Raw genomic sequence first — 115,343 nt, 5'->3', positions numbered from 1 at the left:
TCTGCATTATCTATTTGTCGGGAGCCTCCCGCTTTCCCATCATTGCGCAAAACAGGGGAACATCGCAGCATGTCGGACTGACGGAGAGAACCGAAAACGGTTGCTCCGCCGGAAATGGCTATCGTCATCTCATGCCTTCGGCGTGGGGCCGCTCCGCTTCGTCGTTTCTCCGTTTTCCTTCACAGCAACATAAAGGGGAATGTTCATGCAAGGGGAAACCGCACTCGTGGGCTCCGTCGAGAAACAGCCGGTTGGCGTTCGGCGGATCGCCGTCGCAAGCGTCATCGGCACCACCGTCGAATGGTACGATCTTTTCGTCTTCGCCACCGCTTCGGCGCTGGTCTTCAACAAGGTCTTCTTTCCGAGTTTCGATGCGCTCGTCGGCACGCTTCTGGCCTTCGGCACCTTCGCCTCGGCCTATCTCGCCCGCATCGTCGGGGCAGCGCTTTTCGGCCATTTCGGTGACAGGATCGGCCGCAAGTCGATGCTGCTCGTCTCGCTGGTCATGATGGGTGTGGCAACCTTCGCCATCGGCCTTCTGCCGAATTACGAACAGATCGGCGTCTGGGCGCCCATCCTGCTTCTGGCGCTGCGCGTCGTGCAGGGTCTCGCGCTCGGCGGCGAATGGGGCGGTGCGGTGCTGATGGCGGTGGAACATGCGCCGCAGAACCGGCGCGGCCTTTATGGCTCCTGGGTGCAGATCGGCGTTCCCGCCGGCACATTGATCGCCAACCTCGCATTCCTTGCCATCGGTTTCACCATGGCGCCCGAGGACCTGATTTCCTGGGGCTGGCGCATTCCGTTCCTCGTCAGCATTCTTCTGGTTGCCGTCGGCGCCTATGTTCGGCTCAACACCGCCGAAACGCCGTCCTTCGCCAAGGTGAAGACGGAAGAGGCGACCGTGCGCGTGCCCTTCTTCGAACTGCTTTCCAAATCCTGGAAAACGGTCCTTCTTGGCGGCATCGCCACCATGTCCACCGGATCGTCCTTCAACCTCATCGTCGCCTTCGGCCTGAGCTATGGCACGCAGGCGCTCAACATCTCCCGCAACGAGATGCTGGTGATCGTACTGATTTCCTGCATGGCGTGTATTTTCCTTTTGCCGCTCTTCGGCCTGCTTTCCGACAAGGTCGGCCGCCGACCGGTCATTCTCGGCGGCATTCTTGCCGAAGCGCTCGTCGCTTTCCCGATGTTCTGGCTGATGGATACCGCCACCTTTGCCGGCGCACTTGCGGGCTACCTGCTGATGATGACGGCCTTTGCCGCCAATTACGGCCCAATCGCCACCTTCCTCGCCGAACTTTTCGGCACCAAGGTCCGCTATTCCGGCCTGTCCATCGCCTATATGCTCTCAGGGGTTCTGGGCAGCGCGCTTACTCCCGTCATCACCACCTGGCTGCTTTCCGCCACCGGCAGCGGCGCATCCGTCGCCTGGTACATGATCGGCTCCGCCCTGCTCTCGGCCGTCGCCCTGCTGGCGCTGACCGAGACCGTGAAACGCGATCTGGCCAAGACCAACTGATCCATATTGCCATATCACAGACGCCGGCCCCCGCGCCGGCGTCTTTCTTTTGGAGACACCCATGGAAAGTCCCGACACAATCAACGAGGCGCTCGAACTGCTCCGGAGCGTCGAGACAGCGACGATCGGCCATTTCAGATCGGATGGATTCATGGATCCGGCGATGCAATGCGTGATCGACGGCGTTCGCATCGCCGGTCGCGCGCTGACCGTCAGTCTGCCGGGAGACGACGGAACGGCGCTTCCGCATGCCCTCTCCCGCGCCATGCCCGGCGACATCCTCGTCATCGAGCGACTGAGCGACGACCGGCACGCCTGCTGGGGCGCGGTCATGACCGCCGCAGCACTCGCGCGCGGTGTTACCGCCATCATCCTCGATGGTTATGTCACCGATATCGGCTCGATCCGCAGCGCCGGCTTGCCGGTCTGGTGCCGGGGACGCTCGCCCATCACCACCAAGCTCGGAGGCCGGGGAAATGTCGCGGGGCCGGTCATCTGCGGCGGGGTCAAGGTTCAGAACGGCGATATCGTGCTGGCCGACGAAAACGGCGTCTGCATCCTGCCGCCGGGGGAGGCATTGGCAACAGCACGGCAGGCTCTCGCCATTCAGGAAAAGGAGCCCGGCATCGTCGCAAGGCTCGAAAAAGGGGAAGATATCGTGGCGGTTTATGGACTTTCACCACTGGAGCAGTCCACGTAAAACCGGCCCGTAATCTTGCGCCCCTGGAAATGCCTGTGGGCGCGTCAGCCGATCCGGCCGACGCGCCCTTTTTCATGCCCGCCTGCCCTCAGAGGACAGCAAGGCACTCGATTTCGATATCGAAGGGCAAGGTCCAGGGTTTGATGGTTGCCGAGGTGCGCGCCGGAAAACCGGCTGCGAAATATTCGCGGTATATGTCGTTCACTGTGCCCATCAGCGCTGCATCGGTGACATAGATGGTGGTCTTGATCACATCTTCGAAGGTGGCGCCCGCTGCGGCCAGTGTCACCCGCAGGGCTTCCAGCGAGGCCCGGGTCTGGGCGGCGATATCGCCCCTGACGATGCCGCCCGTCTCAAGATCGACGGGCGGCATGCCGCAGGTGGCGACGATGTTGCCGGAGCGGACGAGCGCCGAGGTCGGCGCGCCCAGCCGGCGGATCGCCTCTGAAACCACCGGCACTTCAAGGATTTCGCGTTTGGCCATGTCTGTCATCCTTTTCCGTTCAGCGTTGCGGCCTCATAAACCATGGTGGCCGCCGCAAGATCGGCGAGCGCGGTTCCGACAGCCTTATAGAGCGTGATCTCATCATCGCTACTGCGCGCAAACCGGTTTGCCCTGCAAAGTCCGGCAAGCGTCGACCTGACGCTTTCCTCCGAAAACAGGCCCGCTTCGATCGGCTGAACGAGATCGCCCGCTTCGTGCAGCGCTTCCTCCGTATCGATAAAGACCGAGGCGCGGCCTATGGCTTCGTCATCCGCCTCGCGCATGCCGGGCGTGAAGCCGCCGATGAGATCGACATGCGTGCCGGGGCGCAGCCACGCGCCCCGGATGAGCGGCGTGGTGGCGAGCGTCGCGGCGCTGACGATATCGGCCTCGGCAACCGCCCTCTCCAGATCATCGACCACCGTGGCCGCAAGCCCCGACGCTTCGATGGTTTGCGCCAGCCGTTCGGCATTGCCACGATCGATATCCCAGACGGCCACCTGCTCAAGTGGTCTGATGGCCCGGTAGGCGTCGGGAATGAGGCTCGCGACGCGGCCGGCGCCCAGCACCAAAAGCCGGCTGGCATTCTTGCGCGCCAGATAATCCGCTGCAAGCGCCGACGCCGCAACAGTCCGGCGGCCGGTAATGACATTGCCGTCCAGCGTGGCCAGTTGGATGCCGGTCTGTGCGTCGTAAAGCATATAGGTGGAGGTCAGTCCCGGCAGGTTTCTGCCGGTGTTTCCGGGAAAGACGGTGACGATCTTGATCCCCAGATAACGTGTGGACTGCCGTGCGCCGTGCCAGGCCGGCATCAATAGCAGTGTCGCGGCGGCTTCATTTGGCACATCGATCGTGTGGTGGTGCCGCACAGGCATCTCGCAGCCTTCCGCAAAGGCGGCGGCAAGGGCCTTGATAAGCCCGTCAAACGGCAAAAGCCCGGCTGTTTCCTGTGAATTGATCGTGAGCATATGCGCCTCCCTTCAGATTTCTGGCGGAGGTCAAAATGGCGCAAGCGGCTGCACTTTATAACGCCGAATCTCGCTATGATAAAAATAGGCTGGAGCATCGCCACAGCAGGCATGTTGGGCTACAGAAGCCGTCGCCGCAGCAGGGCCTCCAGCCATTCCGCAAAGACCTGCAGCCGCCGCGACAGATGCTGTCGATGGGGATAAAGCAACGTCATCGGCATCGGCTCGGCCCGATGGGCCGGCATGACCTCGATGAGTTCGCCGCTCTCCAGATGCGGCCTGACGTCGTAAGCCGGTATCTGGATCAAGCCGAGACCGGCAAGACAGCAGGCGATATAGGCCTCGGCATTGTTGACGGTGACGCGGCCGCGCATGGAAAGCGAATGCAGCGTCTCACCTTCGATCCATTCCCAGTTTTCCACCCGCCCGCTGGAGGGCGACGCGTAATTGACCGCCCAGTGGCGGGAAAGATCGTGGGGCGTTTTCGGCGTTCCGTGGCGCGCCAGATAGGAGGGGCTTGCGACATTGATCAGCGGCAGCTTGCCTATCGGCCGCGCGATCAGACCGGAATCGCTGAGCGGTCCGACGCGCAGCACGCAATCGATATTGTCTTCCACCAGATCGACGGCGCGGTCGGTAACGCCGAGGCCTATGTCGATCTGCGGATAAAGATCGAGAAATTCCGGCAGCGCTGGTGCGATGACCAGCCGCCCGATCCGGCCCGGCACGTCGATCCGCAACCGGCCCGAAGGCTGCGCCGCCGTCTGCCGGAAGAGATTTTCCGCATCTTCGACATCGGCGATCAGCCGCTGGCAGCGCTCGTAAAAGGCCGAACCATCCTCGGTTGGCGAGACCTTGCGCGTCGTGCGGTTCAGCAGCCGCGCACCGACACGCCCTTCCAGTTCCTGCACCGCCGCCGAAACCGAAGAGCGTGGTATGCCGAGCGTATCGGCGGCCCGCGTGAAACTCGCGCAGTCAACGACGCGTGTGAAGATGCGGAACAGGTCGATACGGTCCAACCGGAAACACCTTATTGTGCGGTTTTTCTGACAAGTTATGTCAGAGTAAGCGCCTTTATCACGCAAAGCTAGACGATATCCTGCTGCAACGAAAGCGGCCGCCAGTTGGCCGAGCACGGCAAAAGGAGGCCGACCCATGACAGACCATTCCCTCAAGGGCAAAACCGTCATCATCGCCGGCGGCGCGAAAAATCTCGGTGGATTGATTGCCCGCGATTTTGCCGACCAGGGCGCCCGCGCCATCGCCATCCATTATAACAGCGCCTCAACCAGGGCCGACGCCGAGGCAACGGTGGCCGCCGTGAAAGCGGCCGGCGCTGAGGCCGTCGCCCTTCAGGCCGATCTCACCACGGCAGGTGCGGTCGAAAAGCTGTTTGCCGATACAGTCGCCGCCATCGGCCGCCCGGATATTGCCATCAACACCGTCGGCAAGGTGCTGAAAAAGCCGATCCTCGACACGTCGGAAGCCGAATATGACGAAATGACTGCCGTTAACGCCAAGTCGGCCTTCTTTTTCCTCCAGCAGGCCGGTCGCCACGTCAGCGATAACGGCAAGATCTGCACCCTCGTGACATCGCTCCTGGGCGCTTTCACCCCGTTTTACGCCAGCTATGCCGGCACCAAGGCCCCGGTGGAACATTTCACCCGTGCGGCCGCCAAGGAGTTTGGTGAACGCGGCATATCGGTGACGGCAATCGGTCCCGGACCGATGGATACGCCGTTCTTCTACGGTCAGGAAACGCCGGAGGCGCAGGCCTATCACAAGAGCGCCGCCGCTCTTTCCGGCTTCTCGAAAACCGGTCTCACCGATATCGAGGACATCGTCCCCTATATCCGCTTCCTCGTCACGGATGGCTGGTGGATGACCGGCCAGACCATTCTGGTTAATGGCGGTTACACCACGAAATAGTCGCTGCCGGATGACACAGCGGCTCAGGCCGCCGGCTCCTTCCGGGGCGCAAAACCGCGATGCCAAAAATATCGAACGCCATATGGCCTGAATTATATATGCCGGTGTAAAACCCCCTCATCCTGTTGATGGAAACCTTGGGGGTATCGGATGAATTCCGGGCGTCGTGGCGTTCTCGCATTTCTGGGCGGCCTTGTACTGGTAAGGCCGTCTCTCGGCGCAGCATCGGGCAAGCCGGCGGCCTTTGCCAAATCCCGTTCCGAATACAAACCCCGGCATATCCTCTGCTTTCTTGGCGCGGAAAATGGGCTGGCGGCGCTGCAGAAGAGCGCCCGCGCCGCCATCGATGATTTTACGCCCGATTTCAGTCTCGACGAGGATTACTCACAGGATGAGGCGGACGACCGAATGGAACGCTCGTTCGATGTCTGCTGGGATCGCGTCGACCCCGATGCCTACCAGCCGGAGGATGAGGCAGCCGTCGCCGCGCACGGCTCGGTTCTTTATGTGCTCAGCCCGTCCATGGATGCCGAAACAGCCGTGAAGACATCCGCAAAGGCCCTCAGATTCGTACAGCACATGCTCGATCACGGCGCTGTCGCCGTGAAGGGTGAAAGTGCGGGCGTCGCCCATGGCGCAAGGCGCTGGAAGCAGCTTTACGAGCAGTCGCGTGGCGAAGCGGCTGCCGATGACGGGATGGCGCTTGCCAGAACCTGCCGCCTGGCTTTCGCACGCCGTCCCATAGGAGACGATGCCGAAGGCATGACGAGTGTCGGGTTTCACCTGATCGGCCTGCCCGATGTGCAGATACGCTTCACCAAAAAAGACCAAGACCAGCCATCGACGAACGCCGAACAGCTGAAGATAGCCGCATTGATCGACGATATCGCCGAGCAAATGGCGCGTGAAGGCGTTGAAGCCACCCTGAAGGGCCGTCGCGCCACCCTCAACGACGACACACGGTATGAGGAAGACGAATATAAATTCAATCCTTTCGGCGTCGTGAGCGTTGACGACCTCAAGCTTTGACGCCCCCTGCTGCCTTATGGGGCGGGGTCGCTCTCGCCGGCCACCAGAAGCATCGGCCACACGCAATGGCGGGCCTGATCGGGGTAAAAGGGCGCATAGGCCGGCATGGTCGATAACAGCGTCTGGGCCACCGTCACGCCGAGATCATGCAGGGACATGCGGAAACTGGTCAGCCGCGGTTCCAGAAACTGGCCGCGCGGGCCATCGCGGAAGCCGATGACGGCGAGATCGCGCCCCGGTTTCAGCCCCACTTCCGCAAGCCGGCGATAAAGACCGACCGCCATCAGTTCGTAGATCAGCACGATCGCCGTTGGCCGGGGCCGCATCTGCAGCCATTCGCTGGCGGCGTGATAACCGCCCTGCTCGCTCGATTTCGCACGGATGACCAGAGAGGAATCGTAAGCGATGCCATTGTCTTCCAGCGCGCGCCTGTATCCTTCGAGAAAAACATAACCGAGATTGATATCGCTGTCGGGCACCGCCACCGCAATCGAACGATGCCCGGCAGCGGCAAGGCGGTCGACCGCATTTTTCGCGACGCCCTCGAAATCCAGATCGATCCAGGCGTGAGTGTCGCTGGAAGCGGTCCGTCCGAGCGCCACGAAAGGCAGCCGGGTCTGTTTCAGGAAATCCACACGTTTGTCTATCCGTCGCGTCGCGGAAATGATCATCGCATCCACCATGCGGCGCGCCACCATGCGCTTCAGATATTCATCCGGATCCTCTTCCCCCGGACAGGGCAGAACGATGAGATCGAGATTATGCCCGGAAAACACGCTTTGCAGACCGTCCGTCACCCCCAGGAAGAAGTTGTCGGAGTTCTCCACGGTCTGCGCGTCGCTGCCGGTCATCAGGCCGATGACATTGGTGGTTCCCTGCCTGAGGCTACGGCCGGACTGGTTGGCGACATAACCAAGCTTTTCCGCCGCTTCGAGAACACGCCGCCGCGTTTCTTCGTTCACATCCGGCTTGCCGTTCAGGGCACGGGAAACAGTGCCTATCGATATCTCCAGATAATCGGCAAGCTGACGAATTCCTTTCATGCACTCCCCTCCCAGGCCCGGCGCGCAATCGACGCGCCCCTTAACGGTCTTGACATATCTAACATCATCGGCATAGTCTCGTAAACGTTTACGACACCCTGCGCAAAGAGGAGTTTGCGAAAGAGTCCGGGGAGATGAGATGACATTCAATGCCGTTTTATGCGGGTGCGGAGCTATGGCCAAAGGCTGGTTGCGCGCCATTCAGTCCACGCCGGAAATCGCTGGCGCGATCAGGATCGCCGGTCTGGTCGATCTGAACGAGAACACCGCCCGCGCGCTTGCCGAAGAATTCGCCCTCACCGACGCGGTCATCGGCACGGATCTGCGCGAGGTTCTCGCTAAAACGAAAGCCGACATCCTTTTTGATATCGTCATCCCGCAGGTGCGCTTCGCCGTGGTTGAGGCCGGTCTCGAGGCCGGGTGCCATGTGCTCAGCGAAAAGCCGCTTGCCGCCTCGATGGAGGAAGCCCGCACGCTGGTAGAACTGGCGAAAAAAGCCGGCAAAATTCATGCCGTGGTGCAAAACCGGCGGTTTGTGGCCGGAATCCGGCGGCTGCGCCGCGCGCTGGAAGACGGCGTCATCGGCGATTTGACGGCCATCCATTGCGATTTCTTCCTTGGGCCGCATTTCGGCGGCTTCCGCGAAGAAATGAAGAACGTCCTGCTTCTCGACATGGCGATCCACACCTTCGATGCGGCCCGTTTCGTCGCCAATGAAAAACCCCTCTCTGTCTTCTGCGTGGAAAAGAACCCGGCCGGCTCATGGTATGCCCATGGAGCGAGCGCCAATGCCATTTTCGAGTTCTCGAATGATGTCGTCTTTACCTATCGCGGCTCCTGGTGCGCCGAAGGCGAGCGGACCAGCTGGGAAGCGCGCTGGCGGCTGATCGGCTCCAGAGGCATGATCCTCTGGGACGGGGAAGACAATTTCTCCGCCTCCGTGGCCGGCGACGAACAGGGGCTTCTGCGTGGCTTTAGGACCGTAAACGTTTCCGAAGCCATTTCCGAGAAGGATACGCGTGGCCATGCCAGCGTCATTCTCTCGTTCCTTCAATCCATCCGCACGGGTGATATGCCGGAAACGGCCTCCTTCGACAACATCAACAGCCTTGCCATGGTGATCGGCGCGATTGAAAGCGCCCGCCTCGGCCAGCGTGTTTCAATTGCAGCATAAGGACTGAAAGACGTGAGCAATCCGGCAACATCCATCCGCATCGGCACCATGGTCAGCGCCACCAAGGGACAGGCGGCCGAGCGCATCGGCCAGATCGCCGATCTCGGCTTTGAAAGCTTCGAGCCGTTCTTCTGGCAGACCACCAACGGTCAGGACCTTGCCGAACTCGGCAAGCGCTGCCGCGAGGCGATCGGCGAGCGCGACATCACCATCAGCACGCTCGGCATGTTCGGCAATCCGCTGGAGGAGACCGACATCGACCTTGAGACATTGCAGGGCTGGAAAGACTGCATCGACAATGCCCACCATTTCGGCGCGACCTGCGTTGCCGGTTTCACGGGCCGGCTTCGTGGCAGGCCGCTGCCGGAAAGCCTTCCCCGATACCGGCAAATCTGGAGCGAGCTTGCAAAACGCGCCGCCGACAAGGGCGTGAAGATCGCCTTTGAAAACTGCGCCATGGACGGCAACTGGCAGACCGGCGACTGGAACATCGCGCACAATCCCGACGCATGGGAACTGATCTTCAACGAAACGCCGGACGAGCATATCGGCATCGAATGGGAACCCTGCCATCAGATGGTCTATCTGATCGACCCGCTGCCGCAGATCCGCAAATGGGCGGACAAGATTTTCCACGTGCACGGCAAGGACGCGACCATCCGATGGGACGTTATTCGCGAGCACGGCATTTTCGGCAAGGAAAAATTCGTCTTCATGCGCACGCCGGGTTTCGGCGACAGCAACTGGACGGACATTATTTCCGAACTGCGCCTCGCCGGCTGGTCCGGCTCCATCGACATCGAAGGCTGGCATGACCCCGTCTATCGCGACGCGCTGGAAATGACGGGCCAGGTGCATGGCCTGAACTATCTGAAAAAATGCCGCGGCGGCGATTTCGTCGTCGATCCGACATAACGGAAGCCTTTTGGGAGAAGGTTTTCGAAAATTGCAGAGACGATAACCAAGAGGAGGAGATTATGGGTATCGCGAAATGCATGATGGCCGGCGCGTTTCTGCAGGCGGGCGTGTCCGCCGGCGCTATTGCGGCGCAGGCAGAAGATGTGACGTTGACCCTCTGGTCGCTGGATCGCGATATCCAGCCCGCGCCGAACCTCATCAAGGAGTTCAACGCGCTCAATAACGGCATCAAGATCGAATACCGGCAATTGCAGTTCGATGATGTGGTAAGCGAATCCATGCGCGCCTATTCCACCGGCAATGCGCCCGACATCATCGCCATCGACAACCCCAACCACGCCATGTTCGCCGCACGCGGCGCCTTTCTTGACGTGACCGACATGATCGCCAAGTCGGATGTCATCAAGACGGAGAATTATTTTCCGGGACCGCTGAAATCGGTGATGTGGGACGGCAAATATTTCGGCGTGCCGAAGGCTACGAATACGATTGCGCTTTATTACAACAAGGACCTGTTCAAGGCCGCAGGGCTGGACGCGGCAAAACCGCCGCGGACCTGGGACGAGCTGGTGGAAGCGGCCCGCAAGCTGACCGACCCCTCGAAGAACATCTATGGCATCAGCTTCAGCGCCAAGGCGAATGAGGAAGGCACCTTCCAGTTCCTGCCCTGGGCGCAAATGGCGGGCGCGACCTACAAGAACATCAATACCGAGGGTGCCGTCAAAGCGCTCGAAACGTGGAAGCTGATGCTGGATGAAAAGCTGGCATCGCCGGATACGCTGACGCGCAGCCAGTGGGACTCCACCGCCACCTTCAACGCCGGCAACGCCGCCATGGTCATTTCCGGCCCATGGGAAATCGACCGCATGCTGAAGGACGCCAAGTTTGACTGGGGTGTCGCTTTGCTGCCGGTGCCCACGCCCGACGCCCCCCGGTCTTCGGCCATGGGTGACTATAACTGGGCGATCTTCTCCAAGACGAAACATCCGGAAGAGGCCTTCAAGGCAATCGAGTTCTTCGCCTCTAAGGACAAGGACATGTTCAAGAACTTCGGCCAGTTGCCGGCGCGCTCGGATATTCCGGTTCCGCCCACAGGCAATGCGTTGAAGGATGAGGCGCTGAAGACCTTCGTGGAACAGCTGAAATATGCGCAGCCGCGCGGCCCATCGCCAGAATGGCCGAAGATTTCCAAGGCGATTCAGGATGCTATTCAGGGTGCGCTTTCGGGTCAGATGACGCCGAAAGCCGCGCTCGATCAGGCCGCTGAAAAGATAAAGCTGGTCGAAGGCTGATCCGGGCGGACGGCCAGGGTTTCTCCGGCCTCCACCCAAGGGGTTCCTCCCGGTGGGGCTGCCTGCCGCGACAAGCGGCGGCGGCCCCGACTGGAGCTTGCGAGGATGTTTCATGAAAAAACTGTTTTCCAGCCTCAGTGACGGTCGCGGTTTCGATATCGTCCTTGTCGCCTTTCCTTTGGGCTTCCTGTTCGTCATGGCTGGGCTGCCGCTCATCTACAACATCGTCATGAGCTTTCAGGAAGTCGACATGTTCAGCCTGGGCACCTTCGTGCGCCCCTTCGTCGGCTTCAAGAATTATATCGACCTGTTCCGGCAGCCGGAAACATTGCCGATCCTTTTCAACACCGTCACCTTTGTCGTGGCCTCGATTGCCGGGCAATTCGCCATCGGCTTCGGTCTGGCGCTGTTCTTCTGGGTCAATTTTCCCGGCGCCACCTGGCTGCGCGGCCTTTTCCTCGTGTCCTGGGTCATGCCCGGCCTCGTCGTCGGCGCAATCTGGAACTGGATTCTCTCGGGCGATTTCGGCGTGTTGAATTTCTTCCTGCGGGAAAGCGGCCTGATATCGGGCAATATCTTCTGGCGTTCGGATGCGAATTTTTCGCTCTGGGCCGTCGTCATCGCCAATATCTGGCTCGGCACCTCCTTCAACATGATCCTGCTTTCCGTCGGCCTCGCCTCCATTCCCGGCGATCTCTACGAAGCCGCGGAGCTGGACGGCGCCAATGCCTGGCAGCGCTTCTACACCATCACCCTGCCGATGATGCGTTCCACCATCGGTGCGATCGTTTCGCTCGGGCTGATCTTCACGCTGCAGCAATTCGATCTTTTCGCCGCAATTACCGATGGCGGACCGAACAACAGCTCCAACGTGGCGCAATATTGGGCCTGGGATCTGTCCTTCCGGCAATATGATTTCGGCAAGGGCGCCACGATCTCCGTCATCATGATCGTTTTCGTCATGCTGGCCTCCATCGTTTATGTGCGCTCCACACGGCATGAGGTGCGTGGATGAGCATCACGACCCGCAACCGTCTGATGCTGGCCATCGCCATCGTGCTCGCCATCATCTACCTTTTCCCGCTTTACTGGATGTATCTGACCTCGCTCAAAAGCGGCTCGGAAATGTTCGCCAATCCGCCAGCCTTCTGGCCCACGGACCCGCAATGGCAGACCTATGCCTATGTCTGGAACAGCCGCAACATGGGCCGATACCTGTGGAATTCGGTGCTGATCGCCTCCAGCGCGGTGCTGCTGATCACTATTCTCGGCGTCGGCTGCGCCTATGTGCTGGCGCGCTATCGCAATGTCTGGGTCGATATCGGCCTGTTCCTCATCCTCATGCTGCAGGTTCTGCCGGCATCGCTGATGATCACGCCGATCTTCGTCGGTTTCTCGCAATTCGGGCTTCTCGATTATCCGCGCCTGTCGGTCATCCTCGCCATTGCGGCGAAAAGCATGCCCTTCTTCGTGGTGCTTGTGCGCGCCACTTTCATGGCCGTGCCGCAGGAGCTGGAAGAGGCGGCGCTGGTGGATGGCAATTCCCGGGTCGGCGCCTTCTTCAACATCGTGTTGCCGCTTGCCAGAAACGGCATTCTCGTCAGCGCCATCCTCATCTTCATGCAGGCCTTCGGCGAATTCGTCTATTCGAAATCGATGATCCAGGCGGCCGAACTACAGCCCGCCAGCGTCGGCCTCAATTCCTTCATGGGCCCCAATACCAGCGAATGGAACAACATCATGGCCTATGCGACCATGTATGTGACGCCCATTCTTGCCCTCTTCATTCTCTTGCAGCGCCGCATCGTTTCCGGCCTGACCTCAGGAGCGCTCAAATGACCCTTCAGATCGAACTTTCCGGCGTGAACAAATATTACGGCGCCTTTCATGCGCTGAAGAACATCAACCTTTCCATCGAGAAGGGCACTTTCGTCGCACTTGTCGGCCCGTCGGGCTGCGGCAAGTCCACCCTTCTGCGCTCGCTTGCCGGGCTGGAAACCATATCGGCCGGCGACATGCGCATTGCCGGCACGCTCATGAACGGCGTGCCGCCGCGCAAGCGCGATGTGGCCATGGTGTTCCAGTCCTATGCGCTCTACCCGCATATGACCGTGGAGGAAAATCTCACCTATTCGCTGCGTATGCGCGGCGTCGCCAAGGCCGAGGCCCGCAAGGCGGCGGAAGAAGTTGCCGCCACAACAGGTCTTTCAAAGCTGATGAAGCGTTATCCGCGCGAACTTTCCGGCGGCCAGCGCCAACGTGTGGCCATGAGCCGTGCGATCATCCGCAACCCGCAGGCGTTTCTGTTCGATGAGCCGCTTTCCAATCTCGATGCGGCGCTACGCGTCCATATGCGAAAGGAAATCCGCGCGCTGCACGATCGCCTGCATGCCACCTCGGTCTATGTCACCCATGACCAGATCGAAGCGATGACCATGGCCGATCATGTCGTCGTCATGCGCGACGGCGTGATCGAGCAGCAGGGCACACCGCTGGAACTATACGACCGCCCGGTCAATCGTTTCGTTGCCGGCTTCATCGGCTCGCCGGCCATGAATTTCATTCCGGCGACCGTCAGCCCGGATGGCGCATCCCTTCAGCTCGTGTTCGGCGAAGGCGAGCCGCAGCAATCGATCGGGAATCCGGCCTCCCTGCCGCCGAGCAAAGATGTGATCGTCGGCATCAGGCCGGAACATATCCGGCCGGCCGCAGCAGCCGGAGCGACATTGGCGCTGCCGGTTTCCGCTGTGGAAACGACCGGTTCGGCCACCTTCCTCACCACGGGAACCTCCACCGAACTGGTCATCGCGGTGCAGGGACGCAGCGCAGTCAAAGCCGGTGAAACGATCGGCCTCGACATCGACCCGTCCGATATGCATTTGTTCGATGCGGAAACAGGCATCGGCCTCCTGACCCGCTGAGCGGCGGTTTTGCCGGCTGTTTCTTCCGCCGGCAAACACGAAGCGTGGAGTCGAATGACCATGAACGGGAAAACAGCGTTCCTTATCGGCGCGGCCATCCTCGCCGGTGTCGTCATCGTCCAGCTCAAGGATGTCCACATCGCCATCGGGGAACGCGCCATGGGAGACTATAACGGTTCGAGCAACCCGGAAGCGGCCTCCCGCGCCGAGCGGGAAGCAAAGGAGGCCGCCGCGCGTGCCGAGGCCGCGGCAAGCGCGCTGGAACCGCAAAACTGACCAGACAGTCTTCCGCCTTTCAATGCGCGGCGTCGATCATGGCAATCCAGCCTGCGGCCCGGCGGGCAGCATCCGCAAGCACCGGTTTCGGCGCCTTGTACCATTCGTTCTCCGGCAGCTCGCGTTTCAGGCGAACGAAGCCGATGGCGTCATCCAGCGTCGGAAACTCCGTTGGCAGCGTGAGATGCAGGAAAAGCGCAACGACGGCGACGGAACGCGAACGGCCGCCCCGGCAATTTATGAGCACGTTGCCACGCTCCCGCCGGGGATAGGAGGGCTTGTCGGGCAATATCTGCTCCAGCGCCGCTCGCAGGATATAATGGGCCGCAACCATCTGGGTATCGGGATTTCCGCTCCCGTCGATCAGGCCGATCTTATAATAGCGGATTTCGCCCGGCCCATAGACGCTGCCTTCGTGGTCGGAAACGACCTGTGACTGCTCCACGAAATTGAAATCCAGATTGACGGCGCAATTGACGACGGTGGTAATGCCGTTCTGGCGTAGAAGATTGAGGTCGCTCGCCCCCTCCTTGCCGGAAATGAAGAGATCGACGCCGTAAAGCGGATGCTGCTCATAGATGCGGCTGAGCTTCGGCAGCTCGCCTGTTTCTTGCTCTCGGAATGGGGTCGGTCGCGATTGCGGCATGTCATGTCTCCATCGGCGTCTATACGGCCGCCGTCATCTATTGTGTCTTCAAGCCTTCGCGGCCGTCTGGTTCAGTCGGATCGCCGCATTGGCGATGCGGCTTTCGGATATGGATCGCGCCACCCGCTGCAATGTCGGATAGCTGGCCCCCTCACCCGTGGCGATATAGCCCGGGCAAAGGAAATCGACGGAACCTTCCGCCACCTTTCCGAGGGTCAGCGGCTCATAGGTTCCACCGGCGTTTTTGAGAATGAGAATGGCGGCTGCCACATCCCAGGCATTGACGCCGAAACCGGCGGCCGCATCCGTCCAGCCGGCCGCGACATGGGCAATGCTGAGCGCAGCGCTGCCGGGCCGGCGCAATGTCGAAAAGGTCTCGGCAAGAGTGCCGAAATTGGCGAGCGCCGCTTCCCGCCCATCCAGCCGGAAATCGCGCGAGACGGGATAGCCGGTGATGAGCGTCGCCCGCGTCTCATCTGTAACGCTGCGGGAATGCAGCCTTTCGCCATCAAGATAGGAGGTTTTGAGATCGGCGGAAAACATCTGGTCCGCCACGGGATCGTAAACCACGCCGGCGACGGCTTCTCCGCCTATGACGGCAGCAATGGACACGCACCAGAAAGCAAGGCCGCGGGCGAAATTTGCCGTGCCGTCGATAGGGTCGACATACCATTGCACCTCACCGCCACCGATCTGGCCGCCCTCCTCGCCCATGATCGCCGAATTGGGCTCCCGTTCGAGAATGACGGCGCGGATGGCAGCCTCGGCGCGCTTGTCATGGATGGTCACGATATCGTGGAGATCGACCTTGTAGTCCACCGCCATATCCGACCGAAACGCCGCCAGCAACGGATCGCGCACGGCACGCGCCGCTGTTTCCGCGATCTTCATCAACCGCACAGAGCGGGAAAACGCATCCTCGTCTCCAGGTTTCCGTTCGCTCAATGAAGTCTGCATCGGCATGTCCAGTCCGTTCGTTCGCAAAAGGGAGGAGGCGGCGCGGCACGGGCCGCGCCAACCGGGGTTATTTCGTATAGTTGACGCGCCAGAAATCCTGCCATTCCTCGCGGCGGTCGAAATCATCGAGACCGGTGGCGGAATCGTAACCCATCAGCCGGTCGGCGACCTTCATCAGCCCCGAAGGCTCGTCATCCGGCATCTTGATGTCGGTATTGGTCGGCAGCTTGCCGTCCTTCATCTGCGGGGCGATGCCCTCTTCCGTCAGGACGTAATGGATAAAGAGCTTGGCCGTGTTTGGGCTTCTGGTCTTGGAGGCCATCAGGCCGAGCTTGATATAGGTCCAGCCGACCCAGGGATCGAGATCGGTGCAGAGGCCGAGCTTGTAGCCCTTGTCGGCATTGTCGCGAAACTTGGCCGAACTCAGCAGGCCGAAGAAGGGCTGCTTCTGACCCGGCGCGCCCACCGCCTCCGCCACCGGATCGTCGCCATCGGTGGCGAGCGGACCATTCGCGGCCAGCGCCTTGATCCAGGCGGCTGCCGCACCCTTTTCCTCCATCTCCTTGCCGGAATGGGCCTTGTAGGCTGCCGCCACCTTTTCATTGCCGTGGGCTTCAAGCTGGTTGAACCAGTCCGTATAGGTGCTCTTACTGAGCGGATCGACCATGGCGACCTTGCCTTTCCATTTCGGCTCGGTCAGTTCCCAGATATTCGTCACCGGGCATTTGTCATAGGCTTCGGTATTATAGGCCCAGACGTTGGCATTGGTGGAAATGGCCAGCGGGTTTTGAAACTGCGCCGGGATTTTCGAGGCCATGTCGCCCGGCAGATAATTCTCGACGAAACCTGCCGGCAGAAGCTGGGCGAGCGCCGAAGGCGCATCGGTGATCAGCACTACATCGCCCTGCACATTGTTCGACTGGCTTTCGCGGATAATCATCTCCAGCTGGCTATTGGCGGAAACCTTCACTCCCGTCGCCTTCAGCCCGTATTTGGCGCTGAATTTATCGGCCATCTCAACGATCTTGCCAGTGCTGTCATAGATGTTGATCGGCTTCTCCTGCTTCGCAGCCGCAAGAACAGCATCGAGATCGAAAGTCTCTTCAGCCGCGGCGGTGAGTGCGGAAACGCCCATAATCGCTGCAGCTGCGGCCATGGCCGAGGCGGTCCTCAAATTGGTTCTTCGCATCGTTTCCCCTCCCAAGGAAAAGACAGGCGGGCTCGCACCCGCCTTCCGTTTATTTTTTGTAGTTCACACGCCAGAAATCCTGCCAGCCTTCGCGCTTGTCGAGGTCGTCGGCCGCCGTTGCGGCGTCGAAAGCCATCAGCTCATCGAGATGATTGGCGACCTTCGAGGGCTCATCCGCCGGCAGGGCTATTTTCATATTGCCGGAGAGTTTACCGTCAGCGGTCTGCGGCGCGATGCCTTCTTCCGTCATCAGGTAATGCAGGAAAAGCTTCGCCGCATTCGGGCTTTTCGTTTGCCCGGCAATCAGCCCGAAACCGGGATAAAGAAAGCCGGAAAAGGGCTTTACGCCGCTGCAAAGACCGAGCTTCAACCCCTTGGCCTCGTTGTCACGATACTTCGCTACCGAAGTGATGACGAAGAAGGGATCGGCCTGCCCCGGCGCACCGGCCGCATCCGCCACCGAACTCGAATCCGTCAGCAGCGGTGCATTTTCGGCAAAGGCTTTCACCCAGGCCGCCGTTGCGCTTTTTTCGCCCGTCTCCAGCTTCTTGCCGTAAAGGTCCTCATAGGCCCTGGCGACATCGGCATCGTGATGGGTTTCGATCTGGTTGAACCAGTCGGCATAAAGCGGCTTGTCGAAGAGATCGAGCATGGCGAGCTTGCCCTTCCACTTCGGCTCCGTCAGCTGCCAGATGTTGGTGACCGGGCATGTGTCGTATTTCTCGGTATTGTAGGTCCAGACATGCGGATCCGAGACGACCACGAGCGGATCGCGCAGCTTTTGAGGAATATCGCCTTCGAGATCCGGCGGCGTCCAGCTGGTGGCGATGCCTTCCGGCAGAAGCTCGCCCATGGCGGAGGCGACATCGGTTGCCACGCTCACGTCGCCGACGACATTGCCCGCCCGATGTTCGCGGATCATCAACTCGACCTGCGTTGCCTCGTTCACCTTCTTGCCGCTCGCCTGCACGCCGTATTTGGCGGTGAAGGCCTGTGCCGTATCGACGATCTTGCCGGTCACCGCATAAACCGTGATCGGCTTTTCCTTCTTCGCGGCGTCGATGAGCGCATCGAGATTGAAGGCATCCTGCGCATGGGCGGCCCCGCTGAGCGCCAGCGAAAAGCCGAGGCAAAGTGCGGAGGCGGTCCTGCGCCGCCTGCGCTCATTGCCATTCTTGTTCTGAGTAGTGATCGTCACCAGATGGTCCCCCCGTTATTTTTTGTAGTTCACACGCCAGAAGTCCTGCCAGGTTTCACGCGCATCCCAGTCTTCAAGGCTGGTCGCCATGCTGTAGGGCAGAATGTCATCGAGAACGGCGCCGATACCCGAGGGCTCATCCGCAGGCAGGCTCACCTCTTTGTTGGTCGACATCTTGCCGTCGATCGCCTGCGGCGCGATGCCTTCGGCGGTCATGATGTAATGAATGAAGAGCTTCGCCGCATTCGGGCTGTTCGTGCCTTTGGTGATCAGCCCGACACCCGGATAGAGCCAGCCGACCCAGGGTTTCAGCTCCTTGCAGAGGCCGAGTTTCATGCCCTTCTCGGCATTGTCGCGGAACTTCGCCGAGCTGATGAGGCCCATGAAGGGCTCCTTCTGGCCGGGAGCGCCAACGGCTTCGGCAGCGGCCGCATCGGCGTCGGTCAGCAGCGGAGCGTTGGCGGCGAGCGCCTTCACCCAGGCCGCAGTCGCGCTCTTTTCCCCGGTTTCGAGGTCCTTGCCGTGAAGCGCCTTATAGGCCGCCTTCACCTCGCCGTCGCCGTGGCTGGCCATCTGGTTGAACCAGTCGACGTAGGAGGCCTTGCCGAGCGGATCCTGCATCGCCACCTTGCCCTTCCACTTCGGGTCGGTCAGTTCCCAGATGTTGGAAACGGGGCATTTGTCGAAAAGCTCACTGTTATAGGCCCAGACATTGGCGCTGGTGACGACGGTAAGCGGGTCCTGATATTCCGGGGGAATATTGCCGGCCATATCCGGCGGCAGCCAGCTTTCGACGAAACCGAGCGGAATAAGCTGCGCCATCGCCGCAGGCGCATCGCTGATGATCGAGACATCGCCCTGAATATTGTTGGCGCGCGCCTCGCGGATGATCATTTCCAGCTGGGCCGAGGCCTTCACCTTCGCGCCCTCTGCGCCGACACCATATTTTGCCGCGAAGTTCTTCGCCATTTCGACGATCTTGCCCGTGCTGTCATAGACGGTGATCGGCTTTTCCTTTTTCGCCGCCTCGATCAGGGCATTGAGGTCGAAAGGTTCTCCCGCCTTCGCCGCGCCGCCAAGCGTTGCGGCGATCGCCGTTGCGCATAACAGCTGGCTCAGGCCCGTCATTGTCCGCTTCATACTGCTTCTCCTTCAGCCGTCTCGGCGGCGTTTTCAGTTGTAGGTGCTGTTGCGCAGAACGGCGTCCGCCTCGGTGATGCGCTGACCCCTCACGTCAAAGGCGTGCAGGGCCTCGGGCGGCACGTGGAAAAACACGCGGTCGCCGCTGTCGATACGCGGCAGGGAATGGGTGGTCAGGAACAACGTGTGGTTCTCGCTTCTGAGTTCGAGAATCCAGCTACCGCCGGTCGGTAGCACGCCGGTCACCGTCATTTCGCCGGAGAAGCTGCCCTGCGGTACATCCTCGGGCTTCATCGCATAACCCATCGCCTCTGGCCTCATGCCGATCGAGGCGATGCCGCGCAGTTGCGGATAACGCGTTGCGAAATAGGCTTCCGCCCTGTCGGCTATATCCGACACGCCGGGCTGACCGAAGGTCAGGATATTGATCGGCGGGCTTCCTACGAATTCGGCGACGAAACGATTGGCCGGACGGTCATAGATATCGTTCGGCGTGCCCATCTGCTGCAGTGTGCCCTCGTTCATGACGGCGATGGTGGTGGCAAGCGTCATGGCTTCCCACTGGTCATGCGTCACGAAGACGATGGTGGTCTTGAACTCCTTGTGCAGCCGCTTCAGCTCGGCGCGCATTTCCAGCCGCAGCCGGGCATCCAGATTGGAGAGCGGCTCATCGAGAAGCAGAACGCCCGGATTGACCGCAAGCATGCGGGCAAGCGCCACGCGCTGCTGCTGTCCGCCGGAAAGCTGCGACGGATAGCGGTCGCGATATTTGGCGATATCGAGCGCCTGCATGACGCGCTCCACCCGCGCTTCGCGCTCCGCTTTCGGCAGCTTGCGCAGGCGCAGACCGAAATCCGTGTTGCGCTCGATGGTCAGATGCGGCCACAGAGCGTAGCTCTGGAATACCAGGCCCATTTCACGCTTTTCCGGCGGCACGAAGATGCCTTCGGTAACGGAATCGATCACCCGGTCGCCGACGCGGATTTCCCCGCCGGAGAGGTTTTCAAGGCCGGCGATCATGCGCAGCGTCGTGGTCTTGCCGCAGCCGGAAGGGCCGAGCAGACACATGAACTCGCCGTCGCGAATTTCGAGATCGAGATCGGAAACCGCATTTGCGGAGTTCACACCGTAGTTTTTCTGCGCACCGCGCATGTTGATGGTAGGCATCAGCTTCCAAGTCCTTCTGCAAGATTTGTGCGGGTCAGCTTCTGGGCCAACAGCGTGCCGAAATAGGCGATGGCGGCGATGATCAGCACCACGGCGTTGGCGGCCTGCGTGTAGTGGTAGTCGACCAGCCGCAGCGAATAGGTGGTCAGAACATCCGTGCTTGGCACGGCGAGGATCACGAAGAGGCTCAAGCCTTTGATGCCCGAAATGAAGGGCAGGAGAACCCCGGTCACCAGCGATCCCTTCTGGATCGGAATGACGATGGAGATCATGCGGCGGAACCAGCCCGCGCCGGCGATCTGGGCCGCCTCTTCCGGATCCTTTCCAAGCTGCGTCATTGCTGAAATGCCGGCGCGCGAGGCATAGGGCATCTGGTCGGCAATCAGCGCCAGGATGAGGATCGTCACCGTGCCATAAAGCGCCGGCATCGGCCCGCGCGGAACGGCAAAGAGCGACAGATAGGCGGCGGCAAAAGCGATGCCGGGCACGAGATAAGGCAGGAACGTCACCTGTCGCAGATAGACCGACAGGGCCCGCACCGGGGTGCGGATGACGACATAACCGACAAGCAGGCCGAGAATACCCGATGTGAGCGAGGCAAGACCGACGATCATCATCGTGTTTTTCGCGGCTGCCCACAGATCGGGGCTCAGGAGCACGCCGGTCTGCAAAGCCACCGTGTTGAGATTGCTGCCGATCCAGTAATCGAGCGTGAAGTTGTCGAACGTGAAGCGGGCCGGCATTTTCATGACGGTCGAAAGCGCCAGGGTCAGAAGCGGCAGGCCGACACTGAGGATGAAGATGGCGGCCGCAAAGCCGGTTGCCGGAAGCCGCATCTTGCCGAGACGGCTCTGCCGGTTCATCGAACCCTTCGAACCGATGGTCACAAAACGGCGGGCTTCGCGAACGAGCCGAGCGTCGATCATGAGCGTGATGATGCCGATGAGCATGATCGAGGCCGCAACGACGCCGGCAACGCCGGTCTGGCGCGAGGCGATGCTGCGGAACAGCGAGGTCGACAGGACCTCGAATTTCACGGGCAGCCCGAGAACATAGGGCACGCCGAATTCACCGAGGCACTTCGCGAAGATCAGCACCATGGAAGACAGCAGCGCCGGGCGCATCAGCGGCAGGATGACCTGCAACGCCACCTGATAACGATGGGCGCCGAGAATGCGGGCGGAATCTTCAAGCTGCGAGTCGAAGCGGCGAAGCGCCGAGCCGAACAGCAGGATGACGAAAGGCGTGTAGTGCAAGGCAAGGATAATGGTGATCGGGAAACGCCCATAAGCCACCCAATCCGGCGGAGTGAGCCCTATCGCCTCGAACCAGCCGGGCTGACCGCCAACGGTGCGATTTTTAAACAGCGTCGTCCAGGCAAGCGCAAAGGTCCAGGCCGGCAGCATATAGGGCACGATCAAAGCGGTGGCGAACCAGCGACGGCCGAACATGTCCGTCCGGCTGATAAGCCAGGCGAGCACGGTGCCGATGACGAGCGAAAGCGCAATCGCCCCGAATGCCACGGTCAGCGTATTGAAGAGCGGACGCCAGAAAAGATCCGATGCGACAGGCGAAAAAAACGCCCTGTCGAGATAATAAAGCGTGAGATCGCCGACATCCTTGCCGAGACGCCGTTCGTGGCCGAACTGGACGCGGACGGCGTCGAGAATGATCGAAATGATCGGAACGACGATCAGATAGGTGAAAAGCAGCGCCGTCAGGACGCCGATCAGCGTCGTCGGTTCCCTGAGCGCGACCTTGAGACGATACCGCCAGGCCTGCCATGCCGAAGGCGCGGTCGCCGGGGGACCTCCCAGCGCCTCCGCCTTCGTCGATTCGCTTAAAAGAGCCATTATCTCTCCCCATATGGCCACGCAATTGCCGCCACACGCCGGCAAGCACCCGCCTTCGCGCGACCCGCAGAACAGGCGGCGCGTGCGTTGACCTTCAGCAATGCGTCAATGCTTCACAAGCGGGCGTCCAGCCCACAAATAACGATGATCCAGCTCCTCCCGAAAACATCGCCGGCAAGGCCGATGTAGAATAAAAATTCCATATCTTCCTTGACCTTGGAATGCATGATCCGTCTTAAAAGACATTTTGTCAATGAAAAAATGCACACGTGATCACTAACTTATTTATTTGTTTTAAAATGGTTTTTTGTCACAAAACTGTAATTTTTGAACGAGCTTGCGTGGGAAATGTTTTTTCCCTGCATGGCGACAATGGAACGGATGAGACATTTTCCCGGAATGCGGGCGGCCTTTTCTCAGCGTGGCCGAGCACAGGTGAAAAATTTCAATTGGAATAGCCGACATCATATGGCCTGTGATATCAGGCATAGGATTTCGCAACGGGGGAGTTGAATGGCGAGAGGGTTCGTGACGGCCGAAGAAGTAGCGAAAAAGGCCGGGGTTTCGCGCTCCGCCGTCTCGCGCACCTTCACACCCGGCGGCAGCGTATCGAAGGCCGTCCGGCGCAAGGTACTGAAAGCCGCGCAGGAACTCGGCTACCGCGTCAACCGGCTGGCGCAGGGCCTCAACAATGACCGCTCCAATCTCATCGGGGTCGTCGGCGCCAACCTCAGCTCTCCCTTCATTTCAAAGCAGCTCGATCTCCTCAGCATCGGCCTTCTGCGTCGTGGCCTGCAATGCCTGCTGCTGAATGCGGCGGATGCCCGCAAGGACATTGCGCCGCTGATCGAGCTTCTCTTCGAATTCCGTGCGCAGGCCATCGTTGTTCTCTCCGGCGAACCGCCGGCCTCGATCGTCGATGAATGCATCGCCAATGGCGTACGCCTCATTCTCATCAATCAGCGTCTTGATCGCACCGATACAAATATGGTGCTGAGCGACGATTCCCGCGGCGCCGATCTTGCCGCCATGCGGCTTGTGGAAGCGAAATGCAAAAAGGTCGCGGTCATTTCCAGCGGCAGCCAGACGCCGGCACAGTTGCGCCGCGCCGCCGCCTTTACCCAGCGCATGACCATCGAAGGCATCGAGGTCGTTCCATGGTCCGGCGGGCCGACGAGCTATGACAGCGGTTATCAGGCCGGCTGCGAGTTGCTATCCGACAAGACGATAGACGGCGCCTTCTGCGTGACCGATCTGCTGGCGCTCGGTTTCATGGACGCCGCGCGGCTGGAAATGGGCCGCCGGGTGCCGGAAGATCTCTCGATTGTCGGCTTCGACGATATTCCGCAGGCGGGCTGGAAAAGCTACCAGCTGACCACCGTTGCCCAATCCTTCGACGCATTGACCGAGAAGGTTTTAACCGCGCTCGATAGCGATGAGCCGGAAACCCGGCTTCAGGTCGTACCCGTTTCCATGGTCGAGCGTATCACCGCGCGCTAGAGCAAATGCATTCCAGGCATAAGCCGCCATGCAGCTTTACCATATCCCCTAACCGACCTGCTTGATGCGGCTTTCGATAAGAAGGCCGCTTTCATCGAGGATCGGATGGGCGACGGCGGCAATATGGGCGTTGATGCGTTTCAGATCGCGCAACATGTCGAGATGCACCGAGCTGGTCTGAATGCTGTCAGCCCGCCCGTCGCGCAGGCGCTGGAGATGGCGCTCCGACGACTGCTTTTCGAGGCGCCGCACATCTTCCTTCACCTCCACCAGCCGGCGTGCAAGCGCGGCATTGCGGGTTGCGAAGACGGATTGCGCCATGCGGATATTGTCGAGCGTGACGGTAAAAAGACGCTCAAGTTCGCTCTTGCCATCATCGGAAAACCGCAGTCCGAGATCGATCTTCTTGGCGATTTCCGGGCGGATGCCTTTCTCGATGATATCGCCGATATGTTCGAGATTGATGGCGTATTCGACGATATCCATCGCACGCCTCTGGTCTTTCCCGCTCAAGCCGTCCTGCCCCACCTTCGAGACATAGACCTTAATGTCGTGCTGTATCCGGTCGACCCGGCCTTCCAGCGCGCTGATATCATTGAGTTTCGCAACGTCGCTGTCACGCATGGCTTCGCCCGCCTGCCGCAGCATGCGCTCGATCAGATCGCCGACGAGAAGGACCTCGCGGCTCGCACCGGCAAGGGCGGCAACCGGCTGATCGAGATCGTGGCTGTCGAGATAGCTGCGATGACTTTCGCTTTTCTCTTTTTCCGGAAACAGCGCCGTCGTTACCCGCAGCAACAGCGGCGAGAGCGGCCAGGCGATGGCGGCGACGGCCAGGTTGAAGAAAAGATGTGCATCGACCGCAAGATTGGCGTGCGAGAAAGGCGACATCTCCAGCAGCGCAGCGCCATATCCGGCAAGAGGCAGCGCCGCGAGACAGCCGATTGCTCTGACGATGAGGTTGCCGACGGCCACCCGGCGCGCTGTAACCGGCGCTTTCAGCGTCGCCAGCACCGGCGGCACCGCGCCGCCGAGATTGGCGCCGAGCACCAGAACGATCACGAGGCTCGTTTCAACCCCGCCGCTTGCGGCAAGCGACAGAATGAGAACGACAATCGCCAGACTGGAGGAGGCGAGCGCGGCCAATACGGCGGAGAAGATCAGCGCCACCGGCCAGGCATTGCCGAGCATGCCGATGAAGAGACCGAGCGCCGGCGATTGCCTTATGGGATCTGTCGCAGCCGAAAGAAGATGCAGCGAAAGCAGCATCAGGCCGACACCGGCGAGCGCCGCACCGGCCCCCTGCCGTTGCACCGATTTTCCGCGTGACAGGACAACACCGGCAAGGATGAGCATTGGCGACAGCCAGCCAAGCCCAAGCGCCACAATCCAGGCGGTCATCGCCGTACCGACATTGGCCCCGAGCAACACGATCTGCGCCATGGCCGGCGCGATGAGGTCCTTTTCGACGAAGGAGGCGACCATCAACGCCGTGGCGGTCGAACTCTGCAGGGCGATTGTCGCCACGAGACCGGCGATGAAAGAACGAAACCCGCCCCGCGTGCCGGCCGCAAGGCCGGTGCGAAGCCGGGCGCCGAAGGCGCGCGACATTCCGTCCTTGATTTGCCCAAGGCCGAAAAGCAGCAGCGCCACTGCGCCGAACAGATTGATGCTGACCACGACAGATTCCATCGGATCACCCCGCTTGTCATCCTCGCCGCCGGTCTGGGTTCAACCCCAGCATGGCGGCCGCGCTTGTTGCAAACACCTCAGATCAAACCGCAACCCGTTCATGTTGCGGTACAAGCCCAAGCTCCAGATCGCGCGGGCTGCCTTCGGCACGCTCGAGAAACAGGCCGAGGGCTCCGAAGAAGATTTCGAGAAAGCTTTCGACCGAACCGTCGTGATGATCCGGCTCGCGACCGAAGCGCTCCGCCAGCGTTCGGTAAAGGGAAAGCCGTTGCGGAGCGATGTGCGGCAGTGCCAGGCCTGCGCCCTGGCGCAGGCAATACCAGTCGGCAATCAGCTCGAATATCGGCAGGTCCAAGGACAGGACGGCTGCATCAGACGAAGATCGGCCTTCCCCTCCAAGCAGGTCGAGAACCTCCCGAACGCTTTTATCGGCGATTGCCGTGACGACCTCGGCCGGCCATTCCTTGGGGAAATAACGATACCTGATCAGCGCCCGCTTGTGGCCCAGCAGAAATTCACCGTAATTGCCGGCGGCAAAAGCTACGTCGTTTGCCTCGCCCGTCAGTGCGGTTTCCTGTGCATAACCATCGCAAATGCGGCCATTGACCGGCAGAGCGGCCATCTCCACCGTCTCGACAAGGATTGCCTGCCGCGACGGGTGGACGACCTTGAAGGCGGGCGGAAAGGCGACGAGCGACGGCACGGCGATATTGGTGAGCGAATTTTCGCCCTCCCTGCGCCGGGTCACGCCTTCCACGTGCAGATGCCCGCTGAAATGGACGGCAAGCCCGGCCTGCAACAGCGCATCCTCCACCGCCTTGCGAGGCGTGCGGCGCACGACATTGGTTTCACCGAACAGGGCGCCTTCCGCACCGCTTGCGCCATCGAAAGGATCGAGCGCCGGATAGTGGGAAAAGCCGAGCAATGTCTTGCCGTGCAGCTCCGCCCTGCGGCGCACATCAGCGATCCAGTCGATGAGGAAGGGCTTGCAGCGCAAAAGCGCATTCCAGCCACCCGAGGTGCTGTCGATAAAAGCCGCCTCCTCGCCCGCTTCGAACTCACCATCGAGCGGCTCGAAAATATTGGCGTCGATCATCAGCAGCCACAGGCCCGGCTCCGGCTCGACCAGATAGGAGGCATCCATCAGGCGGTAAACATTGCGCCCATCGGGTGAGCGCACCGCGTACAGCCGGTCCTCCGGCGCATCGGAAACACCGAAGGGTGTTTCCCAATGCAGATAATCCGGCTGGCGGAAATAACCGAAAGCCGCCATCGGGCCAAGGCCCGCAGGATAACCTTCGCAATACATCCCGTCGCTCACGACAACGCGCTCACCGGCCCGCCGGGCATCGCTTGAAACGGAAAGGCATTTGCCGTTCTCCGTCAGAAACTCCTTGGTATGGTGCCGGCCGCGCGGTCCGAAAATATCGTGGTTTCCGGGCAATGCGTAGAAGGCCGTGCCGTGGACGTCGCTGTGGCGTTGCAGGATGTTCTTCAGCGTTTCAGTCGTCACCCGCTGGCCATCATCGGTATAGTCGCCAAGCAGCACCACATGGCGAATGCCGCGCTGCCGCACCTCTTCCAGCGCCGCATGCAATGCATCGGCGCTTTCGTTGAAAACCCGGGTGGATTCACGCGTATCCGACCAACTGCGCATGGTGATGCGCTGGCCATCGATTTCGATGCCGGGAAATCCGAAATCGACTGCCGTGTCATGGAAATGCGCGTCGGCGATGACGGCAACGGAAGGAAGCGTGCGTGTCAGCATGGTTGAGCGGTCTTTCTGCCCTCGACCATGTCGATCCAGTCGGAAGCACGGCGGGCGGCGGCGTAAAGCATCGGTTTCGGCGTCTCGAACCATTCGTCAGGCCGCAATTCCCGCTTCGTGCGGATCACGGCCAGCGCATCGTCGAGGGTCGGATAGAGATCCGGCTGCTGCTTGTGCAGGAAAAGCGCCACCAGTGAGACGGAACGGCTGCGGCCGCTGCGGCAATTGACGAGCACATTGCCGCCATCGGCAAAGGGATAGGTTTCCCGCTTCGGCATGGTCTGGCGAAGCGCGCCGTCGAGAATGTAATAGGCGCCCAGCATCATGGTGTCGGGGCTGCCCTCGCCATCGATAAGACCGAGCTTGTAATAACGGATATCGCCATAACCCACGGCGCGCCTGTCGCCCTCTTCCGCCACCGCCTGCACGAGATTGATATCCAGATTGACGGCGCAATTGACGACGGTGGTGATGCCATGCCGGCGCAGGAGCCCGAGATCGCTCGCACCATCGCTGCCGCCAATGTAAAGCGCGGCATTGTGCGGGCCAAGCCCTTCCGCAATCAGGCTGATTGCGGGCCGGGCATAAACGGGTCCATCCATTTCATTCCTCCACATGCACGAAGCACGAGGCCCCCTCTGCAAAAGGGCCTCCGCCATAAATCACGCCGATACCGCCCGCGGACGATCCGACAGCTGCCGCGCGGCGAGCGCTATATTCGATGCCTGGCTGACGCCTTTGGCAACACCGGCTGCTGCGGCCAGCACCGGCCCGCCATCCCTGAGACTGCCGATCTCCAGAAAAGGGCACACATCGCCGCCAGCTTCGCTGACGAGTAGCAGCCCCGCAAGACAATCCCATGAATTCATGTGCAATTCGAGATAGCCATCGGAACGGCCATCAGCCACATAGGCAAGCGCCAGCGCGCCGGAGCCGGCGCGGCGGACATTGGCGCCCATATCGAGCAGGTTCCTGACGACATCGAGATAGGTCGCATTCGCGATACGGGTGGACCACCCCATCTCGATCGAAGCGGCATCGAAGCGCTCCGTTTCCGCAGTCCGGATCGGTTGCCCGTTGCGCGTCGCTCCCTCGCCGCGACGGGCGAAATAAAGCTCGCCAAGGGCGGGACTATAGATCGCCCCGATTTCGGTCTGGCCGTTTTCGACATAGGCGATGGAGATGCAGAAATGCGGAATGCCACGGGCAAAATTGGCGGTGCCATCGATGGGATCCACGACCCAGACGCGCTCACCGATCTCACCGCCGCCCTCTTCGCCGAAAAAACTGTCTTCCGGGAAAGCGGCCATGATCGCGCCGCGAATATGCGCTTCGGAGGCAGCATCCGTTACCGTCAGAAAATCCTGCGGCCCCTTCATCGAAAAGCTGCGCGTCGCCTCGCCCTGAAAACCTTTCAGCACCAGCTCCCCGGCGGAAAGAATAACGCTGCGGCACAATTCTGCACGCGCCGCCAATGTATCGGGATAGTGGATCGAATCCATGCGCAAGAACCATTTCTCAAAATTTGAACACGCGTTCATATTGCACGCGTGTTCAAACTTTTCAAGGGGCGTTGAAACGGAGCTGATGAATATTGGAAGCGGGCAGGCCGATCATGCCAATTCAATGGATTCGCCGCAACACGTGGCATGAAGCAAAGGGCTTCCTCCCCGATCAGGAATATCCCCGCAGGAAACATTTAATACTGAAAACATTGGAATGTTGCGAAGCGAAGCGCCTGCATCTTGCGGTTGATGTAGTTGTCTATCGGTTAACCCTGTGTATTTCCAATGATGTAACGGGAATTATGTTACGAATGCCGCTCTGTATTTGAAGAGCCATGAATGAAAATACTGACCGCCACACAAAAACTGCAGGACTTCATGTCCGTCCGGTCCGACAATCCTGATCTGCTGAAAGCACAGTACCGCGCTTTCACCCGACAGATGCCGATGATGTATTTCATCCTGCTTTCAAGCACATGGGCGCTTGCCGTGACGCATATGCGATTGGCGCCGCTTTGGCTCACCGTTGGAGTTCCCGCCCTCTTCACACTCGGCTGCACGCTCAGGGTCGCCTTCTGGTGGAGGACGCGCGGCATGGATCCCGAACCGCGGGTGGCGCATGCAGCCCTTCGGCGCACGAATCGCCTCGCTGCCGGCATCGCCATGGCATTCACGCTCTGGTCTTTCCTGCTGGTGCCCTATGGGGATGCCTATACGCAATCCCACGTCGCCTTCTATATGGCGATTACCGTCATTTCCTGCATTTTCTGTCTGATGTATGTGCGCTCGGCCGCCTTCATGGTGACGCTCATCGTCAATGGCGCCTTCATCGCCTTCTTTCTGGCGTCGCGGCAACCGACCTTTGTTGCCATCGCCATCAACGTGCTGCTGGTCTGCACCGGCATGATGTCCATTCTGCTGACCAACTACCGCAATTTCGAGCGCATGGTCATTTCACAACAGCGCACGGAAGCGCTCAGCAACGAAAACCTGCTGCTTGCCAATATCGACAGCCTGACCGAACTGCCCAACCGCCGCGCCTTTTTCGCCCACCTCGAAGCCGAACTCGAAAAAGCCAGGGCAAACGGAACCCGGCTGGCGCTGGGTGTCATCGATCTGGACGGGTTCAAGCCCGTCAACGATCTTTACGGACACTCCGTGGGAGACAGGCTGCTTGTCAATGTCAGCAAACGCCTCACCGCCAATCTGAAAGCCAGCAGGGCCTTTCGGCTGGGCGGTGACGAATTCGCCATCGTCGCCCCGATCATACCGGATGACGCGCAACTCGTCGCAAATGCCAATGCGATCTCCGAGCAGTTGAGGGCGCCTTACCATATGCCGGAAGGCACCGTGCATGTTTCCGCTTCCATGGGAATTGCCGTGTTTCCGAACCTCGCCTCCACGCTTGAACAGCTTTTCGACAGGGCGGATTATGCCCTTTACCACGCCAAGAAAACCCTGCGTGGCGATGCCGTTCTGTTCGATGCGGATCACGAAAAGCAGATCAATATCGAAGCCCGCGTCGAGCACCTGCTCAAGCAGCGGGATATGGAAAACGAGCTTTCGGTCGTATTCCAGCCGATTGTCGATATACGCGACGGAAGGACGGCAGGTTTTGAAGCGCTGGCGCGCTGGCACAGCCCCGTCCTTGGACATGTGCCGCCTTGCCAGTTCTTCCCCATCGCGGAACGGGCCGGCATCGTCGGTTCGCTGACGCGGCCGCTTCTCAAGATGGCTCTCGCCTCCGCCGCCGAGTGGGAAGCGTCACTGCGCCTGTCGTTCAACCTTTCGGCCCAGGACCTCAATTCCCATGAGGGCGTGCTTTCCCTGCTCGGCATCATCGAAAACAGCAGCTTCGATGCACGACGGCTGGACCTTGAAATTACCGAGACGGCTTTTGCCCATGATTTCGAACAGGTCAGGCAATCGGTCGAAATGCTGCGCCGTCTCGGCTGCGGCATATCGCTGGACGATTTCGGCACCGGCTATTCCAGCCTGACGCGACTGCATGCATTGCCGCTGACCAAGATCAAGATCGACCGCAGCTTCGTCACGGACCTGCACGAAAAACCGGCCAGCTACAAAATCGTAAAATCCCTTCTCACCCTCAGCCGCGACATGGAACTGGAATGCGTGGTGGAAGGGGTGGAAACACCAGCCGAGCTCACCGCACTCGAAGGCCTCGGCGCCACGCTGGTGCAGGGCTATATCTATGCGCCACCGCTTCGGGAAGAGGATGTCGGTGCGTTTCTTTCGGAGCAGGCGACTAGAGGCAGAATTTCCGCTGGCAAACGCAGAAACAGGCTCCGCTAGTCAAACAATTGCATAAGGCAGATTGTCGTCACGGCACCGTATTTCAGATTACTCGAACGTAATCCAGGAAGTTCCCTGCACCAATCTTCCACCATGCGCGCATGCATCCCCCTGCCGCACTATCTTCTTTCCATCAATAACGGCAAAGGACGAGCCGGCAGTAATTGTATCGGTCGTCGGAACTCCCGTGCACAAACAGGTATCACCGACAGTTGCGACCGGCGTTCCTTCAACCGTAACAAAACTCTGTTGGGTGGAGATGACGGGACCACCAACATGCGGTCTTGGGCCGGGATCGACCTTGGGGCAGACATGCATGTGGCCTTTAAGGGAGACTGGGCTGGCGGTCATTGGCTCCTCCTTCTCAACTAAATCAAGCCGCACGTGCAAAAGGCAACGGTGCTATGGCGAGCACTCGATTATTCCCGCCCCGGAAGCGTAGCCCCCTGTCAAAATCCCCCCCGTTCCTCCATTGAAAAAGGCACGGGTCGGACCGCACGATGAGCGGGTTAATATCCAGAAGCACAGCTTCAAATCCGGCGACATCGCCGGGTTTCAGGTAAATATCGACGATAGCATCATCAATATGAGCGACCTCCCTGAAACGGTCCGCAAAATCCACCAGAGCTGCCGCGATGGATTTGGCATTTGCCTCTATCTCAGGAAAAAAAGCCGTATGAAAATACTGCGAAGCGCCGAGGAATTCCCGGTTTTTCATGAAGAGCCTGAACTCAGACCATTTCGGTATGTCTTTCCAAGGCCGTATGAACATGCAGACGTCAAATTTATCTTGAAGTGAACTGGCAAGAAGTCCCGCCACACGGGGGTTATCCCGCAATATATGCGACATGAGTTGGGCGCTGTTGAAGATCGGCCCCTTTTGGTATTGTCCGGGCTGTTTGAAACTGCATCCACCGAAGCGAAAATGGGCGCCCTCTTTGAAAACCGCGGTTTTTGCGTCAATGGCTACGCGGAATTCATCTGACAGTTGAGGGAGTTCATCTACACTGAACAGGTCCCGGAAAGCCGCGGTCCTGCTCCCTATGGCGACACGATCCTGCTCCGAAATAAGCAACTGCTCAAAGGGTAACCCTAGCTCGCACACTTCGTCCGGCCAGGATTCAATAAAGGTTGCTCGCCATTTTTCGTGTAGACCAAGCATATTCGTTACACATCAAAGGTTTTCTGGTGCGGAGAGATTGATCAGGAATTCCGGCAGACTGTCCGCCAGCTTGACGATCCCTTTTGCGTTGTTTCCTTTACCAAATGGGTCTGTCGCCCTTTCCCAGAAGTAAACAGCCCCATTTTCAGGATTTTTGCCATCCATCAACAAATAGGCATGTCCCGAATCCGCCGATCCAAAGAATATCATTGGGAGCGTGAACTGTTTTCCCCAACTGGAATTCGCAATAAAGGTGTCATGCCACGAAACGATGGTATCGAAATTCGAAACAAGCACCTGCACATCATGTACCGACCGACTGCCGTCATCGTATTCGACCAGAAATGAATCGTTGTATTCGGTTCCACAGTGACCGTATTGCCTCAGAACCTCTTCTAGCTGTTTCGGAACGATCAGCCCGGTAAGTTCCGTAAAGCGACTGAAATCGCGGTCAGTCCACATCGTATCCGGAACGCGTTGAAAATCGTTGTTCTCCTCCAGGAATTGAACCGCATCTTTTAAGAGAACCATTGAAACAACTCCGTTCTAATAGGAAGGATCGTTGACTGCAGAAGCGCCGCCGCTGTGGGCACCGCCGCCCTGGCCGGTATTATGTATCCGCGAGTCGACCAGCTGCATCGTTGATGTGTCTTCATTGTGATGCCACGTAAAGCCATTTTCATCGGCAGCCTTGCTCCAGCTGCCATACCTTTCTTTGAGCGGACCAACGGCTTGACCCACGTCGCCATCCGGCCCCCTAGCCAAGTCGCCCTTCATATCAGATATGCGGGTCTGAATCGGCTGCCCATCCGGACCTTTTTTCACGAATGGTGAAAAATCGGGTTTCCCGTTTTTGTAAGAAATCCCATCCTGACCGTATTCTTTCAGGGCTTTATCGGCATTCGATCCCGGTTCAGGAGACCACTTGCTGTTTCCCGGTTCTCCGGCCCACGTCCCCTTCTCCCGGGGAATGTTCTTGTATTTGCCACCATCCTTATATTCGTCGATCTTTTTCTGACGGCATGCCTTCGTATTGCATTTTCTCAAATCTTCCTGAAGCTTCCGGTAGGCTTCGCCGCGCTTGGAAGCCCAATATTTCGATGCCGCCGCCGACTTTCGTACATGGTCTTCGAGCGCCTTGACCTTGCGCTGGGCGGCAGCAACCTGACTCATCAGTTTTTCGGCATACCGCGCAATCTTGGTGCCTTTGGCAGCGGCCTTGGCCCCATCACCCCAGACAGGAATAAGACCGACCAGATCAAGCCCGGCATCTGCCCAGTTGCCGGTCCAAGCGTTTCCAATGGCGCTCGCAACATCCACGACACCGCCCACCACGGGAACGGACGAAGCAGCCAGCCAACCCGCTTCTTTCGCGATTTCGGTATAGCGCTGGTTCAGCATGTCCAGATCGCGGCGGGCCAGTTCAAGCTCGCGTGTATCCGGGACATTGACGAGATCATCAAGATGCTGGCTCATTGAATGTCTCTCGCCTTGGCAGCACGCTCACGCTCGAACTCCTCCTCGATGTCGTCATAAGGGACGCCGAGAATGTTGTTCTTCATATATTGCGGGAACCAGAAGGCATTGTCGCTCCGCGCAATCGCATTTCCCTCCTGGCTCATGGTTGGCTCAAGGTTACAGCGCTCGATACGTTGTTCCTCGGTTTGGCTTCGGTCACCCAGGATGGATTTATACGGTTCGAAGAGAAAGAAATCCGGGCCGATCCGCCACATCAAAACGACAAAGTGAATTTGATAAACTGGGTCGGAAAAGCCGAAATGCTCCGCATAGCGTCTGCCCCAGCGTGTCATTTCGGTAGCCTGGGGCGACCCCGCCATATCAGCGAAACTGGGTAGATGCTTTGGCATCACTTCTCTGGTGAAATAATTCGTAAAATCGTCGTCATCGTGCAGCATCGCATTCATCTGACGCGGATCGAATTCAATGATCATGATAATGCCCTCTCAACTGCCTTTGCCTGACCTGCGCCTCCGGAAGGCAAAACGATCTCACGATGTACAATGCCATTTCCAAAGCGGAACTTGAGGAATTCTCCCGCCTTCAGGTCGTTTTCACAATAAAAACACTCAATTCCGTTGAAAAAAACAGCGGCCTGCTCCGATGTTAGGACTGGCAGATATTGGCGCAGCGTTCGTGGGTCGTAATAACGAAAGAAGTGAATAGTCCCCTCACTATCTTTGACCATCGTAAATTTCCTCAAATGCCGAACAACATCCTCCAATGCATGCGACGTTCGCAGAAAAATTGACCAGCGTTTGCCAAAGCCATTGTCGATAAGCCACTGCAATACGCTTTCGTCAGATGTCATTTCTGCGACCCAAGCCGTATCGTCCCCAAACTCCTCAAGCGCATTGCCTCTGTAAAGACATGCGACCTTGTCCGTCATGGCTTGAAGTGCTGGTGGAATAATCATGGGCGCCCGGGACGCATCGACAACGGCATAAAGGCGAGTAGTTCCCCCACTCCCCTGCTCCTCCCGAAGTTTGGAAAGAACTTCCTGCCTCTTCTCGCTATTGAGTTCCACGCCAACCCCTACTTCTTCGAGCAGTCTTCAGCAAAAGGTTTGTTCGTGCTTTTGCCGGCACTGCCCCGCTTGAAGTTCACAGCATTTGCTTTGACCTCGAACTTGGACGCCTTGATAAACACCCCGTTTTTGTTGATCTCGATGACGCCACCGGGCGCCGCAAGCACTATCTTGTCGCTAACGATCACCGTGTGATTTTCAGTTTGCGTAAAGATGGCTTTGCCAACGTTTATTTCGTAACGCTCTCCAACGGTTGTCTTCTTTGTCTTTCCGACGCTCTCCAGCGACGTCTGGCCGACATTCGTAACCTTGCTGACCCCGATCTGTTCAGCCCGCGCCACACCGACGCTATCGGATTTGAACGTGCTGACGATCGTGTTCATGATGCCGGGTAGTGGGAAGAGACCAGAAGCATCAGACCCGACACCCGTGCCCGATCCTGCAAGCGCCGTGCCCGCATCCGCACGCGGGCTCGGGCCGGAGACGACACCCTCACGCGAGGAAAGACCGCCTGCGCCAAGGAAGCCGAGTGCTGATGAGGCAAGCGTTGTGGCGAAGGCCGCGACACCCGGGCCACCGCCGCCGGCGATCTGGGCGGCCTGCGAAAGCAGCCCCGCCGTCTGTCCGGAGAGCGCCTGCACGCCCGCCATCGCCATCATCGCCATCGGTCCCGTGCCGCCGACGACGGTGTTCACCGAGCCGCCGATCTCGTGTTTCTGGTTACCGGAAACCTCCACCGCGCGGTTGCCGCCGACCGAGGCGACCTCATGCCGGTCGATGCGCTTGGTCCGGTCATTCAATACCCGCGTCGTCTGGTCCTTCTGGGCGTGGAAGAACTGGTTCTCCTTGCCGGCCTCATCCTCGAAAGTGATTTCGTTGAAACCGTCGCCCTTGTGGCTGTTGGAACGCAGCACCATGCGTGTCTTGTTGGCCGGCAGGTCGTAAGGCACGGAATTGGCCGGATTGTTGACCACGCCGATGACCAGCGGCTTATCCGGGTCGCCATCGACAAAGGCGACCATCACCTCCATGCCAATACGTGGGATAACCTGCGCACCCCATGTGCCGCCGCCCCATGCCTGGCTGACCCGCACCCAGCACGTATCCGTGCCATCCTTCTTCGCTTTGCGGTCCCACGGGAACCACAGCTTGATGCGGCCATATTGGTCAGGATGGATTTCTTCGCCTTCAGGGCCGGCGACGATCGCCACCTGCGTGCCTTCGATGCGCGGGCGTTTTGTTGACCGGTGCGGCGTCAGCGGCACACGGGCCGGAATTGCCTCAAAGTGATTGCGATATTCCGGCTCGTTGCCATTGGTCTCATAGGAGAGGTCGACGATGCTGTGGCTTGCCCGGATGATCACATGCTCTTCATAGGCGTGTTCGGGATGGGCAACCTCGTAAGGCGTAAAGCGGCGGCCGGCTTCCAGAATGCGCGAAGTCGACGAACCGAAAACCCGGTCGTGATCGGCTTCGATGGACTGGGTGCGCAGTTTCTGCGCGCGCTCGGCCTCTTCCACCGTCTTGATGCGGGCCGGATATTCGTAAAGCTCGCGTTTCGTCGCATCCGGCATCTGCACCAGCGACGGCGTCATCGTGCCCGGCACCATGCCCGGCGTCTCGAAATTCCAGTCGGCACCGGCACGCTGGCCCGAGACATAGGAAAAACGCCGCGCCCAGTCGTTGATGTGGTTGCGATCCGACGACCCCTGCGCCAGACGCACCGTCCCCTCCCCCTGGGCGGCCGGCGATGGCCCAAGCCAGCCGCTGGCGCTATCGGCCACATGCAGCTTGTGGGAACCATCCTCGTGGCTAAACCAGTAAAACAGGCCGTCCTCTTCGAAACGGCGGGTGAGATAATCGAGATCGGTCTCGTTCCATTGTACGCTGTAGTGCTGTGCGGGCGGCGGCGAGATGATGCCCGATGTATCGGGAGCCGGAATGCCGTGTTCGGAAAACAGCGTCTCGACGACCTCCACCGCCGTCTTGTCCATCCAGATACGGCAATCCGACCGGCGCGACAGTAGCCACATTTGCGGGCGGATGGTCAGCGCATAGGAGCGCATGCCGCGGGTGATCGGCGGGCCTTCGTGCAGTTCCGTCACCAGGCCGTTGAAGGGGCGGCGAACACCGCCGCCATCGCCGTCGCCCTGGCTTATCTCGATGGAGATATCGACCAGCCGTCCGATCAGTTCTTCGGGCTTGACCGCTTCCTTCTTGGCCCGCACCGTCAGGCGAATGTCGAAGAGCTGCGATACGCCCTCCTCGACGGACAGGCGCTCTGGCAGAAGCTGGTCTTCGCCAAGTGGCGAAGACACCTTCAGAACGCGGCTCGCCTGAACGAAATCGGAAAAAGACGGCTGGTCGTTCATGGGATACTCCTAATCAGGACCCGCGGCTGGACTGCAGGGGCCAGAACCAGATCGTTTCCGAATTGTAGTAGCAGGCCGAAGCGCATTGGGTGGCTTCCGAGCCGCCGCGCACAAGATCGATATGACCGCCGCCGGTGTAGCCGGGGATATTGTTGAACGCCACGACACCGTTGCGCGCGCCGATGCCGTTGCGCGCCGTCGCCGGGGTGAAAGGCTCGGGTTCGCCAAGATAGCTCGTCCGCTTCATCAGGCTGGCAAGGCGGCGCATGTTCACCTCTATGCCCTTTCCGGCATAGGGGCCCTTCTGGATGCGGTGCGAGGCGGGCACGATGTTGATGCCCGACTTCACGAAAGCGATGCTGACGCGAATGGCGCAGGTATTGTGGTAGTTCGGATTGCCTATGAAATCGTCCCAGCCGATTTCCGTGAACAGATCACGCTGGCTGAGATAGTTCGGATGCGACGGGTCGCTGCTCGGATAATTCTTATAGAGAGTGTCAAAGTTAACACGCATGGTTCGTCCCACTAGTTACTTTTCTGCTCACAGGGAAAGGAGACCTTGAGCGCCTCCCGCACGAGAGTGGCTGCCTGTTCATCCAGTTTTTCCGCAGGAAGATCGCCGAGATAGGTGTAAATCCGGTCGGTGAGTTCATGGGGCGCCACGGCACCCGCACCGCACCAGTCCGATCCGCTTGTCAGATCGGCCACACCGGCGATATAGGCGCTCGATTTTGCGACGGAAACCAGCCGCCGCATTTCCGGATCAGACACTTCCGGGGCAAGTTTGCCCTCGATAGCCTGCTTGAGTTCAGCACCGGAGAATATCCATGTCCGTTCCTCGGCACCCGCCGGTGAAAGACCGGACAGGGCCAGAACAACCGGCACGGAAACAAAAAACGCATATAGGGAGCGCATGAAAAACCCGCCTCGTCCAACGTGGATGAGAAACATCACGACGTGAGCTGCAAAACTGCAATGAAAACGTTCCGGTGCCGGCAAATGCCGGCACCGGGTCGCGTCGCTATCAAGCGGCCTTCGTCGTCGCCAGATCGTAAGAGGCGATCATCGGAGACTGCGGCGAGTTGTTGTCGTCGAACGGCGTGTACTTCACTTCCATCTTGGTGAAGTTGAGCTTGATGGTTTCCACCGGCCGGTCACCGCTGGAATCCACCGAGTAGCTGGCGATGAGTGTGTTCGTCAGCAGATACTCGATATAGGTATTGCCCGGATTGCCCGTGGTCACCAGATGGATGGTTGCGAGCTTGCCAGTGCGGCCAGCGCAGGCTTCCTGGAAAAGCTTGGTGGAAGAAGAATCGCTAACCTTGGTCAGAATGACTTCCGAAATGGTCGGTTCGGATGCTTCGCGGTTTGCAGCAGAACCGGCAGACGTGTTCATGTTGCGCGCTACGTTCCAGTGAATGGCTTCGATGTCCATCCACTTGCGGTGTTCCTCATGCGTGGCGTCGCCCTGGATACCGTCAATCTGCAGATAAATTGGCATGCTGTAAGCTCCTGTAGCTGAAATGACCTCTTGCTTCGAGGCCGCGTTACCCTTCGTTTAATGCCGCATGCGTCGGGTAGCCCCATCCGACGCGGCAACTTCATCCACCCCACCCTCTTCGGGCGCGGCGAATTCATCTGTTTCCCCAGCCGCTTCGGCACGAATGCCGAACCTGTTTTCACCAAAATCGACAACGATCTTGCCCACGCGTTCTCCCGCGATGACTTTTTCGAGGAAAAAGCTGGAAAGAGGCGGCAGGAGATCCTTGCCGATCATGATTTCGATGGCGCGTGCGCCAATTTCACTTGCACCGGCGCGCGCCACCAACGCGTCGCGCGCGGCATCGGAAAGGGTCAGGTCGGCGCCGTATGTTGCGAGCACGCGTTGCCTGATCTTGCCGATCTGCATATCCACGATCCTTGCAAGTTCTTCCGCACCGAGCGGCATGAAGGGCAGGATGATCGTGCGCCCGAGGAATGCGGGCTTGAACTGTCTGGTCAGCTCCGGCATCAGCAGCGCTTCCAGCGCCTCGCCTTCCGGCATCGTATCCGGATCGGCGGAGAGCGCGGCCAGCAGTTCCGAACCGGTATTGGCCGTCATGAAGATCGTGGTGTTCTTGAAATCGACGTCGCGGCCTTCGCCATCGCGAAGCACGCCCTTGTCGAACACCTGATAGAAAATATCCTGGACGCCGGGATGGGCCTTGTCGATCTCATCGAGAAGGAGAACGCCGAACGGCCGGCGGCGCACCGCTTCCGTCAACACGCCGCCTTCGCCGAAACCGACATAACCGGGCGGCGAACCGAGAAGCAGCGAAACCTTGTGCTCCTCCTTGAACTCCGACATGTTGATCGTCGTCAGATGGCTGTTGCCGCCATAGAGCAGATCGGCGAGCGACAGCGCCGTCTCGGTCTTTCCCGTTCCGGACATGCCGACGAGGAAGAACACGGCGGGCGGGCGGCGCGGATCGGACAATCCGGCACGGGCGGTGCGCATGGCATCGGCGATGCGGGTAATTGCAGCATCCTGCCCCACGACCCGCTGGCGCATGCGCGCATCCAATGTGCGCGCGCTTTCGATCTGGTCGGCCAGAAGCTTACCGAGCGGAATTCCGGTCCAGCGCGATACGACGGATGCAATCGCTTCACGATCGACCACCGTCGGCACAAGTCTTTCGGCATTTGCCGGTTTGGTCTCAGCCGCAGGCCGCAGGCGCGACACATTCGACGCGCCGGTTTCAACGGGCTGCTCTTCGCCGAGTTCAGCCATTTCCGCATCGTAACGGCCGCGCAGATCGTCGATCCCGCTCTCGAGCTTCTCGACTTCGTCGCGTATCGACTGGATACGGCCCTGCATCTCGTCATCCTGCGGTTCACGCAGAAGCCAGTTCAATTCATCCGTCAGAAGACGCCGCTCGCTTTCCATGGCGCGCAGCCGTTCCGGCAGGGTCTGCCGCGCCAGCGAAACGGCGGCCGCGGCCGTATCGAGAAGGCTGACGGCCTTGTCCGGCAATTGCCGCGCCGGCATGTAACGCGCCGATAATTGCACCGCCGCCACAATCGCCTCGTCACGAACGACAACGTTATGATGGCTGACGAAGCTGTCGGCGACACCGCGCAACATACGGATCGCGGTCGTCTCATCCGGCTCGCGCACATGCACGGGCTGGAAACGACGCGTCAGCGCCGCATCCTTTTCGAAATATTTCTTGTATTCGCTCCAGGTCGTGGCCGCGACGGTGCGCACTTCGCCGCGCGCGAGAGCGGGCTTGAGAATATTGGCCGCATCGCCCTGTCCGGCCGCACCGCCTGCGCCGACAAGGCCATGCGCCTCGTCGATGAACAGGATGACCGGCTCGGCCGAGCGTTTTACCGCATCGATCACGCCATGAAGACGGCGCTCGAACTCACCCTTCACGCCGGCGCCGGCCTGCAGCAGCGAAATATCGAGGTTCAGCAGGCGGACGTTGCGCAATTTTTCCGGCACATTTCCAGACGCGATTTCCAGCGCCAGCGCTTCCGCGACCGCCGTTTTGCCGACACCGGCCTCGCCCACCAGAATGGGATTGTTCTGACGACGGCGCGTAAGAATATCAACGAGTTGGCGCAATTCATCATCGCGCCCGATCACCGGATCAACCTTGCCGTTCCGGGCGTCGGCGGTCATGTCCTGGGTGTAAAGGCGCAGAAAATCGTTCTGGCCGGCGGCCGGCGCGGCACCCGCCGTCGCGGAAGGAACCTCTCTTCCGCTGCTGTCTTCAACCGAACTGCGAAGGCGTTCGAGAGCCGCGCGATCCATCGCCTTCAGCGACGGAAATGCAGAGCGGACGAAAGAGCGGAGCGAGGTTTCCTCGTCCATCGCCAGAAGCAGGTCGCAAAGCGTCACGCGGTCGCGCCCGGCCTCCAGCGACGCGAGAACCCATGCCTCGCGGCCCGCCGTCAGGACGTTCTGGGAGAGCGACAATGCCTCTCCATCGCCGATAACGGCCTCTTCCAGGCTGCGGCCGATTTCCGCCTGCAATACCGGAAGTGGAATTTTTAATTCCTCGAATGTTTTCGCATAGATGCCGGCATCTACAACCGCCAGCAGCCAATGCGGGATATCCACGTACCTGTGCCCCATACGCACCGCAACGGAAGCCGCAGCTTCAAGGGTGACGCGCAGGTCAGGCTCAAGCGCTTCAACGAGGCGATTGAGATCGATATGCGACATGCAATGAGCCTCCTGCCCGGGTTCATTCCACAACGTGACGTGGAATAACTATGATGATGAAACCGGGTTGTCCACCCCGAAGTTTATTTTTTATCGGGTTAGATTAGGCAGTAGACGCCACAATTTAGACACATTTTGAATAAGTCTGTCTGAGGAATAGCCTTACGTAAGGGAAGTAACTACAAAAAATCCATTACTATTTTCTGGGGGATAGACTGCTCTTGAACGCGCCGCATGTTAAAAGAGATATAGAATTTTTTGGAGATTGCGGAGAAAACATCCGCATCGATTCAAGAACGCGTGAAATATACTATAGAATTAAGGATGAAAGAAACCAGGCACGCACAGAAGAGCGCGCCGCGTCCCCACAGGATAACTTAAAGATCTCCAGTAGCTGGGACAGTGTCAGCAATCTTGGATTGCAGATTATATATTCCGAAAGCAAGGACATAGAAATATTGGCGTGGCTTGCCGAAGCAAGCCTGCGGCTGCGCGGCTTTCCTGGACTGCGAGAAATCTATGAGCTTTGTGGCGATCTTTTTTACAACCACTGGGACTCATTGCGCTCCATCAGCGATGATAATGATGAGGAAAAATTTGCACCTTTTGCGGGATTGAACGGCATCGGCACCGAGGGAACGCTTGTGCAGCCGCTCCGGCTTGCGCCGCTAATCCCCGGAGGGAAATTTGGAGAGCACAGCCTCTGGGATTTCCAGCTCGCGCAGCGACCGAACGAGAGCAAACGGCGCGAAGAACTGTATCGGCTGGCATCCGAAGCAGGCGTTGCCGCCATGTCTTCCCATCTGGCCGAGGTGAACGCCTGCCTCTCCAGCTTCGACGCCATCATGGCGGTTCTTTCCGAACGCTGCGGCCAGTCCGCGCCACCCAGCTCCAACATCCGCAACACGCTCATCGAAGCTGCTGCGGCCATCCGCACGCTGGGCGGGCGCGAGCAGGAACCGGCACCGGTCGAGCAGGCGGCAGCCGCGGTTCCTGGAACGAACGACAACGGGCAACCGGCGGTACGGACAGCCGCGACGTCACCGGAAGGCATATCATCGCGCGACGAAGCGTTTGAAACTCTTCTTTCGGTTGCGCGTTACTTTCGCCGAACCGAACCGCATTCGCCGATCTCTCTTTCCATCGAAACGCTGGTTCGCAGGGGACGCATGGATTTTTCCGAACTGCTGGCGGAGCTTCTGCCCGAAGCACAGGCCCGCAATGCAGTTCTGACGGCCGCCGGGATCAAGCCCGGCGGAGACAACAACGGAAAATAACGAGGCAAGGGACGGAGACGCCGTCCCGTAACAGTCAGCCATGCCAAGGGGCATCAAGGAGGTTGAAATGGCAAGTGTACACGAAAAGCTGGAACGGGTTCGCAAGCCCCGCGTCCACATCAAATACGAAGTCGAAACCGAAGGCGCGATGGTGGTCAAGGAACTGCCCTTCGTCGTCGGCGTTCTCGGCGATTTCTCGGGCAATCCGACCCAGCCGCTGAAGCCGTTCGGCGAGCGCAAGTTCGTTCAGATCGACCGCGACAATTTCGATGAGGTGATGCGCCGCATGACGCCTGGCCTCAACATTGCCGTTGCCAACACGCTGCAGAAAGACGGCACGGACATGCAGGTCAACCTGAAGTTCGAAAGCATGGACGATTTCGAACCCGGCGCCGTCGTGCAGCAGGTTCCCGCCCTGAAGGCGCTTCTGGACGCCCGCAACGAACTGCGCGACCTGCTTTCCAAGGCCGACCGTTCGGAAGATCTGGAGCGGATGCTGGAAGATATTCTGCAGAACAAGACCGATCTCGCAACGCTGGTTTCCGAACTCAAGGAAAAGAACGGCGCGAGCAAATAATCGCCTGTGCGGAGGAGAACCTCCCCGAACGGCCCCGATTGCGGGGCTTCAACTGTTCAAGCGGCATTTTTTTCGAAGCCGCATGTGGAAGGACTGAAACATGAGCGCTGAAAGCCTGCTGAAAAACGAAGCACAGGCAACGACCGCCGAAGATCAGGGACTGCTGTCCAAGGTGGTTGCCGCAACCCGCCAGACCGAACCGGACCGCGCGCAAAATCTTCTGCGCACGCTGACAGACCAGGCGCTGAAGGGAACGGTCAAATACGACCGCAACCTCACCGTCACCCTCAACCATGCGATTGCCGAACTGGATCGGACGATTTCCGAACAGCTCGCCGCCATCATGCAGGCGCCGGAATTCGCGAAGCTCGAAGGCACCTGGCGCGGGCTCAACTATCTCGTCAAGAATTCCGAGACGAGCGTCAACCTCAAAATCCGCGTCATGAACGCCGGTAAGCGGGAACTGGCGCGCGATCTGGAAAAGGCCGTGGAATTCGACCAGTCCCGCCTCTTCAAGGCGATCTACGAAGACGAATTCGGCACACCCGGCGGCGAGCCGCTTGGCGCGATCATCGGCGACTACGAATTCGACAATTCCTTCGATGACGTGCAGCTGCTGCAGGGCGTTTCGTCGATTGCGGCGGCGGCTTTCGCACCGTTCATCTCGGCGGCAAGCCCGCAGATGTTCGGCTTCGAGGATTATCGCGATCTCGCCCGTCCGCGCGATCTGGAGAAGATTTTCGATACGGTGGAATATGCCAAGTGGCGCAGCTTCCGCGAAAGCGACGATTCCCGTTTCGTGACCCTCGCTCTGCCGCGTGTTCTGGCGCGCATGCCCTATGGCCCGAAAACCAACCCGATCGACGATTTCGCCTATGACGAAACCAGGGGTGCGGTGAATGGCGACCTGCAGCATGACGAATATTGCTGGATGAACGCCGCCTATGTCATGGGAACGAAGCTGACCGACGCTTTTGCAAAGAGCGGCTGGTGCACCGCTATCCGCGGTGCGGAAAATGGCGGCCGGGTGGAAAATCTGCCCATGCACGTCTTCTCCAGCGATGACGGCGATCTCGATCTCAAATGCCCGACCGAAGTGGGCATTACCGACCGCCGCGACGCCGAACTCGGCAAGCTCGGCTTCCTGCCGCTCTGCCACTACAAGAACACGGATTATGCGGTGTTCTTCGGTGCCCAGACGGCGCACAAGCCGAAGCTTTACGACAAGCCGGAAGCCACGGCCAACGCCGCCGTTTCGGCCCGCCTGCCCTACATCATGGCCACGTCGCGCTTCGCGCATTATCTCAAAGTGATGGGCCGTGACAAGATCGGCTCCTTCATGGAAGCGTCGGATTGCGAAGTCTGGCTCAACCGCTGGATCGCCAACTACGTCAACGCCAATGACGAAGCGGGCGAAGAAAGCCGGGCGAAATATCCGCTGCGCGACGCCAAGGTGACCGTGCAGGAAGTGCCGGGCAAACCCGGCGCCTACAATGCGGTCGCATGGATGCGGCCCTGGTTGCAGATGGAAGAACTGACGACCTCGCTGCGCATGGTCGCCCGCATTCCGTCCAAGAACTGAACCCGGACCGGGGTGGTCCGCCACCCCGGCCCCGTTCTTCACCCGGAGCCCGCTCATGGCGCATCAGTCCTTTCCGGACGCCCGCATTTTCGCCGACCAGCTCATCGCCCTCATCGACGATGCGCTGACCGGCCAGGTGAACGCCATTCTCCATCACCCTGATTTTCAGGCGATGGAAGCGAGATGGCGCGGGCTTGCCATGGTCGTTCGCGAGGCTGGCCGCGGCGCCGACGTCAAGGTGAAGCTGCTGAATGCCAGCTGGCGCGATCTTGCCCGCAACACGGAACGCGCCACCGACTTCGACCAGAGCCATCTTTTCGAAGTCGTCTATAATCGCGAATTCGGCATGCCGGGCGGCGAGCCGGTCGGCCTGTTGATCGGCGACTACGCCTTTTCCCCTGACGATCTTCAGGGCGCCGATTCCATCACCACGCTGTCGCAGATCGGCATGGTGGCTGCGGCCGCCTTCTGCCCCTTCGTCGCGGCGGCTGCACCTTCCGCCGTCGGCCTGCAGGATTTCGCCGAACTCAGCCGGGTTCACGACTTTTCTTCGCTGAAGCAGGATAAATCGCGGCTGCGGTGGAATGCGCTGCGCGCACGCGACGATTCCCGCTTTGTCGGCCTTGTTGCGCCGCGCGTTTTGCTGCGCTCTCCCTACAGGCCCTATGCGCGCGGACGCGATGACGGATTTCCATTCCGCGAGCATGTGGCGGAAAGCGGTGAGACCCTGCTGTGGGGCAATGCCGCCTTTGCCTTTGCAACGGTGGTGGTGCGCAATTTCGTCGATTCCGGCTGGTTTGCGGATTTGCGCGGCGTGACGCAGGATGCCGTGGATGGCGGCATGCTCTCTTCCCGGCAATTGCCGCCGCTCGATCTCGGCATCGAGAGCAACGGCCTTTCCGCGCAGCCGCCCGTCGAGGTGCAGCTGACGACCGGACAGGAACAGCAATTTTCCGATCTCGGCATCGTGCCCGTCTCCACCACCTATCTCTCCGGCATGGCGATCTTCAACGCCAACCAGTCCCTGCATGCACCCGGCCATTATTCCAGCGAAGCGGCAAGACAGAACGCCCGCCTCGCGGCCATGCTGCAATATGTGCTGTGCGCCTCCCGGTTCTCGCATTACCTCAAGGTCATCATGCGCGACGATATCGGCCAGCTGAGCGACGCCTCGACGATAGAGCGCAAGCTGGAAGGCTGGCTTTCCTCCTACACGCTCGGCAATGACGATGCGGAAGCGGCGCTGCGCACGCGCTACCCGCTGCGCTCCGCCGGGATCAACGTCTTCGAGGTTCCCGGCAAGCCCGGAACATTCTCCTGCACCGTGCGCCTTCAGCCGCATTTCCAGCTCGATGACGTCTCCACGAGCTTCCACCTCATTGCCGAAACCATGATGCCGCCCGCCGCCGCATCCCGGTCTCAGGCCGAGCCGCAAAGGATACCCGCATGACGCTGCGCGACGATATTTCCCGCCTTCTCGACGATGACCGGCTGCAGGACGCGGTCGGGCTTGCGCGCGAACACGTCAAAACGAAGCCTACCGACAAGGATGGCCGCCATTTCTACATCGACCTGCTGGTCCTTGCCGGCGACTATGAGAAGGCCGATGCGCAATGCAATCTGGCCGCAACATTCTCGCCGCAGGAAAGCGTCGGCTTTTCTCTCTTTCGCCACCAGCTGCGCGCCATGGCCGCGCGCAATGCGTGGTTCGAAACCGGCGCGGTGCCGGATTTCCCCGGAGGTCCGTCCGAACTCGATCAGCTGGCCATCCGGGCGAATATCGCTGCACGCAGCGGCGATGCGGATGCCGCCAGAACCGCACTGGTTGAACTCGATGAAAAACGCGGCAATGTACCAATCGGCCGCAACGGCAAGAGCGCCGGCGATATTCGCGATCTGGACGACCGGATTCCGCATGCGCTGGAGGTGCTGACCAATGGCGGCCGCTACCTCTGGATCGATTACGGTCGCATAGAAAGCCTCGCCATCGACCCCATGAGCCGCCCGCGCGACCTCGCTTTCCGCGGGGCTGAGCTGACGTTACGCGACGGCGCGGTCGCATCCGTGCTGCTTCCGGCGATCTATCACGGTGCCAAGGACGATGTCGGCCTCCTTCTCGGCCGGGAAACCCGATGGAGCGAGGAAGACCAGCCTCTGGCAACCGGGCAGGGCCAGCGCTGCCTGCTGATTGGCGACGATGTGGTGCCATTCCACGAGATCGGTTCCCTTTCCGCCGCCTCCGACGATGAAAGGCAGATCGCCCGTGGTTGATCCGCTCGAGCAATATCGCGCGCGGCAGAGAACGCTGTCGCGCTCCGTTCTGGACCGGCTGCTCGATGACGCGCCGGATGCGGAAACGGATATGCTCGTCAGCCTGAAGGATCAGGCGCGTGAGATGCGCGAGGTGATCCGCCGCGATCTCGAGGCATTGCTCAATACCCGCCGTAACCCCGCCGGCCCGCCGGCGGCGCTGAAAGAGCTTACCGATGCGCTCGTGAGCTATGGTGTGGACGGTATTCTTTCGGCCAATCTGGTGACGGATGCCTCCAAGGCGCGGCTTGCACGCAGCATCGAACGTCGGATTTCCCTGTTCGAAACCCGCCTTGGCGATGTGCATGTGACGATCCTGAAAAACCGCACGGATGGCGACCGGGCGCTTCGCATGCGCATACAGGCAAGCTTCCGCCTTCAGGAAGGCATGCCGCCGATCAGCTTCGAATCCCGGATCGATCCGTCCACACAGCGTTTCCTGGTGGAGGCGACGAATGGCTGACGGCTTTCTCGAAAAATACAATGACGAGCTTTTCGCGCTCCGAAAACGTGCATCGCGTTTTGCGGCGGCGTTTCCGAAGATCGCCGGCAGGCTGCGCATGACGGGCGATGTCGCCGACGATCCGCATGTCGAGCGGTTGATCCAGAGCTTCGCCTATTCCGCCGCCCGTGTGCGCCAGAAGCTGGACGACGAGTTTCCCGAACTGTCGGACAGCCTCTTGGAAACGCTCTACCCGCATTATCTTGCGCCGATCCCGTCCATGAGCGTGGTTCAGTTCACCCCAAGCACGGCGCTCGCAACCGTGCAGACGCTTCCCCGGCACAGTGAAATCCTTGCCGAGCCGGTGGGTGGTGAAAGCTGCCGTTTTCGCACCACGCAGGCGGTGGAGATCGCGCCGCTGCAAATCGCAGCTGCAACGTTGTCCGGCCAGCCGATCGACGCACCTTTTTCGGCCTCGTTTACCGGCGCCGCCAGCTGCCTGCGGCTCTCGCTGCGCAGCACGGCGCCGCGCGGCGGCACTTTCCCGGAAATGGGCCTGACGAAGCTTCAGATTTTTCTGTCCGCCGCCTGGCAGCAGGCCACGGCGCTTTACGAGCTTTTGACCAATCATTGCGTGGGCATGGCGCTTGCGCGGCACGCCGAGGACAAGGAAGCCGTTTTCCTGCCCGCCGGCAATCTCACGCCATCGGGTTATACGCGCGATCAGGCCATGTTGCCCTATCCGGCCAACAGTTTTGACGGATACCGGCTTCTCACCGAATTCTTCGCGCTGCCGCAGAAATTTCTCTTTCTCGACATCGACGGGCTGGGCAGATGGAGCGGCGACGATTGCGAACTCTACATCTATCTGGATGCGGCGGACACGCAGCTTGAGCGCATGGTATCGGTCCGGGATTTCGTGCTGAACGCCTCGCCGGTCATCAACCTGTTCAAACAAAGCTGCGAACCGCTCAGCCTCGATGGCACGCGCACGGAATACCGGCTGCTGCCGGATGCACGGCGGCAGAGGACCCGCGAAATCTATGCCGTCGAAAACGTTCAACTGACCAGCCGTTCCGGGCAGACCGAAAAGACCTCTCCGTTCTTCGGCCGCACCCAGCGTAACAACGGTGCAAACGTGTTCTGGCAGATACAGCGCCGTTTCGATGACGACGGTTCTTCCGATACGGACATCGCCTTCGTGGATCAGAAGCGCGGACCGCTTGGACCGCTCGACATGGTGGCGAGCATCGATACGCTGTGCGTCAATCGCGAGCTGCCAAGCCAGCTTCCCTTTGGCGGCGGCCACCCCTTCCTGCAGCTTTCGACCGGTAACGAGGCTATAAAATCCATCCATGCGCTGATGCCGCCGACGGCGGCGATCCGCGTCAACGAGCGCTCCGCGCGTGAATGGCGGCTGATCTCGCATCTCCTCCTCAACCATCTCTCCCTCACCGACAGCGGCGGCGCACCGCTGAAGGACATTCTGTCGCTCTATTCCTTCAGGGACAGCCCGGAGACCCGGCAGCTCGTGGAGGCGATCAGCAATGTCGAGGCGCAGAATTCCCATGCCCGGATAGGATCGGCCATGGTGCCGGGAACGGATATCACCGTGGAGTTCGACCCCGCGCTGATCGCGCGGCCTGCCGCATTTGTTTTCGCCAGTGTCCTCAATCATTTCTTCGGGCTTTACACCTCGATCAACAGTTTCACACGGCTGACGGCGACGATGCGCGGCCACTCCAAACCGATCGCCCGCTGGCCAGCCCGCGCGGCAGACCGGCCGCTGCTCTAGGAGACCGGGATGGAACAGCAAACGCCAACCATGAAAGACCGGCAGGCGGCGCTTCTCAGCGACGATCCCGGCCGTTTTGAGCCCGCCACCGCGTTTCGCGTCGCCCAGCTCATTTCGGCGGATGACGGGATTGTCGTCGGCGCCCATGGCGGAACACAGCCGACCCCGCTGGCGATCAGCGGTTTCAACCGCAAACGCGGCCAGGCCGAACTGAAATCCGCCTTCGCGCCCATTGTCGGGCCGCTCGGTTCGCTGCCGCCGGCCTATGGCGAGTTGTTGCAGCGGGAAGAACGCAATCGCTCCGGTGCGCTGGCAAGCTTCTTCAATCTGTTCGCGGCAAGGTTCAGCGAACTGTTCGTATCCGCAACGGAAAAATACCGCCTCGCGAGGGGATTGCGCTGGTCGGCCGAGCAGCGGGAGAACGGTTTCCGCAAAACCCTGCTTGCACTCACCGGGTTCCGCACAGCCGGTCTGGTGGAAAAGGCAGGCGTGAGCGAAGATGCGCTCCTGCGTTTCAGCGGCCTTCTGGCCGGCCGCAACCGCAATGTTTCGGCCCTGACCTCCATGCTTTGCGAATTCACGGGACTTCCGGTGAATGTCGAACAGTTTCGCCGGCGATGGGTGGCTTTGCCGCTTCACGAACAAAGCCAGCTCGGACAGGCATCCGGGCTGAGGCTCGGACAGAACACGACGGCGGGAAGCGCTGTCGAAGATATGAGCGGCGGCTTCCGGATCGTGATCGGTCCCGTTGCCTATGCGGATTATCTGGCCCTGACGCCCGGATCGAAGCGGCTTGCGGAGATATTTTCGCTGACACGCCTGTTCGTCGGAAGCGCATTGCATTTCGATGTGCAGGTGATCCTGAAAAAGGAGGACATTCCCTTTTGCCGCCTCGGCCAGTCCGATGCCCCCGCCCGCCTCGGCTGGAATAGCTGGGCTCGCGTGGCGCCCGCAGAAAAAGACAGCGCCGATGCTGTGGTGACCGAGCGCGAAGGCTCGGCGATTTCCGCGTGAGGGCATGGATATGAAGCTTGCACTCAAGGACACACGAAATATCGGAGCCGCAAGAGCCAGTCAGTGGAGCTTCGAGCGCGGCCGCCGCGTCATCGGCCGGTCTCGCGATTGCGACTGGCAGATCGATGACAATGAGCGGCGCGTTTCCAAACTGCACTGCACGCTGAGCCGCGATGGCGAAGGTTTTACGATCCTTGACCAGAGCGCGAACGGCACGCTGGTCGATGGCCGCCTGCTGCTGGAAGGCGAAAGCACGCGTCTCCGCGACGGTTCGCAAATCAACATTGGCGGGCAGGTTTTTCAGGTCGCCATCAGCGGCGATGCCGAGCTGGATTTTTCCGATCCCGACGCATCCCTGCGCATGAGTGACGAGCCGCTGACCATTTCGGCGATCCTTGCCGACATCGCCCCGAATGGCCGTTCGGCCGGCGGCGTGATGGGCAACACCGCCTCCGCCGACGACTGGTCCGAAACATGGCGCGAGGGCGCGAAGCGGAAGGCGAAATCCATTTCGCGAAATGTCGAGATCGGCTGGAGCGAACCGCCCGCGGCGCGCGGAATAGGTGCCGTTCTGCCTGATAATTGGGACGAGGAGCCGGTTGCAAGCAGCGAGCACGAACATACCGACGCACTGAACACGCCGGTCATGATCTCGCGTCCGGTTTCGCCCTCAGGTAACGAGGATTTTGACAGCGTTTTCCCGGAAGCAGGCGAAGACCTGGCCCTGGAGGGCGCATTAACTGCTGACGCTTCGACCGCGCAGGAGATCGGCGATCTTCTGACCGCGCTGGAGCAGGAAAGCGCCGATTGTCTGGCCATTCTCGACATTGAAGGCGAGCGCGCCGGCCACGGTTCGTCAGCCTCCCTGAGCGAGCGGATGGAAACGCTCATCCGCCAGCAGCGGCGGCTCGCCGCCTCGCTTGAAACCCTGATCCACGGCTGCACGCAAAAACTCGAGCCGAGGCTGCTCGAAGCCTCCGTCGATGCCGGTAACGATCTTCGTGCCAAAATCGAGCGCCGCGACTGGCAGGGGCTGATCATGAAGACCGATTATTGGTCCACTTACAAAAAGCAATTTGAGGAAAACGGCCGTCCATTGCCGGTCAGGCAGTTCCTGCAGCGGGCAGCGCGCGGTGAAGCCGCGCCCACGCAGGAACCTGACGCGATAACGGCCGATGCAAAGGGGGTAAACAACCACGATGAGACATGAGAACCGTGTTGCCTGGAGCGAGGGCATGTTTCTTCGCGTTCAGCATTTTCAGCAATCCGACCGCTGGACCGAACGGCTGGTGCGCAACACCACGCGCAACCTCTCGCCTTACCCGTGGGGCATCGCCGAAATCGGCGTGGACCGCAGCGCGCTATCGATAGGGCAATTTGCCCTGTCGAACCTGCGCGGCGTTCTTCCCGATGGAACGCCTTTCGAGGCGCCGGAGGATTCCGACCTGCCGCCGCCGCTCGATCTCGACGAAAGCGTCAAGAACGCCGTTATCTATCTCGCCCTGCCCGCCCGGCAGCCGGGCAAGGCGGACATGTCCGCCAGCGGCCGCAACGATGCGAACAATGTGCGCTTCACCGCCTCCAGCTATGAGGTCTCCGACACGAATATCGAGACGGATTTCGTGGCCCCCATCGATGTCGGCCGTCTCAGCCTGAAATTCCTGAAAACCGGCGACGATCTTTCCGGTTACGATCTCATCGGTCTTGCAAGGGTCATCGAGGTCCGCTCAGACCGCGCGGTCATTCTGGACCCGGATTTCATCCCTCCGAGCCTCAGCTGCGCGGCGGCGCCCCGCCTCAACGAATTGCTGACGGAGCTTCTGGGGATCGTGCGCCACCGCGCCCAGGCGATTGCCGAACGCATCGGCGATCCGACGATCAGGGGAACGGCGGAAGTGGGCGATTATTTCCTGCTGCAAATCCTCAACCGGGCCGATCCGCTGCTGGCGCATCGCTGCGCCAACGCCACGCGTTTTCACCCCATCCGGTTTTACGAAGACTGCATCCAGCTTGCTGGCGAGCTTGCAACCTTCACCACGGACAAAAAGCGGGCGACGGATTTCCCGCCCTATCGGCACGAGGACTTGAAAGCCACCTTCGCGGCAGTTTTCGACGATCTGCGCACATCGCTGTCAGCGGTCCTGGAACAGGCGGCCGTTGCGATCGAGCTGGTGGAGCGCCGCCACGGCGTCCGCGTCGGCACCATCCACGACCGCACGCTGCTGCGCGATGCCGGCTTCGTGCTTGCGGTGCGCGCGGATATGGCCGCCGAAGACATTCGCCGCCGCCTGCCGGCACAGATCAAGGTTGGGCCGGTGGAGCGGATTTCCGAACTGGTCAACGTGGCGCTGCCGGGCATTCCCGTGCGCTCCCTGCCGGTCCTGCCGCGGCAATTGCCCTATCGGTCCGGCACCGTCTATTTCGAGATCGACACACAATCACCCCTCTGGAAGCAGCTTGAGACCTCCGGCGCGATTGCCCTGCATCTGGCGGGCGAGTTCCCCGGGCTTGAGATGGAAATGTGGGCGTTACGCGAATGAGCAAGGAAAACCCCTCTTCCTGGCAGGATTTGCCAACGGTGGTCGAAATCACCGAGGAAAGCCGCAGACGCAACCAGAATGCCCGCAACATGGCGGCGGTCCTCGAAGACATTGTCGAGACCGACGGGCCGGCCGGGCGACCGAAGGCAAGCGCGGCCGCCATGCCGGTCGATCAGCTGCTCTCCGGTTTCCATTTCGGCGGCGGCGATGTGCCGACGCTCGTGCAATCGGCCGCTCCCCTCCTCAACCTCGCGCATCTCCTGCGCTTCAGCGATGCGGAGCCGGATCCCGATCAGCTTCGCCGCGCCTGCATTGAGGCGATCACCCGCTATGAGCGCGATCTCGCTTCCGCCCGCATCAGCCCCGAGCGGGCAAGAGCGGCGCATTATGTCGTCTGCGCCACGGTGGATGATGTGGTTCTGAGCAAACCCTGGGGCGTGCGGGCAGGCTGGGCGCGCTCCGGCCTTGTCTCCACCTTCCACAACGACGTCACCGGCGGCGACCGGGTTTTCGACATTCTCGACCATTTCCATCAGTCGCCCGGCGCCAGCAAGGATCTGCTGCTGCTGATCTATCTGTGCCTGTCGCTGGCTTTCGAAGGGCGCACCCGCGTTTCACCAAAGGGTGCGCTAGAGCTTTCGCGCATCCGCGACAGCCTCTACAAGACGCTGATAGGCCAATACGGCACCTTCGAACGGGAGCTTTCGCCACACTGGAAAGGCGTGGAAGCCCGTCATACGCCATTGCGCACGATGGCCGCGCTGTGGACCCTGCTGTCCCTGATGGCGCTTGCCTTCGCGCTTGGTTATCTCTTCTTCACGCTGTCGCTCAACGACGCATCCGATGTCACTTTCGAGAAGCTCGCTCATCTGCCGCCGAACGAGACGCCGAGCGTGCTGATCGCAAGCCCGCCTCAGCCACCCGCACAGGTCGAAACGCCCAAGGTCGTGGAACCGCCGAAGACGGTGGAGCCACGGCAACCCTCCCGGCTTGAAAAGCTGATGGCCTTCCTTCAGCCGGAAGTCGAAAAGAAGCTGGTCACGCTGGCGGATGTAAACGGGCGGCTGCGCATTCGCATCAACAATTCGGGCCTGTTCTCCACCGGCAGCGCCGATGTCAGCCCGCAGTTCCGCGATCTCATCCAGCGTATCGGCGGCGCGCTTGCGGCTGAGAAATTCCGCGCCGTCGTCATCGGCTATACCGATACCGTGCCGATCAAGACGGTGGAATTTCCGTCCAACTGGCACCTTTCCGAAGCCCGCGCCAAGGCGGTCGGGGACATTCTTTCACAATTCACCGGCCCGGAAGCGATCCTGACGGAAGGCCGTGCCGACAGCGACCCGATCGCCGACAACAAAACGGAGGAAGGCCGCCAGATCAACCGCAGAACGGAAATCATGGTCCTGACCAATCCCGATGAAAAACTGAGCGACGCCGGCATTCTCTCGCCGACCATAGAGAACAGTTCGGGACAGCAGCCGCAAGAGGCACAGCCATGAATCCATTGAGCTATTTTTATACGATCCGATCCTATGTCGAGAGCTATGCCGCTCTCATCGGCCGCCGTTTCCTGTCGCTGTTATGGGTAGTCGCGCTCTGCATCGTCATCTGGTTTTACGGCTATCTTGTCGCGCTGGGCGATTTCAAGCCATTGGGAACGACGCAGGCCCGGCTCATCGCCATCGGCATCGTTCTCGCCATCTGGCTGATTTATATCGCCGTCACCATTTATCGCGGCCGCAAGCAGGACAAGGAACTCGTCGACAGTATCGAGCGCGAGGCTCTGGCCAACCGCCAGGCCGAAGTCGGCGAAATCCAGATGCGTCTCAAGGAAGCGCTGGCGCTGCTGCGGCGGGTCACGAAAAAGCGTTTTGGTTATATTTACGACCTTCCCTGGTACGTGATCTTCGGCGCACCCGGCTCCGGCAAGACGACGGCGCTCACCAATTCCGGCCTGCAATTTCCGCTTGGCGATGCGCTCGGCGAAAACGCGGTAAAGGGCATCGGCGGCACGCGCAACTGCAACTGGTGGTTCGCCGACGAGGCGATATTGATCGACACCGCCGGCCGTTACACCACACAGGACGACCTCGATGGCTCATCCAAAGCCGGCTGGGAAGGTTTCCTCGGCCTTCTGAGACGCTATCGCCGGTCGCAGCCGATCAATGGCGCATTGGTGACATTGTCCATCCCTGATCTTCTCACCCGCGATCCCGAGGAACAACGGCAGGAACTGCGCTCCATCCGCCAGCGGCTTTCGGAACTGGACGAATATCTGCATGCCCGCGTTCCCGTCTATATCGTGCTGACCAAGGCCGATCTGCTGCATGGTTTCGTCGAATTCTTCGATGGTTTCAACAAGACCGATCGCCAGCAGGTGTGGGGCACCACCTTCAAGCTGGATGAGAGCTATACCGCCGAAAACTTGCCGCAACGCCTGTCGGAAGAGTTCGAACTGCTGCAACAGCGGGTCGATGCAATGCTGATCGAGCGCCTGCAGCAGGAGCAGAATGCCGAGACGCGCGGGCGTATCTTCCGCTTCCCTGCCGAACTTGCGCGGTTGAAAGACCGGCTCCATGAGGCCCTGACCGAACTTTGCGCACGGTCTCCGCTGATCGAAGCCCCGCTTTTGCGGGGCGTTTATCTCGCTTCGGGAACGCAGCCGGAAACGGAAAGGTCTCCCGCAGCGGCCAGAACCCGCCGAAGCTACTTCCTGTCGCGGCTGTTCAAGGATGTCATCTTCCCCGAAGCCGCGCTGGTGATGCGCGACAAGCGCCTTTCCGGACGGCAATTGCTGGTGCGGCGCATCGCCTATGGTGTTTCGGCCGCTGCGGTCGCCATCGTCTTCACCGGCTGGATTTTCACCTATTTCGCCAATACGCAGGCGCTTGCCGAAGCGGATCGCAGACTTGGCGCTTATGAACAGCTCGTTCAGGGCATTCCCGTGCGCGATGTTTCCGACGCCGATTTTCTCCGCATCCTTCCGGCGCTCGACAATCTGCGCGACGTCAATTCCGGCTTTGCCCACGAGAGAGTGTGGAACGTCAGCTTCGGGCTCGATCAGGAAGACAAGATCGCGGGACGGCAGCGTGACGCCTATCAGCGCGCGCTCAATGCCCTGCTCCTGCCGCGCATGATCGTGCAGCTCCAGAAACAGCTCAAGGACGAAAAGGATGTCACGCGCACCTTCAATTCGCTGAAGCTCTATGGAATGCTTGGCGGCATGGGTGCGCTGGACCCCGATTTCCTGACCGTGCAGACGCACCAGATGTTCGCATCCCTCTATCCCGGCGATGGAAGGGCGGCGGCGAGACAAGCGCTCGACCGGCATGCGAAAGCGCTGGCGGACGGCGTGCTCGCCCCGATTGAGCTAGACGCACGGCTCATCGCCACTGCCCGTGAAACCATCCGCAACCAGGCTGTCGGCACGCGCGCCTATGATATTCTCGCCGGTCTTCCGCAGGCGCGGGAACTGATGGAATGGACACCCGCCACGGCCTTCGGCCCGCTGGGAGAGCGCGCCTTCGAGCGGCGCAGCAAAGCGCCGATGGCGGAAGGCATCGAAGGTCTTTTCACGGCGGAGGGATATCGCAGCGTCGTCATCCCGCAGGTCGCCCATGCGGCGCGCATCGCACTTTCCGAAGGATGGGTACGCGGTTCCGATGATGCACTCCGTGGCGCAACCGTCGAGCAGGTGGCGCAGGCCGCGCTGCAAATCTATTTCGACCGTTTCGAGAAAAAATGGGCCGATACGCTGGCCGACCTTCGGGTCAAGCCGTCCCAGACCCTTGGCGACGCGGTGGAAACAACCCGTGCGCTTGCCAATGAACGCAATATCGTGGTGGAGGCTGCCAGATCGATCGCGGAGGCGACCGATCTGCGCCCCGGAGCAAACCCCGCCGCCCTCGCCTCCGCCGCTGAAGGCGACGCGACCGCGGCCGTTCTGGCCGCCACGGTGAACGCGGCCGATCCCTATGCGAGACTGCGCGACATGCTGGCGGCGAAAGGCGCGGCCACAACGGGCGAGCAGGCCAATGGCGGCAAGGCCGGAGGCTCGCCATCGGAACAGTTGCTCGCGCATTTCAAGATGCTGAACGAGCAGCTTGCCCGCTCGGCGACCACCTCCGACGAGGTCGCCAAGGTGTTCGACGTGGACAGCCAGCTCACCAAGGCCAATCAGGATCTGTTGCAGCAGGCCCGTGAATTGCCGGCGCCCCTCGATGTGTGGGTGGCGGGCGTGGCGGCGGATGTCGGATCGCTTGCGGTCAAATCCGCCCGCAGCCGCATTGCCGAACTCTGGGCGGCCGATGCGGCATCGCTGTGCTCTTCCATCGTGACCGGGCGTTATCCTTTCGACAGGTCATCTTCCCGGGATGTCGCCATCGCGGATTTCACCCGTCTCTTCGGGCCGACCGGGATTTTCCAGTCCTTCTTCAAACAGCGAATGGAAGCCTTTGTCGACAAGACGACCAACCCCTGGAGCTGGAAAGGCACTTTCGGCGCCGCCGGCATTCCAAGCAGCGCCGTCGCCCAGTTCGAAAATGCCGACAAGATTTCGCGCGCCTTTTTCCCGAATGGCAGCGAGACGCCGGCGGTGTCGATCAATGTCAAACCCGTTTCGCTCACCAATGCCTCCAGCGCGGTGATGCTGGAAATCGAAGGCGAGCGGGTGGTTTATTATCACGGCCCCATTCAGGCGAAATCGATCACCTGGCCGTCGCGTGAAAACACGGCGAGCCTGTCGCGCATCGCCTTCCAGCCGGGCGGCTGGCAGCAGGCGAAAACCGAAAACGGCGACTGGTCGCCATTCCGGCTGTTCGACGGCGCCGATATCGAAAACCAGTCGGGTGACCTGCTGCGGGTGCGATTTGCGAATGGCGCTCAGGCTGCCGAATTCGATATCCAGTTCGGCTCGGTTCTCAACCCGTTCAGGCTGGACGCCATCGCCGGCTTTGCCTGCCCCGCGCAATTTTAGCGGCGGGGCGGCGCACCGTTTTTTAAGGAGGGGATCTATGATGAAAGCAACGACGAAAAGCACCGCGGTCAATAACGACTGATGGCCAATCAGGCATCGAGGCCCGCGGAAACCGCAGCGGAAAGCGATCGCATCGGCTTCTTCGGCAAGGTCCCCAGCCATGGCGACTTCATCTCCGACGGGCTTGAACGGGAGCTGATCGGGACATTTGACGACTGGATGCGATCCGGCCTGCATGCCTGCGCAGACCTGTTTTCGGGCCGATGGCCCGAAATATTTACGTCATCGCCCCCCATTCGCTTCATCATCGAAAGCGGCATATGGGGAAACTGCGCCTATGCCGGCGTGCTGGTGCCCAGTGCAGACCGGGTGGGGCGCAAATATCCGCTTGCCATCATTGCCCAGCTCAATAGCTTCCGGAAACATCCGAGAACGCTTTATCTCGACGACACCTGGTTCATGGCCGCCGAGGCGCTGGCCGAGACATCCATGACGGGCGATTTCGACATGTCCCGGTTTAACACCTCCGTTAAAAAACTGCGCCTGCCGAAACCTCGGGAAGAGGATGATGCGCCGGAAATGGTGCGCAGCCGCGCGCCCACCAGCCTCTGGTGGCGCATCGATCCCGTCAGCCGCCGCGCCCGCGGTCTCAAATTCGACGGCAAACCGAAAGCTTCCGATTTCCTGCGCCTCTTCAGTGACATGGCAGGCAAGGGCGAGGAGGACGGCTCGATACCCGTACAGGCGCAGGAAAGTGCGAAACACAAAACTCCGCCCGCACCGGCAACCGAACAGCCGTCATCGGTCGCCTACAGCTATGCCACGCACCCCGGAACACGGCTTTCCCTGAATGCGGATTCGCTCTTCGTTTCCCAGACCCCTGCCCTCTTCGCCATAGCAGATGGACAGGGCGATACACACAGCGCCGTGGAAGCTGCACGTCTGGCCACAAATATTCTTGCCGAGACGCCCGATGCCGAAAACCCCGAGGTGATGGTGCAGCAGATCAGGGGAAAGCTCGGCACCGTCAACAGCCTGCTTCTTTCCCGGCAAACCATGGGCGCCGACGGCAGGCCGATGGCGAGCGTCATCATTGCCTCCATTATCGGCCGCAGGTTGAGCGTCCTGTGGTCCGGCGACGCGCGCGCCTATCTCCTGAAAAACGGAACCATGCATCAGCTTTCGCGCGATCACGTCGTTGTCGGCATGAAAAGGCAGCTCGCGCAATGTGTCGGCCTTTCCCAGCAGTTCCGGCCGGATATCGTCGGGGAAGACTGGGGGTCGCAGGACAGGTTGCTCCTGTGCAGCTATCCGCTGGTACAAATCCTGAAGGAGCGGGCCATTGCCGAGATTGTCGGCAACACCCCGATCAAGGATTGCGCCAGCGCCCTGATCCAGGAAGCGCTGATCGAGGACGCACGCGAGAATGTCAGCGCCATTGTGATTGGAAACCGGCTTGAGCAAGGGTAAACAACCGGGCGATGGGCCTGCCTATCCGCAGGTTGCCGAGCGCTTTTCCGATCTGTGGCAAAGCATTCGCCATGACGGCACGCGGGAAAGGCCCACCGAAGAACAGAAAGACCTGATCGATCAGGTCAGAAATGCGCTGGACCGGAAAGTCTCGCATTTTTCCGACGCGAAACCCGACTGGATCGCCGACAGCTTTACCCTTGAACGGATTGCCTACGAAAGCGAAAACACGCTGCTGCTGCAGGTGCGGCACCGCGATCTCGGCTCCCTTCACGCCCTGAAAACCACGCCGCCGGCGTTGAGAAACGACGCGGCGCTGCTGCAAAGATTACGCGAGGAGGCGCAGCTCGGCCTGACATTGCGCCATCCTTGCCTGGTGGAAACATCGGCGCTGCTGAGACTGGCCGATGGCCGGCCGGGTCTGTTGCAGCCATGGTTCCCGCAATCATTGGCCTCGCTTGCATCGCAGCCGCCGGTTACAGCGCCGCAGGCGATCACAATCCTTCGCCGCCTGCTGGAAGGGCTGAGCGCCGTGCATGCACGGGGATATGTCCACTGCGATGTCACGCCAGCCAATATTCTGCTGGAGGACGGCGATTTCGAAACGGGCAGGCTTGGCGATTTCGGCATTGCGCTGGAGATTGGCCAAAAACACGCGGACCGGGGCATGAGCTTTGCCGCCTCGCACGAATTTGCAGCACCGGAACGGATGCGGGACGCAACCGCAAAGCCGGATCAGGATATATTCTCCGTGGGGCGGCTCGCCCGGCGGCTTTTCGCTACGAGTGAGATGCGAAAAACGCAAAGGGTGGCGGACTTTGCGGACGCCTGTTGCCACGACGAACCCGCGTCGCGGCCGCAATCGGCGATGGAAGCGCTACAGCTTCTGTAGCGCCCCATTGGTCAGTTGCCGCTGCCGGGAAGCGGTGCTGCCGCCGTCGGCACGCTCTTCTGGAACACGGTCAGGAGCTTGGCCGAATCCACCAGCGGTGCGTTGCTGGCATAGAGCACATCGCCCTTCTGCATCTGGAAGAGCTGCATGAGGGCAATGCTGGAAGCATCGCGCATATTGACGTGATAAATCACCGGCCGCATGGTCGTGGCCGTCGCGACCGGGCCTTTCGCGCCCGATGCGGTTGCCGACGGCACCTGAACGATCTCGTTGCGGAAGACATAGACATTACGCGCGTCCGCACGGTCATCCAGCAATCCGCCGGCGCGGCCGACAGCCTGAGCGAGGGTCAGTTTTCCGGCTTCGAACTGGAATTCGCCGGCGCTCTTAAAGGCGCCGAGCGCGGTGTAGCTCGCCGCATCGCCATCGATCATGATCTGATCGTCCGGCGACAGGCGGATATTCTGGCGGTCCTCCCGCATGACGCGGTCAAGCGGCGCGCTCGCCCTGTGCGAGCCGCGAACGACGGTAACCGTGGCAGCGCCCGGAGCGACGGTCGGGCCGCCGGCCTGATTGAGCGCATCGAGCACCCGCTCCTGACGGGCGGTAAGCGTTATTTTTCCGGGGTTTTTCACCGCACCGCTCAGCATGACGGCGCTCGTCGGCTTGTCGACGACGGTGACGACGGCCTGCGGGTTCACAGCCGACCCTTTGAGCCCGGCAACGACCTGCGATTGCAGCCCCTCGGGCGTCGAATCCACCACCCTCTGTTTGCCGACGAAGGGGATATTCACCGATCCGCTCTGGTCCACCGTAAAGCGTCCGAGATTGAGCGTCTTGCTTTGCGTCGGGGAGAAAAGCCCGTCTTCGCCGGTATCGAGCACGGTGATGTCGATCACGTCGCCGCGACGCAATCTCTGGGCGTTGTAACCGGTGTTGCGAAGCGCTGTAAGGCCGGGGCCGGAGGCATTCTGCAGGCTTCCGGCGGATACAGTGGCCGCCGGCGCATTCGCCAGCTCGATGACGGGGATTTTTTCGTTGGTTCGAGGGAAAGTCGCAGATCGGATATTGCCTGCGGTCGGTCCGTCAGATGGCTTTGCACATGCGCTCAAAAGAGCCACCAGCAAAACCGCCCCCAACTTTTTCATCCCTCATCCCCTTGATGATTCAACCTGACGCAGAGATAACATCCAGACACGTCATCGCAACAACTTTAGCGGTTGCAATTTAGCGAAAACTTGTCTTCCAGAGAAAAGGTGTGACCATTCCGCAACCTTTTCGGAACCGCCTGCCGCAAACCCCAACAATGTACCGATGAGAAATCACCGGTCTTCATCGACTGGCGCCGGCCAGCGACATTCGATGGAACGGTTTTGCGATGGGGGAGTTTGTTTTCTGCAAACCAAGACAGGAGCAAGAACAATGGATCACACCAATCACGTACGCCTGGTTGAAACGGAACTGACGCCGTCCGTTCTTGAAGGCGCCACCGTTTATGGTGCAGACGATCACAAGGTCGGCAAGGTCGATCATGTCCACGGCGTCGGGGCCGGCAGCACCGCCATCATCGATGTCGGCGGCTTTCTTGGTATCGGCGCAAAGCCGGTCGCAGTACCGCTCAGCGATCTTGATTTCATGCGGGATGAGGACGGCGATGTCCACGCGGTCACTTCATGGACCAAGGACCAGCTGAAGGACATGCCCGAGCATCGTCACTAACAGCATTGTCATTCATCAAGAGGAGCGCCCGGCTGTTTGCCGGGCGTTCTTTTATTTTCGGGCAGACGTTTGCGCGTCAGACTTCCCCTACGCACGTCAAACGGCGAGGAAACCGCCATCGACCGGCAATACGGCTCCGGAAATCATGCGGCTGTCATCCGACAGGAGCAGCGCGATGCTCTGAGCCACCTCTTCCGCTTCGGCGAACCGGTTCAGCGGATGGCGAACCATCATCGGCTGGCTTTTCGCCGGGTCGTTCCACGCTTCCGCAGCCAGTTCGGTGAGGGTGATGGTCGGCGCAACCGCGTTGACGCGGATACCGTGCGGGCCAAGCTCCTTGGCAAGAACGCGCGTTGCCCCTTCCAGCCCGGCCTTGGAGGCCGCGTAGCAGAGATGATCCTGAAAACCCCGGTGACCGGCGATGGAAGTGATGTTGACGATGGCGCCGCCGCCGCCCTTCGCCACGCGGGCGCAGGCAAATTCCTGACATGCGACCAAAGCCGCGCGCAGATTGATGCCGAGAACGGCTTCATAACCCGCATCGCTCATATCCAGCACGCTTTCGAGCACGTTGATGCCGGCGCTGTTGATCAGGAAATCGCAGGGGCCCGCTTCCTTCATCGCGGCGCGGGTGGCGGCGACATCGGCAAGATCGACGCGGATCGAACGGCCGCCGATTTCGCTTTTCAGGCTGTCGAGATCGGACTGGGTGCGACTGATCGCCACCACTTCCGCACCGCGCGCGGCCATCAGGCGAGCGCAGGCGCGACCGATGCCCTTTCCTGCGCCGGTGATGATGACGGATTTTCCGGAAAACTGCATGGAATCCTCTTTATTTTGCGGCCATGACGGCCGGACGATATGAGTTTGTGACGTGGTTCAATGGCTGGCGGCACGAATGGCGCGCGCCGCATTTTGCAGCGCCAGAAACGCGTCGTAGCGGGACTGGTGCACCCGCTGAAAAGCGGGATCTGGTGCGGAACTGCTGGCGACGCGGGACATGGCCGGCATGGCGGCGATAAGGTCCGGATAGGTTCCGGCGGCGACGGCACCCAGCATGGCCGAGCCGAGAAGCACCGGCTCTTCGCATTCGCTAAGCTCAACGGGAAGTCCGGTGGCGTCTGCCAGCAATTGTCTTGCAAGCGGATGCGCACCCGCCCCGCCGCTGACGCTGATGGTTTCCACCGGCGCACCGTTGCGGGCCTGTGTTTCGATGATCTGGCGAAGCCCGTAACCGAGGCCGAGAAGGCCGGCCACATAAAGCGCCACAAGGGAATCCACGCCCGTCTCCATGCCGTAACCGGCAATGACGGCGCGGGCATGGGGATCGGCAAACGGCGCGCGGTTACCGAGAAACTCCGGCACCACGTGAAAATCCTCGGCGATCTTTACGGCAGCGGAAGCGGATGCGGCAAGATTGAGCGCCCGGTCAGCGAGCCATACCGGCAAGGCTTTGCCTTCCTTGTCGGCAAGCGCCTTCGCCTCTGCATAGGCCGGGTGCAGTTGCACGAGATAATCGATGGCCGCGCCGGCAGCGGACTGGCCGCCTTCATTGAGCCACGCGCCCGGAACCATGGCCGAATAATAGGGGCCCCAGACGCCGGGCACGAAGGCGGGTTCGGTGGTGGTCGTCATGGTGCAGGATGAGGTGCCGAAAACATAACCGAGGCATCGCGACGCATCGCCGCCCGCAGCCACCGTGCCGACGCCGCCGGCATGGGCATCGATCAGACCTGCCGCAACCGCGGTGCCAGCAACCAGACCCATGGCTTTTGCAGCATCTTCCGTCAAACCGTTACCCAGCGCCGTGCCGGGATGGACGACGCTTTGACCGATGCGGCGAAAACCCTGTTCGGCGAGATCGCCAAGCCCGATGCGGGTGAAATACTCCGCATCCCAACGGTTCTCATGGGCCAGATAGGTCCATTTGCACGTCACCGTGCAGGCGGAGCGATCAAGCGCGCCCGAAGCCTTCCATGTCAGAAAGTCCGTGAGATCGAAGAAGTGCTCGGCCCGCGCATAGATGTCGGGCCTGTTTTCGCTGAGCCACAACAGTTTCGGCGTCTGCATTTCCGGGGAAATACGGCCGCCGACATATTTCAGCACGGCGTGTTCGCCGGCATTGATGCGCTCCGCCTGTTCAACGGCGCGGTGGTCCATCCAGACGATGATGTCGCGCTCGGGATGATCGGGGGCGCCAACCGGCAGGGTCTCATCGTCCGGTCCGCGCACCACCAGCGAGCAGGTGGCATCGAAACCGATGCCGGCGACCTCGGCGGGATCGATGCCGGCGCGGGAAACGCTTTCCCGGACGCTGTCGCAAACGGCCTGCCATACTTCGCCGCTCGATTGTTCGGCAATGCCGCCATCCTCGCGATGCATGCTGATCGGGCGTTTGGCGGTGGCGAGAAGCTTTCCCGCGACATCGAAGACACCGGCGCGCGCCGAGCCGGTCCCGACATCGACGCCAATCAGATAGGAAGCCATTTGCGATACTCCTCGGAGCGGATCATCCGGTGCTTGAACAGGGTTGAGCGGCGGACCGTTTCCGGTCTTTCCGCCGCTCCAGAGATTTTTAAACGCGGTCGAAGTTGGTCGGCAAGACCAGCATGTCGCGGATGGTGACCGTGCGCTTGCGCGTCAGCATGTAGACAACAGCATCGGCCACTTCGCTCGCATCGATCAGGCTGCCGGACTCCTTGGCCTTGCGGAGATTTTCCTCCGGCCAGTCGGCGAGAAGTGCGGAAACGACCGGGCCGGGAGACACCTGCGCGACACGCACGCCGTGCGGGATCATCTGGCGGCGCATGCCCTGCACGAAGCTGGTGATCGCCCATTTCGAGCCCGAATAGACCGGCTCCCAATAGGTCGGGAAATGGCCGGCAATCGAGCAGGTGACGACGATATCGCCGGTCTTGCGCTCCGACATATGCGGCACGACGGCATGGACGTTCTTCATGACGGCGTTGACGTTGAGGTTCAGCATCTTGTCGATGGCTTCAGGCGTCGTTTCGGTCAGATCGCCGCCGATATAGGTGCCGGCATTGCAATAGAGAATGTCGATATGATCGACCTTCCCGAGGATTTCGGGGATCATGGCGTTGCAGCTGTCGGCATCCAGAAGGTTCGTCACCTGCGGGATGGCGCGCTCGCCGAGCTTGGCAGCGAGTTCATTCAAGGCTTTCTCGTTCCAGTCGACCATGACCACGGTTGCGCCCTGTTCCAGCAGCGCTTCGGTGGTGGCAAGCCCGATGCCGGATGCGGCGCCGGTGATGACCGCGATCTTGCCTTGCAGCGATTCAGACATTTAATTCTCCTGCGTTTATGAAGATATTTCCGGGCCGGCTCAGCGCCATTCGCGCCCGATATAGATGGCCAGCAGAATGATGCCGCCCTTGATGACATCCTGCAGATAGGGGTTGATACCCATCAGGTTGAGGCCGTTATTGAGGATGCCAAGCAGCACCGCACCAATCAGCGTGCCGAGAATGAGACCCCTGCCCCCGGCAATCGCCGTGCCGCCGAGAACGACCGCCGCGATGGCGTCCAGTTCGAAGCCGACGCCGGCATTCGGCTGACCGCTCATCAGGCGGCCGGTAAGGATGAGCGCCGCAAGCGCTGCGGTGACACCCGAAATGCCGTAGACGGCGAGCTTGACGCGCTGCGTCTTCACACCCGAAAGACGGGCAGCCAGCTCGTTTCCACCGAGCGCATAGACATGGCGGCCGAAAGCCGTGCGCTGCAACAGCACCCAGGCGATAGCATAAATCACCACCATGATGACGACCGGAACCGGAACGACACCGATACGGCCGACGCCGAACCAGGAAATCCAGCTCGGAATGCCGCTGACCGGATAACCGCCGGAATAGATAAGGCCGAGACCGCGCGCCATGCCCATGGTGGCAAGCGTGACGATGATGGCGGGCATCTTGCCCCAGGCGACAAGCGCCCCGTTGAAGATACCGATGCCGAGACCGATGAAGAGACCGGCCGGCAGGGCAACAGAGGCAGGCAGGCCCGAATTCACCATCAGGCCGGCGGATAATGTGCCGACAAGCGCCATGACCGCGCCGACCGACAGGTCGATGCCACCGGTGAGGATAACGAAGGTCATGCCGACGGCGAGGATGCCGACGACGGAAACCTGCCGCAGCACGTTCATGATGTTGTTGAGGCTGAAGAAATTGTCGCTCGCAAGCCCCATCAGGATCGATACGACAATCAAGCCCGCCAGAGGCAGGGCAAGCGGCGAACGCAGCATGGCACTGAGACTGAAGCCGCCCGTTTTCGCGGCAGTGCCGGTGTTTGCATCAAGCGACATGTTCAACTCTCCCGGTGGTGGCGTTTGTCATTATTGTTTCTGAATTGATGTCTTCCCCCTCGACCGTGGCGACGATGCCGCCGGAACGGAAGACGCAGACCCTGTCGGACATGCCGATCACTTCCGGCAGCTCCGAGGAGATCATGATGATCGAATGGCCCTTGGCGGCGAATTCGCGCATCAGCGAGTAGATTTCCGCCTTTGCGCCGACATCGATGCCGCGTGTCGGCTCGTCGAAGATCAGCACGCGCATGTCATGGTTCAGCCAGCGGGCGATGACGATCTTCTGCTGGTTGCCGCCCGATAGCGTATCGACGCGGGCAAAGGGTCCCTGCGCCTTGACCTGCACCTGCGCCATGGCCTTCGTCGTATGCTCCAGTTCCTTTTTGAGATCGAGGAACCAGTGGGCCTTGCGGTATTTGCGATAATTGTTCAGCGAAATATTCTGCAGGATGGAGAAGCTGGTGATCAGCCCCTCCTCCTTGCGGCTTTCCGGCAGCAGGCCGATGCCGCGCATCAGGGCTTCATCCGGGCCGGAAAAACGCGTGTCCACACCGTCGACCCTGATCTTGCGGCGCGAGGCGGAATACGCGCCCAGCATGGCGAGAACCGTTTCCGTGCGGCCCGAGCCGACAAGCCCGGCAAAGCCGAGGATTTCGCCCTTGCGCAACGCAAAGCGCGAGACGGGACCGCCCTTCTTCAATTGCAGCTCTTCGACTTCGATCACCTTTGCGGCGGCAGGATCGAGCTGCGGCTTCGGCGGGAAACTGGCTTCGATGCGCCGGCCGACCATCATCTCTACCAGACGGTCATTATCGACCTCCGAGGTCAGGCAGGAGCCGATCAACTCGCCATCGCGCAGAACGGTGATGCGGTCGCAAATCTCGAATATTTCTTCGAGGTGATGCGAAATGAAGATGATCGCCACACCCTGACGCCGCAGCTCGCGCATCACCTTGAACAGGTGTTCCGTCTCGGAGGGGGTGAGCGTCGCCGTCGGCTCGTCGAGAACGAGAATGCGCGCATCCAGCGACAGCGCCTTTGCGATTTCGACAAATTGCTGCTGGGCGACCGACAGGCGATGCACCGGCACGTCGAGCGGAACATCCACCGCCAGACGGCTCATGATCTCGGCCGCGCGCTTGCGCATCGCGCCCTTGTTCAAAAGGCGCAGCGGCCCGCGGATCTCGCGGGCAAGAAACATGTTTTCAACTGCGTTGAGATAGGGGATCAGGCTGAATTCCTGAAACACGATGCCGACGCCGGCGGCAATCGCCTCATCGTAATTGGCGAAGCGGCGATCCTTGCCGTCAATGCGGATCGTTCCCTCCGATGGCTGCAAAATGCCGCACAGGATTTTCATCAGCGTCGACTTGCCAGCGCCGTTTTCTCCCAGAAGCGCATGCACCTCACCGGCGCGCGCCTCAAGGTCGACGCCGCGCAGGACTTCGATCTTGCCAAAGCTTTTTCTTATTCCATTCAGTTCCAGCATTTCACCCTCCTCAATGGTCGGGATTTAACCCCGCCCCCATACTAGATGGGGACGGGGCCTGGGAGGAGTTCTTACCAGCTGAACTCGCCGGCGTTCTTGCTGTCGACGACCATAACGTCGATCGGGACTTCCTTCGGCACGACGCGAGCGCCCCACTTCTGGGCGAGCGCCATGGCAAGGCCGACGCGAACCTGATCACGCGGGAACTGTGCGGTGGTTTCGATGAAAGGACCACCCTCGGCAATCGCCTTCACCGCTTCCGGAGCACCGTCGACCGAGGTCAGCTTGATGTCCTTGCCGGAACCCTGGATCGCAGCCAGAGCGCCCATCGCACCGCCGTCATTCACCGAGAAGATACCGGCGAGGTTCGGATGCGACTGGATCATGTTTTCAACGACGCCGAGAGCAACGGAGCGGTCCTGACGGCCGTTCTGCGTATCGACCAGCTTGATGTCGGCGAATTCGGCGAGAGCTGCCTTGCAGCCTTCGACACGCTGCAGGATCGGAACGACCGGGATACCGTCGAGGATTGCGACTTCACCCTTGCCGCCGAGCGCGTCACCGAGATGCTTGCACGACTTGTAACCCGCGTCACGGTTCTTCGAGCCGACGAAGGTGTCGACCGGGCCGTTTGCGTTGGCGTCAACCGCAACGACGATTACGCCGGCAGCCTTGGCAGCGTGAACGGCGGCTTCGATGCCGGCGCTGTCGGTGGGGTTCAGAAGCAGGATGTCTATCTTCTGCTGCAGCATGTCTTCGACGTCGGAAATCTGCTTTGCCACATCGTGGCCAGCATCAGTCACGACAACGTCGGCGCCGATGCTTGCGGCGGCTTCCTTCAGCGCTTCCTGCATCGATACGAAATAGGGGTTGTTCAGCTCCTGGAAGGTCATGCCGATCTTCAGCTTTTCCTGCGCCAGCGCCGGAGCGGCCATCATTGCAATTGCGGCTGTCGCCATCAGAAACTTGGACTTCATTTTCATCTCACTCTTCCTCCCGGTTGGAAAATTGGGGCAACAAGACCCCGTTTCCGGACAGCCCTCTGCCCGAATTCTAAAAAATCGGCGATGTGTCGCTGGTTTAATCCGCCATGACCGCTGCCTTCTGGGCTGCGAATATTGTGCGGAACCTCGACGGCGACATTCCCTTCAATTTCAGGAAATGCCGGTTGAAATTCGAAAGATTGGAGAAGCCCACATCGTAGCAGACCTCCGCCACCTTGACCTCCTGATCCGCCAGCAGCATCTGGCAGGCGAGATCGATGCGTAACTGATTGCGATACCGCACCAGCGTCGTTCCCGTGTGACGCTTGAAGGCGCGGGAAAAGGCGCTCTGGCTCTGGCCCACCATCTCGGCGAGATCGATTTCCTCGACCTGCTCGGTCAGGTGCTGGCGCAGATGCGACAGCGCGCGGTTGATGCCGCTGTCGCCAATGCCGGTCAGGTCCAGCTCGTAGCTCAGGCTTGCCAGCACCTCGGAAGACGGCGCGTTGACCAGCAGATCGAGAATTTCCCAGAAAAGCGCGAGCCGCGTCAGCCCCTGCGCCTCGATCAGCCGAAGGATCAGTGGGCGAACGCGATCGCTCGTTTCATCGTCGAACAGAATACCGCGGCGGCTGCGGTCCAGCAGCGCACGCACCACCTCCATCTCGGACATGGAGGTGCAGGCATCCTCGATAAAAGCCTCCGGAAACTGGATCACGAGAGAGCGTGTCGGCACGATCTCGTCCGGCTCGATCTCGCTGATCCAGTTCTGGGGGAGATTGGGACCGGTCATGATGAGTTGACCGGGGCCGAAACGGCCGACGAAATCACCGATATAAAACGTGCCTGACGTGGCGACGACGAGGTGGATTTCGTATTCGGGATGATAATGCCAGCGCACGGTGCGGAACGGATAGCCATGCCGCCAGGCGGCGAAGGATTCGCCCTTGCGGATGTGCACCAGTTCCAGATCGGGCTGCATCATAGTTCCTCCCATCGACACGTCCGCCGCATTTGCGGAGCAGAGCCATTCCTCTTTATGGCTCGTCCCAGGCGTTGATGAGGAGCATATGGCGTGCGCTATCTGTGCTTCCACATCACGCCGAAGAAATTACCGATACTTTTTTGACTCTTTTTTGTCGGGAATTGAATAGTCGCCGGACGGGACTGGCCAGAAACTCGGCGGCCGCGCCGATTTTTTTGCACAATTCGGCGTGATCCGCTCAAACAATGCTCACCCGAAGGCGATATCCGGTAAATTTTCGGAGTGCGGACCGCCGGACAACGGCAGGCCGCACTCATACTTTTCCGCAGCATCTCTGCCACTCAATCATCGGTGGCAGGCATCGGCGGTCGGCACGCGATCTTTTACTGCGGCATCACGATCTGAAGTTTCACGTCCGTTTCCCGCGCCTCCACCGCACGGTCGAAGCCGGCGATGCTGTCTTCGAAGGGAATGGTCGCGGAAATCAGCGGCTTCAGGTCGACCTTGCCGGAGGCGATGAGTGCAACTGCCCGGTCGTAAACATTGGCGTAACGGAAAACCGTTTCGACCCGCAGTTCCTTGGCCTGCAGGCCGACAATATCGACCGGAACCGGATCGACAGGCATGCCGACCAGCACGATCGCACCGCCCGGCCGCGCCAGCTTCGCCATGCCGAGCACGGCGGGTGCTGCGCCCGAGCATTCGAAGACGATATCGCAGCCCCAGCCGTCGGTCGCCGCGGAGACGGCCTCGGCGAGATTGCGTTCGCGGATGTTGACGGTTTCGATGCCATCATAGGCACCGATGATATCGAGCTTCGGCTGGGCGAGATCGGCAACGATGACCTTGGCGCAACCGCCGGCAAGCGCCGCCAGCGCCACCATCATGCCGATCGGACCTGCCCCGGTGACGACAGCGATATCGCCCGGTTGGATACGCGCCCGGAGCGCCGCCTGCATGCCGATGGCGAAGGGTTCGACCATGGCGCCTTCGGCAAAGGACACATTGTCGGGCAGCTTGTAAGTGAAGGCGGCGGGATGAATGACCTCAGGCGTCAGGCAGCCATGGATGGGCGGCGTCGCCCAGAAGCGGACAGCTGGATCGACATTGTAGATGCCGAGCTTGGAGGCACGCGATGTGGGATCGGGAATGCCGGGCTCCATGCAGACGCGGTCGCCCACCTTCAGATGCGTCACCTCGGCGCCGGTTTCGATCACCGTTCCAGACGCTTCATGGCCGAGCACCATCGGCGCGTTGACGACGAAATGACCGATCTTGCCATGGGTGTAATAATGGACGTCCGAGCCGCAGATGCCGACCGTATGGGTGCGGATGCGCACATCCTTGGGCCCGAGTTCACCGGATCCTGCTCCACCCGGAATGTCAAAATCCCTGAGCGAGAGCTTGCCTTTTTCTTCCAGCACCAGTGCCTTCATCTCATCCTCCGTGGTTTGCGATACGCCTGGCAGCGAATTCAGTGAGCGTGATGGCGTGCAACCCCGGCAAAAGTAAACAGAAATCGGCCGGATCGGCCGGTTTTTCTTCACGCCGGAAAAACTGTATCGGACAGCCCGCGATTTCTCATCATCCGCAGCGCGACACGATCCTTAAGAGGCAGGAAAACCGGCATGATTCGTCGGCCTATTTCGCGATCATCGCGCGCTTGAAAGCCTCTGGCACCGATAAACCCGGTCGCTCACATTTTTTCGCCGGGCAACACGCTTGCCTGCCTCACCCACTCCACGAACTGCGCTTCATCAAACGCATCCTCGTGGATATCAAGGTAGCGGACCTTCGGGTGTTTGGATGTGCCGGGCGGCAAAGGCTGCAAGGATGCGCCGTTAAGGAAGGTCACCTTGATATATTTCGTAAAGCAGTGAAGGCTGAGGAACCAGATATCGTCCTCCATGCCGTAGAAGGGCGAATTCCACTTCACAGCCTTGCGCACGCCGGGCACGACACCTTCGATCAGCTTGTCGATACGGCCACCGACCGCGCTTTTCCAGCCCGGCATGGCGACGATATAGGCCTGCACCGGCGCGTCGCCATATCCTTTTGCAATCTGGGGATTGCCGCCCGAAAGAAGCTTTGGCGATTGATCCGATGGCGCGCTTCCAGACGCTTTTTCCGACGGCTTGTCGACCATAACCTTGACCTCACAGGTGTCAAACAGGTGCTACCAATAACATGATCTGTATCTATTCCAGATATCTCTACACATTTTCCGTGATGATCGCCTAGCCGACCCGGAATAACAGATAGCAGCTATGCGGGTCAGTCTTTCCTGACCCGCAATCCCTCCAGAAAGGTCCGGAAACTGCCGACAGCCCGTTTCGAGGTCGTTTCCGGGTCGTCGGAATTGGCTATCCATTGGGCGGCGCTGCTGCTCGCCGCATTGATGAAGCGGGCGCATGCCTCCGGATCGATGTCGCCGATAGTGCCTTCTTCCCGGAGCGCATCCAGGCTTCGGGCGACAGCCGAGATACAGCCATTGGCATTGGGCCAGCGCGACGGATCGCCGAGCACCGCCGGCCCGTCGCGAAACATGATCCGCTGGATTTCCGGTTCGAGAGCCATGCGCACATAACCGACATTCTCCTCGACGAAACCCTCCCATCGGGTCGCGGCCCTCGAGGAGATGTCACAGAGCCTCTTCGTCATCTCCGCATCAATCTCGGCCACAACCGCCAGCAACAGACCTTTCTTGTCGCCGAAATGGTGATAGAGCGCGCCACGGGTGAGACCGGCTTCGGCGGTGAAGTCGTCCATCGACGCTTCCGCATAACCGATGCTGCCAAAGGCCTTGCGGCCGGCAGCCAGAAGCTTCGCCCGCGTCTCGGCAATCATTTCACTGCGAGGTTTGCGCATTTCTTCTCCATTTTCTACATACGAAGCGTATATTAGTTGACATACGCGTCGTATGCAATTATCTCATTCACATACGCCACGTATGTATGTGGTGGACACCCTTAGAACAAGGTGCATCCCGATGTCTAATCCATACAGAGAAATTTTCCGGGCTCCAGGCGCAAAAGGCTTTTCCGCCGCCGGTTTTTTCGCCCGCCTTCCCATTGCCATGGCCCCGATCGGCATCGTCGCCATGCTTTCCCAGACTCACGGTGAATATTGGCTGGCCGGCGCCGTCTCAGCAACCTTCGCATTGACCAATGCCGCCCTCTCCCCGCAAATCTCCCGGCTGGTGGACCGAAAGGGGCAGAGCAAGGTCCTCATCCCCGCCACCATCGTCTCGGTCATCGCCTTTGCGGCGCTGATTATCGCGACAAATCAGAGATGGCCCGCCTGGACGCTGTTCCTTTCCGCCTTCCTCGCCGCCGCCATGCCGAGCATTCCCGCCATGATGCGCGCCCGCTGGACGGAAATCTTCCGCGACCGGCCGGAGCTGAACACCGCCTTCGCCTTCGAATCCGCCGCCGACGAACTTGTCTACATCTCCGGCGCCTCGCTTTCCGTTGGCCTTGCGGTTTCGCTCTTTCCGGAAGCGGGCATGATGATCAGCACCACCTTCCTGGCGCTCGGCACCTTTGCCTTCCTTCTGCAACGCTCGACCGAGCCCAAGGTACGTCCGGTTGAAAGCGGAAGCCGGCAGCGTTCGGCCATCTTCCTGCGCCCGGTCCAGATCATCACGCTTGCATTGATCTTCGTCGGCTCAACCTTCGCCACGGCCGAGGTAAGTGCCGTCGCAATCACCAAGGCGCTTGGTCAACCGGAAGCCGCCAGCCTCGTCATCGGCGTCTATGCCATCGGCTCCTTCGTGGTCGGCCTCATCCTCGGCGCGCTCAATCCCAAAATGCCGCTGCAACGGCAATTGCTGATCGCCGTCAGCGTGCTTGCGCTCACCGCCCTGCCGCTGCTTGTCGCCAACACCTCGGTTGCGCTTCTCGCTTTCGCCGTTTTCCTCAGCGGCGTTGCAATCTCGCCGATCTTCATCACCTCATTCGGCCTGATCGAGCGCCGTGTGCCGGAATCGATGCTGACGGAAGGCGTGACCTGGGTAATGACCGGCATCGGTATCGGCATGGCGCTCGGCGCCTTCGTCTCCGGCTGGGTGATCGACAATTTCGGCCCGGATAACGGTTTCTGGGTGTCCGTCGTCGCAAGCCTTTCGACAGTCGCCATCATCGCGCTCGGCCAGCGCAGCCTCTCCGGAGATCGCGGACGGTCGGATATGGAGGCCGTGGCGCAGCCCGCCGAATAACAACCTCTACTCGCAGTCTGCATCGTTCGTCGCGGTAATTGATATATACGGAGGAAAGGTCACACACTAATCCATAGTACAGCGACTGTTTTACTTTACCGTCGCCCCGCAAGCGTGATACCGGCAACATCAACGGCCGATGATATCATGCCTGCGGGGCGATCCTGCTTATCGAAGCCGTCGCTTCGCATATTCTCGAATTCGGCACCGATTGCACATAATCGACCGACGGCTGCATCGTTCGACACACCGACCGCCCGTTCACCGGGCAGGCACGGGGTCGATTACCGGAAGGCAAGGCTCTTGAGTTGGGATCTGCAGGAATTGTTCCGGCTATATGCGAAGGGCATTGTCAGGTCCCTGCGCAGCAGGGGCATCGATCCTGAAACAGCATCCGATCTGGCGCAGGATGCGTTTTTGAAGGTGCTTGCCTCACCACCGCCGGCAAGTGCCGCTTCCCACAATCCCAAATCCTATCTCTATACGGTGGCGCGCAATCTCAGCATCGATCATTATCGCCGCGAACGCAGTCTCCGCCGTGTCGACCTGCCGCAGAATGCCTTCGATGCCATCATCGACCCGTCGCCATCGGCCGAAACCATCGTCTATGACCGCCAGCGGCTGCAGCTGGTGGAACAGGCGCTTGCGGAACTGCCGCGGCGGGTGCGCGAGGCCTTCCAGCTGCACCGGATGGGTGGCCTGACGATCAGCGAAGTGGCGCAGAAGCTCGGCATGTCCACCACCCGCACCTGGGTTTTGATCCGCGACGCCTACGAACACATAGAGGATCGGCTGAACGGTCTGTAGAGGGCGGGAACCGTCATCTTGACCCAGATATCGCCGTTTAATCGCCGGCCTGCGCATTAAACTTCTTTCATTCGGAAATATGCGGCCTCTCATTCGTATATATCAAAGGCTGTGACGTTGTCCGGTCTCCGGCAATCCTGAAAGGCTCCCTATGAACGAAGTGTCGGAAGAACGGCGCCTGTTTCGTGAAGCTGCGGATATTGCCATTCGCCTGCAGAACGATCCCGGCAATCCCGTCGCCATCGAAACGGCACGCGCCTGGATCGAGCGCGGACCGGCCCATGCCGCCGCCTGGGCGAAGGTCGCCGCGATCCACGGCATGACCGGCCAGATTCTGGCCGAGGAGGCCCGTTCCTCGCAAAAGGGCTTCGCCCCCAAGCGGCGTCTTCTGCTTGTAGGAGGCGTGCTCTGTCTCGGTGCGGCGGCTGGCGGTTCGGTGCTGGCACCTTACGTGACGTTACGCGCCCGCGCCGACTACCTGACCTCGACGGCCGAGATCAGAGAAATTCCCCTCGAGGACGGCAGCATGGTCACGCTCGGACCGGACAGCGCAATCGCCGTCGATTTCGGCGAGCGGGCAAGACGGGTGAACCTCCTTGCCGGCATGGCCTATTTCGATGTCCGGCCCGATGCCTCGCGCCCCTTCTCCGTCGCCTACGGACCATTGACCGCCACGGCGCTCGGGACCGCTTTCGACGTTTCGGGCGACGATCTCTCCATCTCCGTCTCCGTCGATCATGGGCTGGTTCTGGCCACATCGCCCGATCTGCCCTCTCCCGAGGGAGAGAGACTGGCGGCAGGCGACTGGCTGACCTACGACCAGGCATCGCGCCGTATGGATCGCGGCGTCAGGGAGGCCTTTGAAATCGCGGCATGGCGCACGGGCATGCTCATTGCCGAGAAGGAGACGGTCGCGGCGGTGGTCAATCGCATCGCCCGCTGGCAAAAAGGCAAGGTGGTCATCGCCACCCCTGCCCTGAAAAACAATGTCGTCAGCGGCGTCTTCGATCTTGCCGACCCCATCCGCGCGCTCGATGCGGTGGTGCGGCCATTCGGCGGCAAGGTGCGGGCCGTCACGCCGTTTTTGACCGTTATTTCCTCTATCTAAGAAAACTTGAGAAAAAGAGGAAAATTTTCGAACGCCATTCGTATTGTCCTCAGAGAACCCGCTGCCCGCATAGGCCGGCCGGTCTCCGGGGACAGATTTAATGGAGTGGCTTTCACATGGGGAATGAGTTCTCATCGGCTCATAAGGGTACAAATAGGGGTCGTAAGGGTCGTGGCGCGCTGTTTTTCGCCTTTCTGGCGACGACCACGGCGCTCGCCGCCGGCATCGCGGCACAGCCAGCCCTTGCGCAGGCGGTTTATTCGGTTCCGGCCGGCCCGCTGAACAAATCGCTGGCAACCTTCGGAAAACTGTCGGGAACGCAGATTTCCTACGATGCCTCGATTGCGCGCGGAAAACTTTCGCAGGGCGTCAGCCGCGCGACAACCCGCGAGCAGGCGATCGTGGAGCTTCTGCGCGGCACGGGCCTGGTTTATTCCTTCACCGACGCCACCTCCGTCGTCATCGCCGCGCCGGTCAGTGCCGCAAGTGCCGCGGCAGCCGGAAACTCCACCCTCCTCGCACCCATTACGGTTCAGGGCACGCGCGGCGCCTCCGTATTGCAGCAGGACGGGCTGGCGCAGGATGGCTACCGGACAGAGACACTGTCCTCTCTCGGCCTGCTCGGACAGACGGCCATTCGCGATACGCCGTTTTCCGTCACCGTCGCGCCGAGGGAGCTGATCCAGAATATCCAGGCACAATCCCCGGAGGATATCTACCGCGTCCTGCCGACCATCCGCAGCCAGACGCCGCAGATGTCCGGCTGGGCGCCGATGGCCAATATTCGCGGGTTCACCACCTATGACACCGCCGAAGACGGCTTCCGCCGCTCCTACAGCCACGCGACGGTGCTGGAAGACAAGGAACGCACCGAGGTTCTTTCCGGCCTTTCGGGCTTTCTCTATGGCGCGGCCTCGCCCGCGGGCATGATCAACTATGTCTACAAGCGCCCGACGCAGGAACGTTTGAACAGCGTGACGGTCGGCAATTACGGCGGCGCGCAGGCCTTCGTCCATGGCGATTTCGGCGGCCGCATCGATCCGGAAGGCGACATGGGTTATCGCCTCAATATCGTCCGTTCGGCGGGCGACACGGCCATCGACGACCAGAATGTCGACCGCTTTCTGGCAAGCGGCGCTTTCGACTGGAACATCACCGACCGGCTGAAGCTCGAACTCAATGCTTCCTACAGCAAGTACAAGCTGGACGCCGCCAACTCCTACTGGGCTTTCGCAGACGGCGTGCTGCATGGCGATGCGCCCGACGCCAGCAGGAACTGGAGCCAGCCCTGGATTCACGACGAAATCGAGAAAAAACGATACTCGGCCAAGCTCACCTACGATGTGAACGACGCCATTACCCTGCGCGGCGGATATATGCGGGAATATATCGACCGGCCGGTTCAGGATCATACGATGAATCTTGTCCAGTCCGCGGAGGAATATTCCCAGATCGCAATTCGCTCCGGCAGGACAAAAAACGTCTTCGACGCCGCGAATGTTTTCGCGGACGTCTCCTTCGACACCGGCGCGGTCTCCCACAAGCTGACCGCCGGATATTACATGTATCAGGGCAAGGACTGGGGTACGACTTACAACCCCAATACCGGCTGGCAGCCGTCTTTCCCCCTGTCTTCTCCCCGGCACATTGCCGAGCCGACTTTCCCGCCAAACACCGGCACGCTCTACAAGTCCGGCTATGTGCGCAATCATAACTTCGTCGTCGGCGACCAGATCGAATTCGACGAACAATGGTCGGCCCTCGTCGGCGCCAATTACAGCATGATCCAGAGCCAGTCGCTGGACAGCAGCGGCGCCCGCTCCGCACCGGATTACGATGAAGCAAGGCTCTCGCCCTCGGCGTCGCTGCTCTTCAAGCCGGTGGAGGCGGTGACGCTCTACGGCAGCTATATCGAAGGCCTTGAGCAGGGCGGCGTTGCGCCGGACACGGCCGCAAATAGCGGGCAAATTCTCGCCCCCATGGTCAGCAAGCAGAAGGAAATCGGCATCAAGGGCGATGTCGGCGACATGCTGCTGACGGCGGCGCTGTTCGACATCTCCAAGGCCTACGAACTGACGACGGATGCCAATGTCTACACGCAGGACGGCCGCCAGCGCCATCGCGGCATCGAGTTCACGGCGACCGGCAAGGTGACGGATGACCTTACCATTCTCGGCGGCGTGACATTCCTCGACGCCAGGGTCGAAGGCGGAACCTATGACGGCAAGCGCCCCATGAACGTCGCCAATGTTCTCGCCAAGGTCTATGCCGAATATGAGGTTCCCACCGTCGAGGGCCTCTTCCTGACCGGCGGCCTCTATTACACCGGCAAACAATGGGCGACATCCGAAAACAACGACCGCCTTTCCTCCTATGTCACCGCCGATCTCGGCCTGCGTTACACCACCGAAAACTTCGGTAATCCGCTGACGTTCCGGCTGAATGTCAGCAACATCACCGATGAGAACTACTGGCAGAACAGCTATTATCTCGGAGCGCCGAGAACCGTCTCCTTCTCGGTTCAGGCGAAATTCTGATGATGCTGCGCAGTTCCCTGTCCCGCAGAGCGCTGCTCTGCGGGACAGGTGCTTTTTTCCTTACAAACCGGCCGTCATCGGCCGCCCGTTTCGGCGGCATCGTCGCCATGGACTGGGTGAGCGGGCAGAACCTGCTGGCGCTTGGCGTGCAGCCCGCAGCCATGCCGGAACTGGAACGTTATCGCAGCCTCGTCGTCGAACCGGCGCTGTCGCCCTCGGTCGCCGAGCTTGGATTGCGGTCCGAGCCCAATCTGGAACTTGTGGACTATCTTCGGCCACGCCTCATCCTGCACAGCGACGATTTCACCATGGCTGCCGGCCGGCTTGCCGCCATCGCTCCCACCCACCTTTTCGATTCCGGCGTCACTGCGGGCGAAAACCATTTAGTCAGTGGCAGAAACGCTCTCATCGCGCTCGCCGCGCGGATCGGCGATCCCGGCCGGTTTGACGCGTTTCAGGAAAGTTTCGACGCGGAAATGCAGCAGGCACGCACACGGCTCTCCGCCTATGACGGACGGCCTCTGCTGCTGGCGACGGTCATAGATGGCAGGCGACTGTTGGTTTTCGGCAGGAACAGCCTTTTCCAGAATGTTCTCGATCAATTCGGCATCGAGAACGCCTGGGATGGTTACACCTCGCCATATGGTCATACGACAGTGACGGCCGACCAGCTTTCCCGCCATCCGCAGGCGCGGCTTCTGTGCATCGGCGATACCAGCGGCGAGAAGCTGGAAACGCTTCTCAACGCGCCGGTCATCAAAAGCCTGCCCTTCATTCGCGAAAACCGATTGGTGCGTATCAGGGACGTGCTGTTTTACGGCGGATTGCCGCCGGCAAGGCGTTTCGCCCGCCTCGTCTCCGAAGCCCTTGTCGGTGAGGCATCGCCATGAAGAGGACGGCGAACATATCCGCGATCGTCGTCACATCGCTCGCCATCGTCTGCGCCAGCCTTACCGGCTTCAACCTGTTCCTGCGCATGCCCGACGGGACGCCGCTTGCAGCCCTGTTTTTCCCCGATCCCGACATGACGGCGCAGGTGCTGCTGCACAATACCCTGCTGCCGAGGATCGTGGTGGCGCTGATGACCGGCGCGACGCTCGGCCTTGTCGGGGCGATCCTGCAAAACATTCTGCGCAATCCGCTTGCCGAGCCGGCGACGCTCGGCATTTCAGCCGGTTCCTATCTGCTGCTTGCCATTGCGACGCTCTGGTTCCCGCAATGGATGGGTGCACGGGAATGGATCGCCTTTGCGGGCGCGGCGCTGTCGCTTCTAGCAATCCTCGCACTCTCCTGGCGCAAGGGCCTGTCGCCCGTCACCGTCACGCTGGCAGGCATGATCGTCAGCCTTTATTGCGGTGCTGCGAGCGCCGTTCTGGTGCTGTTCAACCACGATTTTCTCGTCAGCATCTTTTTATGGGGCGCGGGATATCTCGATCAGCAGGACTGGAGCGCCGTCTCCTTTCTGGCCCCTCGTCTCGCCGTGCTCGTCCTTGCAGTTGCGCTGCTTCTTCGCCCCCTGACGATCATGACGCTTGACGACGCCAATGCAAAAAGCCTCGGCCTGTCGCTTGCCGCCTACCGCCTGCTGACGCTGGTGGTAGCGGCGGCCTTGACGGCGGTGGTCACCGCCTCCGTCGGCATCATCAGCTTTATCGGCCTTGCCGCCCCGGCGCTGGCGCGCGCCTGCGGCGCAAGACGAATGGCGGCGCAGCTCGGTTATTCGGCGGCACTTGGCGCGCTGCTGCTAACCTTGACCGACCAGATCGTCCTGTTTTTTCCCGTCACCTATCGATTGTTCCCGACCGCCGCCGTCACCGCTCTTCTCGGTGCGCCGCTGATGTTCGCGCTGATCCGGCGGCTGAAGATGCCGGCCCCGCCGCAGCCAAGCGCGCAGCCAGCGGCAGCGCGTCTCGCCTCGCCCATTCCGGCTTTGCTCGGTCTCATCGCCATTCTCTGCGTCGCCGCAGGTGTCGCACTCTCCGTCGGGAAAAACACGGAGGGCTGGTTTTTATCGGGACTTTACGATCTGCATGGTTTCGGCTGGCGCTGGCCGAGGGCGCTCGCGGCCTTCAGCGGCGGGGCGATGCTGGCGCTCGCCGGCGCCATTCTGCAGCGCGTCACCGGCAATCCCATAGCGTCGCCAGAGGTGCTCGGTGTCTCCTCCGGGGCGATGCTCGGCGTCATTCTGCTTCTTCTCACCCTTGCCGCACCCACCCGTGGCGCGCAAATCCTCGCAGGTGCGGTGGGTTCGCTGACGGTTTTGCTGCTGATGCTGACCCTGTCGCGCAAGCCGGGCTTTTCCGGCGACCGGCTGCTGCTGATCGGCATTGCGCTCAGTTCCGTCTCCGGTTTCGTCATGGCGGTATTGATGACATCGCAGGACCCGAGGCTCGGTCAGCTTCTCGCCTGGCTTTCCGGCTCCACCTATGCCGTCGCGCCGGGCGAAGCCATCATGGCGGCGGTCCTGCTTTCTTTTGGGCTTGCCTTAACCCCCTTCATTCGCCGCTGGCTGGAAGTGCTGCCGCTTGGCGAAGATATCGCCCGAAATACCGGCGTCTCTGTCGTGGCGAGCCGTAACGGTCTCTATTCGCTTTCCGCCATTCTCACCGCAAGCGCGACGATCCTCGTCGGGCCCTTGAGTTTCGCCGGCCTGATGGGACCGCATCTGGCGCGGCTTGCGGGTTTCCAGCGCGCCGGCACGCAATTGCCGGCGGCGGCGCTGATCGGCGGGCTTATCCTGCTCATCGCCGACTGGCTGGGGCGCAACCTTATCTTCCCGTTTCAGATACCCGCCGGTCTCCTGGCGACGGTGGTTGGCGGGCCGTTTTTGCTTGTACTTATCGGAAGGCGCGCATGACCATATTTGCGGATGACAGTTTCAGGATTCTGACAGTGGTCGACAGCCAGCGCCTCGCCCCCTTCATGCAGCGCCTGCGCTTTACCGGCACGGGTCTTCACCGTTTCAATACGCTGAAAAACCTCCATGTCAGGCTTTATTTCTCAAAGCAGAACAAGAGCTTCGACCGCAATCTGCCCGCCGCTAGAAATGCTGCCGAACCCGCGGATACCTTCGACGTCCGCTATTACACGATCCGGGCGATAGATCCCGATAGCGGTTTTATCGATATCGATTTCGTTCTGCATGAGGATGCGGGGCCGGGATGTTCCTTTGCCCGGAATGCACGTCCCGGCGCGCTTTGCGGCATGTCCGGCCCGTGCGGGCTGGGAATGAAGCCAGCAAAAAACTATCTGCTGGCCGGGGATGAAACGGCCTTACCCGCCATTGCCCGCATCTGCGAGAACCTGCCCGGGGATGTTAACGGCCAGATTTTCCTTCGGGCCGAGAATTGCCGATATGACATCGTCGCACCGCCCGGCATGCAAATTTGCTGGTTGCCGCGCTCGACGGTATCTCCCGCGAAATTCATCGAACATGTTGGCGGTGCGGCGATGGAGACAGCCGCTTCCACCAGCGATTATTTCCTCTGGCTCGCCAATGCGTTCTCCCAATGGCAGGACTTTCGGGACAAGTTGTCGGTCCTGTCCAAGAAACGTTATCTCAACGCCTGTTACTGGCGGGACGACATGACGACGAGCCACTGAGGAAGGACGCAAATCGCGATTCCGCAAGAGCCCGAATTCAGCCCATGCGTTCGGACACATGTTCTCCGGGAGACGCGGGAAAGACGACCGTCCTGTTTCCGTTCAGGAAGACCCGGTGATGAATATGGGCGTGGATGGCCCGCGCAAGCACCTGGCTTTCCACATCCCGGCCGAGGCTGACATAATCCATCGCGCTCTGGGCATGGGTCACGCGGATCGTATCCTGCTCGATGATCGGCCCTTCATCGAGATCGGCGGTGACGTAGTGGGCGGTCGCACCGATCAGCCGCACGCCGCGCTCATAGGCCTGTTTGTAAGGGTTGGCGCCCTTGAAAGACGGCAGGAAAGAATGGTGGATATTGATGATACGACCCGACATTTCCTGACACAGCCGGTCCGACAGGACCTGCATGTAGCGCGCCAGCACCACGAGCTCCGCTCCGGTATCCTGCACCACCTGCAGGATCGCGGCTTCCGCCTCGGGCTTCGTTTCCGGCGTGACACGAATGTGATGAAAGGGAATATCCTCGTTCACCACCTGCTTCTGATAGTCCAGATGATTGGAGATCACGGCGACGATCTCGACCGGCAGCGCGCCGATGCGGGAGCGATAGAGCAGATCGTTCAGGCAATGACCGAAGCGCGAGACCATGATGACGACCTTCGTCTTTCGCGAAAGGTCGTGAATGTCATAATCCATATCGAATTCGGCCGCGACGGGACCGAAGCCGTCAAGCAGTGCATCGCGTCCCGATCCCTGTTCGGAAACGAAGCTCAACCGCATGAAGAAGCGGCCCGTCTCCTGATCGGTAAATTGCGAACTGTCGTTGATGTTGCAGCCGGACCGGGCGAGATAACCGGAGACGGCGGCGACGATGCCGCTGCGCGCCGGGCACGCGACTTTCATGATATAGGTGGTCAAATCCTGCTCCCCCTTGATGGATCAGCACTCCGGCAGGTTGACGGCGATGCCGCCCTGCGAGGTTTCCTTGTATTTCACATGCATGTCGCGGCCGGTCTCACGCATCACGGTGATGCAATTGTCGAGCGGCATGAAATGGGTGCCGTCGCCGCGTAGCGAAAGGCTGGCCGCCGAGACGGCCTTGATGGCGCCCAGCGCATTGCGTTCGATGCAGGGAACCTGAACGAGCCCGGCCGCCGGATCGCAGGTCATGCCGAGATGATGCTCCAGTGCGATTTCAGCGGCGTTTTCCACCTGCGCATTGCTGCCGCCCAGAACCGCGCAAAGCCCGGCCGCCGCCATGGCCGCCGCCGAACCGACCTCGCCCTGGCAGCCGACTTCCGCCCCCGAAATCGAGGCATTGTGCTTGATGAGACCGCCGATTGCCGCCGCCACCAGCAGAAGGTCGCGGATGCCTACGCGGTGCGCACCGACGCAATGGTCGAGATAATAGCGCGCCACCGCCGGCACCACGCCCGCAGCACCATTGGTGGGAGAAGTGACGACGCGCCCGCCGGCGGCGTTTTCCTCATTCACCGCCATGGCGTAGACGCTCATCCAGTCATTGGCCTGATGCGGCTGGGTAAGGTTCAGCCCGCGTTCCGATTGCAATTGCGCATGGATAGCCTTCGCCCGGCGCTTCACTTTCAACCCGCCGGGCAGAATGCCCTCCTGCGTCAGGCCCCGCTCGATGCAGCTTTCCATCACCTCCCAGACGCGGTCCAGCCTCGCATCCAGTTCCGGCCCGTAAACAACCTCTTCATTCGCCCGCTTCATCTGAGCGATGGTCTTTCCCGATGCACGGCCCATGCGCAGCATTTCCGCCGCCGAGCTGAAAGGATAGGGCACCGGCTGCTGCTTGCCGGCGCTCAATCCCCCGGCCGACCTTTGCAGCTCCGTTTCGGTGACGACGAAGCCGCCGCCAATCGAATAATAGACCTCCCGGTGATAGGTGTTTCCCTGACGGTCGCAGGCAATGAGGACCAGCCCGTTGGCGTGGCCGGGAAGCGGCGGGCCATAATCGAAGACCAGATCCCTGTCCGGATCGAACCGCAGCGCCGGCAGCCCCTCGGGCTCGACGAGGCCGGTCCTGCGGACCTCCGCCTCGATCTCCTCCACCCGGTCCGGATCGAGCGTATCGGGTTTCAGCCCGCACAAGCCGAGAATTACCGCGCGATCCGTCGCATGGCCCTTGCCGGTGAAGGCGAGTGAGCCATGCAGGCTCGCCCGCAGGCCGAACAGGTCTCCGGCCCCCGGGAACTTGTCACCGCCGCGCAGATCGTCAAGAAACCGGGCGGCAGCGACCATGGGTCCCATCGTATGAGAGGACGATGGGCCGATGCCGATCTTGAATATATCGAAGACCGACAGGAACATTTACGAACCGTAGATCGGGAAGGCGTCGCAAAGCGCTGCAACCTGCGCCCGCACGTCGGCCTCGATTGCGGCGTCACCCTCGGCATTCGCCGCCAGCGCATCGATGACACGCAGGATCAGCGCACCGATCTGTTCGAATTCGGCGACGCCAAAGCCGCGCGTGGTGCCGGCGGAGCTGCCGAGCCGGATACCCGAAGTGACGAAGGGCTTTTCCGGATCGTTGGGAATGGCGTTCTTGTTGCAGGTGAGCCCCGCCCGCTCCAGCGCGATTTCGGCGATCTTTCCGGTCACGCCTTTCGGGCGCAGATCGACCAGCACCATATGGCTGTCGGTTCCGCCAGAGACGATCCCGAGACCGCCCTTCGTCAGCACATTTGCCAGCGCCTGCGCATTGGCGATGACCTGACCGGCGTAATCCGCGAAGTCCGGGCGCAGCGCCTCGCCGAAAGCCACGGCCTTGGCGGCGATGACATGCATCAGCGGACCGCCCTGATTGCCGGGGAAGACCGCCGAATTGAGCTTTTTGGCGAGATCGGCGTCATTGGTGAGGATAACGCCGCCGCGCGGGCCGCGCAGGGTCTTGTGGGTGGTGGAGGTGACGACATGGGCGTGCGGCACGGGGTTCGGATATTTGCCGCCGGCGATCAGCCCGGCATAGTGGGCCATATCGACCATCAGATAAGCGCCGACTTCATCGGCTATTCTGCGGAAGCCGGCGAAATCAATCTGACGCGGATAGGCCGATGCGCCCGCCACGATCAGCTTCGGTTTCGTCTCCAGCGCCTTTGCCCGCACCTTCTCCATATCGATCAGATGGGTTTCGGCGTCGACCTCATAGGAGACGACATCGAACCACTTGCCGGACATGGTGACCGGCGAACCGTGCGTCAGGTGGCCGCCATGGGCCAGCGAAAGCCCCATGATCCGGTCGCCGGGCTGAAGCAGCGCCAGAAACACCGCCTGATTGGCCTGCGCGCCGGAATGCGGCTGCACATTGGCGAATTCCGCGCCGAAGAGCTGCTTCAGCCGGTCGATGGCGACCGCCTCGACCTTGTCGACGAATTCGCAGCCGCCGTAATAGCGCTTGCCGGGATAACCTTCGGCATATTTGTTGGTCAGCACCGAGCCTTGCGCCGCCAGAACATCGGCGGAGACGATGTTTTCCGAAGCGATCAGCTCGATCTGCGTCTTCTGGCGATCGAGTTCCTCGGCGATGGCGTCGGCGATCACCGTGTCCGAAACGGTATTGTGCGACAGTCGGTTGAGCATTGTTTCCTCCTTCGAGATCAGGCGATGTCCGCCGCAAGTTCCTTGCAGCCGGTTTCAAGCAGATGGCCAAGATGCGATACGAAACTGTTCCAGATATCCATGCGGAAACGGTTTTCCGCATCGCGCCAGAGCACCACGCTGACGCCGTCGAAAATCGTCCGGCGTCCCTCGCCGACGGCAATCGTGTCGATGTCGCGGGCGCAGCCCAGCGTCAGCAATTCGGCAGCCTGCGGACCTTCGATCAGGAGCGTCACTTCTCGTCCGGAAATATCAACGAGACTATGCGGATGGCTGGCGTAAACGCCTGCGCAGGCGGCGATCAGCCCGTCGACCGCGCTCATAGGTGCAAGCACGGTCCATTCGTCGGGGCCAAGGCGCAGGACCTCGATGTCGCCTGAAGCGGCGCGGAGGCCGATCCGGTCGGGCAAGGTCAGGCCAAGGGCGGCGTTGAGCGGGGCGAGATCGCCGCGCGCCCGCAGCGACAGCCGCGCCTGCGCGGCCAGAATGCTGACCCGGGCTGCTTTGCTCTCGGCCAGCGTGCCGGGAACGGGGGAGGAAACGCGCATGTTCATTGTCATCTCCAGGTCAAATCTTCAGGCGGGTGTTTTCGGGATCGACAAAGACCATCCCGGTGATTTTCGCGGCAATGGTGCGGTCCAGCATCGGAATATAGACGGTCTCGCCCATCCGCTCATGACCGTCTTCCACCAGAGCCAGCGCAATCGGCTGGCCTGCGGCATCCGAGTGATAGGACGACGTGACGTGACCCACCATTTTCATCGGGATCGGCTGTTTCGGATCGAAGACGATCTGCGCCCCCTCTTCCAGCTTCGAGCGGTCCTCAGTCAGAAGACCGACGAGGTGACGGCGGCCCTTGGCGACGAGATCGGGGCGGGCAAGACCGCGCTTGCCTACGAAATCGGGCTTGTTCTTGCCCACGGCCCAGCCCATCGCCGCATCATAGGGCGTAACCGTGCCATCGGTGTCCTGGCCGACGATGATGTACCCCTTTTCGGCGCGCAGCACATGCATGGTTTCCGTGCCGTAAGGCGTGATGCCATATTGCTGGCCGGCCTCCCACAGGATTTCCCACAGCTTGCGACCGAGCGGCGCTGGCACATTGACCTCAAAGCCGATCTCGCCGGTGAAGCTGACGCGGAACAGCCGCGCCGGCATGCCGGCCACCGTGCATTCCACGCAGGACATATGCGGGAAAGCCTCTTCCGTCAGTTCGACACCTTCCACCAGCGGCGCGAGCAGCTTTGCCGCGTTCGGGCCGTTCAGCGCAATGGTCGACCACTGTTCGGTGGTCGAGGTCAGCCAGACATTGAGATCCGGCCATTCGGTCTGGAGGTAGTCCTCCATCATGTTCAGCACGCGGGCGGCGCCGCCTGTCGTGGTGGTGACGTGGAATCGGTCCTCGGTCATGCGGCCGATGACGCCATCGTCGCGAATGAAGCCGTCATCGCCGAGCAGCAGGCCATAACGGCAGCGGCCGGCGGCAAGCTTCGTCCAGGGATTGGTATACATGCGGTTCATGAACTCGACCGCATCGGGACCGACAACCTCGATCTTGCCGAGCGTCGAGGCATCGAAAATACCAACGCTCTGGCGCACCGCCCGGCATTCACGGCTGACCGCCGCATCCATGTCTTCGCCCGGCTTCGGGAAATACCAGGCGCGACGCCATTGCCCGACCGGCTCATAAACCGCGCCGTGCTCCTCAGCCCAACCGTCGATCTGCGTCTTGCGCGTCACTTCGAAATGCGCGCCGCGGTGATAACCCGCAAACGCTCCGAAGGTCGTCGGCGTATAGGGCGGACGGAAGGTGGTCAGTCCCACCTGCGGCTGGCGCTTGCCCAGCGCTTCCGCCGCGATGTTGAGACCGTTGATGTTGGACATCTTGCCCTGATCGGTCGCCATGCCGTTGGTGGTGTAGCGCTTGACATGCTCGATGGAGCGCATGCCCTCACGCACGGCGAGCCGCAGATCCTTGGCCGTCACGTCGTTCTGGTAGTCCACGAAGGCCTTGGCCTTGCCGGCATCGCGGTCGCTCGGCAGTTCCGTGTGCGAGACGCCGCTGCCGGTACGGTCATGTTCCACCACATGGCTGAAAGCATTGGCAGTCTTGCCGAGTGCGGCGGCAACTTCGCGACCCCGCTCCGCACCGTCCTTCAGCGCCGCCTCGATGCCCCACAGCCCTCGCCCGGCGCCGGCAATCACGCAATCCTCGTTAGTGAGGGCAGGAAGGAACGTAGTCCGCTCGTCGTCCCAGGCGATCTTGCCCTGCGTATGGGAGAAGAGATGCAGCGACGGCGTCCAGCCGCCCGACATCAGCACGGCATCACATGCAATTTCCTGTCCCGCACCGACCGACGCGCCACTAACCGCATTGACCCGGACGGACTTGACCTGCAGCCGGCCCGAGGTCGCCGTGACCGTATGCGACAGCTTGACCGGAATGCCGAGCGCGCGCGCTTCGTTCACCAGTTCTTCCCGCACCTTGGCGCGGGTATCGACAATGGCCTGAACACGCGCGCCCGCACCGTGAAGATCGAAGGCCGCATACCAGGCGCTGTCATGGCTCGTCACCACCACCGGCCGGTTGCCGACCTTGACGCCGTAGCGGTTGAGATAGGTCTGGGCAGCGCCCGCCAGCATCACGCCCGGCCGGTCGTTGCCGTGGAAGACCAGCGGCTTTTCCAGCGCGCCCTGCGCCAGCACCACCTGGCGCGCCCGAACGCGCCACAGGCGTTCGCGCGGCACATCCTTCGGTACGGTCTCGAGATGGTCGGTCAGCTTTTCGCAAAGGCCGATCATGTTCTGGTGGTAATAGGCAATCGCCGTCGTGCGGGTCATGACCCTGACGCCGTGCTCCTTCAGCGCCTTCAGCTCATCCGCCAGCCAGTTCCATGCGGGCTTGCCGTCGATCTTCGCCTGCGGCTCCGACAGCAGCGTGCCACCGGCTTCGGCATTTTCATCAACCAGCACGACCTTCAGACCATCGACCGCCGCTGCGCGCGCTGCCGCAAGACCGGCAGGACCGGCGCCGACGATCAGCACATCGCAATGCAGGTTGCGCGAGGCATAAGTGTCGGGGTCCTCCTCCGTCGGCGAAACGCCGAGACCCGCAGCCGCGCGGATGAAAGGCTCGTAGACCTTGTTCCAGAAGCTCTTCGGCCACATGAATGTCTTGTAATAGAAACCCGCCGAAAACAGCATATAGGCCATGTCGTTGACCGCGCCGATATCGAATTTCAGGCTCGGATATTTGTTCTGCGAGGTGGTTTCCAGCCCGTTCCAGATTTCCTGCACCGTGGCGCGGGTGTTCGGCTCGAAACGTCCGACGCCGCGGCGGGTGCCGATCAGCGCATTCGGCTCCTCGGAACCCGCCGCCACCGGGCCGCGCGGGCGGTGGTATTTGAACGAGCGGCCCATCAGATGCACGCCATTGGCGAGAAGTGCGGAGGCGACCGTATCGCCCTTCACACCGCGATAGGTCTTGCCGTCGAAGGTGAAGCTCACGGAGCGGGCGGCATCCACACGGCCACGGCCGGAAACGCGATAGGAGTTCATTTCGACACCTCGGAACTGGCTGGTGCACGGGTCAGGGAAGAAAGTTCAGGACGCGGCTCGCCCGCCCGATAGGTCGTGAGGAAACGGTCGCTCACCGTGTCGCGCACGGCGTTGAAGAAGCGGCCGCATCCATGCAGGTGCCGCCAGCGCTCGAAATGTGGACCTTTCACGTTTTCGCGGATGAACAGGAATTCTTCCCATTGCTCATCGGTCTGCGACGAGGGATCGGCGGCGCGGCTAATATGGGCCTGCCCGGCATAGGTGAATTCGGCTTCCGGCAGTGTTTCGTTGCAATAGGGGCAGCGGATCAAAAGCATCGTCGTATCCTCAGAGCATTTCCAGTAAAAAAGCGAAGCGGTTTTACGTCCGGAAAATGCGTGGAAATTAATGCGCCACAGCAGCGGCGGCGGCCTCGTCGATCAGGCGGCCGGAACGGAAGCGCTCCAGCGTGAACGGCGCGTTGATCGGGTGCGGTTCGTCTTTGGCGATGGTCCAGGCGAAGGTATGCGCAGCGCCGGGCGTGGCCTTGAAACCGCCCGTACCCCAGCCGCAATTGACGTAAAGCCCGTCAACCGGCGTCTTGCCGAGAATGGCCGAGCGATCCGGCGTCACATCGACGATGCCGCCCCATTTACGCAGCATCCGCATGCGGTTGAAGATCGGGAAGATTTCGACGATGGCCGCGATGGTATGCTCGATCAGCGGCAGGCCGCCGCGCTGCGAATAGGACGTATATTGGTCCGTACCCGAACCGATCACCAGCTCGCCCTTGTCGGACTGGCTGATATAGGCGTGGACCGCGTTCGACATCACCACGCAGGGGAAGATCGGCTTGATCGGCTCCGACACCAGCGCCTGCAACGGATAGCTTTCGAGCGGCAGACGCACGCCGGCCGTGTCCATGACGACCGAGGTGTGGCCGGCAGCCGAAACCGCGACCTTCTTCGCCTTGATGAAGCCCCTCGCCGTCTCGACGCCCGCGACGGAGCCGTCGGCATTGCGGCGAACGGCCGTGACCGGGCAGTTCTGGATGATATCGACACCACGGGCAGCAGCCCCGCGCGCATAACCCCAGGCGACAGCATCGTGGCGGGCCGTGCCAGCCCGCTCCTGAAGCGCGCCGCCCATGACCGGGTAACGCGCATTCGGCGCAATGCTGAGCGGCGGGCAATAGTCCTTGCACTCTTCCGGGGTGAGCCAGCGATTGTCCACACCATTCAAACGGTTGGAATGGATGTGACGCTTGAAGCTCTGCACATCGTGCACATTATGCGCCAGCATCAGCACGCCGCGCCTTGAATACATGACGTTGTAGTTCAATTCCTGGCTCAAGTTCTCCCACAGATCGACGGCGTGATCGTAAAGACGCGCGCTCTCGTCATAGAGATAGTTCGAGCGGATGATCGTGGTGTTGCGGCCGGTATTGCCGCCGCCGAGCCAGCCCTTGTCGATGACGGCGACATTGGTGATGCCGTGCTGGCTGGCCAGATAATAGGCAGCGCCCAGACCATGGCCGCCGGCGCCGACGATGACCACGTCATATTCGGCTTTCGGCTGACTGTCGGGCCATTGCTCGTCCCAGTTCTTGTGGCCGGTCAGGGCATTCCGCAAAAGATTGAAGGCATTAAAACGCGTCATGAGCGGACCCGATGGTTGGAAAATCTCGTGTCGTAAAAGCTGGAGCATTTCCAGCCGAAGCGATCTCGCTTCGGCGTCGGACAATGCGGCACAAAAAAAGGGTAGAGCATTTGCCGCGCCCCGGCTGGACAATCGCGTCTGTTTGCATGAATATTTGCGTCATGACCTCACACCGCGCCAGAAAACGCCTCAGCGTCGCGTTCCTGCTTGCCGACCGCTTCACGCTGTCGGCCTTTGCGAATTTCGTCGATGTGCTGCGCCTTGCAGCCGATGAGGCGGACCGTTCGCGGCCTATATTGTGCGAATGGTCGGTGCTTTCGGCGACCATGAGCAGCGTGCAGTCGAGCTGCGGCGTGAAGGTGCAGCCGGATACGCGGCTGATGGACGCCGGGCACTACGACTATATCGTCGTTGTCGGCGGCTTGATCAGCGATCACAGCGCCCTGCCGCAGGAGGCGCTGCGCTTCCTGAAAGAGCGGGCGGCGGCCGGCGTTCCCATTGTCGGGCTATGCACCGGCGTTTTCATCCTGCACGAGACCGGCCTGCTCGACGGTTATCGCTGCTGTGTGAGCTGGTTCCACCATCAGGATTTTCTCGACCGTTTCGATACGGTACAGATGATCTCAGACCAGATCTTCGTCATCGACCGCGACCGGCTGACCTGTTCCGGCGGCCACGGCGCCGCGCATCTGGCAGCCTTCCTCGTCGAGCGTCATGTCGGCCAGTCCGCCGCCATCAAGAGCCTCAACATCATGATGATCGACAGCGCGCTGAGCGGCGAAAAGCCTCAACCCGGCCAGCAGAGCGCGCGCAAGGCCAACGATCCCCTCGTCAAAAAAGCAATCCTGCGGATGCAGCAGAATATCGAGGTTCCGAGAACCGTGCTGGAACTGGCGAATGATCTCGGCCTTGGCCGCCGCAGCCTCGAACGGCGTTTCCTGAACGACCTGGGCGCAACGCCTTCCAAGGTCTATCTCGAACTGCGGCTGGATCGCGCTTTGTCGCTGCTGCGCACGACGCGTGACACCATCACCCAGATTGCGCTCGCCACCGGTTTTTGCGATGCGCCGCACCTTTCCCGCACGCTACGAGCCGAGCGCGGTTTCACTCCCAGCGAATATCGCAAGACTCAGGCCGGCCACGTCGCAACCGACGAGGAATTCGCTGTCGGCGTGCTGCTTCCACAATCCTGAAAATCTTGCCTCGGTTCTAGGAACCGGCGCCCATGAAGGTCATCCGGGTAAGAGCCGTATAGCTGGATTCCGAGGCCATCAGGGCTGCGAAGACGAGCACGAGAACCGGCGGAAGCAGGATGGCGTAGATCAGGACCAGCCGTTCCCAAGCCATGTGCATGAAAATCGCCATGATCAGCCCCGCCTTCAGGATCATGAACAGGATGATCAGGGACCATCTCGGATAGCTCTGAATGCCGAGATAATCGACCATATAGGAGAAGGCGCTGAGGACGAAAAGCAGTCCCCAGACCACCATGTAAAGTCTTATCGGATGCTGCTGTCCCTGTTGTGACTGTTGCTGTGCCATGATGCCATCCTCACTCACCACAGATAGAAGAATGCGAAGATAAAGACCCACACCAGATCCACGAAGTGCCAGTAAAGCCCGGTTATCTCGACGATCTCGTATTGGCCCTTGCGGCTGGTGAAGAACCCCCGCCTTTCCTCATCGAAATCTCCCCGCCACACCTTGCGCGCGACGATGAGAAGAAACAGGACGCCGATGGAAACATGGGTGCCGTGAAAGCCCGTGATCATGAAGAAAGCCGAACCGAACTGCGCCGCACCCCACGGGTTTTCCCAGGGGCGAACGCCCTCTGCGATCAGCTTGCTCCATTCGAATGCCTGCATTCCCACGAATGTCGCGCCAAGCGCTGCCGTCGCCACCATCAGCGCGGCGGTTTTGCGACGGTCGCGGCGATAGGCGAAGTTGACGGCCATGGCCATTGTGCCGCTGCTGCTGATGAGAACAAAGGTCATGATGGCAATCAGGATCAGCGGAATGTGCCTGCCGGCAATCGTGAGCGCGAAAACCTCGCTAGGATTGGGCCAGGCCGCGGTGGCCGACATGCGCGCCGCCATATAGGCCAGCAGGAAACAGCCGAAAATGAAGATATCGCTCAGGATGAATATCCACATCATCGCCTTGCCCCAGGAGACGTTCTTGAACGCCCGCTGGTCCGATGACAGATCGGCCGCAACGCCGCGCAATCCCGCCGGCCGCAGATGCGGATCACTTACCTGTCTTTCCTCCATGGATGCGGCCATGATCGACACTCCTCAGGTGACCAATTGACGGCAGAGATCGACGAAACTATTCGCCCAGCCGGCGAAAAGCGCAAAAAGGACCAGCCAGACGACCAGCATGAAATGCCAGTAGATGGCGCACAGCTCCACACTCAGGCGCATTCTTGCCGACAAAGGCTCGCTCCGGGCACGGATTGCGGTGCGTCCAAGCACGAAGAGCCCGCCCACTATATGCAGGCCGTGCAGGCCGGTGATCATGTAGAAGAAGCTGTTCGATGGGTTATCCGCCAGAATATAGCCTGCGGAGACGAGTTGCCGCCATGCCAGGAATTGACCGGCGACAAAGAAAACAGCCGTCGCAAAGGCTGTCACAAGAGCCGCATTCAGCCTGTCGCGACGATCTGGACGGATTTCGGTTTTCGCCCATTGCAGCGCAAGACTGCTGGCGGCAAGCGCCGCGGTGTTCACCCATAACAGTCCGGGGATCGGGATACCCCACCAGTCGGCGCCGCCCATGCGGCCGAGATAGGCGCTGATGAGCAAGGTGAACAAGGCACCGACAACCGCCAGAAATATCCCAAGTCCGACTTTCGCAATCGTCGCCGACGATCCCTGCATCTGCGGCGCATCGCCTGCCAGACCGACTTCCAGCCAGGGCTTCGAGGCCAGCCGCTGCCGCGCCATCCACCAGCCGATGATGCCGGCGATCCCGGCCATGAAGACGAGGATGGCGCTCATGACAGGACCCTTTCGGACGGCCCGGCCGCAGCCGGCTGGTTTTGCGGGAGGAAGTCCTCAGCCGCGCCGGGCACGCTGTAATCATACGGCCAGCGATAAACGACCGGTAACTCCTTGCCCCAGTTGCCATGAACCGGCGGGGTCTGCGGCGTCTGCCATTCCAGTGTCGTGGCCCGCCACGGATTGCCGACCGCCTTTTTGCCCCAGCGCAGGCTCCATTCGAGATTGAACACGAACAGCAGTTGAGCCGCACCGACGATCAGCGCGGCCACGGTGATGAATATGTTCAACGTGTGCGCCGAATCTGGAATGAAGGCGGTTTCGCCCAGCTCGTAATAGCGGCGCGGCACGCCCATCAGCCCGAGATAATGCATCGGGAAGAAGATGGCATAGGCACCGAGAAAGGTGATCCAGAAATGGACGTGCCCCATCGCCTCGTTCAGCATCCGGCCTGTGACTTTAGGATACCAGTGGTGGATCGCACCGAAGATCACCATGATCGGCGCGACCCCCATCACCATATGAAAATGGGCAACCACGAACATCGTATCCGAAAGCGGCACATCGACGACGACATTGCCGAGGAAGAGACCGGTCAATCCGCCATTGATGAATGTGACGATGAAGGCGAGCGCAAACAGCATCGGCAGGGTGAGATGGATATCGCCGCGCCAGAGCGTCAGCACCCAGTTATAGACCTTGATCGCCGTCGGCACGGCGATGATCAGCGTCGTGGTTGCGAAAAAGAACCCGAAATTCGGGTTCATGCCGCTGACATACATATGATGCGCCCAGACGACGAAGCTCAGCGCCGCGATGATGACGATCGCCCAGACCATCATGCGGTAGCCGAAAATATTCTTGCGCGCATGGGTGCTGATCAGATCCGAGACGATGCCGAAGGCGGGAAGTGCGACGATATAGACTTCCGGATGGCCGAAGAACCAGAACAGGTGCTGGAACAGGATGGGACTGCCGCCCTCCTGCTTCAATTGTTCGCCCATCTCCACGATGGCCGGCATGAAGAAGCTCGTGCCGAGCAGACGGTCGAACAACATCATGACGGCGGCGACGAAGAGCGCCGGGAAAGCGAGCAGCGCCATGGCGGTCGCCGTGAATATGCCCCATATCGTCAATGGCATGCGCATCAGCGTCATGCCCCGCGTGCGTCCCTGCAGCACGGTGACGACGTAATTCAGCCCGCCCAAAGTAAAGCCGATGATGAACAGGATCAGCGATGACAGCATCAGGATGATGCCCCAGTCGCGCCCGCCCGGCGTTCCAGAAAGAAGCGCCTGCGGCGGATAGAGCGTCCAGCCGGCGCCCGTCGGCCCGCCGGGTGCGAAGAAACCGGCCACCAGCACAAGGACGGCGGAGAGGTAGAGCCAGTAGCTCAGCATATTGGCATAGGGGAACACCATGTCGCGCGCGCCGAGCATCAGCGGGATCAGGTAGTTGCCGAAACCGCCGAGAAACAGCGCGGTGAGCAGGTAAATCACCATGATCATGCCATGCATGGTGATGAACTGATAATAATGCTCCGCATCGATGAAGGAGAAATAGCCCGGAAAACCGAGCTGCAGGCGCATCAGCCAGGAAAGCACCAGCGCCACCATGCCGATTGCGATGGCTGTCAGGAAATATTGAATGGCAATGATCTTGGCATCCTGGCTGAAGACATATTTCGTCCACCAGCTTTTCGGGTGATAAAGCTCGACGTCCTCGACTTCAGCGGGCTGAATGACCTGCCCGGCGCCGGATCCAATCTCGACCATGTTCCAACCTCCCTGTTCCCCCGATGCGGTCTTCCCTTCCAATATGCGCGGCGCTTATCTGGCCGCCGACGTTTCCGCCGAAGCCAGCAATTTCGAGAAAGTCGGCTGCTGCTGCAGCCAGGCTTGATAATCGGCCTCGGTATCGACGACGACGGTGCCGCGCATCTGCGGATGGCCCACACCGCACAGTTCCGCGCAGAGAACCTCGAAAGTTCCCGTCCGGGTCGGCGTAAACCAGTAGTAGGTGACCGAGCCGGGGATCATGTCCATCTTGGCCCGGAACTCCGGCACGTAGAAATCATGCACGACATCGACCGCGCGCAGCAGCATTTTAACCGGCCTGCCGGCGGGCAGATGCAACTCGCCGCCTTCAACGATGACATCGTCCATTCCGGCGGGATCGTTCCTGTTCAGGCCGAGCGGATTGTCGGGTGCAATAGCGCGCGTATCCGCCCGCCCGAGCCGTCCGTCCGCTCCCGGCAGGCGGAAACTCCATTGCCATTGCTGACCGACGACTTCCACTTCGCTCGCACCGTCCGGGACGGTCACGAACTGGTTCCATACGAAGAGACCCGGCAGAAGCATTGCAGCCACCCCAACCCCGGTTCCGCCCGCCAGCCACCATTCCAGGCGCTTGTTTTCGGGCTGGTATGCCGCCCGGTTTCCGGCGCGGTGTCTGAAGCGGAACACGCAATAGGCGACGAATAGCACGACGGCCGAGAAAACGAAGCCGGTGATCCAGAAAGTGATGATGATCGTATTGTCGATATAGCTCCAGTTCGAGGCTATCGGCGTCCACCACCACGGGCTCAGCAGGTGGAATACGATCGATCCCACCACCAGCAGAACGAGAATCACAACGACAGCCATCGTCTCCTCCCGTGACCCGGCCACGAATACTTCTACAACCCCATCGCGAAGTATATTAGAATTATCTCATAAATTGATCGGGCGAGCAATTATGGTGGCGCCTGCGGCAGCGTCTCCTTCCAGTGCTACGGCCTCAATCGGGAAGGCAATCGCGAAAAGCAGACAGATCGGAAGAAAACGATACCACATGGCATCCCCGCACTCTCCATGGCCATCCCACCCGCTGCGGCTCCCCTCAGCGGGGCCGCAACGGCAGGGAGGATGATCTACGGATAGATTTCCTCTATGAATTCAGGGCGTACGGCTTGGATAATCGGACACGATCAGTTTCCGATAGAGGTGCCAGGTCGCGTGGCCGAGGATGGGCATGACGACCGCGAGGCCGATAAATACCGGGATCGTGCCGACGACGAGCAACGCCGCGACGATCAATCCCCAAAGCGCCACCGGAACCGGGTTGGCAAGCGTGGCGCGGATGCTCGCATCCACCGCCGCGACTGCGCCGACATCCCGGTCGAGCAGCAACGGGAACGCCACCACCGTTGTCGCCAGCACGACGACCGCAAAAACGAAGCCGGCCAGATTGCCCCAGATGATGAGGGAGAGACCTTGCGAGGTCGTCAATACGTCCGACAGAAAGGTGGAGAGCGAAACCGGACCGGTCGCATCGAAAGTCGCAGTGTAGATGCTCTGCGCAACAATCAACCAGACGACGAAAAGCACGAACAGCATGACGGCGACCGCGATGATCGACGGCAGGGCCGGAGAGTGACGAACTTCCAGTGCATGCCGCCAGGAGCTATCCAACCCCTGCTCGCGTCGTCGACTGATTTCATAAAGCCCGATGGCCGCGATCGGGCCAATCAGTGCAAAACCCGACATCAGCGGATAAATAACCGGCAGCAGATTGGCTCCGGAACTCCACATCACCAGAAAAACACCGGCAATCGGATACATAAGACAGAGAAAAACATAGTGGGACGGCTTTTCTTTAAAGTCCTCAAGTCCCAGCTTCAACGCATCCACAATATCCGGGATGCCAATCTTGCGGACTTCCGGGCGGGCAAATTCACCACTCGCACCGGCCATGACATGGAATGCCGTCATAGCACTTCTCCTCCTGCGCCATGATCCGGCTGGCGGTACAGGAACGCTCGGTGACTTCTATCGACGCGTCAAACCGCAACCGGCTGTTTTGTAATTTATCAAATTCTGTCGCCTTTGTCGCCTGTTCTTTAAATTGGAGAAATCATATGCCCGCCGCCGGCACGGTCGGCAGAACCGCACTCGTGCAGGTTCTGGATCGTTGCCAGCTCCGCGCAGTGTCTATGGCGCGTGCGAAGCGGGCATGGTCTTCGGCATCGACCGATCCGTCGGGCGCGAATATCTCGGCATCGCCTCGCAGGGCCGCGACATCGACGCCGCACAGTTCCGCCAGACCGAGCGCCGTCAACTCGCGCATGGCGGGCACGCAAATGGTTCGACCGCTGGCCGCGGCCAGAAAGCGGGCGAAATAGCGGCTGTTCGACAAGCCGCCATCGATGGAGATCGTGTCGCCTATGGGGGCGACGGCCGATGCCGCCTCGATCAGCCGCGCCGTCAGCAGGGCAATGCCTTCCAGCACGGCGCGCACCATGTCACGCCGCTCGGTGGCGTGGTCCATGCCGATGAACAACGGCACGGCCTTCCTGTCCCAATAGGGCGCGGCAAGGCCCGAAAGGGCGGGCACGAAGACAAGGCCTCGGCGAATGGCCGATGGTCCCTCGAAACCGTCGAGTTCGGTATTTTCAGCATAGAGGCCGATCTTTTTCGCCCATTCGAGCGCCGCGCCGGCATCATAGATCCCGCCTTCGATGGCGAAAACCGCAGGCGCGCCCTGCATTCGCCAGCCAATGGTCGGCAGAAGCTCTCCCGTCAACGGCCGCCCGTTACCGGCAACGGCCAGCAGAAAGGCCCCGGTTCCGAAGGTTATTTTGCAATCGCCGGCCTTGCGGCAGCCATGCCCATAAAGCGCTGCCTGCTGATCGACGATGGAAACGCGGATGGGCGTTCCCTCGACCGCGCCGAAGCCGCCATCGACAGGGCCGATTTTGGGCAGGCAATCCGGCGGCACGCCGTGAAGCGCGCAGAGTTCCGGGCTCCAGTCTCCGGTTGAGAGATCGAGCAGACCCGTGCGCGACGCCGTTGCAAGGTCGGTGCGGAAACAGCCCGTCAGCCGGTCCAGAAAAAACGCATCTGTGGTGCCCAGCCGCAAACGGCCTGCGGCGCGTGCCTGGGCCACCGCCGGATTGTGCCTGACCAGCCAGGCCAGTTTGCTGGCCGAAAAATAGGGATCGAGCGGCAGCCCGCAAATCTCTTTCGAACGATCCGTTGCCGAAGGCGGCAGGGTGGCCAGCGCTTCGGCGGTGCGGGCATCCTGCCAGACGATGACCGGCGACAGCGCCTCGCCGCTCACGGCATCCCACGCCAGGCAACTCTCGCCCTGATTGGCGATGGCGATGGCATCCACCGGCCCGGCGGCAGCCAGCGCCGCGCGGATGTTGCCCAGCAGTTCTTCCGGATCATGTTCCACATGGCCGGCGGCCGGATAAAATTGCGCGTGACGCCGGCTGGCCACGACCTCCGCCGTGCCGCCATCGCTGACCACAAGGCACCGGGTCGATGTCGTTCCCTGATCGATTGCCGCGATGCGCATCAATTGGCCTCCCGAAAATGAAAGGCAATCTGCCCCGCTTCAAACGCCGCTGCGGGAATGGGCACCAGCACACGGCGTTCAGGGCGCCAAAGGCCGGTCTTGCTCCACACTTCCGTTCCGTCGAGATGAAGCGAAAGCCGGCCTTGAACGTGTCTGGTGAAGCGAAGCTGAAAGTCGCGAAATGCGGGTCTGTCGAGCCCACCCGGCCGCAACATGGCGGGAACCGCCAGCTTGAGCGGATCGGCGAAGGTGACGGGCACCCCCGGCGCGCCGCATGGTTCCCGAACGAGATCGTCAGCCACCGCCGCGCCAACCCGGCGGCCTTCGCGAAACGCCCAGCCGCCCGTTTCCACGGCTCGCAAGACATTCCCGCCGGCGAAAAATATCGGGTTGGGCATCCGTCCGTCCTGATCGATCAGCGGCCCGACGCTGCCTGCCGCAACATCCACGGGGGATGCATTGAGAAGCGTTGCCTCCGGCGTGAACCGCCCGGTGAGCAGAACACCGTCGCATTGAACTGTCAGGATGCGACCATCCGCAAGACGGATATCGGCCTCCTCGACCCGGCCGCGTCCGCGAATATCCGTGAGTACCGCACCACAATAAAAGGGCACCCCGGCCAGTCGCGGAAACCATTGAAAAGGCGACAGCGCCAGCGGATGCGGTTCCGGCTCGATCATCGCCACCGGCCGGGCACGATGCGTCAGGCAGGTTAGAAGCGCGGAAAAGGAAACCAGTTCCGAACCGATGATAAGCGGCCGGCGAAAGGGCATGATGCCGTGAAAGGCGACATAGGATTGCAGCGTGCCGGTGGTGACCACACCCACCGGCCGGTCGCCGGGCAGAAGCCGCGCGGAGCGTGGTTTTTCCCGCGCGCCGGTCGCAAGCACGATACGCCGGGCCTTCAGCGTCTCGACGCCGCGCGCCGACGTCACTAGCAGCGCGCCATCCTGCCCGAGTTCCACCACGGAATGACCGGTGCGTATATCGACACCCGCATTCTGCGCCTGCCGCTGCAGGCGTTGCGCATAGGCCGGACCGAAATAGACGCGTCCGAATTCACGCATGCCGAAGGGCGAATGCAGGCAATGCCGGGTTGCGCCGCCAAGGGCCGGCTCGCGGTCGAGGATCATCACGCGGGCGATACCGCGCGCTTTCAGCTCCAGCGCCGCCGCCACACCCGCCGGGCCGCCGCCGACCACGATCACATCCGCACTCTTTTGCTGAAAAGCTTCCCCTGCGCTCATTGGTTATCTCCCGCGCGAACGGCAAGCGGGGTTGCCAGACGGTCGCCCGTCATCGCGGCCAGCCGGGCGTTGCAATAAAAGCCCTGACAGCGACCCATGCCGGCGCGGGTGCGCCGCCGCAGCCCGCCGAAATCTCCGGGCGGCACCGGGCTTAAAAAGGTCGCCTCGATCTCGCGGCGGGTGACGAGTTCGCAATGACAGACGATTTCGCCGTGATCGGCACGCTGCCAGTCCCGCCCGCAGGTTTCGGTCAGGTTGGGCATCGTCACGTCGGGAACTGAGGGCGGCGGGATAAAATGTGCGTCGAAACCTTCGTGAAGCCTCAGCGCATGTTGCGCCAGACCGAGTGCGGCGCTGAGGCCCGTGGAGCGAATGCCGCCAAGCGTGATCGCCCGCCGGTCCGGCCGGGCGGAAATGCGGTAATGCTTCTTTTCAGACGCCGGCCGCAGACCGGCATAAACGGCGGTCACGGAAACGGAAGCAAGCGCCGGAACGATCTCCGCACCGCGCTCCAGCAGTGCTTCCAGCGTCGCCGTCTCGACCGTCGCGCGCTCGCGGTCTTCCTGCTCTTCCGCCGTTGGGCCGACGAGAACATTACCGAAGGCAGTGGGGCACACCACGATGCCCTTGGTGATTTCGGTCGGAACGGGCAGGACGATACGCGGCACATGCCGACGGGCAGCCTTGTCCAGCACCACGAACTGCCCCTTGCGGGGCTTGATGGCGAAGTCGGGCGAAAGCCCCAGACGCGCATCGACGATATCGCCGAACAGCCCGGCGGCATTGACGACGCTCGCGGCAAGGATAACGCCTGCCGTCGTCTCGATCCGCCACGCGCCGTCGAACGCACCGGACAGGACTTCCGCGTTGCGCACCAGCTGCGCGCCGAGCGCCACCGCTTGCGTGAGATAGCCGAGCGGCGCGGACCAAGGATCGATGATATGTTCGCCCGGAACGTCGAGCGCGGCGACAAGGCGGTCGGACAGGCCCGGCATGGTTTCGCGAGCGTGCCCCGCTGTGAGAAGCTCAAGCCCGGCGATGCCGTTGCACCGCCCCTGATCCGCAATCGCCTGCAGTTTTTCCGCCTCGTCCGGGTTCCAGGCGCAAACCAGCGCGCCTGTTTCGACGAGGCTGAGGCCCATCTGCCCATGAATGGAGAGATATTCCGCCCGGCCGGCCTTCACCAGTTCCAGTTCCAGACTGCCTTCCGGCGCATCGAAGCCGGTATGGAGGATAGCGCTATTGGCCTTGGAGGCGCCGGAGAGGATATCGGGGCCTTTCTCGATGACCACCACCTTCGCACCGGCCAGCGCGAAACGGCGGGCGACCGCGCAACCGACCACACCGGCACCAATGACGGCGACATCAAATTCCGTGGAGGGGGTTTCAGCCATGGGCTTCCCTTTGCCTTCGTCTTTCAAAGCGAAATCAACGGGCGCGACGGATCGCGCCGATGCAGCAGCGGCATTCATAAACGGGAGTGAAATTCGCGCCTGTGCCAGTAGGGGCAGCCAGCGCCAGCGGGCAGCCCCCACGACTTTATTTCACGAAAGTCTTGGTCAGGCCCGCCGTGCGGTCGACGATGAGGACGACGGCAAGGGTGAGCACGATCAAGAGAACGGAAATGGCCGCAACGAGCGGATCCGCCTGCGTTTCCACATGCTGATACATGGCGACGGGAAGCGTGGTGATGCGCGGGCCGGTGAGGAACAGCGAAATTACCGCTTCGTCGAACGACACCAGAAAGGAAAGCGCCGCCGTCGCCACCACGCCCGGCGCGATCATCGGCATGGTCACGCGTCGGAAGACTGTGAGCGGCGATGCCCCGAGTGTCGAAGCAGCCTCCTCGAAGATCAGCGGCAGACCCGCAAGCGAGGTGGTGAGAACACGCAGCGCATAGGGCAGCACGATGATGAGATGGGCGATCACCAGACCGGTGAAGGTGCCGAGCAGGCCGGCACCGGCAAAGACGATCAGGATCGCGAGGCCGAGAACGATGGTCGGCAGAAGCAGCGGCGCGGTGAAGAAGGCGAGAAGCGCATCCGCCCCAATCACCCGCATGCGAACGATGGCATAGGAGGCGGGCAGCGCGAGCAGCATGGAGAGCGCGGTGACGATGATGGCGAGAAGGGTGCTGGTGCCGAGCGCTCCCATCATCTTGGAATTATGCATGAGATCGATATACCAGCGCAGGCTCCAGCCGGAGGGCGGAAAGGTCATGTAGCTATCGGCCGAAAACGAGATCGGCACGACGAGAACCACGGGCGCCAGCAGGAAAAGGAACATGATGAAGGCGACGATTTTCAGCGCCAGCGGAGCGGGACGTTCTTCCATCTTCGATCTCCTTTAAAGAATGGCCCGCAGAAGCCGGGAATAGAGCACCAGGGCAGCGCCGAAAATCACGAGGATGATCATCGACAGCGTCGCGGCGAGCGGCCAGTTGAGCGTCACGATGGCCTGATCGTAGATTTCCGTCGCCAGAAGGAAGACACGCCCGCCGCCAAGCAGCTTGGGGGTGATGAACGAACTGACGGCGAGAACGAAGGAAAGCAGGCAACCGAGGGCGACGCCGGGCATGGTGAGCGGCACGATGATCCGCCAGAATACCTTCCACGGCGATGCGCCGAGCGTTTCCGCCGCTTCTTCGACACGCGGATCGAGCCTGCCGAAACCGGCAAGCAGCGCCAGGATCATATAGGGCATCAGGATTTCGGTTAGCCCGATGACGACGCCGACCTTGTTGAACAGCAGCCGCACGCCGCTTTCGGCACCGAGAGCCAAAAGGATGTTGTTGATGAGGCCGTCATCGGCAAGGATCGCGATCCAGCCATAAGTGCGCACCACGGCCGAGGTGAGCAACGGCGAAATGACCAGCACCAGCAGCAGCGTTTTCCAGCGGCCCTGCGCCCGGTGAAGATAAAGCGCGATGGGATAGGAGGCGATGAGTGTGAGAACAGTGATTAGAAGGCTGGTCAGGATGCTCTGGCCGATCAGTTCGATATAAAAACCGTCGGTCAGGGTGGACGACCAGTTGTCGAGCGTGTGGGCCTCGCCGAGACCGCCGCCGCCAAGGCTTTCACGAAAGGAAAGCAGGAGCAGGTTGAAGACGGGCATGACGAAGGCGAGGCCATTGACCGCAATGATCGGCCCGAGAAGAAGCGTTGCGAGAAACACCATGGAGGATGTGCGGCTGCCGGGAGCCGTGATCATGACCGCCGCTGTCATCGGCCTGCTCCGAAGACCAGCGTGTCCTCCACCCGCCAGATGAGGCTGACCGCGCTGCCCGTCGCCACAGGTGTTTCGCCACCCGAAGTCGCGCGCTCCACCGACAATGTCTGTCCACCCGCGGCGATCTCGTAGTGAAGGATATCGCCTGCATAATAGACATCGCGAACCTCACCGGCGATGCGATTGACCGGCGCTCCGTCGAAATCGGGTGCGGCATCACCGGCAACCGTCATGGCCATGCGATGCGGTCGCACCATAAGGTCGATCGTGCCACTGTGCGAGCCGGGCGCTCGCAATACCGCATCCCCGACCGCGATGTGATCGCCGACCGCGTTTCCGACCAGCCTGTTGGTGCGGCCGACGAAAGAGGCGACGAAAGCCGTCGCCGGGCGCTCGTAAAGATCATGTGGCGTGCCGAGCTGTTCCAGACGCCCGCCGTTGAGCACGGCGACCTTGTCGCACATGCTGAGCGCCTCGACCTGATCATGGGTGACGAAGATGGAGGTGATGCCGAGCTGTTTCTGGATACGGCGGATTTCAGAGCGCATCTCGTCGCGCAGCTTGGCGTCGAGATTGGAAAGAGGTTCATCGAACAAAAGGATGGAGGGCTGGATGACGAGTGCACGCGCCAGTGCGACGCGCTGCTGCTGGCCGCCGGAAAGCTGGGCGGGCCGGCGATCCTCGCGCCCTTCCAGACGCACCATGGCAATCGCCTCGCGCGCGCGCCGTTCCGCTTCGGCAGCCGGCACCTTGCGCATTTCAAGACCGAACATGACGTTCTTGAGAACCGTCATATGTGGGAAAAGCGCATAGCTCTGAAAAACGAGGCCAATATCGCGCTTATAGGGCGCAAGCTGCGTCACATCCTTGCCGTCGATCAGGATTGAACCTGACGTCACGGGCGCAAGGCCGGCAATCATGCGCAGCGATGTTGACTTGCCGCAGCCGGATGGACCGAGGAAGGCAACCAGTTCGCCCTTGGGAATCTCGAGATTGAGATTATCCACGGCGACCATGGTTTCGTAGCGCTTGGTCAATGAACGAATCGAGAGAAATCCTGGCTGCATGATGTCTGAAGTTCCCATTCTGGCTTTTTGCCTTTCTCCAGAACATGTCCCATCCCGGCGGGTCGCGGACATGCCCTGTCCCTTGATCTGTGCAATCGCGGCGGAAATTCACCTGCGCTCTGCGCGGCGCTTTCCCTATGCAGGCCTTCGGGCCACCCACTCCTCCATCGATCCCAACACCGACGGAGGAAATGAGCCAGGGCCTATGCCGTTTCCGCATCCGCCCGAAGGGGATGCGGAAGTCTTGCCATTTTTCACGACAGAGACGCGAAAGCCTTAGCGGCTGAGCGGGATGACTTTGCGGCGCCAGTCCTGCGTGATCTGGTCACGAACCTTCGAGAGGCCGATCCAGTCGACCGGGATAACCTTGTCCATCGCCTTGACGACCGTGCGATCGCTGACATCGGGAGCCACCGTGGCCTTGGCGTTGGTCGGCGCATAATACATGGCGGCGGTGAAGGCGGCCTGGGCTTCCGGGCTCAGCGCGTAATCGATGAACTTGCGGGCCGCCTCGGACGACGGGCCGCCCTTGACGAGGTTGAGCGTATTGATCTGCAGGATCGTGCCTTCCTTCGGAAGAACGACCTTCATCTTGCCCTTGGAACCATCGGCATTGACCTGGCTGCGGGCATTCCAGCCCACGCCCAGCGACACCTGACCGTTGACGACAGTCGGATAGACTTCCGGCTTCGGTTCCCAGGTTTGGACGTTCGGCGCGACTTCCGCCATGGCATTGATGCCGGCGTCGATATTCTTGATGAAGTCGGTGCCGCCATTCATGTGGTCCATGATGATGGTCGTACCGATACCGACGATGTCAGGAGCGCTCAGCATGGCGATCTTGCCCTTTAAGGCGCTGTCTTTGAGGGCATTCCAGCTATCCGGTGCGGTCTTGATTGCATCGGTATTGTAGATGAGAACGAGGTTATCGAAAGTCACGCCGACACCGGCGACGCCTTCGAAGCGGGCGTTCGGATAGAGGTCGGCAACGTTCTTGGTAACGCTTTCATCGACCTTGTCGAACAGGCCTTCGTCCGTGCCGGTCTTGGCGACGGAGACGTCCATCAGCGCGATATCGGATTGCGGAGCAGCTTTCTGCGCACGCAGCGAGCCGAGCATGGCGGCGGAACCCTGCTGCGGGAAATAGTCTACCTTGATATCCGGGTTGGCGGCCATGAAAGGCTCGATGACGGCCTTGGTGTAACGCTCCTGGAAAAGGCCGCTATAGCCGAGGAACGTCACGGTCTGCTGGGCGTGCGCCGGCAGGGCGGCCGCGCCAAGCATGAGAATCCCACTCAGAAGTATCGATTTCTTCATTGTCCTGTTCTCCTCTATTGTTATTGGGAGTGGCGAACGGATCCGCCACCCGAAAAATTGTGTCAGGCGCTCAGCTTGGCCTGGACGAATTTATTGGCGCCGGAAATATCCGGCAGCTTCTCGCCGTTGCGCAGGCGCTCCAGAAGCACGATCTCGGCTTCCTGCATGCCGATGGCGCGTTCCGCCATGGCGCGGGCCTGGCTCGGATGAAGGGCGACAACGCCGCTTTCATCGCACAGGATCGCGTCGCCCGGATTGATCATCTGGCCGCCGACGCTGATCGGAACGTTGATCGCGCCTTCCAGACCAAGGATCTTGGTGGTGATCGGCGACGGGCCGCGGCACCACATCGGCATGTCGACCTTGGTGAACTCCGAGAAGTCGGTCGCCGGGCCATCGACGACACCGGCTTTGACGCCGGCCATCTTCATGGTGTTGGTGATGACACCGCCCCAGCAGGCGTGGCGGGTATCACCGCAACGGTCGATGAGAACGATATCGCCCGGACGCACAAGTTGCGTCAGATAGTGAAGCATGGTCGAATCCGCATTCGGGATGCGCAGCGTGACGGCGGTGCCCGCCACGCGCTTGCCCGGAAGAACGGCCCGGATTTCAGGATCGACGAAACCGGAATGAAGCACATGGCCGATCGTTGCGACTTCAACCTTTTCAAGAAGCTCGATGATGTCGGCGCCGATCTGTTCCGGCATGGGATTGACGATAAACATTGGGTCTTTCTCCGATCAGAGAACGTGGTGGTTCGCCACCGGCACGTTGGCGCGCACCTTGGCCGAATAGTCGAAGTCGAGAGCGGCGCCGGCAGTTCCGACGGTGTCGGAGCATTGCGCGACGATGTGACCCCACGGATCGATGACCATGGAATGACCCCAGCAAGCCTTCTTGCCGCCCGCATGGGTGCCGATCTGGCCGACAGCGAGGAAATAGGTCTGGGTTTCGACGGCGCGGGCGCGGGCCAGCACTTCCCAATGGTCCTTGCCGGTCATCAGCGTGAAAGCGGCCGGCAGAACGATGACATCTGCACCCTTGTCCCGCAGGGCGCGGAACAGTTCCGGGAAGCGGATATCGTAGCAGATGCCGCAGCCGACCGTCCTGTCGCCAACCTTGTAGGTCACGACCTCTTCGCCACGGGCAACGGAATCGGATTCGCGGTAGCTGATGCCGTTCGGCGTATCGACGTCGAACAGGTGAATTTTACGGTAACGGGCGATCTGTTTGCCGTCCGGGCCGAAAACGAGCGTCGAATTGTAGAAGCGGTTGCCTTCCTTCTCGACGATGGAACCGGCATGCAGCGTGATCGCGTGCTTTCTGGCCAGATCCGAAAGCAGCGAGTAAATCTCGCCGCCGGGGAATTCTTCCCCGCTCTCATGCATTTCCTGAGGATTATCTCCAAGAAATGCGAAGTATTCCGGAAGAACAACAAGATCAGGACTATCCGCCTTGACTGCCTTCTCAATTAAATCGGCAGCAACCTTGAGGTTTTCTGCCTTGTCGTTCTGGGTATTCATTTGAACAAGTGAGACTTTCACGTTGCTCTCCTCTCATGTTGCGAGGAGAATTAAGAACGGGAACTGTTTTCCTGACAAACGGAAAAACTCTATCGAAACCCATAAGGTAAGCTTATAGATTAATCATTTTGCGTTGCAGCATAAAATTTAAGCTGCGGCCGTCATCCATTGCGTGGTGGTTTCACTGACGATTTCCGTCGCCATGTCGGCAATGGCACGGGCAAGCGCGTTGTCGCCACGCTCCTGATAAACCGTGTGGAAGGTAAGAGGCGGCACCGGCGGCGTGATGTCGAGAATACGCGCTTCGCCCGATTTGATGATGCCGTCCACCAAAACGCGCGGCAAGGCGCCCACCCCGACGGCCGTGGCCACAAGGCGCGTCATGATCGACAGCGAATTGGAATTGTAGATGCGGCTATCGGACAGGCCATGGGAATCGAGAAGCGCCCGCAACGCTTGATGCGGCTGCGAGCCGGTCGAGAAGGTAAGCAGCGGAAAATGCGCGATATCCTCAAGCGTGACACCGGTTTCCGGCAGCGGCAGCTCGACGGCGCCGACCCAGCAGGATTCGAATGTACAGAGCGGTGAATTATAAATATCCGCAGCCATGATCGGCCCCATGATGAAACCGACATCCACCTCGCCGTTCTGAATGCGCTGCGAGAGTTTCAGGCTGGTATCAATGGTCAGATCGAGGCTGACACCGGGATATTGCTCGTTCACGCGGCGGATGAGCAGCGGCAGCCAGGCATAGACGATCGTATCGGCGGCACCTATCCGCACCGTACCCCTCAGCGCCTCCCGGTTACTGACGATCTGCCGGAACTCGCCGGTGAGGTTGACGATCTTTTCGGCATGTTGCAGCGCCAGACGACCGGCGGGCGTCAGGTTGACGCAGCGCACATCGCGCGTGAACAGCACGACACCCAGCTCCCGCTCCAAAGCGGCAATCCGGTTGGATACCGATGCTTGCGTTGTGTGCAAACGTTCCGCGGCTGCCGAAAAGCTGCTCAATCGAGCAGCCCAGAGAAAAGTTTCGAGGAATCGCGTATTCATGGGCTCAATCTTCTCGCATGGCTCCGCGATCCAGCTCCAAGTCTCTGGCTTCGTCTTGCCCTTGGCCTTTGTGGTTCAAGGGGTAGTATGTCCGATGCGCGCGCCCATAGGCAAGCGATCAAAGCCGGCGCCTCCCTTTCTCATGGGGATCGCGCCGGCCTCGTTTGCAGGGCGAGAGAATAGCCTTGAGACGACGGGATGGCGGGAGCCAACAGACGCCCGCCATCCCTGCCCGGTTCTTAGTGACCGCCCTTTGTGGCCGGCACCGGCGTGTTGAGAAGCTGCTGCTCCCAGAGATAGGCGATGCCGCTGCCGCCGAAGTGCTGGATGAGGATTTCGGTCAGCTCCTCGACATGCTCGGTGCGCGCCCAATCGCGCTGCCATTCGCCGGCGAGCGCCATCACGGTCATCGGGTTCGCACCGGCCGCGATCATGCGCTGGATGGCAACTTCGTGAGATTCCTTCGAAATCCCGCCCGACGCATCGGTGATCACGGTCACGTCCCAGCCTTCGCCGGCGGCCTGGATGACGGGCATTGCCACGCAAACCTCGGTCCACAGGCCGGCGATGATCAGTTGCTTGCGGCCGGTCGCCTTGACGACGTTCACCACATTCTCGTCCTGCCAGGTGTTCACCCAGGTGCGATCGATGACTTCCTGGCCGGGGAACACATCGGTGATCTGTTTGAAGAGAAGTCCGCCGCGCGCCGCGATCACGCTGGTGAGAACCGTCGGAACATTGAAGGCTTTTGCCAGCTTCGCCAGTGCGGTCGTGAGGTTGACCACAGCCTGCGGATCGTGGCTGTTCAGGTTCGCGAGCTGATAGGGCTGATGATCGATCAGAACGAGGACGGAATCTTCAGGGCGGAGAAGTGAATCGAGGCCGTTACGAAAGGTCATGGGTTCATCCTATGTTGGCGGTTTATTGAAGCGCTTGCGCAAAGACATGCGCCCCTTCAGGCGTTGCCGCGGGACGAAACTTGTCATTCCTGTTTATGATGCGGTAGTCCTTGTCAGCGCTGAGCTGTGTCGCAGAATGAGGAACGCTGAGTGGATATCGAAGATCTTCGGACATTCGTCGAAGTTGCAGATGCGGGAGGCGTCACTTCGGCCGCGCTGCGGCTCGGCATCTCCAAGTCGATGGTCAGCCGGCGGCTCATGCGGCTTGAAGCCGAGCTTGGTGTCCAGCTTCTGGCCCGATCCACACGCGGCGCTTCCCTGACAGAAGCGGGCGCAACCTTCCGGGACTATGCGGCAAGGATTTCAGCCGAAATCGATGTGGCGAAAGAAACGATTCTTCCGGCTGGTGAGCTCCGCGGGCGTCTTCGGATTGCTGCGCCGCTTTCTTTCGGCCCGACGCATTTCGCACGGGTGATTGCGCAAATGGCGCGCCGCTATCCTCAACTCCAGATTCAGACCTGTTACACGGATCGTTTCGTGGATCTGATCGCAGAAGGGTATGACTGTGCGATCCGGGTCGGCCACCTTCAGGATTCCAACCTTGTCGCCAGACGCGTCGGCCCCCTCTACGGAAGTTTCGTCGCCAGCCCGGACTATATCGGGGCCCACGGCTCTCCGGAGACACCGGAAGAACTCCTAACCCATCAGGCTCTCATGCAGGGAACGGAAACCTGGCAGGCGATGGATGGAGACAGGGTGACAAGCATTCGCCCACAGGGACGTTTCAAGGCCGACAACGGCGCCGCCCTCGCCGTCGCCGCGGTTGCCGGTTTGGGGATCGCCGTGTTGCCCGACGATCTCATCAAGAATCATCTGGACTCTGGCGAGCTGGTCCGCGTCATGAAACAGTATCCGCCGCCGCCGGCGGGAATATTTGTCGTCAGACCGCCCGGCCAGCATCCGGCAAGAAAAATCCGGGTGCTGACCGAAATGCTGATCGAGTGCTTTGACCATGGCCCGGCGACGGCATTCCGCTCCAATGCCGGGGGAAGCCCCCCGGCCGCCAACTGACCGGCACGTTTTCAAAACCGAGCGCGCTCTATCCGTCACCCAGCAATGGGCTTCGGGAGAACCAGGTCACCGACGGTGTATGTGTGGAACTCGCTCCTGGAGACGGTGTCCAGTTTCCGGAATTTTTCGACGAATTGCGGATCGGAAAAGAACTCGTCAACATTGCCGGTTCCCTGAATGGCCTCGACATTAACAACGGTCTCTCCGTCGGTGCTTTTCGCAAGGCTGCTCCAGAGAAACCCTTCTTTTCGTTCGGCAACATAGTGAACGACATCCTGAATAATGGCGAAGGCTTCGTCCTGCTTTCCCGGATGGGCATGAATGACGTTGACAACGAAGGTTGTGGGAGCGGGTGAGCCCGCAAAAGCTGCGATGGGTTTCGTTTCCATGAGTTATCTCCATTTGAAGCTCGGGCCCTTTCGGCCGCGGCGACATCTGGATATCGGAAGCAAAATAGCGGATAAACGAGCTGCTATTCTTAACATACCGGACAAAAATTCCTTAATTGCGGCATCATGGACAAGCTCGGAACACTCGGCATATTCATTCAGGTGGCGGAAGCGGGAAGCTTCGTGGCCGCCGGGCATCGCCTCGGCATCTCCGGATCAGCCGTCGGAAAAGCCATTGCACGTCTGGAGGAGGAGCTATGCGTAAGACTGTTCAATCGCTCGACACGCAGCATGGCCCTGACGGAGGACGGAAGTTTCTTCCTCGATACATGCCGGCGCATCCAGTCCGAATATGAGACCGTGCAGGCGCAACTGTCGAGATCGCAGGCCGTTCCGCGCGGGCAACTTCGTGTGAGCCTTCCGCTTGCGGGCATGCTTCTGATGCCGACGATATCCGCCTTCATGCAGGCGTATCCCGAAATCAGCCTCGACCTCGATTTTACCGATCGTCTGGTTGACGTCATAGAAGAGGGATTCGACGCCGTCATCCGAACGGGCGAGATCAGGGACACACGGCTGATGAGCCGCAAGCTCGGCACTTTCAGACACAGCGTCGTGGCGGCGCCTGACTACCTCAAGGCGCATGGACGCCCGGAGGTTCCGGAAGATCTTGTCCGGCACCGCTGTCTCCACCATCGCTTCGCCAATTCCGGAAAGCTTGAGCCGTGGCCGCTGGTTCGCGAAGGACGCGAAATCAGGATCGATCTGCCGGTCGCCACCGTTGCGAGCACGCTGGAACCATTGATCTACCTTGCGGAACGATCGTTCGGGATAACATGTCTGCCCTCATTCGCGGTGACATCCGAAATCGCTCAGGGGAAACTGGTATCGCTGCTGAACGACTACATGGCCGACACAGGGACTTTCCGCGTCCTCTGGCCGACCAATCGATATCTTTCTCCAAAAGTCAGAGCATTTGTAGACTATATGGCCGCCAATCTTTTCGCCCGGTGATCGCACCGGGGCATAGCGAACCACACGAGCTCCCCGGACCGGAGGCATTGGATCACGATCAGCGTGCCGTGATCTTTTCCTGCAAGAGCCGGATGGCGAGATGCTGGATCAGAATGATCGTCTTGGCATCGCGAATATCGCCGCGGCCGATCATCCGCATCGCCTCGGGCAAGGCGATTTCCAGCACGTCGATGTCTTCGCCCTCGTCCGCTGAACCGCCACCTGCCCCGACCTTATGTTTCTCGACATATTCGCCGTAGAAAAAGGCGAGATATTCCGTGACCGATCCGGGGCTCATATAGATATCGAACAGATGCGTAAGTTCGGAAACCTCATAACCGGTTTCCTCGATCAGTTCCGCACGCATTCGCGTTGCCGGGTCAGCGCCCTCCAGCAGCCCCGCTGGTGTCTCGATCAGCGATTCCAGGCCGCCATTCAAAAGCACGGGCAACCGGAACTGGCGGGTCAGCAGGACATTGTCGCTTGCCGGATTGTACAACAGGCATGTCGCACCGTTGCCGCGATCATATGCCTCCCGGGTCTGCCGTTGCCAGCTTCCGTCCCTCAACTGAAGTTCATACTCATACTTGGTCAGCCGTCCCCAATCATCCGCCAATACGCGTTCGGAAATGGGGCGGTAAACACTGCTACTCATCAAATTCACCTCGTTTTCGTCTGTCTTTCAAAGGCCTTGCAGCCGGCCTTCGACATGCGTGTGTGTTTCGCCGCCAACCCATATCTGGCCGGCATCGTCGCGCGTCAGGTAGATGCGGCCGAGGCGGCCAAGGCGCGTTCCCTGCGCCGCGATATAGTCTTCGCCAACCACGCCCGTCGCGAACAGCCATTGCGCCACCGAGGCGTTGAGGCTTCCGGTGACGGGGTCTTCGACGATGACGCCCAGATGATCGCTGAAAAAGGCGCGAACCTCAAAGGCGGTCTCGCCGCCTTGCGCATGAGGGCCAACCACACCGATATCGATGCGGCCTGGCCAATTGCGGGCCGGGTCGAGGCCAAGCACTTTTTCGGCCGACGCCAGCCTGATCCCCAGCCAGCCGGGACCATTATCGATCCAGGCGGCATCGATGATATCGCAAGCCTCGATCCTCAACAGCTGCCGCGCCTCTTCCAGTTCGGCCGGCGTCGGTGCGCCGGAACGGATAAGCGGCGGAGCGGCAAAACAAAGTCGCCCATGCGAGCGCCGGATCGTGACCAGTCCCGCACCGCATTCCTGAACAATGGCGGTTTGATTTTCTGGCATGCCGTTGGCGCAGAGCCAGGCATGGCAGCTGCCCAGTGTGGGATGCCCGGCAAAGGGCAACTCCCTGTCCAGCGAGAATATCCTGACCCGGTAATCAGCCTGCGGATGGGTGGGTTGCAGCAGGAAGGTGGTTTCGGAAAGGTTGAACCACCGCGTCAATCGCTGCATTTCATCCGTCGACAAAGCATCGGCGCCGATGACGACCGCCAGCGGATTGCCGGAAAGCGGCCCGGAGCCGAACACGTCGATCATATGGATAACAAAACTCATGGCATGGCTCTTTCAGTTGGGATTGATCGGCAACGCGGATGGCGGGGCTGTCAGCTCTGCGATAGAAGCAATTTCAGTCCTGCAACGGCAAATACCGCAGAAAGCACGGATTCGATCCAGCGCCGCAATCTGGTGTAAAGCGCAATCATCGAGGCGGTGGAAAAGAGAAGCGCATAGCTGCCGAATACGATGACACCGAGAAGGGCGCAGCCGCCAACGATCGCCGGCAACATGCCCGCAGGCGCATCCTCGCGAAAACCCAGCGACATGATCGCTATCCACGCCATGATCGCCTTCGGATTTCCGATATGCATGAGGAGACCCTGCCGGTAGAGCGCCCGATAGGGCGGCGTCGCACGCCCGGTTTTCGTCCCCACAAGATCGGAGACCGGCTTCAGGGCCGACCTGCCCGCTCGAAAGGCCAGATACAGCAGGTAGATGCCGCCAAATATCTTGATGATGAAAAGCGCCTGGGCATAGGCGGCCAGCACGGCGGACATGCCCGTCGCCGCAAGGATCGCCCAGAAGAGCGAGCCGGTGATGACACCGGCCGCCAAAGCGAGGGCGGGCAGACGGCCATCACGCATCGCCGTGCCCATGATCGCCATGTTGCTTGGCCCGGGGCTGGCGGTGGCGACGATATAGGTGCCGTAGACGAGGGCGATCTGGCTGGCGATCATTCCGATTTTCTCCAGAAGCAGGACACTTCCCCAGCATTATTGCTGGAGATCTCCGCGATGAACGATGTGGACCTTGTTGCCGTCAGGGTCACGCAGATAGGCGCCGAAATAACCGTCTCCGTAATGCGGGCGTGGCACCGGAACTCCTTCATCCATGCCGCCATGCGCAAGGCCGCCGGCATAGGCCATCTCCACCGCCTCTTTCGACGGCGCCAGAAAGGCGACCATGCCGCCGTTGCCAGCCGTGGCCGGCTCGCCGTTGAAAGGACGATAGACATAAAAGCGGGGCAACGGGGAGTGTGCTGCCACCCAGCAAAGCGCCGCAGGCCCGCCATCCGGGGTAACGACCCGCCGCGTCAGGCCGAGCGGGACAAGCACCGCATCGTAGAAGCGTTCCGCCCGCTCAAGATCACGCGTTCCGACGGTTACATGGCTGAACATTCAATCCTCCAGGCGCCGGCATCACGGCCGATTGCGCGCCGTAAAGTGTGGATTTCAATCAGCGTCGTCATAGCCTATGTTACACTTAATGTTTATTGAAATAGTGTAACGTGACACTTTTATCGAAGGTAAGACCGTGCTGCTGCAATCCCCCTGGACTCCCCGTCTTGCAGATATTGAGGCGAATGCCGCAGAACGGCTGGTGCTTGCTCTTGCCGATGACATCATCGAGGGGCGGCTGACGGGCGGCGACCGTCTGCCCGCCCATCGCGATCTCGCATGGAAACTGGGGGTGGGGCTTGGCACGGTGACAAAAGCCTATTCAGTTCTCGAACGGCGCGGGCTGACACGCAGCGTCAAGGGGCGGGGAACATTCGTGGCGCTCCAGGAGGCGCACAAGGATCGGCAGTTCGACCTCTCCTCCAATGCGCCGCCGGCCACGCTCAACGCCCGCATTCTGGCGAAGACGCTAACGGGGATCGCCCGCAGGATCGATGCGGATCACATCAATCTTTACGCCCCGCCCGCCGGACATCTGGAACACCGCCGCCTTCTCGCTCACTGGCTGGAAACGCTGGGTCTGACTGTCGATCCGT

The 115,343-nt window shown here is 60.7% G+C and carries 105 protein-coding genes (1 of these 105 cut by a window edge); 39 read left to right on the top strand and 66 right to left on the bottom strand.

The genetic code is table 11. The features are described 5' to 3' along the window. The first annotated feature begins 205 nt into the window (after positions 1 to 205). On the top strand, positions 206 to 1,522 hold the full coding sequence (locus FGF54_RS22970) for an MFS transporter (RefSeq protein WP_233283611.1): 1,317 nt from the start codon (positions 206 to 208) through the stop codon (positions 1,520 to 1,522). A gap of 61 nt (positions 1,523 to 1,583) precedes the next feature. Further along, entirely contained in the window at positions 1,584 to 2,222 is a 639-nt protein-coding gene (locus tag FGF54_RS22965) for an RraA family protein (RefSeq protein ID WP_142781260.1), read from the top strand. An 88-nt stretch (positions 2,223 to 2,310) separates the two neighbouring features. Here FGF54_RS22965 and FGF54_RS22960 read toward each other — a convergent pair whose 3' ends face one another. From FGF54_RS22960 to FGF54_RS22950, 3 genes are all read right to left on the bottom strand, one after another. Continuing rightward, a complete protein-coding gene (locus tag FGF54_RS22960) occupies positions 2,311 to 2,715 on the bottom strand; it encodes a RidA family protein (RefSeq protein ID WP_142781259.1) in 405 nt (134 codons plus the stop codon). Next, entirely contained in the window at positions 2,712 to 3,674 is a 963-nt protein-coding gene (locus tag FGF54_RS22955; protein WP_142781258.1) for an ornithine cyclodeaminase family protein, read from the bottom strand. The genes FGF54_RS22960 and FGF54_RS22955 overlap by 4 nt, the downstream gene beginning before the upstream one ends. A gap of 119 nt (positions 3,675 to 3,793) precedes the next feature. Continuing rightward, entirely contained in the window at positions 3,794 to 4,693 is a 900-nt protein-coding gene (locus FGF54_RS22950; protein WP_142781257.1) for a LysR family transcriptional regulator, read from the bottom strand. A gap of 136 nt (positions 4,694 to 4,829) precedes the next feature. Between FGF54_RS22950 and FGF54_RS22945 the strand changes: the two genes are divergently transcribed. Together FGF54_RS22945 and FGF54_RS22940 are read left to right on the top strand one after the other, a co-directional pair. Continuing rightward, on the top strand, positions 4,830 to 5,603 hold the full coding sequence (locus tag FGF54_RS22945; RefSeq protein ID WP_142781256.1) for an SDR family oxidoreductase: 774 nt from the start codon (positions 4,830 to 4,832) through the stop codon (positions 5,601 to 5,603). A gap of 150 nt (positions 5,604 to 5,753) precedes the next feature. Beyond that, a complete protein-coding gene (locus tag FGF54_RS22940) occupies positions 5,754 to 6,632 on the top strand; it encodes a hypothetical protein (RefSeq protein WP_142781255.1) in 879 nt (292 codons plus the stop codon). Between the two features lie 14 nt (positions 6,633 to 6,646). Here FGF54_RS22940 and FGF54_RS22935 read toward each other — a convergent pair whose 3' ends face one another. Beyond that, entirely contained in the window at positions 6,647 to 7,675 is a 1,029-nt protein-coding gene (locus FGF54_RS22935; protein WP_031234048.1) for a LacI family DNA-binding transcriptional regulator, read from the bottom strand. A 139-nt stretch (positions 7,676 to 7,814) separates the two neighbouring features. On the opposite strand from FGF54_RS22935, the gene FGF54_RS22930 reads away from it, so the two are divergent. From FGF54_RS22930 to FGF54_RS22900, 7 genes are all read left to right on the top strand, one after another. Next, a complete protein-coding gene (locus FGF54_RS22930; protein WP_142781254.1) occupies positions 7,815 to 8,849 on the top strand; it encodes a Gfo/Idh/MocA family protein in 1,035 nt (344 codons plus the stop codon). Between the two features lie 12 nt (positions 8,850 to 8,861). Further along, positions 8,862 to 9,764, top strand: a complete 903-nt coding sequence (locus FGF54_RS22925) for a sugar phosphate isomerase/epimerase (protein ID WP_078053304.1) — start codon at positions 8,862 to 8,864, stop codon at positions 9,762 to 9,764. Positions 9,765 to 9,826: 62 nt separating this feature from the next. Continuing rightward, a complete protein-coding gene (locus FGF54_RS22920) occupies positions 9,827 to 11,059 on the top strand; it encodes a sugar ABC transporter substrate-binding protein (RefSeq protein WP_142781253.1) in 1,233 nt (410 codons plus the stop codon). Positions 11,060 to 11,171: 112 nt separating this feature from the next. Further along, a complete protein-coding gene (locus FGF54_RS22915) occupies positions 11,172 to 12,074 on the top strand; it encodes a carbohydrate ABC transporter permease (protein WP_020811101.1) in 903 nt (300 codons plus the stop codon). After that, positions 12,071 to 12,898 carry a carbohydrate ABC transporter permease gene (locus tag FGF54_RS22910; RefSeq protein ID WP_065655228.1) on the top strand — a complete coding sequence of 276 codons (828 nt, stop codon included), beginning with the start codon at positions 12,071 to 12,073 and terminating at the stop codon, positions 12,896 to 12,898. Before FGF54_RS22915 ends, FGF54_RS22910 begins: the two co-directional genes overlap by 4 nt. After that, positions 12,895 to 13,980: an ABC transporter ATP-binding protein gene (locus FGF54_RS22905; protein ID WP_142781252.1), complete on the top strand. Its 1,086-nt coding sequence runs from the start codon at positions 12,895 to 12,897 to the stop codon at positions 13,978 to 13,980. The genes FGF54_RS22910 and FGF54_RS22905 overlap by 4 nt, the downstream gene beginning before the upstream one ends. A 60-nt stretch (positions 13,981 to 14,040) precedes the next feature. Then, a complete protein-coding gene (locus tag FGF54_RS22900) occupies positions 14,041 to 14,256 on the top strand; it encodes a hypothetical protein (RefSeq protein ID WP_246667022.1) in 216 nt (71 codons plus the stop codon). A 19-nt stretch (positions 14,257 to 14,275) separates the two neighbouring features. On the opposite strand, the gene FGF54_RS22895 is transcribed toward FGF54_RS22900, so the two are convergent. The 7 genes from FGF54_RS22895 to FGF54_RS22865 all read right to left on the bottom strand — a co-directional run bounded on the left by FGF54_RS22895 (position 14,276) and on the right by FGF54_RS22865 (position 22,406). Further along, on the bottom strand, positions 14,276 to 14,902 hold the full coding sequence (locus FGF54_RS22895) for a dual specificity protein phosphatase (RefSeq protein WP_142781250.1): 627 nt from the start codon (positions 14,900 to 14,902) through the stop codon (positions 14,276 to 14,278). Positions 14,903 to 14,950: 48 nt separating this feature from the next. After that, positions 14,951 to 15,865 (bottom strand): inositol monophosphatase, encoded by a 915-nt coding sequence (locus FGF54_RS22890; protein ID WP_168208220.1) that lies wholly within the window; start codon positions 15,863 to 15,865, stop codon positions 14,951 to 14,953. Between the two features lie 61 nt (positions 15,866 to 15,926). After that, a complete protein-coding gene (locus FGF54_RS22885) occupies positions 15,927 to 17,015 on the bottom strand; it encodes an ABC transporter substrate-binding protein (protein WP_246667021.1) in 1,089 nt (362 codons plus the stop codon). A gap of 82 nt (positions 17,016 to 17,097) precedes the next feature. After that, complete coding sequence (locus tag FGF54_RS22880) at positions 17,098 to 18,246, bottom strand: ABC transporter substrate-binding protein (protein WP_142781247.1); 1,149 nt, start codon at positions 18,244 to 18,246, stop codon at positions 17,098 to 17,100. Between the two features lie 15 nt (positions 18,247 to 18,261). Continuing rightward, positions 18,262 to 19,386, bottom strand: coding sequence for an ABC transporter substrate-binding protein (locus FGF54_RS22875; protein WP_142781246.1), 1,125 nt, complete (start codon positions 19,384 to 19,386; stop codon positions 18,262 to 18,264). Positions 19,387 to 19,419: 33 nt separating this feature from the next. Further along, positions 19,420 to 20,553, bottom strand: coding sequence for an ABC transporter ATP-binding protein (locus FGF54_RS22870; protein ID WP_142781245.1), 1,134 nt, complete (start codon positions 20,551 to 20,553; stop codon positions 19,420 to 19,422). Then, positions 20,553 to 22,406 (bottom strand): iron ABC transporter permease, encoded by a 1,854-nt coding sequence (locus FGF54_RS22865; protein ID WP_142781244.1) that lies wholly within the window; start codon positions 22,404 to 22,406, stop codon positions 20,553 to 20,555. Before FGF54_RS22865 ends, FGF54_RS22870 begins: the two co-directional genes overlap by 1 nt. 513 nt (positions 22,407 to 22,919) lie before the next feature. Between FGF54_RS22865 and FGF54_RS22860 the strand changes: the two genes are divergently transcribed. Beyond that, positions 22,920 to 23,906 (top strand): LacI family DNA-binding transcriptional regulator, encoded by a 987-nt coding sequence (locus tag FGF54_RS22860; protein WP_020811113.1) that lies wholly within the window; start codon positions 22,920 to 22,922, stop codon positions 23,904 to 23,906. Between the two features lie 48 nt (positions 23,907 to 23,954). Here FGF54_RS22860 and FGF54_RS22855 read toward each other — a convergent pair whose 3' ends face one another. The 4 genes from FGF54_RS22855 to FGF54_RS22840 form a co-directional block, all read right to left on the bottom strand. After that, the gene (locus FGF54_RS22855; RefSeq protein WP_142781243.1) at positions 23,955 to 25,598 is read right to left on the bottom strand and encodes a Na/Pi cotransporter family protein; all 1,644 of its coding nucleotides are present in this window, start codon (positions 25,596 to 25,598) and stop codon (positions 23,955 to 23,957) included. Between the two features lie 82 nt (positions 25,599 to 25,680). Continuing rightward, positions 25,681 to 27,366 (bottom strand): metallophosphoesterase, encoded by a 1,686-nt coding sequence (locus tag FGF54_RS22850; RefSeq protein WP_142781242.1) that lies wholly within the window; start codon positions 27,364 to 27,366, stop codon positions 25,681 to 25,683. Next, on the bottom strand, positions 27,360 to 27,968 hold the full coding sequence (locus FGF54_RS22845) for a dual specificity protein phosphatase (protein ID WP_003522018.1): 609 nt from the start codon (positions 27,966 to 27,968) through the stop codon (positions 27,360 to 27,362). Before FGF54_RS22845 ends, FGF54_RS22850 begins: the two co-directional genes overlap by 7 nt. A gap of 60 nt (positions 27,969 to 28,028) precedes the next feature. Beyond that, the gene (locus tag FGF54_RS22840) at positions 28,029 to 28,868 is read right to left on the bottom strand and encodes an inositol monophosphatase family protein (protein ID WP_020811117.1); all 840 of its coding nucleotides are present in this window, start codon (positions 28,866 to 28,868) and stop codon (positions 28,029 to 28,031) included. Positions 28,869 to 29,210: 342 nt separating this feature from the next. Here FGF54_RS22840 and FGF54_RS22835 point away from each other — a divergent pair, with 342 nt between their 5' ends. Continuing rightward, on the top strand, positions 29,211 to 31,184 hold the full coding sequence (locus FGF54_RS22835; RefSeq protein WP_168208219.1) for a bifunctional diguanylate cyclase/phosphodiesterase: 1,974 nt from the start codon (positions 29,211 to 29,213) through the stop codon (positions 31,182 to 31,184). Between the two features lie 48 nt (positions 31,185 to 31,232). Here the strand turns inward: FGF54_RS22835 and FGF54_RS22830 are convergent, their stop codons facing one another. The 11 genes from FGF54_RS22830 to tssH all read right to left on the bottom strand — a co-directional run bounded on the left by FGF54_RS22830 (position 31,233) and on the right by tssH (position 41,476). Then, entirely contained in the window at positions 31,233 to 31,535 is a 303-nt protein-coding gene (locus tag FGF54_RS22830; protein ID WP_080853669.1) for a PAAR domain-containing protein, read from the bottom strand. Between the two features lie 22 nt (positions 31,536 to 31,557). Further along, complete coding sequence (locus FGF54_RS22825) at positions 31,558 to 32,346, bottom strand: hypothetical protein (protein WP_142781241.1); 789 nt, start codon at positions 32,344 to 32,346, stop codon at positions 31,558 to 31,560. Between the two features lie 12 nt (positions 32,347 to 32,358). After that, entirely contained in the window at positions 32,359 to 32,877 is a 519-nt protein-coding gene (locus tag FGF54_RS22820) for an SMI1/KNR4 family protein (protein WP_142781240.1), read from the bottom strand. A gap of 15 nt (positions 32,878 to 32,892) precedes the next feature. Then, positions 32,893 to 33,822 carry an HNH endonuclease gene (locus FGF54_RS22815; RefSeq protein WP_142781239.1) on the bottom strand — a complete coding sequence of 310 codons (930 nt, stop codon included), beginning with the start codon at positions 33,820 to 33,822 and terminating at the stop codon, positions 32,893 to 32,895. Next, positions 33,819 to 34,298 (bottom strand): hypothetical protein, encoded by a 480-nt coding sequence (locus FGF54_RS22810; protein ID WP_080853672.1) that lies wholly within the window; start codon positions 34,296 to 34,298, stop codon positions 33,819 to 33,821. The genes FGF54_RS22815 and FGF54_RS22810 overlap by 4 nt, the downstream gene beginning before the upstream one ends. Then, a complete protein-coding gene (locus FGF54_RS22805; protein ID WP_142781238.1) occupies positions 34,295 to 34,891 on the bottom strand; it encodes a DUF4123 domain-containing protein in 597 nt (198 codons plus the stop codon). The genes FGF54_RS22810 and FGF54_RS22805 overlap by 4 nt, the downstream gene beginning before the upstream one ends. An 8-nt stretch (positions 34,892 to 34,899) precedes the next feature. Beyond that, positions 34,900 to 37,263, bottom strand: coding sequence for a type VI secretion system tip protein TssI/VgrG (gene tssI / locus FGF54_RS22800; protein WP_142781237.1), 2,364 nt, complete (start codon positions 37,261 to 37,263; stop codon positions 34,900 to 34,902). Positions 37,264 to 37,276: 13 nt separating this feature from the next. Further along, positions 37,277 to 37,777: a type VI secretion system amidase effector protein Tae4 gene (locus FGF54_RS22795; protein WP_059761067.1), complete on the bottom strand. Its 501-nt coding sequence runs from the start codon at positions 37,775 to 37,777 to the stop codon at positions 37,277 to 37,279. Between the two features lie 11 nt (positions 37,778 to 37,788). Continuing rightward, on the bottom strand, positions 37,789 to 38,178 hold the full coding sequence (locus tag FGF54_RS22790) for a Rap1a/Tai family immunity protein (protein WP_059761069.1): 390 nt from the start codon (positions 38,176 to 38,178) through the stop codon (positions 37,789 to 37,791). Positions 38,179 to 38,287: 109 nt separating this feature from the next. Beyond that, positions 38,288 to 38,764: an Hcp family type VI secretion system effector gene (locus tag FGF54_RS22785; RefSeq protein WP_003504561.1), complete on the bottom strand. Its 477-nt coding sequence runs from the start codon at positions 38,762 to 38,764 to the stop codon at positions 38,288 to 38,290. A gap of 57 nt (positions 38,765 to 38,821) precedes the next feature. Next, complete coding sequence (tssH, locus tag FGF54_RS22780) at positions 38,822 to 41,476, bottom strand: type VI secretion system ATPase TssH (protein ID WP_142781236.1); 2,655 nt, start codon at positions 41,474 to 41,476, stop codon at positions 38,822 to 38,824. Positions 41,477 to 41,697: 221 nt separating this feature from the next. Between tssH and tssA the strand changes: the two genes are divergently transcribed. The 14 genes from tssA to FGF54_RS22710 all read left to right on the top strand — a co-directional run bounded on the left by tssA (position 41,698) and on the right by FGF54_RS22710 (position 60,350). Beyond that, the gene (gene tssA / locus FGF54_RS22775) at positions 41,698 to 42,753 is read left to right on the top strand and encodes a type VI secretion system protein TssA (RefSeq protein ID WP_125146544.1); all 1,056 of its coding nucleotides are present in this window, start codon (positions 41,698 to 41,700) and stop codon (positions 42,751 to 42,753) included. A 67-nt stretch (positions 42,754 to 42,820) separates the two neighbouring features. Next, the gene (gene tssB / locus FGF54_RS22770; protein ID WP_035263819.1) at positions 42,821 to 43,330 is read left to right on the top strand and encodes a type VI secretion system contractile sheath small subunit; all 510 of its coding nucleotides are present in this window, start codon (positions 42,821 to 42,823) and stop codon (positions 43,328 to 43,330) included. A gap of 100 nt (positions 43,331 to 43,430) precedes the next feature. Continuing rightward, a complete protein-coding gene (gene tssC / locus FGF54_RS22765) occupies positions 43,431 to 44,912 on the top strand; it encodes a type VI secretion system contractile sheath large subunit (RefSeq protein ID WP_059761077.1) in 1,482 nt (493 codons plus the stop codon). 55 nt (positions 44,913 to 44,967) lie between these two features. Then, positions 44,968 to 46,362 (top strand): type VI secretion system contractile sheath large subunit, encoded by a 1,395-nt coding sequence (gene tssC / locus FGF54_RS22760; RefSeq protein WP_142781235.1) that lies wholly within the window; start codon positions 44,968 to 44,970, stop codon positions 46,360 to 46,362. Next, positions 46,359 to 47,183, top strand: coding sequence for a type VI secretion system accessory protein TagJ (locus FGF54_RS22755; protein WP_142781234.1), 825 nt, complete (start codon positions 46,359 to 46,361; stop codon positions 47,181 to 47,183). Before tssC (FGF54_RS22760) ends, FGF54_RS22755 begins: the two co-directional genes overlap by 4 nt. Beyond that, complete coding sequence (tssE, locus tag FGF54_RS22750) at positions 47,176 to 47,685, top strand: type VI secretion system baseplate subunit TssE (RefSeq protein WP_059761081.1); 510 nt, start codon at positions 47,176 to 47,178, stop codon at positions 47,683 to 47,685. Before FGF54_RS22755 ends, tssE begins: the two co-directional genes overlap by 8 nt. Continuing rightward, positions 47,678 to 49,459 carry a type VI secretion system baseplate subunit TssF gene (gene tssF, locus FGF54_RS22745; RefSeq protein ID WP_142781233.1) on the top strand — a complete coding sequence of 594 codons (1,782 nt, stop codon included), beginning with the start codon at positions 47,678 to 47,680 and terminating at the stop codon, positions 49,457 to 49,459. Before tssE ends, tssF begins: the two co-directional genes overlap by 8 nt. A 9-nt stretch (positions 49,460 to 49,468) precedes the next feature. Then, complete coding sequence (tssG, locus tag FGF54_RS22740) at positions 49,469 to 50,473, top strand: type VI secretion system baseplate subunit TssG (protein WP_142781232.1); 1,005 nt, start codon at positions 49,469 to 49,471, stop codon at positions 50,471 to 50,473. A gap of 4 nt (positions 50,474 to 50,477) precedes the next feature. Next, on the top strand, positions 50,478 to 51,683 hold the full coding sequence (locus tag FGF54_RS22735; RefSeq protein WP_168208218.1) for an FHA domain-containing protein: 1,206 nt from the start codon (positions 50,478 to 50,480) through the stop codon (positions 51,681 to 51,683). After that, on the top strand, positions 51,673 to 53,013 hold the full coding sequence (gene tssK, locus FGF54_RS22730) for a type VI secretion system baseplate subunit TssK (RefSeq protein ID WP_078052839.1): 1,341 nt from the start codon (positions 51,673 to 51,675) through the stop codon (positions 53,011 to 53,013). The genes FGF54_RS22735 and tssK overlap by 11 nt, the downstream gene beginning before the upstream one ends. Next, positions 53,010 to 54,512, top strand: a complete 1,503-nt coding sequence (gene tssL, locus FGF54_RS22725) for a type VI secretion system protein TssL, long form (RefSeq protein ID WP_142781230.1) — start codon at positions 53,010 to 53,012, stop codon at positions 54,510 to 54,512. The genes tssK and tssL overlap by 4 nt, the downstream gene beginning before the upstream one ends. Further along, on the top strand, positions 54,509 to 57,988 hold the full coding sequence (tssM, locus tag FGF54_RS22720) for a type VI secretion system membrane subunit TssM (RefSeq protein ID WP_142781229.1): 3,480 nt from the start codon (positions 54,509 to 54,511) through the stop codon (positions 57,986 to 57,988). The genes tssL and tssM overlap by 4 nt, the downstream gene beginning before the upstream one ends. Before the next feature lie 81 nt (positions 57,989 to 58,069). After that, complete coding sequence (gene tagF / locus FGF54_RS22715; RefSeq protein WP_142781228.1) at positions 58,070 to 59,458, top strand: type VI secretion system-associated protein TagF; 1,389 nt, start codon at positions 58,070 to 58,072, stop codon at positions 59,456 to 59,458. Then, on the top strand, positions 59,445 to 60,350 hold the full coding sequence (locus tag FGF54_RS22710; RefSeq protein WP_142781227.1) for a protein kinase: 906 nt from the start codon (positions 59,445 to 59,447) through the stop codon (positions 60,348 to 60,350). The genes tagF and FGF54_RS22710 overlap by 14 nt, the downstream gene beginning before the upstream one ends. A gap of 11 nt (positions 60,351 to 60,361) precedes the next feature. On the opposite strand, the gene FGF54_RS22705 is transcribed toward FGF54_RS22710, so the two are convergent. Beyond that, on the bottom strand, positions 60,362 to 61,498 hold the full coding sequence (locus tag FGF54_RS22705; protein ID WP_065654944.1) for a polysaccharide biosynthesis/export family protein: 1,137 nt from the start codon (positions 61,496 to 61,498) through the stop codon (positions 60,362 to 60,364). 274 nt (positions 61,499 to 61,772) lie between these two features. Between FGF54_RS22705 and FGF54_RS22700 the strand changes: the two genes are divergently transcribed. Then, positions 61,773 to 62,069, top strand: a complete 297-nt coding sequence (locus tag FGF54_RS22700; RefSeq protein ID WP_003522015.1) for a PRC-barrel domain-containing protein — start codon at positions 61,773 to 61,775, stop codon at positions 62,067 to 62,069. Between the two features lie 96 nt (positions 62,070 to 62,165). On the opposite strand, the gene FGF54_RS22695 is transcribed toward FGF54_RS22700, so the two are convergent. The 10 genes from FGF54_RS22695 to FGF54_RS22650 form a co-directional block, all read right to left on the bottom strand. Next, on the bottom strand, positions 62,166 to 62,891 hold the full coding sequence (locus FGF54_RS22695; protein ID WP_142781226.1) for an SDR family oxidoreductase: 726 nt from the start codon (positions 62,889 to 62,891) through the stop codon (positions 62,166 to 62,168). Positions 62,892 to 62,948: 57 nt separating this feature from the next. Further along, positions 62,949 to 64,556, bottom strand: a complete 1,608-nt coding sequence (locus FGF54_RS22690) for an FGGY-family carbohydrate kinase (RefSeq protein WP_142781225.1) — start codon at positions 64,554 to 64,556, stop codon at positions 62,949 to 62,951. Positions 64,557 to 64,644: 88 nt separating this feature from the next. Next, entirely contained in the window at positions 64,645 to 65,376 is a 732-nt protein-coding gene (locus FGF54_RS22685) for an SDR family oxidoreductase (protein WP_142781224.1), read from the bottom strand. 39 nt (positions 65,377 to 65,415) lie between these two features. Continuing rightward, a complete protein-coding gene (locus FGF54_RS22680) occupies positions 65,416 to 66,393 on the bottom strand; it encodes an ABC transporter permease (protein WP_020812316.1) in 978 nt (325 codons plus the stop codon). Beyond that, on the bottom strand, positions 66,383 to 67,885 hold the full coding sequence (locus FGF54_RS22675) for a sugar ABC transporter ATP-binding protein (RefSeq protein ID WP_142781223.1): 1,503 nt from the start codon (positions 67,883 to 67,885) through the stop codon (positions 66,383 to 66,385). Before FGF54_RS22675 ends, FGF54_RS22680 begins: the two co-directional genes overlap by 11 nt. A gap of 71 nt (positions 67,886 to 67,956) precedes the next feature. Next, positions 67,957 to 68,868 (bottom strand): ABC transporter substrate-binding protein, encoded by a 912-nt coding sequence (locus tag FGF54_RS22670; RefSeq protein WP_142781222.1) that lies wholly within the window; start codon positions 68,866 to 68,868, stop codon positions 67,957 to 67,959. 97 nt (positions 68,869 to 68,965) lie between these two features. Beyond that, a complete protein-coding gene (locus FGF54_RS22665; RefSeq protein WP_031234321.1) occupies positions 68,966 to 69,850 on the bottom strand; it encodes an AraC family transcriptional regulator in 885 nt (294 codons plus the stop codon). Between the two features lie 386 nt (positions 69,851 to 70,236). After that, on the bottom strand, positions 70,237 to 71,289 hold the full coding sequence (locus FGF54_RS22660; protein ID WP_142781221.1) for an NAD(P)-dependent alcohol dehydrogenase: 1,053 nt from the start codon (positions 71,287 to 71,289) through the stop codon (positions 70,237 to 70,239). Positions 71,290 to 71,549: 260 nt separating this feature from the next. After that, positions 71,550 to 71,999: a DUF1801 domain-containing protein gene (locus FGF54_RS22655; RefSeq protein WP_142781220.1), complete on the bottom strand. Its 450-nt coding sequence runs from the start codon at positions 71,997 to 71,999 to the stop codon at positions 71,550 to 71,552. A 128-nt stretch (positions 72,000 to 72,127) separates the two neighbouring features. After that, the gene (locus FGF54_RS22650; RefSeq protein ID WP_020812322.1) at positions 72,128 to 72,721 is read right to left on the bottom strand and encodes a TetR/AcrR family transcriptional regulator; all 594 of its coding nucleotides are present in this window, start codon (positions 72,719 to 72,721) and stop codon (positions 72,128 to 72,130) included. Positions 72,722 to 72,842: 121 nt separating this feature from the next. On the opposite strand from FGF54_RS22650, the gene FGF54_RS22645 reads away from it, so the two are divergent. The 7 genes from FGF54_RS22645 to FGF54_RS22615 all read left to right on the top strand — a co-directional run bounded on the left by FGF54_RS22645 (position 72,843) and on the right by FGF54_RS22615 (position 82,124). Then, entirely contained in the window at positions 72,843 to 74,069 is a 1,227-nt protein-coding gene (locus tag FGF54_RS22645; RefSeq protein WP_142781219.1) for an MFS transporter, read from the top strand. A gap of 303 nt (positions 74,070 to 74,372) precedes the next feature. After that, complete coding sequence (locus FGF54_RS22640) at positions 74,373 to 74,876, top strand: RNA polymerase sigma factor (protein WP_020812324.1); 504 nt, start codon at positions 74,373 to 74,375, stop codon at positions 74,874 to 74,876. A gap of 151 nt (positions 74,877 to 75,027) precedes the next feature. Further along, entirely contained in the window at positions 75,028 to 75,984 is a 957-nt protein-coding gene (locus FGF54_RS22635; RefSeq protein ID WP_142781218.1) for a FecR family protein, read from the top strand. Between the two features lie 116 nt (positions 75,985 to 76,100). Further along, the gene (locus FGF54_RS22630) at positions 76,101 to 78,521 is read left to right on the top strand and encodes a TonB-dependent receptor (protein WP_142781217.1); all 2,421 of its coding nucleotides are present in this window, start codon (positions 76,101 to 76,103) and stop codon (positions 78,519 to 78,521) included. Further along, a complete protein-coding gene (locus FGF54_RS22625) occupies positions 78,521 to 79,411 on the top strand; it encodes an ABC transporter substrate-binding protein (protein WP_142781216.1) in 891 nt (296 codons plus the stop codon). The genes FGF54_RS22630 and FGF54_RS22625 overlap by 1 nt, the downstream gene beginning before the upstream one ends. Further along, positions 79,408 to 81,378 (top strand): Fe(3+)-hydroxamate ABC transporter permease FhuB, encoded by a 1,971-nt coding sequence (gene fhuB, locus FGF54_RS22620; protein WP_142781215.1) that lies wholly within the window; start codon positions 79,408 to 79,410, stop codon positions 81,376 to 81,378. Before FGF54_RS22625 ends, fhuB begins: the two co-directional genes overlap by 4 nt. Next, positions 81,375 to 82,124 carry a siderophore-interacting protein gene (locus FGF54_RS22615; protein ID WP_142781214.1) on the top strand — a complete coding sequence of 250 codons (750 nt, stop codon included), beginning with the start codon at positions 81,375 to 81,377 and terminating at the stop codon, positions 82,122 to 82,124. The genes fhuB and FGF54_RS22615 overlap by 4 nt, the downstream gene beginning before the upstream one ends. Before the next feature lie 37 nt (positions 82,125 to 82,161). Here the strand turns inward: FGF54_RS22615 and purU are convergent, their stop codons facing one another. From purU to FGF54_RS22580, 7 genes are all read right to left on the bottom strand, one after another. Further along, positions 82,162 to 83,046 carry a formyltetrahydrofolate deformylase gene (gene purU / locus FGF54_RS22610; RefSeq protein WP_142781213.1) on the bottom strand — a complete coding sequence of 295 codons (885 nt, stop codon included), beginning with the start codon at positions 83,044 to 83,046 and terminating at the stop codon, positions 82,162 to 82,164. 21 nt (positions 83,047 to 83,067) lie between these two features. Continuing rightward, positions 83,068 to 84,462 carry an L-serine ammonia-lyase gene (locus FGF54_RS22605; protein ID WP_142781212.1) on the bottom strand — a complete coding sequence of 465 codons (1,395 nt, stop codon included), beginning with the start codon at positions 84,460 to 84,462 and terminating at the stop codon, positions 83,068 to 83,070. After that, positions 84,463 to 85,731, bottom strand: a complete 1,269-nt coding sequence (glyA, locus tag FGF54_RS22600; protein WP_142781211.1) for a serine hydroxymethyltransferase — start codon at positions 85,729 to 85,731, stop codon at positions 84,463 to 84,465. A gap of 17 nt (positions 85,732 to 85,748) precedes the next feature. Then, positions 85,749 to 86,303 carry a sarcosine oxidase subunit gamma family protein gene (gene soxG, locus FGF54_RS22595; protein ID WP_168208217.1) on the bottom strand — a complete coding sequence of 185 codons (555 nt, stop codon included), beginning with the start codon at positions 86,301 to 86,303 and terminating at the stop codon, positions 85,749 to 85,751. A gap of 13 nt (positions 86,304 to 86,316) precedes the next feature. Next, on the bottom strand, positions 86,317 to 89,307 hold the full coding sequence (locus tag FGF54_RS22590; protein ID WP_142781209.1) for a sarcosine oxidase subunit alpha: 2,991 nt from the start codon (positions 89,305 to 89,307) through the stop codon (positions 86,317 to 86,319). Further along, entirely contained in the window at positions 89,304 to 89,624 is a 321-nt protein-coding gene (locus tag FGF54_RS22585; RefSeq protein ID WP_080853706.1) for a sarcosine oxidase subunit delta, read from the bottom strand. Before FGF54_RS22585 ends, FGF54_RS22590 begins: the two co-directional genes overlap by 4 nt. 67 nt (positions 89,625 to 89,691) lie before the next feature. Next, complete coding sequence (locus FGF54_RS22580; protein WP_142781208.1) at positions 89,692 to 90,945, bottom strand: sarcosine oxidase subunit beta family protein; 1,254 nt, start codon at positions 90,943 to 90,945, stop codon at positions 89,692 to 89,694. Positions 90,946 to 91,091: 146 nt separating this feature from the next. On the opposite strand from FGF54_RS22580, the gene FGF54_RS22575 reads away from it, so the two are divergent. After that, entirely contained in the window at positions 91,092 to 92,138 is a 1,047-nt protein-coding gene (locus FGF54_RS22575) for a GlxA family transcriptional regulator (RefSeq protein ID WP_168208216.1), read from the top strand. A gap of 16 nt (positions 92,139 to 92,154) precedes the next feature. On the opposite strand, the gene FGF54_RS22570 is transcribed toward FGF54_RS22575, so the two are convergent. The 17 genes from FGF54_RS22570 to FGF54_RS22485 form a co-directional block, all read right to left on the bottom strand. Then, entirely contained in the window at positions 92,155 to 92,487 is a 333-nt protein-coding gene (locus tag FGF54_RS22570; RefSeq protein ID WP_142781206.1) for a cytochrome C oxidase subunit IV family protein, read from the bottom strand. A gap of 14 nt (positions 92,488 to 92,501) precedes the next feature. Continuing rightward, positions 92,502 to 93,227, bottom strand: a complete 726-nt coding sequence (locus FGF54_RS22565; RefSeq protein ID WP_142781205.1) for a heme-copper oxidase subunit III family protein — start codon at positions 93,225 to 93,227, stop codon at positions 92,502 to 92,504. A 12-nt stretch (positions 93,228 to 93,239) separates the two neighbouring features. Further along, positions 93,240 to 93,944 carry a cytochrome c oxidase subunit 3 gene (locus FGF54_RS22560; RefSeq protein ID WP_142781204.1) on the bottom strand — a complete coding sequence of 235 codons (705 nt, stop codon included), beginning with the start codon at positions 93,942 to 93,944 and terminating at the stop codon, positions 93,240 to 93,242. Then, positions 93,941 to 95,719 (bottom strand): cytochrome c oxidase subunit I, encoded by a 1,779-nt coding sequence (locus tag FGF54_RS22555; protein WP_080853716.1) that lies wholly within the window; start codon positions 95,717 to 95,719, stop codon positions 93,941 to 93,943. The genes FGF54_RS22560 and FGF54_RS22555 overlap by 4 nt, the downstream gene beginning before the upstream one ends. 54 nt (positions 95,720 to 95,773) lie before the next feature. After that, positions 95,774 to 96,589, bottom strand: coding sequence for a cytochrome c oxidase subunit II (locus tag FGF54_RS22550; RefSeq protein WP_142781203.1), 816 nt, complete (start codon positions 96,587 to 96,589; stop codon positions 95,774 to 95,776). 291 nt (positions 96,590 to 96,880) lie between these two features. Continuing rightward, the gene (locus FGF54_RS22540; protein ID WP_142781202.1) at positions 96,881 to 97,696 is read right to left on the bottom strand and encodes a DUF2189 domain-containing protein; all 816 of its coding nucleotides are present in this window, start codon (positions 97,694 to 97,696) and stop codon (positions 96,881 to 96,883) included. A 142-nt stretch (positions 97,697 to 97,838) separates the two neighbouring features. Then, on the bottom strand, positions 97,839 to 99,284 hold the full coding sequence (locus FGF54_RS22535; protein ID WP_142781201.1) for an FGGY family carbohydrate kinase: 1,446 nt from the start codon (positions 99,282 to 99,284) through the stop codon (positions 97,839 to 97,841). Beyond that, positions 99,284 to 100,531, bottom strand: coding sequence for an NAD(P)/FAD-dependent oxidoreductase (locus FGF54_RS22530; protein ID WP_142781200.1), 1,248 nt, complete (start codon positions 100,529 to 100,531; stop codon positions 99,284 to 99,286). Before FGF54_RS22530 ends, FGF54_RS22535 begins: the two co-directional genes overlap by 1 nt. Continuing rightward, positions 100,528 to 101,925: an NAD(P)/FAD-dependent oxidoreductase gene (locus FGF54_RS22525; RefSeq protein WP_142781199.1), complete on the bottom strand. Its 1,398-nt coding sequence runs from the start codon at positions 101,923 to 101,925 to the stop codon at positions 100,528 to 100,530. Before FGF54_RS22525 ends, FGF54_RS22530 begins: the two co-directional genes overlap by 4 nt. 145 nt (positions 101,926 to 102,070) lie before the next feature. Further along, entirely contained in the window at positions 102,071 to 102,865 is a 795-nt protein-coding gene (locus FGF54_RS22520; RefSeq protein WP_142781198.1) for an ABC transporter permease, read from the bottom strand. Positions 102,866 to 102,877: 12 nt separating this feature from the next. Then, positions 102,878 to 103,756, bottom strand: a complete 879-nt coding sequence (locus tag FGF54_RS22515; protein ID WP_003521979.1) for an ABC transporter permease — start codon at positions 103,754 to 103,756, stop codon at positions 102,878 to 102,880. Continuing rightward, entirely contained in the window at positions 103,753 to 104,826 is a 1,074-nt protein-coding gene (locus tag FGF54_RS22510; RefSeq protein WP_142781197.1) for an ABC transporter ATP-binding protein, read from the bottom strand. Before FGF54_RS22510 ends, FGF54_RS22515 begins: the two co-directional genes overlap by 4 nt. A 276-nt stretch (positions 104,827 to 105,102) precedes the next feature. Beyond that, positions 105,103 to 106,143, bottom strand: coding sequence for an ABC transporter substrate-binding protein (locus FGF54_RS22505; protein ID WP_035261025.1), 1,041 nt, complete (start codon positions 106,141 to 106,143; stop codon positions 105,103 to 105,105). Between the two features lie 62 nt (positions 106,144 to 106,205). Next, the gene (locus FGF54_RS22500; RefSeq protein WP_003521976.1) at positions 106,206 to 106,871 is read right to left on the bottom strand and encodes an RraA family protein; all 666 of its coding nucleotides are present in this window, start codon (positions 106,869 to 106,871) and stop codon (positions 106,206 to 106,208) included. Positions 106,872 to 106,886: 15 nt separating this feature from the next. Further along, positions 106,887 to 107,669: a carbon-nitrogen hydrolase family protein gene (locus FGF54_RS22495; RefSeq protein ID WP_059761162.1), complete on the bottom strand. Its 783-nt coding sequence runs from the start codon at positions 107,667 to 107,669 to the stop codon at positions 106,887 to 106,889. Positions 107,670 to 107,816: 147 nt separating this feature from the next. Continuing rightward, on the bottom strand, positions 107,817 to 108,725 hold the full coding sequence (locus tag FGF54_RS22490; RefSeq protein ID WP_020812348.1) for a LysR family transcriptional regulator: 909 nt from the start codon (positions 108,723 to 108,725) through the stop codon (positions 107,817 to 107,819). A gap of 239 nt (positions 108,726 to 108,964) precedes the next feature. Continuing rightward, complete coding sequence (locus FGF54_RS22485; RefSeq protein ID WP_003521973.1) at positions 108,965 to 109,624, bottom strand: hydrolase; 660 nt, start codon at positions 109,622 to 109,624, stop codon at positions 108,965 to 108,967. 150 nt (positions 109,625 to 109,774) lie between these two features. On the opposite strand from FGF54_RS22485, the gene FGF54_RS22480 reads away from it, so the two are divergent. Beyond that, on the top strand, positions 109,775 to 110,695 hold the full coding sequence (locus tag FGF54_RS22480; protein ID WP_142781196.1) for a LysR family transcriptional regulator: 921 nt from the start codon (positions 109,775 to 109,777) through the stop codon (positions 110,693 to 110,695). Between the two features lie 35 nt (positions 110,696 to 110,730). Here FGF54_RS22480 and FGF54_RS22475 read toward each other — a convergent pair whose 3' ends face one another. Further along, positions 110,731 to 111,084: an antibiotic biosynthesis monooxygenase gene (locus tag FGF54_RS22475; RefSeq protein WP_142781195.1), complete on the bottom strand. Its 354-nt coding sequence runs from the start codon at positions 111,082 to 111,084 to the stop codon at positions 110,731 to 110,733. 126 nt (positions 111,085 to 111,210) lie between these two features. On the opposite strand from FGF54_RS22475, the gene FGF54_RS22470 reads away from it, so the two are divergent. Next, positions 111,211 to 112,098 carry a LysR family transcriptional regulator gene (locus FGF54_RS22470; RefSeq protein ID WP_142781194.1) on the top strand — a complete coding sequence of 296 codons (888 nt, stop codon included), beginning with the start codon at positions 111,211 to 111,213 and terminating at the stop codon, positions 112,096 to 112,098. Positions 112,099 to 112,156: 58 nt separating this feature from the next. On the opposite strand, the gene FGF54_RS22465 is transcribed toward FGF54_RS22470, so the two are convergent. Genes FGF54_RS22465 through FGF54_RS22450 form a run of 4 tightly spaced genes read right to left on the bottom strand, consistent with a single transcriptional unit; the run spans position 112,157 to position 114,747 of the window. Continuing rightward, on the bottom strand, positions 112,157 to 112,753 hold the full coding sequence (locus tag FGF54_RS22465) for an NUDIX domain-containing protein (RefSeq protein ID WP_142781193.1): 597 nt from the start codon (positions 112,751 to 112,753) through the stop codon (positions 112,157 to 112,159). Between the two features lie 27 nt (positions 112,754 to 112,780). Next, positions 112,781 to 113,626 carry a PhzF family phenazine biosynthesis protein gene (locus FGF54_RS22460; RefSeq protein ID WP_142781192.1) on the bottom strand — a complete coding sequence of 282 codons (846 nt, stop codon included), beginning with the start codon at positions 113,624 to 113,626 and terminating at the stop codon, positions 112,781 to 112,783. A gap of 50 nt (positions 113,627 to 113,676) precedes the next feature. After that, positions 113,677 to 114,306: a LysE family translocator gene (locus tag FGF54_RS22455; protein WP_142781191.1), complete on the bottom strand. Its 630-nt coding sequence runs from the start codon at positions 114,304 to 114,306 to the stop codon at positions 113,677 to 113,679. A 36-nt stretch (positions 114,307 to 114,342) separates the two neighbouring features. Continuing rightward, on the bottom strand, positions 114,343 to 114,747 hold the full coding sequence (locus FGF54_RS22450) for a VOC family protein (protein ID WP_142781190.1): 405 nt from the start codon (positions 114,745 to 114,747) through the stop codon (positions 114,343 to 114,345). 136 nt (positions 114,748 to 114,883) lie between these two features. Between FGF54_RS22450 and FGF54_RS22445 the strand changes: the two genes are divergently transcribed. Beyond that, positions 114,884 to 115,343 carry the beginning of a PLP-dependent aminotransferase family protein gene (locus FGF54_RS22445; protein ID WP_142781189.1) on the top strand. 887 nt of this gene lie beyond the right edge of the window, so the window shows 460 of its 1,347 coding nt (coding positions 1-460); its start codon is at positions 114,884 to 114,886; its stop codon lies beyond the right edge, outside the window.

The organism is Agrobacterium sp. T29, from assembly GCF_006970545.1.
In the GTDB taxonomy this organism is placed as follows: Bacteria; Pseudomonadota; Alphaproteobacteria; order Rhizobiales; family Rhizobiaceae; genus Agrobacterium; species Agrobacterium leguminum.
This window is presented reverse-complemented; position numbering and strand designations above follow the sequence as displayed.

Coding starts and splice junctions, on each gene's coding strand:
- FGF54_RS22970 (WP_233283611.1), top strand. CDS start 206: ATGCAAGGGGAAACCGCACTCGTGGGCTCCGTCGAGAAACAGCCGGTT.
- FGF54_RS22965 (WP_142781260.1), top strand. CDS start 1,584: ATGGAAAGTCCCGACACAATCAACGAGGCGCTCGAACTGCTCCGGAGC.
- FGF54_RS22960 (WP_142781259.1), bottom strand. CDS start 2,715: ATGACAGACATGGCCAAACGCGAAATCCTTGAAGTGCCGGTGGTTTCA.
- FGF54_RS22955 (WP_142781258.1), bottom strand. CDS start 3,674: ATGCTCACGATCAATTCACAGGAAACAGCCGGGCTTTTGCCGTTTGAC.
- FGF54_RS22945 (WP_142781256.1), top strand. CDS start 4,830: ATGACAGACCATTCCCTCAAGGGCAAAACCGTCATCATCGCCGGCGGC.
- FGF54_RS22940 (WP_142781255.1), top strand. CDS start 5,754: ATGAATTCCGGGCGTCGTGGCGTTCTCGCATTTCTGGGCGGCCTTGTA.
- FGF54_RS22935 (WP_031234048.1), bottom strand. CDS start 7,675: ATGAAAGGAATTCGTCAGCTTGCCGATTATCTGGAGATATCGATAGGC.
- FGF54_RS22930 (WP_142781254.1), top strand. CDS start 7,815: ATGACATTCAATGCCGTTTTATGCGGGTGCGGAGCTATGGCCAAAGGC.
- FGF54_RS22920 (WP_142781253.1), top strand. CDS start 9,827: ATGGGTATCGCGAAATGCATGATGGCCGGCGCGTTTCTGCAGGCGGGC.
- FGF54_RS22915 (WP_020811101.1), top strand. CDS start 11,172: ATGAAAAAACTGTTTTCCAGCCTCAGTGACGGTCGCGGTTTCGATATC.
- FGF54_RS22910 (WP_065655228.1), top strand. CDS start 12,071: ATGAGCATCACGACCCGCAACCGTCTGATGCTGGCCATCGCCATCGTG.
- FGF54_RS22905 (WP_142781252.1), top strand. CDS start 12,895: ATGACCCTTCAGATCGAACTTTCCGGCGTGAACAAATATTACGGCGCC.
- FGF54_RS22900 (WP_246667022.1), top strand. CDS start 14,041: ATGAACGGGAAAACAGCGTTCCTTATCGGCGCGGCCATCCTCGCCGGT.
- FGF54_RS22895 (WP_142781250.1), bottom strand. CDS start 14,902: ATGCCGCAATCGCGACCGACCCCATTCCGAGAGCAAGAAACAGGCGAG.
- FGF54_RS22890 (WP_168208220.1), bottom strand. CDS start 15,865: ATGCCGATGCAGACTTCATTGAGCGAACGGAAACCTGGAGACGAGGAT.
- FGF54_RS22885 (WP_246667021.1), bottom strand. CDS start 17,015: ATGGCCGCAGCTGCAGCGATTATGGGCGTTTCCGCACTCACCGCCGCG.
- FGF54_RS22875 (WP_142781246.1), bottom strand. CDS start 19,386: ATGAAGCGGACAATGACGGGCCTGAGCCAGCTGTTATGCGCAACGGCG.
- FGF54_RS22870 (WP_142781245.1), bottom strand. CDS start 20,553: ATGCCTACCATCAACATGCGCGGTGCGCAGAAAAACTACGGTGTGAAC.
- FGF54_RS22865 (WP_142781244.1), bottom strand. CDS start 22,406: ATGGCTCTTTTAAGCGAATCGACGAAGGCGGAGGCGCTGGGAGGTCCC.
- FGF54_RS22860 (WP_020811113.1), top strand. CDS start 22,920: ATGGCGAGAGGGTTCGTGACGGCCGAAGAAGTAGCGAAAAAGGCCGGG.
- FGF54_RS22855 (WP_142781243.1), bottom strand. CDS start 25,598: ATGGAATCTGTCGTGGTCAGCATCAATCTGTTCGGCGCAGTGGCGCTG.
- FGF54_RS22850 (WP_142781242.1), bottom strand. CDS start 27,366: ATGCTGACACGCACGCTTCCTTCCGTTGCCGTCATCGCCGACGCGCAT.
- FGF54_RS22845 (WP_003522018.1), bottom strand. CDS start 27,968: ATGGATGGACCCGTTTATGCCCGGCCCGCAATCAGCCTGATTGCGGAA.
- FGF54_RS22840 (WP_020811117.1), bottom strand. CDS start 28,868: ATGGATTCGATCCACTATCCCGATACATTGGCGGCGCGTGCAGAATTG.
- FGF54_RS22835 (WP_168208219.1), top strand. CDS start 29,211: ATGAAAATACTGACCGCCACACAAAAACTGCAGGACTTCATGTCCGTC.
- FGF54_RS22830 (WP_080853669.1), bottom strand. CDS start 31,535: ATGACCGCCAGCCCAGTCTCCCTTAAAGGCCACATGCATGTCTGCCCC.
- FGF54_RS22825 (WP_142781241.1), bottom strand. CDS start 32,346: ATGCTTGGTCTACACGAAAAATGGCGAGCAACCTTTATTGAATCCTGG.
- FGF54_RS22820 (WP_142781240.1), bottom strand. CDS start 32,877: ATGGTTCTCTTAAAAGATGCGGTTCAATTCCTGGAGGAGAACAACGAT.
- FGF54_RS22815 (WP_142781239.1), bottom strand. CDS start 33,822: ATGAGCCAGCATCTTGATGATCTCGTCAATGTCCCGGATACACGCGAG.
- FGF54_RS22810 (WP_080853672.1), bottom strand. CDS start 34,298: ATGATCATTGAATTCGATCCGCGTCAGATGAATGCGATGCTGCACGAT.
- tssI (WP_142781237.1), bottom strand. CDS start 37,263: ATGAACGACCAGCCGTCTTTTTCCGATTTCGTTCAGGCGAGCCGCGTT.
- FGF54_RS22795 (WP_059761067.1), bottom strand. CDS start 37,777: ATGCGTGTTAACTTTGACACTCTCTATAAGAATTATCCGAGCAGCGAC.
- FGF54_RS22790 (WP_059761069.1), bottom strand. CDS start 38,178: ATGCGCTCCCTATATGCGTTTTTTGTTTCCGTGCCGGTTGTTCTGGCC.
- FGF54_RS22785 (WP_003504561.1), bottom strand. CDS start 38,764: ATGCCAATTTATCTGCAGATTGACGGTATCCAGGGCGACGCCACGCAT.
- tssH (WP_142781236.1), bottom strand. CDS start 41,476: ATGTCGCATATCGATCTCAATCGCCTCGTTGAAGCGCTTGAGCCTGAC.
- tssB (WP_035263819.1), top strand. CDS start 42,821: ATGGCAAGTGTACACGAAAAGCTGGAACGGGTTCGCAAGCCCCGCGTC.
- tssC (WP_059761077.1), top strand. CDS start 43,431: ATGAGCGCTGAAAGCCTGCTGAAAAACGAAGCACAGGCAACGACCGCC.
- tssC (WP_142781235.1), top strand. CDS start 44,968: ATGGCGCATCAGTCCTTTCCGGACGCCCGCATTTTCGCCGACCAGCTC.
- FGF54_RS22755 (WP_142781234.1), top strand. CDS start 46,359: ATGACGCTGCGCGACGATATTTCCCGCCTTCTCGACGATGACCGGCTG.
- tssF (WP_142781233.1), top strand. CDS start 47,678: ATGGCTGACGGCTTTCTCGAAAAATACAATGACGAGCTTTTCGCGCTC.
- tssG (WP_142781232.1), top strand. CDS start 49,469: ATGGAACAGCAAACGCCAACCATGAAAGACCGGCAGGCGGCGCTTCTC.
- FGF54_RS22735 (WP_168208218.1), top strand. CDS start 50,478: ATGGATATGAAGCTTGCACTCAAGGACACACGAAATATCGGAGCCGCA.
- tssK (WP_078052839.1), top strand. CDS start 51,673: ATGAGACATGAGAACCGTGTTGCCTGGAGCGAGGGCATGTTTCTTCGC.
- tssL (WP_142781230.1), top strand. CDS start 53,010: ATGAGCAAGGAAAACCCCTCTTCCTGGCAGGATTTGCCAACGGTGGTC.
- tssM (WP_142781229.1), top strand. CDS start 54,509: ATGAATCCATTGAGCTATTTTTATACGATCCGATCCTATGTCGAGAGC.
- tagF (WP_142781228.1), top strand. CDS start 58,070: ATGGCCAATCAGGCATCGAGGCCCGCGGAAACCGCAGCGGAAAGCGAT.
- FGF54_RS22705 (WP_065654944.1), bottom strand. CDS start 61,498: ATGAAAAAGTTGGGGGCGGTTTTGCTGGTGGCTCTTTTGAGCGCATGT.
- FGF54_RS22700 (WP_003522015.1), top strand. CDS start 61,773: ATGGATCACACCAATCACGTACGCCTGGTTGAAACGGAACTGACGCCG.
- FGF54_RS22695 (WP_142781226.1), bottom strand. CDS start 62,891: ATGCAGTTTTCCGGAAAATCCGTCATCATCACCGGCGCAGGAAAGGGC.
- FGF54_RS22690 (WP_142781225.1), bottom strand. CDS start 64,556: ATGGCTTCCTATCTGATTGGCGTCGATGTCGGGACCGGCTCGGCGCGC.
- FGF54_RS22685 (WP_142781224.1), bottom strand. CDS start 65,376: ATGTCTGAATCGCTGCAAGGCAAGATCGCGGTCATCACCGGCGCCGCA.
- FGF54_RS22680 (WP_020812316.1), bottom strand. CDS start 66,393: ATGTCGCTTGATGCAAACACCGGCACTGCCGCGAAAACGGGCGGCTTC.
- FGF54_RS22675 (WP_142781223.1), bottom strand. CDS start 67,885: ATGCTGGAACTGAATGGAATAAGAAAAAGCTTTGGCAAGATCGAAGTC.
- FGF54_RS22670 (WP_142781222.1), bottom strand. CDS start 68,868: ATGAAAATGAAGTCCAAGTTTCTGATGGCGACAGCCGCAATTGCAATG.
- FGF54_RS22665 (WP_031234321.1), bottom strand. CDS start 69,850: ATGCAGCCCGATCTGGAACTGGTGCACATCCGCAAGGGCGAATCCTTC.
- FGF54_RS22660 (WP_142781221.1), bottom strand. CDS start 71,289: ATGAAGGCACTGGTGCTGGAAGAAAAAGGCAAGCTCTCGCTCAGGGAT.
- FGF54_RS22655 (WP_142781220.1), bottom strand. CDS start 71,999: ATGGTCGACAAGCCGTCGGAAAAAGCGTCTGGAAGCGCGCCATCGGAT.
- FGF54_RS22650 (WP_020812322.1), bottom strand. CDS start 72,721: ATGCGCAAACCTCGCAGTGAAATGATTGCCGAGACGCGGGCGAAGCTT.
- FGF54_RS22645 (WP_142781219.1), top strand. CDS start 72,843: ATGTCTAATCCATACAGAGAAATTTTCCGGGCTCCAGGCGCAAAAGGC.
- FGF54_RS22635 (WP_142781218.1), top strand. CDS start 75,028: ATGAACGAAGTGTCGGAAGAACGGCGCCTGTTTCGTGAAGCTGCGGAT.
- FGF54_RS22630 (WP_142781217.1), top strand. CDS start 76,101: ATGGGGAATGAGTTCTCATCGGCTCATAAGGGTACAAATAGGGGTCGT.
- FGF54_RS22625 (WP_142781216.1), top strand. CDS start 78,521: ATGATGCTGCGCAGTTCCCTGTCCCGCAGAGCGCTGCTCTGCGGGACA.
- fhuB (WP_142781215.1), top strand. CDS start 79,408: ATGAAGAGGACGGCGAACATATCCGCGATCGTCGTCACATCGCTCGCC.
- FGF54_RS22615 (WP_142781214.1), top strand. CDS start 81,375: ATGACCATATTTGCGGATGACAGTTTCAGGATTCTGACAGTGGTCGAC.
- FGF54_RS22605 (WP_142781212.1), bottom strand. CDS start 84,462: ATGTTCCTGTCGGTCTTCGATATATTCAAGATCGGCATCGGCCCATCG.
- glyA (WP_142781211.1), bottom strand. CDS start 85,731: ATGCTCAACCGACTGTCGCACAATACCGTTTCGGACACGGTGATCGCC.
- soxG (WP_168208217.1), bottom strand. CDS start 86,303: ATGAACATGCGCGTTTCCTCCCCCGTTCCCGGCACGCTGGCCGAGAGC.
- FGF54_RS22590 (WP_142781209.1), bottom strand. CDS start 89,307: ATGAACTCCTATCGCGTTTCCGGCCGTGGCCGTGTGGATGCCGCCCGC.
- FGF54_RS22585 (WP_080853706.1), bottom strand. CDS start 89,624: ATGCTTTTGATCCGCTGCCCCTATTGCAACGAAACACTGCCGGAAGCC.
- FGF54_RS22580 (WP_142781208.1), bottom strand. CDS start 90,945: ATGACGCGTTTTAATGCCTTCAATCTTTTGCGGAATGCCCTGACCGGC.
- FGF54_RS22575 (WP_168208216.1), top strand. CDS start 91,092: ATGAATATTTGCGTCATGACCTCACACCGCGCCAGAAAACGCCTCAGC.
- FGF54_RS22570 (WP_142781206.1), bottom strand. CDS start 92,487: ATGGCACAGCAACAGTCACAACAGGGACAGCAGCATCCGATAAGACTT.
- FGF54_RS22565 (WP_142781205.1), bottom strand. CDS start 93,227: ATGGCCGCATCCATGGAGGAAAGACAGGTAAGTGATCCGCATCTGCGG.
- FGF54_RS22560 (WP_142781204.1), bottom strand. CDS start 93,944: ATGAGCGCCATCCTCGTCTTCATGGCCGGGATCGCCGGCATCATCGGC.
- FGF54_RS22555 (WP_080853716.1), bottom strand. CDS start 95,719: ATGGTCGAGATTGGATCCGGCGCCGGGCAGGTCATTCAGCCCGCTGAA.
- FGF54_RS22550 (WP_142781203.1), bottom strand. CDS start 96,589: ATGGCTGTCGTTGTGATTCTCGTTCTGCTGGTGGTGGGATCGATCGTA.
- FGF54_RS22540 (WP_142781202.1), bottom strand. CDS start 97,696: ATGACGGCATTCCATGTCATGGCCGGTGCGAGTGGTGAATTTGCCCGC.
- FGF54_RS22535 (WP_142781201.1), bottom strand. CDS start 99,284: ATGCGCATCGCGGCAATCGATCAGGGAACGACATCGACCCGGTGCCTT.
- FGF54_RS22530 (WP_142781200.1), bottom strand. CDS start 100,531: ATGAGCGCAGGGGAAGCTTTTCAGCAAAAGAGTGCGGATGTGATCGTG.
- FGF54_RS22525 (WP_142781199.1), bottom strand. CDS start 101,925: ATGGCTGAAACCCCCTCCACGGAATTTGATGTCGCCGTCATTGGTGCC.
- FGF54_RS22520 (WP_142781198.1), bottom strand. CDS start 102,865: ATGGAAGAACGTCCCGCTCCGCTGGCGCTGAAAATCGTCGCCTTCATC.
- FGF54_RS22515 (WP_003521979.1), bottom strand. CDS start 103,756: ATGACAGCGGCGGTCATGATCACGGCTCCCGGCAGCCGCACATCCTCC.
- FGF54_RS22510 (WP_142781197.1), bottom strand. CDS start 104,826: ATGCAGCCAGGATTTCTCTCGATTCGTTCATTGACCAAGCGCTACGAA.
- FGF54_RS22505 (WP_035261025.1), bottom strand. CDS start 106,143: ATGAAGAAATCGATACTTCTGAGTGGGATTCTCATGCTTGGCGCGGCC.
- FGF54_RS22500 (WP_003521976.1), bottom strand. CDS start 106,871: ATGTTTATCGTCAATCCCATGCCGGAACAGATCGGCGCCGACATCATC.
- FGF54_RS22495 (WP_059761162.1), bottom strand. CDS start 107,669: ATGAATACCCAGAACGACAAGGCAGAAAACCTCAAGGTTGCTGCCGAT.
- FGF54_RS22490 (WP_020812348.1), bottom strand. CDS start 108,725: ATGAATACGCGATTCCTCGAAACTTTTCTCTGGGCTGCTCGATTGAGC.
- FGF54_RS22485 (WP_003521973.1), bottom strand. CDS start 109,624: ATGACCTTTCGTAACGGCCTCGATTCACTTCTCCGCCCTGAAGATTCC.
- FGF54_RS22475 (WP_142781195.1), bottom strand. CDS start 111,084: ATGGAAACGAAACCCATCGCAGCTTTTGCGGGCTCACCCGCTCCCACA.
- FGF54_RS22470 (WP_142781194.1), top strand. CDS start 111,211: ATGGACAAGCTCGGAACACTCGGCATATTCATTCAGGTGGCGGAAGCG.
- FGF54_RS22465 (WP_142781193.1), bottom strand. CDS start 112,753: ATGAGTAGCAGTGTTTACCGCCCCATTTCCGAACGCGTATTGGCGGAT.
- FGF54_RS22460 (WP_142781192.1), bottom strand. CDS start 113,626: ATGAGTTTTGTTATCCATATGATCGACGTGTTCGGCTCCGGGCCGCTT.
- FGF54_RS22455 (WP_142781191.1), bottom strand. CDS start 114,306: ATGATCGCCAGCCAGATCGCCCTCGTCTACGGCACCTATATCGTCGCC.
- FGF54_RS22450 (WP_142781190.1), bottom strand. CDS start 114,747: ATGTTCAGCCATGTAACCGTCGGAACGCGTGATCTTGAGCGGGCGGAA.